Origin of the sequence: Actinomyces weissii, from assembly GCF_016598775.1 — a bacterium.
GTDB lineage: Bacteria > Actinomycetota > Actinomycetes > Actinomycetales > Actinomycetaceae > Actinomyces > Actinomyces weissii.
The window spans coordinates 2,421,192-2,536,534 of the sequence record NZ_CP066802.1 but is presented as its reverse complement, the minus strand read 5'-3'; the positions used below and the strand labels follow the sequence as shown (position 1 = coordinate 2,536,534).

Genomic DNA, 115,343 nt, shown 5'->3' with positions numbered 1-115,343 from the left:
GACAAGGTCGATTCCGCCGAGAGGCTCGACTCGAAGAACCCGCTTCTCGCGGGCGTCGCCTCCGGCTCCTACACCGACAACCTCGGCCTGATCCGCATCTCCTACGACACCGTGGCGAAGAAGGTCGTCTCCGCCGACACACAGCTCATCCCTGCGGCCACCGTCGCTAAATGCGGCGCCGACCCCGCGACCCAGGCGGTCGTTGACCAGGCAGTCACCGACTCCCAGGAGGCCGGCAAGGCCGTCGTCGGCACCGGCTACACCCAGGCCTTCAGGCGCGGCGTCTTCACGACCCCCGCGGGGGCGACCGACCCCGGGTCGAACCGCGGCATCGAATCGAGCCTCGGCGACTTTGTTGCCGACGCCATGAGGGAGACGGTCCTCGTCGAGGGCAAGCCCGTGGACATCGGCATCATCAACGCCGGCGGCCTGCGCGACGACCTCATCCCGAACGATGACGGGACCATCACCTACGCCCAGTCCTACTCCGTCATGCCCTTCTCCAACGAGCTCGGCTACGTGTCGATCACGGGCGCGGACTTCAAGCGGGCCCTTGAGCAGCAGTGGAAGACGAACCTCAACTCGCAGAACTCCCGGCCCCTGCTCAAGCTCGGTATCTCCTCGAACGTGCGCTACACCTACGATCCGGCTAAGCCCTACGGCGAGCGCATCACCTCCGTCATGGTCAATGGCGAGCCCCTCGACCCGGCGAAGACCTACACGGTTGGCTCGGTGACCTTCCTCCTGGCCGGCGGAGACTCCTTCGACGCCCTCACCGCGGGTGGGCCCGCGAAGACGAACGGCAATCTCGACCGCGACAAGTTCAACGAGTTCCTGGCCGCCCACTCGGGTGCGGCGCCGCGGGCCGCCAAGGCCGCTATCGGCCTGAGCCTGCCGAGCCAGCCCGTCGCCGAGGGGGCGAAGGCCACGATCCACCTGCGCGGCCTGTCCTTCTCCGAAGGCCCCTCGATCACGCATAACGTCACGCTCAGCCTCGACGGGACGAAGGTGAGTGCGCCGGTGGACAACTCCCTCCGCGACGAGCACGCCTCCGATGAGGCGGCCGTCATCACGACCGACGGCGCGGGCCGGGCAAGCGTCGAGATCACGGCCACGGCTGGGGACCGCTGCGCGGGCCTGCCCGAGGGCGAGGTCGTGAACGTCCCCGTCTCCATCTCCACGGACTTCGCCGAGGTCGTAACCGCGAGCCAGGGGCTGAGCATCCCCGTGATCTGCCCGGCGGTCGCACCGTCCCCGCAGCCGGAGGCTCCGCAGTCTGAGGCCCCGCAGACGGCAGCCCCGCAGCCTGAGCAGAAGGCGCCGCAGGCGCAGTCCGGCGCGGGGACGAAGCTCGCCAGCACCGGAGCCGAAACCGATCTGCTCGCCGGTGCGGCGGTCCTCCTCACGCTCATGGGCGTGGGAATGATCGTCCGTAAGCGCGCGAATGATCGTCCCTGAGCGAGCCTGAGTAGAGGAGGGCGGTTGCGCGGAGGCGGTAATCCCCGCGCAGCCGCCCTACCTCGTCTTATCGCCCGTGTCGCCAGCCTTTCCTTTCAGGGGCCTAGCAGCGAGGCGGGGACGACCGCCACCCCGTCCTCGTCGCGGTAGGCGTGCTGGCCGGTGGTCACCACGACGGCGTCGGCCAGGCGGTTCCCTAGTCGCTCGCGCAGCCACAGCAGGTTCCTGGTGTCCCCCGGCCGTGGCGCGGCCGTAGCCTTCACCTCGATCGCCACGATGCGGCGCTCGGGCCCCTCCACGATCAGGTCGACCTCCTGCAGGCCTGCCTTGGTGCGCAGGTGACGCACCTGGGCATCACACAGGGAGGCGTACACCTGGACGCTCTGGGCCACCAGTGACTCGAACAGGGGCCCCAGCATGCGTGACCGACGTGGGGCGTCAGCCGGCTTGATGACCGGAGGGTTCCCGATCCCCAGGATGCCGGCGGCCCCGAGGTTCAGCAGGCGGGCGGCCAGGGCCGGGTCGCACAGCTGGTGCTTGTCCGCGGTTGTCAGGCGGGAGAAGTCGTTCTCGCTGGGGCTCCAGCCGCGTACCGGGTCCAGCACCCACAGGTTCTCCAGGGCGTCCCGGTAGGAGCGTGCGGTGGCGCTGGCCAGGCCCACCTCCCGGGACTGCGTGACCAGCTGCGTGATCTTGGTGAAGGTGGCTGTGGTGGACACTGCGGCCGCGTAGGCCCGGACCCAGTCCTGCAGGGAGCGCACCCGGCGGCCCGATACGCCGTCGACGTCGTGCCTGGAGGTCTGCTCCACGTAGGTGTCCAGCTGGGCGTTGCGCGCCTCTGGCGGAAGGTTGCGGATGCCGGGGAACCCGGAGCAGATGATCTCCTGCACGTAGTCGTCCAGGCTGGCTCTGGTGCTCCCCTCGACGGCGGTGCTGCGGGCCCCCTCCAACAGGGCGCGCAGGCTCACGGAGGCAGTGTCTAGCCCGCGCTCCACCAGGCTCATGGGGCGCATCCGCAGGTTGACTATGCGCCCGGCACCTGTGTGCACGGGCGCCTGCGACGGCGTGGCGGAGCCGGTCAGGATGAAGCGCCCTGGGGCGGGGTCCTGGTCCACGGCGCGCCGCACCCGGTCCCACACCTCCGGCATCCGCTGCCACTCGTCCAGCAGGAGCGGGGTCTGGGCCCTGGTGAGGAGCTGCTTGCCCAGGGCGGCAGCCTGCTGGCGCTCGTCGGGGTCGTCCAAGGGTATGAAGGTGGCTGCCTGCTCCCTGGCGGTGCGGGTCTTGCCTACACCTCGGGCACCTTCCACGTTTACTGCGGGCAGTCCTTGCAGGAGCGTCTTCAGCTGGTCGTCCACCAGGCGGGGTGCGTAGGGCTGCATGCGGGAGATGCTACGGGGTCGGAAGGCTCTGCAGGTGGGCTGTGGACTAGCGGGCGGCCAAGGTCTTGATCCTCCTGGTCGCCGTCTTATGATCCTTCCGGCCAGCACGTGATGATCTGTTTCGTCCAGCCTCACTGCTTGCTCTAGCCTGCTGGTTGGTGGGCTGATATCCTGGCGTGTGAGTGCTCCGCCACAGCGGAGGTAGAGGATTGTTTGATATCTAGGCGATCTAGCCGCTCTCCTCGCCCCGAGTGATCGGGGGATAACTTGTTAGATATATGTAGATCGGAGCAACGGTGCTGCCATCCTTCGCCGAGGTCTTCCAGGAGCTCACTGGGCACCGCCCCAGGGAGTACCAGGAGCGGCTGGCGCGCAGGCTCGTGGACGGAGACCTTCCTAGCCTCCTGGACGTGCCTACAGGCATGGGCAAGACCCAGGCGGTGCTGGTCGGCTGGCTGTACGCCCTGGCCCGGGACGCGTCCGCGGCCCGGAGGGAGAGGCGCTCCCGCCAGGTCGCCCTGCGCCTCCACGTGGTGGTGGACCGGCGCGTGGTCGTGGACGACACCTACGAAGCCGCCCGGCGTGTCCAGGACGTGCTCAGCACCGCCGTGGACGGTCCCCTGGCCCAGCTCGCCAGCAGCCTGCGCCAGGCCCTGGACCTAGGTGCGGGTGAGGTGCTGTCAGTGCGCCGTCTGCGCGGTGGCCTGCTGGAGGAGGACGCCGTCACGGAGCACACCCGCAACCCGGTGCAGCCGACCTTCGTGGTCGGCACCCTGGACATGACCTGCTCCCGGCTGCTGTTCCGAGGTTACGGCCTGTCCGCCGCACGCCGCCCGGTAGACGCCGCCCTGACCGGCCTGGACTCCTGGTGGGTGCTTGACGAGGCCCACCTGTCCGCCCAGGCCCGATGCACCTTGGAGCTGCTGGCCTCCCAGGAGCAGCTGCTGGAGAGCCGCTTCGGGCAGGCCGTACCGCCGCTGCGCGTCATGGCGATGACCGCCACCACCGCCACCACCGGGGCGCAGTCCGGAGCGCTACGCCTCAGCTGGCCCCAGGAGGAGGCGGCGGACCCCAGCCTGGCCGCAAGACGCCAGGCCCGGGAGGGGCTGCCACTTCAGGTCCAGGTGGTCCCCAAGGCAAGAGCCAGGGACCGGGTCCGGCAGGTGGCAGCAGGTCTGCTGCAGGAACTCTCCCCGGGAGGGTCCCTGGCCGTCTACTGCAACACGGTCGCGTCCGCCAAGCAGGTCTTCGCCTCCCTGGAGAAGACCGCCAGGGGCACCGAAGTCAGCTGCTTCCTGTTCGTCGGCGGCATGCCCGCCAGGCTGGGGACACAGTCCCTGAAGGCCCTGGATCCCTATCGCACCGGCGTGGCCCAGCGGGCGCAGGCCCAGCCGGTTGCCGTGGTCACCACCTCCACGCTAGAGGTAGGGGCCGACCTGGACTTCACTCACCTGGTCACGGAGTCCTGCGGGGCTGGCGCCATGGTGCAACGCCTGGGGCGCGTCAACCGGGTCGGGGCGCGGACGGACGGCAGCGTCACCGTCGTCGCGAGCGACGCCGACGACCCGGTCCACGGCAGCACGGCGCAGGCTGTCGCCGGGCTGCTGACGGCGGCCCAGACCCTCGGCGAGGCCGTGCGGCTCATCCAGGAGTCTGCCGACCAGGACGCCCTGTGGCCCCCGCAGCAGGTGCCGGTGCAGATCCCGCCCACGGTCCTGCGCGCCTACGTGCGCACCTGCGGCTCACGCAACGACCCGCCGGTAGGCCCCTGGATCAGGGAGCTGGCAGACAGCCGGGCCGAGGGCGTCGTCGTCGTGCGCGAGCAGCTGGCTGAGCTGGCCCGCAACGCCCCCCAGGCGCTGGTCGAGTACCTGGGCGAACGGCCACCGGACCGTGCCGCAGAAGGCTGGTCCCTGCCCATGGCCGCCCTGCGAGAGGTGTTGTCCGTGGCGCTGAAGCACGGGCCCGTGGCGCTGATCGCCCCTGATGGTGGCAGCCCCCAGGTCCTGGAGGACCGCAGCGCCCTGACCGCGCTCGTGCCAGGAGCGGTAGTGGTGATCGACGCCGCCTGCGCCCAGAAGGCCCTGGGGGTTCCCGGGGCTGACCAGGACTGGTCGGGGTGCCGTGTGCTGCTCGGAGCAGACCTGGAGAAGGCTGACAAGGCGCTTGCGGAAGCGGTGGCGGGCCAGCAGGCGGTACCCGCGCCCCGGCGTCGGCAGCGGCACCGGCGTCGCCTGCCAGCGCTGCTGGTGGACCTGGGTGGTGAGCAGACCGGACACCAGGACCCGACGACCTTCCTGGAGGAGGCCGTTGAGGACCTGCAGGTGCCAGCAGGCTGGCTGCTGGAGGCCCAGGTCCTGGCCCCCTTGAGCGCGCACCCGTGCCTGCTGCTGGAGCTGGCACCGCCGGTGGAGGAACGTGCGGGACGCCAGGTGGGGCTGGACCGCCACGGCCAGGCGGTGGGGGACCTGGCCGGACGCTGGGCACGAGCCCTGGGGCTGCCAGGACCGGTGGCCGCGGACCTGCGGCTGGCAGGACTGTGGCATGACGAGGGGAAACGCAGCAGCCATGCCTTCCAGCTGGCTCTCACGGCTGAGGAAGGCCCAGACGGCTCACTGCGGCCCGGTGCCCAGCCGGGTACCGCCCTGGCCAAGTCCAGGCTGCCTTCCCGGCTGTGGCGGCGAGCCGCCTCCTTGTGCGGGGTGCCGCCCGGGTGGCGGCACGAGGCCGCCTCCGCGGAGCTCTTTGACCGGGGCCAGGAGAGCGGGCAGCACCAGGCGCACGACGTCGAGCTGGTGCGGCACTTGATCCTCAGCCACCACGGTGCCTACCGGGGGCCCGGGCCGGTCATGGGGGCGCACCAAGACCGGTCCCCGTACCAGGACCCGCAGGCTCCCCAGTGGGCGCAGGCCATGAGCGCCTTCTGGCAGCTGAACGACCGTTACGGCCCCTACACCCTGGCGCTCGCGGAGACGGTGCTGCGCCTGGCCGACTGGGAGGTCTCTAGAAGGGAGCAGGACCATGAGCCAGAGTGAGGAACGCCAGTGGCTGCTGCCAGCCTTCAGCGGCCGCAACGCCGCGCACCTGCTGGCCTCCTGGGGCCTGGTCTCGCTGCTGCCAGGCGCCCGGCTCCGTTTCAATGACGACGACGTCCCGGTGCTCCACTGGACGCAGGACGAGGAGCGGCTGTGCCAGACGGCGGCACAGGCCCTGGTTGAGCGGACCTGGGGCCTTGACAACGGCGTGCTCAAGGAGGTCAAGACGACGGTTCCTGTCCGGAGCGCCGTCAACATCCTGACCGCGGCCGCCTGGTCGGAGGCGGCTGAGCAGGGGAGGCTGCCGCACAGCTCCGTGCTGGCGACCTTTGACTGCGGGGCCTGTAGCGAGAAGCCGGGCCCCGAGGACATCAAGGTCAGGGCCGCGGCACTGACCCTGCTCAGCGGCAAGAGCTACACCGGCAAGTGTCTGAAAGAGCTCTGGCAGAGCTGCACGGTGGAGGACGCCCTACAGGCGGTGGACTACACGCGCTCAGGGCTGGCGGGGTTGCTGCGTGGGGAGCTGCGGGTGGTCGCCGCCAAACCAGGGCTGCGATTCTCAGCGACCCAGGCCGCGCCGCGGACCACCAGCGGCTACGAGCAGTGCGACGTGAACCCCTTGGTGGACCTGCTGGCCTTCTGCGGCCAGATGCTGCTGTCGCCCCAGCAGCGGCCGGTATCCAGGGAAGGCAGGGGACGGGCCTTTAGCTGGGTACTGAATCCCGTGCCGCTAGACCTCAACGGGCTGCTGGACACCAGTGCGGCAGCCGACCCGGCACTTCCCTGGACGCGTTGGGAAGCGCCCATCAGGTCAGCTGGAGGAGGAGCTAGGTTCAGCGAGCTCGGACACCCAGAGAAACTGATAGCAGAGAACATCGGAGGTGGTTCAGGTGTCTGACCAGCTGGTGACGGTCCCGCTGCAGCAGGCCCTGCCTTACCTGCGCGGGCCCCAGGAGGTGCACCGCCTGGCCATGTCGTTCCTGCCGGACCTCAGAGGGGCCTCGCGCGCCATCCGGGCCGATATGGGGGTGCTCTACCGGGTGTCGCTGCCCACGGAGGTAGATGGCCGCAGCGGCATGGTGGCTATACGTTTCCGCTCCCCGGTGGCTATTGAGGGCTCTCAGGTGCTTGCCGGGCCGGACCGTCTGGAGCCAGGGCAACGGATCACGGTGCGGGTAGTGGCGGAGAAGCGCCGAGAGACCGTTGACGGCAAGAGCGTCTCCCGTTTCGTAGGTGACGAGGAGGCCCAGGAGTGGGCCACTCTGTTGCTGGCCCGAAACGGCCTGCAGGTCACCGACCTGGTGGTCTCCCCCCGGTGGTCCTTCGGGGCGCCGGGGTCCGGTGGTGCCCGCAGGCGAGCGGCCCCGCCGTCTGAAGCACTCGGCCACAAACCCCGGTTCTTCACCCTGCGTGACCTGACCGCGCAGGTGGCTGCGGTGCAGGGAGACGGGTCGGTATTCCTTACCGGAATCGGCAGGGGCAAGGCCTACGGCTACGGGATGCCGCTGGTTCTCTGAGTGCCGCTGCGCAGGCAGGTAGTAGTTCATAGACGACAGGAGTTGGAAAATGGGTGTAGAAGCAGCTTTCCGTGACACTATCCAGGACCTTGCTGACGACGCCGCCGTGGCGGGGCTCAGCCTCACCGGACAGTACGAGTCGCTGATCGGGCGCACAGTGACCCCGCCAGCCGGGACGATCCGTCAAGGCGGTGAGGTCACCGGGATCTTCAACCTGGAGGACGGCCGTAGGGCGGCGACGCTCGACGGCTGGGGGGCCTGCGCCTCACGCTGCGAGAGCCTGCTGGCAGGGAGCTTCCGCGGACAGTCCCTGGCCGACAGGCTGGGGTTCCCGCTGGTGACCTTCCTGGACGAGCACGGGCAGGTGCTGACCACCTCCGTGCACCTGTCCCACCGGCAGGCGGACGCCACCTGGCGGCTCGCCCGCAACGAGCTGATGGAGAGCGGCATCAGCTACGAGGCCATCCACGCAGCCACCCGGACCAAACCGGACGCCCTGCTGACGGGGTTCCCCACCGCTATCCCCTTCGGCTGGTGGCACTCCCACGCCAAGAGGACCTTGAAAGCCGCCTCAGAGAAGGACAAGAAGAAGTCCAAGTCCTCTGGCAGCCTGGCGGATGTCCGCGACGAGTACCTGGCCCCTTACGCCATGGTGCCCAGCGAGTCCCGTTCCGCCCGCCTCTTCACGGCCGAGTTCCTGGCCCTGGGGGTCAGTGAACGACGACGGATGGCAGGCAAGGTAGACAGCCTCTTTGGCGGGGTGCCGAATGATGTGAAGCTGGGGGGAGCTAAGTTCTCCGACCTGGGGCTCGGCTCCGTTCCCCCAGGGGTCTCCGACAAGACGCCCTCTGACCTGACCTATGAGGAGATTGAGAGCCGCGCCTTCTTCTCGCTGACAGGGCTGCGCTCGTTCGGCTTCAGCGACCCCGGGCCCGCCAGGTGCCTGACCGTGGCGCTCACCTTGCTGCTGTACACCCTGATGCACGAGAACCTGTCGCTGCGTGCCGGCACAGAGCTCAAGCTGCTTCCTCCTGGCCTGCAGGCCAGCGTGGTGCGACACGGGGCGCCGGAGCAGCCCATGGAGCTGCCGGAGGTTGAGGCCCTGGCTGACCTGGTGCGCGACCTGGGGGCGCAGGTTGGGTGGCAGGGGCCACGATCGGTGACGATCCTGCCGGGCTCCCCGCTAGGGCGGGTGCTCCTTGAGGTGGACGGCGCGAAGTGATGGGCGGCTTCACCTTTGAAGCACGGTTCCCTCTGGGGGAGTTCAACGCCCACGGTGCGGACGGGCAGGCAGAGTGGCCGCCGTCGCCCGCACGGCTTCTGGCGGCACTCCTGTCCACCGCCTACTCCCTCGGCTACGGGGTGGAGGCGGTGCGTGCCCTGTACGAGCTGCCTGCGCCGTCGCTCAGCTGCCCCCCCAGAGGAGCCAGGGACATCGGCTATGGCCGGTGGGTGCCAGTCAACAACGCCTTGAAACTCGATGCCCACGGGACGCCGTCAGGGATCGTGGACGCTGAGCACCGCTTTGGTGAGAAGGCGGTTAAGCCGCCAGAACGTGGCAGCCTGCTAGGCAGGCAGGATGACGACGTCGTCCGCTGGGTGTTTCCTGGCGGTGAGCAAAGCCAGGGACCGGACCTGAAGGTGCTGCGCGCAGTGGCGCAGCAGGTGGAGTACCTGGGGAGGCCCACCTCACCGGTGCTGCTGGACGTGAGCGCGGGTTGCCGGGAGGCTCCGGCCTCCCATGACCGCTGGGAGCCTGACCCGTTAGGACCGTGGCACTTGCAGGTGGGCACGCCCGGTCTGCTCCAGCGGCTTGACGAGCGGGAGAAAGCCAGACGGCGCAGCCAGTTCACCGGAGCGCACCCGGCGCTCCCGCACCGGCCGACCGCCAGGTACCGGCTTATTGGCGACCAGGCGCAGCCTGTGGCGCCACCTGACTCGCGGCTGCTGCTCGACGGTGCGGTGCTGTACCGGGTGCAGCCGAGTCACGGGGCGCAGGTGGAGGCAGCCGACCTGGGGATCGTGCTGGACCAGTTGGCCTCGGCGCTGGGTGAGGCGGAGTGGGTACTGCCGGTGCTGGGCCGGGAAGGTCGGGGCCGCGGGGAGCGGCAGGTGCTGCGTGCTGTACTGGTGCGTGGTGCCCTGCCTGCCAGGGAGGTCCCCTTGGCTGTGAGGGCGGGCGTCACCCAGGCGCGCGCCTGCGAGCCCCGTGTGATGTCCTCCTTGCCGCGCCTCATCAGGGTCATGACGGCGGTTTCCAGCACCTGGACGAGCCTGGTGCCCGTGCGCCTAGCCCAGGACCAGCTCCGTGCAGAGCTGGAGAGTCTGGCGGCCCGTCACCAAGTGCGTCTAGTAGATGCAGGGCTGCACCGGCACGCCTGTGCTGAGGTCGGGGCTGCCGCAGGTTGTGACAGCGATGCGAAGCACGTGACGCTACGCTTTGACACGGCGGTGGCTGGCCCGGTGGTGCTTAATGGTGTGATGATGTCCCCGCTTGGCGCATCCGGGTTGGCAGTGAACCCGAAACGCCGTTCCGCCCCGCGCGACCGTTGAAATACAGCGGTTGCTGAAGGGTTCGCCCCACGTGCGTGGGGGTAGAGGCTCGTGCCCTGGCCATTCATGAGCAATATCAGAGTTCGCCCCACGTGCGTGGGGGTAGAGGAGGCGTAACCGTATGGTCAAATCCTGACGACATGTTCGCCCCACGTGCGTGGGGGTAGAGGTTTTGCCGGAGCCTTGCGAGACCGTTCCCGCGCGTTCGCCCCACGTGCGTGGGGGTAGAGGTACGCTGAAAGCCTCTATTGTTATTAGCGATAAGTTCGCCCCACGTGCGTGGGGGTAGAGGTAGGTTACGCTAGAGGCGGTGCAACAGTAATCAGTTCGCCCCACGTGCGTGGGGGTAGAGGCCCCCTCTAAGTGCAAGGTAGCGGTCATATTGCGTTCGCCCCACGTGCGTGGGGGTAGAGGGTTCCAGGTCCCAGCTGGAATAGATAGGGATAGGTTCGCCCCACGTGCGTGGGGGTAGAGGTAACTTGCTGATTGTACCCCTCGAATATCTTGTGTTCGCCCCACGTGCGTGGGGGTAGAGGTCAATAATAAATGACGCATCAAAAGCAAGATTGGTTCGCCCCACGTGCGTGGGGGTAGAGGGGCTATTTTTCCGCGCACTTACTCCAAGTTTTCGTTCGCCCCACGTGCGTGGGGGTAGAGGTCATAACGTCCGCGCGGCGACGGCGCGGCGCGGGTTCGCCCCACGTGCGTGGGGGTAGAGGCGGCGCGTCACGTCGGGAAACTCGGCTCGCGCGGTTCGCCCCACGTGCGTGGGGGTAGAGGGGTGAGCCCGTTATTTTTGGTACCGACTCCCTGGTTCGCCCCACGTGCGTGGGGGTAGAGGGGTGAGCCCGTTATTTTTGGTACCGACTCCCTGGTTCGCCCCACGTGCGTGGGGGTAGAGGCAAGTCAGGGGCGGCCTGCGGGTTGGTTGCCACGTTCGCCCCACGTGCGTGGGGGTAGAGGGCAGATCATCTGGAGCAGCAACTACCCGGTATCGGTTCGCCCCACGTACGTGGGGGTAGAGGGGTCTTGCCCTCGACCAGCTTGATCGCCACGGCGTTCGCCCCACGTACGTGGGGGTAGAGGTGACCACAGCCCAGGACATCGGGCCTCCTGGGAGTTCGCCCCACGTGCGTGGGGGTACGGAGCCAGAAGCTCGCCGCGCTCCACAGCCGGAGACCGCTCTAGCCCTCAGCCAACGACAAGCCTTCTGGTAAACGGGCTCAACGCCGTCGGGACAGCACCGCCGCCGCCACCAGCAGACCGCCGATAGCCGCCACCAGCCACCAGGGCACCAGGCCCGCACGCGCCAGCACCAGGTCCTCTATCTGTGCCAGCCGCTGCGACGCCAGCAGCCCCCCAGCGAGTCCCTGCGGACCCACCAACACCATAAGCAGTCCCAGCGCCACACAGACCAGGCCGCCCAGCAGCTCTGTCCAGGTGGTGTGCCGCCCCAGCACCCGCACCGTCCGCGGCCGCAGCCACGCCCGCTGCGACAGCCCGGCCGACTCCCACAAAAGCGCCAGCACTCCCAAGGGCAGAGCCATACCGGTGGCGTACACCGCCATCATCCCGGCGGCCCTCACCGGCTCACCCCCCAGCCCCGCCAGCACCAGGACCGCCCCCAGGATCGGGCCGGAGCAGCCCACCCCGGCCAGCCCGTACAAGGCCCCCAGCAGGTACACGGACAACGGGCTGGAGGCGTCCCGGCCGCGTGCCCCGGACCCAGGCCCGCCCCCGGTACCACCACGACGCCCCAGCCCCGGTACCTTCAAGGGAACCGCAAAAGCCTGCAGCAGCCCCAGCACCACCAGGACCACCCCGCCCACCACCGCCAGCACTCCCGTGTGCTCCCGCAGCACCGCACCAGCCGTGGAGGCCGCGGCCCCCAGAGGCACCAGCGTGCTCACCAGCCCCAGCCAGAACAGGGCCGTGCGGGCCAGCAGCGAGCGCGAGGACGTGAAGGCGTAGGCAAAGAACGCTGGCAGCAGCATCACCGAGCAGGGCGCCAGCAAGGTCAGCACCCCACCCAGGAGGGCCGCCAGGAACGAGAGGTCAGAAGCGACCACTGCGCCGTCGACCCTTCACTTGCCAGCCTGGGCGGCCTGGTCCAGGACCGTGGCGCGCACGTAGTCCCCGTCTCGGTAGCCGCTGATTACGGCGTCGTTGACGATCATGAAGGGCGTGCCCGCAATCCCCAGCTGGTAGGCGTGCTGCTTGGCCTGCTCCACCGCCTGCTTGGTCTGCTCAGAGTTCAAGGTGGTCTTGAAGGCCTCTAGGTCCGGCACCCCCGCCTGGCTGGCGAAAGCCACCAGCGACTCCTCCGAGTAGGTGGGGTGGCCCTGGGGGGCGGCGGCGGCGTACACCGCGTCATGGAACTCCCAGAACCTGCCCTGTGCGGCCGCGGCCAGGCCCGCCTGGGCGGCCAGGGGCGACGTCGGGGTGATCTGGGCCAGGTCACGCCACTCCACCCGCAGGGTCCCGTCATCCACCAGGTCCTTCAGCGCAGGCTGCACCTCCTGGGCGAACAGGGTGCAGTAGGGGCAGGCGAAGTCCGAGTAGACCACCAGCACCACCGGGGCGTCCACCTTGCCCATGGCCTGCCCGTCATTGGGGTCACGCTTGACCTCGGCGCGCATGATCGCCAGGGTGTTCGGCTCGGTGATCGAGGGAGCCAGCGTCTCCCCGGTCTGCGGCTGCGGGGCCGGGGTCTGCTCACCGGCAGCTGCGGGAGCCGTGGCCGCCGCCTGCCCCCCGACGCCGCTGGGGCGTGTGGCGAGCAGGCCCGCGATCACCGCCAGCAGCAAGGCGATCACCACCAGCAGCACCACGACCAGCGGGTTCCGGCTGGGGCGGTCGGGGGACTCCCCGGCGGGTGGGTGCTGGCTGTCCTTGGGATTGTTGGGGGTGGAAGGATCGGTGGCATAAGTCGGCATGACCGCATCCTCTCAGACCTTCGCCCCCACGCAAGCACGGGTTCCAGACGGCGGTGCCCACCGCCATGCGCGGGCTGCGGGGCTGCCGGGATTGCCTGGGGTGGTGGGGTTGCCGGGATTGCCTGGGGTGGTGGGGTTGCCGGGATTGCCTGGTGCTGCGAGGTTGCCGAGGTTGTCTGGGTTGCCGGGGTTGCCGGTATTGCCTGGGGTTGTGGGGTTGCCTGGTGCTGTGGCTTCCCTAGTTTTTTTGTCACTGGTGGAGGACTTCAGCGGCTTGGCGGCCGGTTCGTGGGGGGGCGACGGTGTTGGTATTCCGGGGTTCTAGGCGAGGGAGGGTGAGGCGGGAAGGTTCTAGTCCTCCGCCAGTGACAGATTCCGTCTCGGCAGGCCACCCCAGTCGCACTCGGGCCAGGCGGCTGCGAGGGTGTTGAGCGTCAGCGGCAGGGCGCGTAGCAGCTGTGCCCCCTTCACCTGCTCGTCCCAGTCTGGCGCACAGCGCGTCAGGAGGGGGTGGTCCAGAGGTCGGTCAGGACCTGGGCCACCCCCTCCTGTCTGGCTTGCACGGCAGCCAGGTGGGCCTTACTGCTCGGCGTCTCCCTGCCCGTTAACTGCCAGGCGGCTCAGCATCCCCGACAGGCTCGTCCCGGTCAGGGAACGCATGACGGCGTCCAGCTGCTCCACGTTGCTGGCCACCGCCCGCGGCAGGGCGGAGGCGCCGTCGGTGGAGATGATCGACAGGTCCTTGACCGCCCCCAGCGGCTCGGCCAGGGCGCGGGCGATCTCCGGGGCCTTGTCCAGGATCATCTGCTGGGTGGCGGCCTGGCCGTACTTGGCCAGGGCGTCAGCCTTGTCGCTCATGGCCTTGGCCTCCGCCTCACCGGCGGCCCGCACCGCCTCGGCGTGGGCGCGCCCCTTGGCGGCGATGGCGTCCGCCTCCGCCTGGGCGCGGGCGGCGGTGGCCCGGGCCTCCGCCTCTGCACGGGCCACGGTGGCCTGGGCCTGCGCCTGCGCGTCCAGGCGGGTGCGCTCCGCCTCCGCCTCCGCCTTACGGATCGCCTCAACCTTGGCGGCCTCCGCCTCCTGCTCCCGCTGGTAGCGGGCGGCGTCAGCGGGCTTGCGCACGGAGGAGTCCAGCTCGCGCTCGGTCAGGGCGGCCTTGGCCTCCGCCGCCTCCTGCGCGATGATCGCGATCTCCCGCTCCTTGGCGGCACGGGCCAGGGGCCCGGAGGAGTCCGCCTCCGCCTGGGCCTTGTCCGTCTCCGCCTGCAGCTGGGCCTGACGCAGCGCCAGGTCCCGCTCCCGCTCCGCTATCTGCTGGCGGGAGCTGACCTCGGCGTCCTTGGCCTCCCGCTCCGCGTTGGCGCGAGCCACCCGTGCGTCCTTCTCCACCCGCTGCTGCTCGGGCACGCCCAGGGACTCGATGTACCCGCCGGCGTCAGTGATCTCGGAGATCTGCAGCATGTCGATCTCCAGCCCCATGTTGGACAGGATCGACTTGGCGTCGTCGAAGACGTTCTGCTGCAGGGCGTCACGGTCAGAGATGAGCTCAGTGACGGTCATGTGGCCGATGATTGAGCGCAGCGAGCCGATAAGGGCGTCCTTGGCGGAGTCCGCGATGGCCTGGTCCGTGTTGGGCTTTCCCAGGAAGCGCTTGGCGGCGGCCCGTACCTGCTCGTCGCTGTCCCCCACCTTGACGGCGGCCACGGCAGAGACGTTCACGTTGATCTTGTTCTGGTCCTCAGCCGTGACCTGGAAGCCGATCGTGTTCTGCGTGAAGGGCAGGTACTGGATGGACTGGATGATCGGCAGCACGAAGTCTCGCCCACCCGGCCGGATGATCTTGACCTCCCCGTTGCGGGACGAGCCAGCGATCAGGCCGGTCAGGTTGGAGGGCACCACAACTACGCGCGAGAGCATGTACAGCCCTACCAGCGCTGCGACAAGCACGATGGTGACCAGGGCGGCGATTACACCGGATGGCATGTTTCTCCTAGGGTTTCAGTAAGGGTTCAGGGATAGAGCAGAGGGGGCTGTGCCTAGCCCTCCAGGCGCAGCGCGGTGACCTGCAGGACGCCGTCACTGGCGTCCAGGACGACGACCTCGGCCCCCAGGCGCAGGGGCTCGTCGGAGACGGCGGGAAGCGTCAGCTGGTGGCCTCGGGTCCGGGCGGATACCTCTCCGCGGCCCTGGCGCCACCAGAGCACCTTCACACGGGCACCCACCAGCTCGTCGGCGGTAGGGGCGACGGCGTTGCGCGGCATGGCCCGCTTGAAGCGACGCCACACCGAGCGGGTGACCCAACCAGCCAGCAGCCCCGCCACCAAGGGCGCCCCCAGGGCCAGGGCTGGGGCGACCTGCTGGTCCAGCAGGGAGCTCAGCAGCATGCCGGTGGCCCCGAAGACCCCCAGGGCGGCTGACACCACGGGCAGCGCGCCGTCCAGGAAAGGAAGATCCAGGCCGTCTAGCAGGCCGTCCGCCACGAGTGACAGCAGCAGCAGGCCGCAGCCGATTGCACAGCACCAGAGGAACAGGGCCATAAGGGTTGGGGTCACTTTCTGAAGTGGGGTCAGCCCAGAGTCTCCGCCTGCCGTATGGGAAACGCAATGGGGAGTTATGGCCTTTTGTCACTAGCGGAGGCTTTCAGCGGCCTGCCGGTGGGCGGGCGCGGGAGTGGTTGTTGGTATTCCGCGGTTCTTGGTGAGGGTGTCTTGGGGGTGAGCGGGTTCTAATCCTCCGTCAGTGACAGATTCCGGTGCCGCTGGCCCGCTTCAGCGCCCCAGTACCCCATTGACTCGGGCTGTTGCGCCGAGCGTCAGCGGACTCCCCCAGGATTACCTCGGCCCAGGGCTTGCGGGAGTGGCCTCGTGATGCGCCGTGCTGGGTGGGGCCGCTGGAGCCGGGCCCGGGGACGGAGGGAGTGGCTTTGCTAAGGGGGTGCGAAGGCGGGGAGCCCTGGCATTGGGCTGTGTGGATGGTCTTGTGTTGCGCCGCTGGAGCCGGGCCCGGGGCCGGAGGGAGTGGTCCCGGCGTCAGCAGCAGGCCGTTCCCAGGAGCAGCCCGGCCCAGGCCGCCGTGAGCGTGCCCAGCGTCAGCAGCAGGGCGTGGAGCAGGTGCGGCCCCCAGCTGCGTGCCAGCACCAGGCGCGCCCCTTCCAGGCAGGCGGTGGAGAAGGTCGAGTAGCCGCCCAGCAGGCCCGTCCCCAGCACGCTCCACACCCCGCTCCGGCCGCTCCCCGCCGCCGCCCAGGACGCCAGCACCCCCAGCAGCAGGCAGGCACCAAGGTTCACCACCACCGTGCCCCACGGCAGGCGCAACCAGCAGGGCCGCAGGCCCTCGCAGGCAGCTCGCGCACCCGGCCCAGCCGGTAGCCCACCGCTCAACTGCCCGGCATCCCGCCTGCCTGAACGAGCAAGCGCCCGCTCCTGGGCTGCCCGCACCCGCCGGTCCACCAGGTAGCGGGCACAGGCCCCCAGCCCGCCCGCCACGCTGGTGAGCAGCCACAACGACGCCGTCACGCCACCCCCTGACGTACAGCGGCTACCAGGCTGGCGCCAGCCCACAGCCCCACTGCGGCCAGCAGCAGGCCACCGGTGAAGGAGCCCAGCAGGTAGGTGCCCCCCAGGGCGGGGGCCTGCTCCAGCAGGCGCAGGGCCTCCAGGCTGAAGGTCGAGTGGGTGGTGAATCCCCCCAGGAGGCCGGTGCCCAGCAGCAGCCGCAGCGTTGAGCCGCTGGGGACCGCAACTGGTTGAGGAAGCGGTGCACTGTCCTGCGCTGACCCAGGTTCTCCCTGGGTGGGGCCAGGCGCTGCCGGGCGCTCTCCCAGCCGCCCGTCCAGCCAGCCGTGCAACAGGCCCAGCAGAAAGGCACCAGAAAGGTTCACCAGCAGGGTCGTCGTCGGCAGGCTGTCAGCAGAGGCGGGCCACCAGGCGGACAGCAGCGCCCGCAGCCCCGCACCAGCCGCCCCACCGGCAGCCACCAGGGCCAGGGCGCGCGCCTCAGCCCTCACGCCTGGCCAGCTCAAAGCCCTCGACGCTGAGGACCGTCTTGTACCTGGCCCCCGTCTTGGAGACGCCCTCCCCGAACGACTGCGCGTCCGGGACCGCTGACCAGCCCGCCCCCCGGGTATCCACCAGCACGTAGTCCGTGTCCCCCGGGGTGGTACCCACCCAGTAGACCGTCGCCTTAGGCACCAGGTAGGCCAGCAGCGTCAGGTCACTGGACACCGTGGCCCCCTCAGGCACCGCCTCCAGCACCTGCTGGGCGGCAGAGACCCGTTCCGCAGGCGCCTTGAGCCCGTCCCGCGCGGCCAGCCACAGAGGCAGCTCAGGCGCCGTCGCCACCGCGCCAGCCACCGGCGCCACCACCCCCACAACCACCAGGGCGCGCACCAGCGGCCGCGCCAGCCGCAGGGCCCGCCACGACCAGGTCGGCACCACCGCCTCTGGGGGTGACTGCTCCCGCAGCCGCGTGAGCACGTCCAGCAGCGCCCCGAAAGCCACCGGCACCAGCACCGCGTTGTAGTGCCAGTGCTTCCAGTCCCAGTAGAACTCCACGCTACCCAGGAAGCGCCACGCGATAGTAGGTAGAACCAGCAGCATCCACGGGGAGGCCAGCCCCACCAGCCCGGCCGCCACCACCAGAACCAGCACGGTCGCCAGCTTCAGGTCCACCGGCTGCAGGAAACGCCCCAGGAGGCCCAGGCGCTCAGCCCGGGTCGGGTCGCCGCCGTTGAGACCGTAGGCCCACACCCCCTCAGGGTTCAAGGCAGGCAGCAGCACCAGCACCGTCACCAGGAAGGCCACCGCCCCCGCCGCCGCAGTCACCAGCCCCAGACGGATCGCCCCCTGGTCCTGGTCGCGACCCCGCCCCGGGCAGCGTCCGCGCAGAGCCACCGCCAGGCCCACCATCAGCAGCACCAGGCCCATGTCCTCCTTGACCAGCACCAGCGGGGCCGCCCAGGCCACGCAAGCCCGCCAGCGCTGGTCCACAAAAGCCATGGACGAGAAGGCCAGCAGCGGCACCGCGAAGGCGATCTCATGGAACTGGGACTCCACCGCCCCCTGAAAACCCCAGGACAGTACGTAGGCCAGCCCCAGGGCCGTGCCCACCAGCGGCCCCGTCAGGCGGGCGGCGGTACGGGTCACCGGCCAGGCGGAGACCGCCAGCAGCAGCGCCTGGGTGATCAGCAGGCTCAGTCCCGAGGGATGGATCCAGTACGGGACGGCCAGCAGCACCAGGACCGGGTGGAAGTGGTCGCCCAGCAGGTTGAAGCCCTCCCCCTTAACCGGCACCACCGGCGCCTCCAGGTGCGCGTAGGCCTTGGCCAGCTCGGTGAAGATCGCCAGGTCCCAGCTCGGGGCCGCCAGGGCCCGCCACTGGGCCACCGCGTAGGCGCACAGCAGCCACGCACCCGCCAGGACCACAAAGCCAGCAGGCAGGATGGTGCGCAACGAACGACGCCGGGGCAAAGACGGTAGGCGCAACCTTGTTCGTACTGGCGGCGCAGGTGCTGCATTAGTAGCCATCCCCGTGAGCGTACCGCCCAGTCTCCCAAGGGCAAGACGAAAGACGGCTGCCCCGCTGGCGGCCGCGCTCGGCAGCCCCGCCAGCCGCTCGGGGCCGCCCGCCCCAGCCTGTGCTGGACTCCAAGTGCCGGACTCCAAGTGCTGGGCCTTGGGCTGGGCCTGGTGGCGGGCGGCCTGCTGGCCTGGGAGTCATAGGCCCCTGGTCCCCGGTCGGGGCTGTCTCACGGTAGACCGTGCTAGGAGACGCCCCCGGACAAGGTGGTGGCGGCCTGTTGCACACATTGGAACCAAGATGGTGTTGGGATTTCAACGTTTCTGGCTAGCTGGTGCGGAAGAGGCCGGCGTGAGGTGTGCAGCCAGCGTCGTCGTTGCACCTTTAGTAGGGGTACGTGAAGCCGTCGGGCTGGAGCGCGCTTCAGAGCATTCCTCATGATTGCAGGGAAAAAGCCTGCTCTGGCTCTAAGGAGCTCCCCGTCGTGTGCAACCAGGGCCCTGCCCGCAAGCAGCATGTCCAGCGGCCCCGTCGTCGTCGAGAAGCCACCAGCGGCCACCGAACCCACCGGAGTTGTCCACAACTAAGGCCACCCTTACCGGTCTCGCGAGCCATATGTCCCGGTCTCGCGGAGAGGGGGAGAGGGGGAGGTCGTAGTCTATGGCGCGAACTGAACCGAGGAGAGCCCCATGAACCGGCCTAGCCACGCGAACCCTGAACACCCTGCTGGCGCCCCCACCACGGCCACCGACGCCGTCGACCAGCTCGTGACCGGGCTGGAGGAAGAAGGCCTGCAACGCCGCCTGACCAACCGGCACGTCCAGCTGATCGCCATCGGCGGGGCCATCGGCACCGGCCTGTTCATGGGCTCCGGCAAGACCATCTACCTAGCCGGGCCCGGGGTGCTGCTCGTCTACGCGATCATCGGCCTGTTCCTGTTCTTCGTGATGCGCGCCCTCGGCGAGGTGCTGCTGTCCGACCTGCGCTACAAGTCCTTCGCCGACGTGGCCACTGACCTGATCGGCCCCTGGGCCGGATTCATGACCGGGTGGACCTACTACTTCTGCTGGCTGGTCACCGCGATCGCCGAGGTGGTGGTCATAACCGGGTACGTGTAGTTCTGGCTGCCGGACGTTCCCCTGTGGATCCCACCCGTGGCCTCGGTGCTCCTGCTGCTCGGGCTGAACCTCACCACCGTCAAGGCCTTCGGGGAGATCGAGTTCTGGTTCTCGATCATCAAGATCGTAGCGATCATCGCGCTGGTTGTGGTGGGCGTGACCATGGTGCTCACCGGCTTCACCGCCCCCAACGGCTCCCACGCCGCCGTCTCCAACCTGTGGCGCGACGGCGGGCTCTTCCCCAAGGGCTTCAGCGGCTTCGCCGGGGCCTTCCAGATCGCCGTGTTCGCATTCGTGGGGACCGAGCTGATCGGTACCGCGGCGGCCGAGGCCAAGGACCCGGAGGTCACCCTGCCCAAGGCAATCAACGCGATCCCCGTGCGAATCGTGCTCTTCTACCTGGGGGCACTAGCAGCCATCATGATGGTCACCCCGTGGCAGGAGGTCTCCCCTGAGAACAGCCCCTTCGTGGCCATGTTCTCCCTGGCGGGCCTGGGGGTGGCCGCCGGGGTGGTGAACTTTGTGGTGCTGACGGCGGCGGCCTCCTCCGCCAACTCCGGCATCTACTCCACCTCCCGGATGCTCTACGGGCTGGCCTGGGCCGGTCAGGGCCCCAAGGCCTTCAGGCGGCTCACCGCCCGAGCAGTGCCTGGCTGGGCGCTGCTGGTCACCTGTGCAGCACTGCTGACGGCCATCCCGCTGATGTACGTCTCGGAGTCGATCATCGCGGCCTTCACCGCCGTGACCACGGTAGCCAGCGTGCTGTTCATCCTGGTGTGGTGCGTGATCGTGGCCTCCTACCTGCGTTACCGGCGGCTGCGTCCGGAGCAGCACGCGCGCAGCGCCTTCAAGGTGCCTGGGGGGCGGGTGTCTGCCTGGCTGAGCCTGGTGTTCTTCGGCTTCGTGACCTGGACGCTGACGCTGGCCGAGGACACGCGCCTGGCGGTCCTGGCCTCGCCGCTGTGGCTGCTGGTGCTGGGTGTGGCCTGGTGGGTGCACTCCCGCCCGGACAAGGACTCTTAGCGCCACCTGTCCTGGGGCAGTCCGAGCCTACTGCCCTACACAGGCCTCAGTGACCACAACGTCACGCCCGGCAGCATATAGACCTCACGGGCGCTCCCGGCTGCTTGGAACGGCCCCGAAACCAGCACGCACTGGGCCCCGCGTGCTCCCACTAAAGGGTGGGGTGCCAGCGGGGCCCAGGTGGCTGGCTCTGTTCTGCGCCTAGGCGCGGTAGGAGTCCGTGCAGCGGGCACTGGTTCGTGTCAGTGCCTGTGCTTTTGCACCTAGGCGCGGTAGGAGTCCGTACTCAACTCAGAGCCAGAAGGCCCACCAGGCATGAAAATCACCAAAGAGAGGGAATAGGGAGGAATAGCGGGCCATGTGTTGACCTTTCAATGCGCAATCGTCGCTGACAGGAATCAGTATCAACTTTCCCGACGCTCGGGGCATCAGCAGATTGGGTAGGCCGATCGGCTAGCACGTTTAGACCAGGCCGCTGCGCAGCGCGTGGACGACCGCCCCCACACGGTCCTGTACGCCGAGCTTGGCTATCAGCGTGGACACGTGCGTCTTGACCGTCGCCTCGGACAGGTGGAGGCGGTGGGCGATCTGCTTGTTTGACAGGGCCTCAACCATGAGCGCCAGGACCTCCAGCTCGCGCGGTGAGAGGCTCACGCCTGGAGGCAGGGCGCCTGGCGCGGGGCTGGGCTGGGCTGCTGGGGAGGCGGCGGACGTCGGGAGGTTCGGCCTCCCCCCGATGATCGCGGAGGACGTCGCCGACAGCACCATGTTCCCCGCAGCGACGTGCCGGATGGTGGCGGCCAGCGTCTCGATTGGGTCCTCCTTGGCTATGAAGCCGCGGACCCCGGCGGCTAGGGCCCGCTCGAGCACGGAGTCAGCCACGAAGGTCGTCAGGACCAGGACCGCAAGGTCACGGTGCTGCTCGTGGAGTGTCTCGGCCAGGGCGATCCCGTCCATGCGGGGCATCTGCACGTCCAGCAGGACCACCTGTACCGGTGTCGTCCTCTCGTCCCGGATCCGCTCTAGGGCCTCGACGCCGTCGCGCGCGGTCCAGGCCACACGAATGTCCTCCGTGGTGGCCAGCAGGTCCGACAGCGCGTGGCGGACGAGGGCGTCGTCATCAGCGATGCCGACGTGAATCATCGTGCCTCCTTTGTGGTGGTGGGGGGTGTGGTTTGGTTGTTGGTGGGGATGGTGGCGGTGGTGATCCAGGAGCTGTTCTCGTTGTGGGTGGTTAGGGTGCCGTTGAGGGGGGCGAGGTGTTCGCGCATGCCGGTGGTGCCGGTGCCGCTGGTGGGTAGGTGGGTGGTTTTGTGGTTGGTGGTCTTGTTGGTGGTCACTAGGCGGATGGTGTTGGGGTTGAGGGTGAGGGTGAGGGTGATGGGGGAGTTTGGGTCGGCGTGGCGGATGATGTTGGCGCCCATCTCGCGGGCGACGCGGGACATGGTGGTGGCTTGTAGGCGGGTGGGGGTGGTGGTGCCTAGGCAGCGGTAGTGAGGTGAATCCGGCGGCGGTGATGTCGTCGGCGATGGCTTGGATGGCGGCGGGCAGGTTGGTTACTACGCCGCCTAGTCCGGTGGTGGTGGTGATGTCCTGGGTGGTGGGGGTGGTGTGGCGCAGGGTGCGTAGGAGGAGGCGTAGCTCGTGGAGGGCGTCGGTGGCGTTGGAGGCGATGGCGGCGAACTCGGTGCGGGCTTGGGGGGTGTGGTTGGGGTTGTGGGCGGCGTGCTGGGCGCGTAGGGCGGTGTGGGACATGGAGTAGGCGACCAGGTCGTGCATCTGGCGGGCGATGTCGGTGCGCAGGGCCTCCAGGTGCGCGGCGGCCCGCACCCCCTCCACCCGACGCGCCTGGTCGTTGGAGCGCAGCATCATGCCCAGGGGCATGAGGAGAGCGATCGGTACCGCCGTGATAATGAGGATGAGGAACTCCTGGTGCCAGTCTGTTGCGTAGATGAGGAGGTAGGGGAGCCGCCAGCAGAATAATGTGCCACTCAGCAGGAGTACCTGCCTCGTTGGCAGGAAGCGGGCGGTGAGGAAGACGAACAAGAGGTTCGTGAAGTAGTAGTCGCTGGCGTGCGTGTACGGGTGGAGTATGAGGATGGTCCAGCACAGGACATAGGCCAGTGAAGCTGGCAGTGGGCGCAGCGGAAGGACCATCAGCAAGACCAGCGCCCCAAGCATGAGGCACCAGCTTGCGAGGCTGACGGGTGGCCCGTAGGCAAGGTTGACGGCGCTCACGCCAAGGTTCTGCATACCAACGAGGAAGGCGAGGAGGACATAGGGGCGGACCTCAGAAAAGGTTGCGGTCTGCCCGCTGTCCGCGGTTCCAGCAGCGGTGCTGGCGGCTTGCGAGCTGAGGCGCTGCAGGCGGGCCGGGTGTTCCTCCTTCCCTCCCGTTCCGGGGTGCTCCCCCGCCTCCTTTGTGGTGGTGGGGGGTGTGGTTTGGTTGTTGGTGGGGATGGTGGCGGTGGTGATCCAGGAGCTGTTCTCGTTGTGGGTGGTTAGGGTGCCGTTGAGGGGGGCGAGGTGTTCGCGCATGCCGGTGGTGCCGGTGCCGCTGGTGGGTAGGTGGGTGGTTTTGTGGTTGGTGGTCTTGTTGGTGGTCACTAGGCGGATGGTGTTGGGGTTGAGGGTGAGGGTGAGGGTGATGGGGGAGTTTGGGTCGGCGTGGCGGATGATGTTGGCGCCCATCTCGCGGGCGACGCGGGACATGGTGGTGGCTTGTAGGCGGGTGGGGGTGGTGGTGCCTAGGCAGCGGTAGGTGAGGGTGAATCCGGCGGCGGTGATGTCGTCGGCGATGGCTTGGATGGCGGCGGGCAGGTTGGTTACTACGCCGCCTAGTCCGGTGGTGGTGGTGATGTCCTGGGTGGTGGGGGTGGTGTGGCGCAGGGTGCGTAGGAGGAGGCGTAGCTCGTGGAGGGCGTCGGTGGCGTTGGAGGCGATGGCGGCGAACTCGGTGCGGGCTTGGGGGGTGTGGTTGGGGTTGTGGGCGGCGTGCTGGGCGCGTAGGGCGGTGTGGGACATGGAGTAGGCGACCAGGTCGTGCATCTGGCGGGCGATGTCGGTGCGCAGGGCCTCCAGGTGCGCGGCGGCCCGCACCCCCTCCACCCGACGCGCCTGCACCTGCCTGCGCCAGAGCACGCCCACGGGGATCACGAGGATCCCGTAGAGCAGGTTGGTGAAGAAGACTTTCTCCCCCGCCCGCAGGGTAAGCACCTCTATCAGGTGGGTGGAGTAGAAGACACCAGCGAGGATGGCTGTCGTCCCGACCGGCAGGAGCCGGCTCATAAGCAGGAGGAAGCCCAGGCTTGTGACTAGCAGGTCACTGGCGTGGGCGGGGACGAGAGCGAGCACGATGACCCACTCAAGGAGGTAGGCGGCAGCAGCGGGCAGGGGCCACCGAGGCATCGCGGTGAGCAGGACAAGTCCACTAGCGGTGATTGCCCACGCCAGCCAGCGGGGGCCCTCCGAGGGGGCGAGCGCGACTCCGACCACCATCCCGACCAGGCCCATGGTCAGGCCCAGGGCAGTCAGGGGCTCCGCGCGCCACAGTGCGGTAAGCGGGCGGGACGTCAGGCGGCTGTCGTCCTCCACGGCTCCCCCCTCAGCTTGGTGCTCAGTGCCACGGTAGTGGATAAATCATGTTCTAGAGGACAGGGTGGGGTAGGCCGTGGTACGAGGCCTGCGTTAGACGCTTGCCCATGGTCCCCCTCTCATCCATGATGAGCGGGACCAAAGTGGAGTTCTCGACCCGGCCAGCGTGCCAGCCCGCGTCACGTACGACTGCCGGAAGCGTGTCAGTGAGTTCGGTGAAGCTGGAGGAGACGAGGAGTTCTTTCCAAGAGAACATGGCAGGTTCCAAGGCCTGCGGTCCACTGGGGAGCCCAGCCAGCCACGCCTCGAAGGCGGCGAGATTTCCTTCAGCGCCCCACCAGATAGCGCGGTCGGCGTCGCTGCGCACAGTTGCGGGCCGCGACGGCCTGCCGCCCACCTCCCGCAGCGCCGCGTACAGGTCGAGGATCTGACAGGCTTCCCTAAACGCGGACCTAACTCCCCGGCCAGGGTTGACAGCGCAACCCAGGCCGCAGGCGACAACCTGCTCCTGTGGATCCACGAGAACGCACATGACGGCGGTGAGCTCGGTACAACGCGAGGGCAGGGCAAGGAGCCTGAGCTCGACGCCACGCTCAAGCAGCCTTTGCAGGACCTCCTTCAGTCCACGGGTGGCAGCCCCTGCGCCTGTCAGTGCGGAGTCCACCTGGGCGGACGGCAGTAGGTGCACGCCTTCGCCGAGGTACCAGCCGCGCATGACGGCATCACGCTCGACGAGCTCACACAGGCCCCGGCGCAGGCAGAAGTCAGCACTAGGACCGGCTGCCGCACCAGAGGGCCCGGCGTCTGGGAACAGTAGGACATCGCCTCGCAGACGTTGCGCGGAGACAGCCCAGCGCTCGACCACCTCCCCGGCGGCCCGCATGATCGTCTCATCTCGGTCGGGGCCACAGGCACCCGCCATATCAATTCGCACAGTGGGGCTGACAGGCTCTGCCTGATGCTCCAACTCAAGGGTGAGTGGTATTGCCCCCACGCCCCAAAGGAGGCGGTTAGGTCCTGGGGGGCGCATGAAGGGCTGGCGTACGAGTTCAGTGCGGGGGTCAAGGACCAGGAGAGGGTCAGGCATGTGCGGGCTCCGTCCGCCGCACGGGCTGCGCGATCGTCTGGACGGCAGGCTCAAGGAGGGCGGCGATCTCCTCGTCCCGGAAGCGGCCCATCATGGGGCGCTGACCGCCCCACCTGTTGCGGACTCGCTCGATCGTGCGCCATACCGTGCCGGGAGGCGCAGGGAGCGGGGAAGCCTCCGTCAAGGCCCACCTTCCAGGACTGTCAGCTGGCAAGATCGCCTCGAGGACCTCCGCGTCACCCCAAGCCTCGACGCCGTCGCTGACTAAACGGATCCACTGCGCGAGGAGCGCCGACAGGGCGGTGTCCTTGCGCACTCCTAGGACCATGGACAGTTCGGTGGCAATGAACCAGACGGGTGAGGGGGCCGGGCCGCGGCCGGTTAAGGAGAGCCCGCGGTGGGTCTGGCCTGAGGTGAGGGCCAGGTCCTGGAGCGTGCGGAAGGTAGCTGTTTCCACGCTGTTCACCTCCAGGAGCAGGCTGGTGAGGTGGCGGGCGAGAGCGTGGGCCTCCCAATCGGCTGGTCTCAAGGTGGTGGGTGTGGCGACGGAGCTGACGAGGACGCGGCTGAGGGCCTCCACGGCCCCCTCCCGCACGAGGACCGTGGGCAGGGTGGTGAGTAGTTCGGCATCGATCCACGCCAGGTCAGCGCCCAAAGCGGTGCCGGTGACCAGTGAGCGGGCCCGCTCGCCAGTAGCCAAGGGATGGTCCACACAGGCACCGATCGTCATCTCGGAGCCGGTGCCAGGTGTTGTGGGAGCCAGGATGAGGCGGCGGGAGCGCCTTGTTGAGTGTAGGGGGACTAGTCCGTCTTCCCGGGTAGCATCCTGTAGGTGTTCGACGAGCCGGGGGGTCTCGGCTGCGAGGACTGCCAGTTTTGCCAAGTCCATGGTTGCCCCGCCCCCCACGGCCAAGACTGTGCGCGGGCTGTGCTCTTTGATGTGGATGACCGTGTGTTCCACGTCCTTGATGCTGGGACTGCGCTCTACGGTGAGGACCACGCAGTCACGGGGCAGAGCGGCACCCACCCTCTCCGCCACGGCGGCATCCACCAGCGCGAGGCCGGGGCGGGAGGCAAGCAGCTCGGTCCAGGGGCCCACGCCTGTGCGCGGCCCAGGGTTGATGATGACCACCGGCTGCTGTGGCTGTGGCGTGCCGCGCTGAACGTTGCTCATGCGACGCGAGCAGGTCGGTGGCTGGCAAATTCAAGGACCGCGTTCCCGACCCGGTCAAGCAGGGAGTCGAGCTGGTCCTCGGCGTAGATCAAAGAGGGGACGAGCTGAATGCATGAGGGGCCTGGCTGGACGACCGCGCCCGCGCGCCGACAGCGCGACACGAGCTCGGTAGCGTCCTGGCCGTCCAGATCCGGCAGAACGAGGGAGCGGAAGCATCCCTTCCCCGTGGTCGTCGCCCCGGTCTGCTCGGCGAGGTCAAGCAGGGCGGTGTCCAGACGAGCGGCGACCTGTGCGCCCCGGTCCAGGACCCCCTCCTCGCGGAAGGCCTCTATGGTGGCCAGGATCGCGGCGCACGCCGCTGGCGCCCCGGCTTGAGTCTCGCCATGCATGAATGGTGAGTCGGACTCATCGAGGACCTGGCTGACATGCTGAGACATGAGGACGGCGGAGGCCGCCTGAGTGCCGTTAGTCAGGCCCTTGGAGGTGATAAGCAGGTCAGGCTGCTCACTCCACCCCTGGGAGGAGAACATCCGGCCAGTACGTCCGAAGCCGGTGGCTACCTCATCTGCGACGACGAGGTAGCCGTGCTCCCGGCGCCCCTCCTCAACGGCTGCGAGAAAGCCCTCCCCGACGACGACGGTGCCCGATCCTTGCACTGGCTCGATAACGATGGCGGCTACGCGCTCGCCTTCGCGGGCGAGTAGGTCTCGCAGTTCCTGGGGGTGCTGGTGGTCAACGTGGCGCACGAGACGGGTATCTACGGCGTAGGCGCGTTGTCCCAGGTCTTCCCCGGTTAGGGCCATAGCACCCATTGTGGTGCCGTGGTAGGAGCCCTTCAGGGCGACGATGAGGCGCCGGTGATTGGTCCTCTCACGCAGAAGTTGATATTGGCGGACGAGCTTGACGACCGAGTCCAGGGCGGCGGACCCCGATGTGGAGTGCAGGACCCGGTTGTAGTGGCGGGGTCCGGCGACCTCGAGGAGGGCAGAGCCTGCGCGGTCAGCCCACGCGTGGGTCGCACGAAAGTGTGTGAGGTAGGAGGCGTCTAGCAGGGCGGCGTGGACAGCGTCGGCTACGCCTCGGTGCCCATAGCCCAGGGGAACGTTCCACAGACCGGCAATCCCGTCAAGGCGGGTTGTCCCATCGGAGTACCTGATCGTGGTGCCGTGGGCACTGACGGGGCGTGGAGCGGCGTCATAGGTGCTCGGTGGGACAAAAAACTGTGTGGTGGTGCGCGGCATGGACGTTCCTCGGTAATTGTGGTGGTCAGGGCAGCACGACGCCTAGGATGACGTTGGCGTGGCCGGGCAGCGCCTCCGAGGTGTGAGATCTCTGGAAGACGGTGCGCATGCCCAGTTCACTCAGTTCAGCGCTGAGAACTGAGGGTGGAAGGATCTGCAGGTCAGAGACGTAGCGTTCCTCGCCCCACTCCAGAGTCGTTCGGCGCAGGCCCGCAGCAGGGTCCAACTCTTCAGTCAGGGATATGGAGGGGGCCAGCTGGACGGTCATAGTCTTGGGTTTATCTGTGGGGACAAGATCGGTTGACACGATAAGACTCCCGCCGGGGGCCAAGTGGTCGCGTACGCAGGAGAGGCAGGCGCGCCGGTCAGCAGGGGAGAGCAGCGTGATTGAGACGGTGGGGATGCACACGGCCCGGAACTGCTCTGGGAAGGAGAAGCTAGCCATGTTGGCCTGGCGGGTCTCAATGAGCCTGCTTAGATTCTCGTTGCGTGCCTCCGACTCACGTAGGCGCTGGTCGAGGATGCCAAGCATGTCCGAGGACAGGTCGGTAGCCAGTACCCGGTATCCGGCCTTCGCTAGTGGCAGAGTGACGCGCCCACTGCCGCTAGCGAGCTCGAGAACTCGCAGGTCGGTGAGGCTGGGGCTAACCGGTTCATTTAGGAACTCTAGGATGGTGTCAATCTCCGAGTTGTCCCATGCGCTGATGGCGTGGTAGCGCTGCGCGCCAGTGCCGGTGTACAAAGTTGACAGGCTGGTGCTTCCGGGCGCCTGGTTGGTGTCTTCCGTGGTCATGGTGCCTCCTTCGCTACAGTTGGTCTTGGGCGACACAGACCTCATGAGTCGGAGTACATGATGCCGCCGGGAAGGATCGGGCCGAGCTGCTTGCGTATGATGCGGGCTAAGGGCTGGTGGACTGTCTCCGTGATAACGCGTCCGGTGGAGCCGACAGCGAGGTCAAGGTCGGTGGAGATTGTTAGGCAGGTTGCAGGTGGCATTAGGGCGTCGGACAGGATAGGTGAGACTGCCCGCACGGGCACGGTGCACTCCTTGGTTCCGGTTACGGTGCCAGTTCCGAGGGTTGATCCGTTGATGAGCCCGGAGTGGTGGAAGGTGACAACCGTCCCCTCCCCTACGGGGGCCGATCCTACGGTGTTGTTACCGTTCAGGGCGATCGCTACTCCCGGACGCTCGATGAGGTAGCCGAAGGACGTGGAGGTCGGAATCGGGGTGAGCAGTACGGCGAAGGCCGTGAGCGTGCCAGCGAGTGCGAGACGGGCCTGCTGGGTGGGCCGGAGTTTGCGCATCCCGTGGATCAGCTTGATAAGGAGGCTGGTCAGGCAGAAGCCTATGAGCGCGGATAGCATGAGGCGCCCTGTGGCGCCGCCGTTTATAAGGTTGGGGGCCATGGTGCTCACTACTCCCCAAACGATCACGAAGGGGGTGGCCAGGCAGCCGATCCCAAACAGGGCAACCCACACGGGCTCTGTGGTTGGGATGCCAGCGATGCGGTCGTGGAGGGCGGTCACTGAGCGACGGCGCAGGCCTGACTGGTCGATGGCGCCAACGAGGGCGACGTAGCCATCTAGGCGAAGGAAAGGGATGAGGTTGGACAGTGCGATCAGGTAGGTACTCGCTCCGTACCAGGCGAGGAAGCCGTTCCCGCCTAGCAGTAGGCAGGCCAGTAGGGCAACCGCCCCGATGCTGGTCTGTACGATGATCCCCGCGAAGGCTACTGCGACTCGTTCGCGGCGTGGCAGTAGCCAGGCCTCGGTGACGTCGCAGAAGGCTGCTGGTGAGAAATAGAAGATCATCACGCCTACACGGTGCGGCAGGGCTCCGCAGGCTGTGAGAGTCAGGCCGTGCGCGAGTTCGTGGACGGCCGTGGTCAGGACCATTGACAGCAGGAGCATGCCATAGGTCCTCAGTGACAGTGGCTGGTATAGGGCGCCGTTGGGGTCGATGACCAACTGCATGAGTAGCACGAGGCCGGCAAGGGAGATCATGGGGGCTAGCCAGCGCAACCATGACTTGCGCAAGGGGGCGACGACGCCACGCAGCGCCCGGAAGAGGGCCTCGGGACGGTTGAAGCAGAGCTTGAGGACGAAAGGGCCGTCGTGGTCGACGCTCCAGGTCGGGGCTGTGCTTGTTGTCTCCTCCTCGTCTGCCGTTAGGATGATCCGGTAACGGCGCAGTGAGGCAAGGGCGTTGAGGATCTCCGGGAGGGTCCAGGTCCCGCCGAGGCGGGCCTGGATCTCCTTGGGTGTAAGGGTCCCGTGCTCCTGCATGGTGCGCAGGATGTCTCCGAGTCCCTGCCCGATCCCGAGTAACCGGTTGTCAGGGGTGCGCACTGCCCAGGCGGTCGACTTGGAGCGGGACAGGACGGCGGCGCTGTGGAGCCGCAGGGCAGTGCCCGGAAGCTCCAGGATGGCAGTGTCAGACACGTAGGTCACCCTTTCGAGTCACGATGGTTGCGACGACGCCAGCCAGGGCCACCCACGCGACCAGGAGGGCCGCAGCGAGCGCGATGGGCGTGGAGCCGACGGCGGTGGCGTCGCGGATCAGGGTGAGCTGGAGGCCACCAGGCAGGTACTGGCCAGCGTCGTTGGGCAGGGCGGGCACGAGCGCCGGCTCGATGAACATGGTCCAGACGATCAGGACGAGGCTCGCGGGGAGCGCCCTGCGGATCACCCAACCAAAGCAGGTACCCCACGGGGCGGCCAGGGCGGTGACGGCGACGATGCCTAGGGCGGTGGTCAGTACCTCCCCGTCCAGGGTGGGGGTCAGGCCCTTGCTGCGCAGGATGAACCAGGTGGGCACCCCGGCGCTGAGCACGCCGATGAGGCCGAACACGAGCCCCGTGGGTAGTGAGGCGAGGGCGTGGTTGCGCACCAGGCGGCCGATCCCGCGGTGCTCGTTGACGCGCCCGGCGACGGTGCCGTCACGGAACTCGGAGGTGACCTGGGTGGCGCCCCACAGGGCGGAGACCAGCAGCACGGCAAAGCCGAGGCGCAGGAGGCGCAGGGCGACGGCGTCGACGGCAGCCTGGTTGCTGGTGTCGATCGCCTCCAGGAAGGTGCTTGAGTCAATGACGGCGGTGAAGGCTCCCAGGGCGACGCCGGTTAGGGCGAACCACAGCCAGGTGCGGTCAGTCATGCCGCGCCGGGTCAGGGAGGCGATGACGCTCAGGGTGCGCAGCCCGCTGCTCTGCGGAGCCTCGGAGGCCTCAGCGTGGGTGCGTGCGCGAGCGGAGGCCTGCGGGGCCTGGTCTGCTGCGGTGGTCGTGAAGGTCGAGGTGGTCATGCTGCGGCGCTCTTTCGGTTCGGGCTGACGAGGTTGAGGTAGGCGTCCTCGAGGCTGGGGCCGCCGTGCTGCTGTAGGTCGGCGAGGGTCCCGTCAAACAGGACGTGCCGCTTGATCACGAGGACGCTGTCGACGACGCGCTCGACCTCGGAGAGGATGTGGCTGGAGATGAGCAGCGCACCGCCGTCGTGGATGTGGGCGAGGAGCTTTTGGCGCAGCCAGTGGGCGCCCTCGACGTCCAGCCCGTTGGTGGGCTCGTCGAGGATGAGGAGCTGGGGGTGGGCAGCCATGGCGGTAGCGAGGCTGACGCGCTTGCGCTCGCCGGTTGACAGGTCCTTGATGCGGCGGCGCAGCATGGGACCGAGCTCGAACTCCTCCGTGACCTCCTCGATCTCGCGGCGAGACAGGCCGTTGGCGAGGCGGTGGTTGACCAGGTGGTTATGCACGCTGTGGGAGGTGGGCAGGCCGGTCCCGTCGAAGGCGAAGCCGACGTGGCGGGCTGCGTCAGGCAGGGACAGCGGGCCGCGCCCAAAGAGGGTGACGGTTCCGGCGCTGGGGCGGACGACGCCCTGGACCGTGCGCAGGGTCGTGGTCTTGCCAGCGCCGTTGGGGCCCAGGAGGCCGAGTGACTGGCCGGGGGCGACCGTCAGGTGGATGTCCTCGATCGCGGTGGTTGACTTGTAGGTCTTGGTGACCGCGTCGACCTTGAGCAGGGGCGTCGTCATGGTGTGGTCCTTCTCTGATGGAGTGGCTTTAGATGATGGCGACGAGCGCGCACAGGCCCAAGATGACGCCTAGGGCCGCAGCACCGTCCTTCCAATCTGGGGAGTCGAGTGACTCGTATTCTGTGAGACTCGTGTCGTGGGTGTCGTTCACGTTGTGCTCCTTCTGGGATAGGTCCAGGTTGTGGTTCATCAAGCACATCCTGTTCAGGCGGGATGCGGATCGGCTGGTTGGTGAGATTGGGGTGGTCCGATGGGATAGGCCGATAGGCCGATCAGTTAGGCAGCCAAGGACAGAACGACCTTGCCGGTGCGGCTGCGTGAGGTGAACGCCTCGTGGAGGAAGTCGCTGGCGTGGTGGCGGTCGTGGATCGGTGGATGGTCGAGAGGAAGGCGCCTGTCGCGGGCTAGTTCGAGGGCCGTGAGCAGGTCCTCCTTGGTGCCCAGGCAGTTGCCGGTGACGGACAGATTCCCGGTGATAAGGGTGGCAATGAGTGACTGAGGGTCCCAGGTGGTGCTGGGATGCTCCATGTCGGGGTGCTGATGTAGCAGACCGCAGGTGACATACGAGCCTCCCATTGCCATGAGTGGTAGGACGAGCGGGAGGTTGAGGTCGCAAAAAGGGTCCAGGACATGGGTGAAGCCACTTCTGGGCGATTTCACGTCCGCCGCCTCTGCGGAGGACCAGCGATGCTCGCCGGGAAGTAGGTCGATGCTCTTCTTGGAGGACTGAACCCACGTCTCCACACCGTGGGCACCAAGGATCCGGCGGATAGCGACCGAGGTGGAGGAGGTGGCAGCGGTGACGAGGACCCGTGCCCCTCTGCCCGCTCCTGAGCGGCGGACTATGGCGACGGCGGTCTGGTGGCACAGGCCGAAGGCGGCAGCCTGTTCAGTGCTCATCAACTCCGGCACTTCGAGCAGCTGGGACTCGTGGAGGAGCAAGACTCCCTGAGATGCGACGTTGGTGACGACGCCAGCAGGGCCCGCGCCAGGCTCGGGTGGGTAGGAGGAACAAGACATGACGCGCTCGCCGGGGCGCAGCCTGCAACCGGGTCCAACAGCCAGGACTGTGCCAGCAAACTCTGATCCGAAGGGGGTCAGACCGGACTCAGGAGCTCCGGTGCCAGACAAGATGAGGGACCTGTCACGGTAGTTGCATGAGAGGGCGTCAACTCGCACGACTACGCCTTTGGGTAGGGTCTTAACTCGTTCCTCGGTGCGTGTGCTATCCACGCGGGCGAGCACGGGTTCGATTGAGCGTCCGAGCACCGGGGTGCCAGAGTCCGAGGGGTGCAGGAAGAGCGCCGGACACTTCACGAGCGGTCCGTCCCAGCGTGGCGGCTTGGTAGCAGGGACCAGGCGGAGCCAGCGGTAAGCCCAGCACCGAGCGTGACGGTAAGGAGTTGGACGTGTCCCTCCAAGAATGCAATACCAGCTACTCCCAGTACGATGCCGAGGAGGATCAGGGCGGTGTAGAAGATGGGGCGCATTGGTGTGTCCTTTCGTGGTCGTGTTACTGGTTGTTGAGTTGGAGAAGGGCTAGTGCCCTGGCGGCTCCGGCAGGACCGTCAGGGCCCTGTGGGGCGAGGCTGATCCCCAGGTCGTCGACGACGCCGACCGCTTCTGGCTCGTCGGTCTGCACCAGGAGGCTGTCGACCAGTGCGGAGCGGGCCTCTACCTCGGCGTCGGGGCGGGGGCGGCCAAGCGCTCGGAGGGCGGCTAGCAGAGCGAGGGTGCCGATGGCGCCTCCGTGGAACCCGGAGGTGCCGGAGGAGGTGAGCAGGTCAATAGGGACGGCGCCTTGGTCGCAGGCCGGTGGGGAGGAGGTGAGGGCATCGAGTGACTCCGTGACGAAGTGCCATGCGAGTCGACCGTCGATGCCTCCCATGATTGGTGATGCGCGGCGTGTTAGCGGTTCAGCATCCCAGGCCAAGAGGTCTGCGGCGGGGGCAGCATCCGGCCGTAGGCCAGCTAACTGTGCGACTAGGTGGAGTAGGGCGTCACCGGTGCGTCCCTCGCGCAGGCCAGGGCGCGGTGCCGGACCGGGCATGGTGCGGACGGTATCGACGGCTTCTAGGGCGGCGAGTGCCTCCTGAGCACTAATAGTTCCAGCCACGTGGTCCAGGCAGGCCCGCAGTGCGCTGGTCCGATCTCCCAAGAGAGGCAAGCCATCCGGGAGTCCAGGGCCAGGTGTGGTGGCACGCAGGAGGCAGGTGAGAAGGTCCTGCGCGTTGGGGGGGACCCTACCGGTTGGCAGGCCCAACCTTCCAAGCCGGGTTACCTCCTCGTGGACTGTGTGCTCCAACAGTGTGAGGGGAACCTCTGGCGCAGCCTCAGATATAGCCTTGAGGGTGTTTGGCCGCGTGGTCTCGTGCACGGCACTTGGCATGATGCCTGACGCGGTGCTGGTGTCAAGGAGGGTGAGAAGTTCGACTGCGGCGGATGTGATCAGGTCGGCGCAGTCCGGGTGAGTACGAACCGCCTGGTAAGCGAGGGCGTGTACACGCTGGCACCCAAGGCGCACGCCACGGACTGAGCGCAGAAACATGCCTAGAACCATGACGTTGTAGGCGAAGCGGTCGGCGTCGACGCCGTAGACGCCGACGGGTGCGGCGCAGTCGAGGGCCGCCATGGCCTGGGGTTGGGTGGAGAAGGTGTCAGAAGCTGCCTCCAGGTCGAACAGGACCACACCGTCGCCATCCAGCAGGACGTTGTTCTCGTGCAGGTCATTGACCACGAGCCCGCAGGCGTGGACGGCATCGAGTTCCTTTCGCAGTGCGGCAAGAACGTCTCGGGCCCAGGCTTCGTAGGCGGCGGAGGGCATCGTGCGGCATCGCTCAAGGCGGGCGTCCCGCAGTGTGGTGCCCTCTATCCTCTCTCGCACGAGGTAGCTGTGGCGGGCACCCTCGACTTGTTCGATGAGGCGGGGCACGCGAGCTTTGCCAGCGAGGCGGCTCAATATAGAGGCCTCGTGACGTACACGCCAGGCGGAGTCATGACCAAGGACGTCCAGGCCGGCGTGGGGGCGGCCCTCCTTGACTACTACGGTCGTACCGTCGGCGTGCATGGTCGCCTCATAGACTCCGCCGCCAGCGTGCAGAGATAGGGGACGCGTGAGGGTGCACGGCAGGCGGGAAGGCTGGGACAGGCGCTCACGGCGGGCTGCCTGCGTCCAGACGGGCCAGCTTACCCAATCGGGGACGCGTAGGCCGTGGCGGCGGTCGTCAGGGATGAGCGTACCATCCGGGCGGCGGACTGCCAGTAGTCCAGGACTCTTTGGGTCGGTGGTATACAGCGGGAGGAAAGCTCCCCAACGCACAAAGACAGGCGCGGAGCCACAGCGCAAGTCAGTGAGGATATCAGGACCGTGCATACCATCGAGCCTGGAAAGTAGTTCGGAGACGATCTCGCCGCATTGCTGCTCGTCATCTGGGTAGATGCAGGTGAATTTTCCAGCCGCGCTGCGCGGACTGTTCTTTGATGCTTTTACTGCGAGGGCCTCGTGTGTTGAGACGAACTTGAAGGCGACGTGCCTACGTAGGCACGTCGTGGCCACGATCTCCAGGGCTGCCTGGGCCTCGTCAGGGATAGTGGAGGTGTGGATCTTCCAGCCTTGTTCGGGCAGGTCTTTGTCCTGCGGGAACCAGGTCTCCCACTCTGGAGTGCGCACGACGTCCCAACCCTTGGGGGCCTCTTGGGGCCAGGGTGAGAAGGGGGTGCTTGTGCCAAGGATGTCCTTCAGCGTGGGGGACATGGTGCTCCTTTGGTGGCGTGAGGTGGCTGGTGTGGACTACACCGGGGGCGTGCTCCGCAGAGCACGTCCCCGGTGCGAGGTGTTATAGGGGCAGTGCTGATCAGGTCAGGGCGACGGCAACGGAGACGCCGCCGACGAAGGAGATCGAGGCGAGGGTGACGTCGTCCCAGCCGGGGGCGTCCATCGACTCAAGCTCCTCGGCCTCGAGCTCGACCTCGGCCTTGGGGGTACCTTTGGTGTTCTCAGACATGATGTTTCCTAACTCTTGTGAGTGGTGGGGTTGTGTTACCGGCGCACTACTTTGTGGCCGGAGCCGCTTCCTTTGCGGATGACTCAATCAAAGCCGTTTCCCATGGTTAGGGGATCAGCTGGTGGAAGGGGACGTTCGGCTGGTATCCGGCGGTGGTGGTGGGCGGGTTGTCTCCCCCAATCGGTTCCGTTGCGCTCGTCGTCTCCTACTGGAGTCGGGTGTACCAGTCAGTTGGGGGAGGGCACCTCTGTACACGACTGCGCCCCGGCCGTAGGGCCGGGGCGCGGCGTCGCCTAGGCAGGTGGTGGCTTACAGGCGGCCGGTGGCCATGAGGCTCTCCCAGCGGGAGCCGCCGATCTCCAGACGGCGTTGGCGGGCGATCTTGGCGCAGCAGGCGGCCTTGCCGCTCAGCCAGCCCAGGAGCACCTCGACAGCCGCGATGGTGACTACGCAGATGGTGATCTGTACGGTCTCCAGGATGGGGGCAGTGACCGCCAGCAGGACGATGGCAACCATGGAGCACAGGGTTATCACCAGGGTGGAGCGGCTCAGGGAGGAGAAGAACCGCACGAGCTCGTCATCGGGCAAGTCCTCTCCCAGGCCCGTGCTGCGGTGGTAGCGGCGGGAGACCAGCAGGCTGAGGGCCGCTAGGACCCCTGCGGCGACGAGTCCCAGGCAGATGTGGACGGCGGTAGTGAGGCTCATGGCGACTCCTAGGGTCTGAGAATCAGGACCCGGGCATTCTTCCGGCTGGCGGTACCCAGCGCATCAGCCGACTGGCTCCCCCGATCGGCGGACCCTGCTGGCCGAGTCTCCCCGGGAGCTACAGGTCCCCAACCTTCTGGAGGCGCTGCAGGCTCAGCCAGCCCACCGGGATCGGCACCCAGAAGGTCACCAGGCGGTAGACGATCGCGGTGGATAGTGCCACCCCGCTGGGGATGCCTGCCGTGACCAGGCCCGCCGTCAGCGCCAGCTCCACCGGCCCGATACCACCGGGGGAGGGCACCACGGAGCCCACCGTGTTGGAGGCCAGGTAGGTGATGGCCAGCACCGAGAAGGGCAGGGTGTAGCCAAAGGCCCACAGGCTGGCCCCGAAGGCCAGGACGTAGCTCAGGCTCAGCAGGACCGCCCCGCCGATGCCCAGCGCCAGACGGCGTGGGTTGGACATCACCCACACCAGCCGTGGCCACACCTGCTTGTAGGTCGGCTCGATCTTCTGCCACACCCAGGCCCGTAGGCGGGGGACCAGCAGCACGGCGGAGCCTGCCAGCGCGATCACCCCGGCGCCCGCCAGCAGCCAGCCCGAGGGCAGGGTCAGGCCGGTGGACTGCCCGGTTGTCGCCGCCAGGACCACCAGCAGCACCACGGTCACCAGGAACTGCACCACCTGCACCAGGGCCACGGTGGCCACCCCGACGGCGGTGGGCACCCCCTTGCGGTTCAGGAAGCGCAGGTTGACGGCTGCGCCACCCACGCCGGCGGGGGCCACCAGCGCCACCACGGAGGAGGCCAGGTGGACCTCGGTGGAGCGCAGCAGCGGCAGGCGCACCGGGCTGAAGGCCACCAGGGTCTGCCCGGCTCCCACGTAGGTGGCCAGGGAGAACACCAGGGCCGCCGCCACCCACCAGTAGTTGGCCCCGGCCACGGCGGCGCTGATCTCCGCGAAGTTCAGGCGGGCCAGCAGGGTCCACACCGCCGTCAGGCCCACCACGGCCATCACCACGGTGCGGGCGGAGAAGCGGGTGATCTTGGCGGGCTCGGCGTGGGCGGTGGGGGTCAGTTCCACCAGGGCGTCCCGCAGGTCCTGCAGGGTGGTGCGCTTGCCCAGCGCCTCCCGGGTGGAGCGGGGCAGCACCACCCGCTGCAGCATGGGGGCGATTGAGGCCAGCTGGGCGGTGCTCAGGGTGCGGGAGGCCGAGGCGATGGCCCGCTCCACCCCCACCACGGAGGTCACCAGGGCCAGGGCCTGGGCCAGGTCCAGGCGGCGGGAGAGCTCGGAGGAGAGGACCTCCCCGGAGTCCCAGTCCAGGAGCCACACGTGCCCGGCCACGTCCACCACCACGGAGGCGGACTCGATGGCGCGGTGCGCCAGGCCCGCCTCGTGGGCGCGGCGCAGCTGGGTCCACAGGTCGTCCAGGACCCGGTCGCTGACCGCCCCCAGGTCCGTGAAGGCGCGGGCCGCCACGATGTGTTCGGTGACCAGCAGGACGGACTCGTCCACCTCCGCCATGCCCAGCAGGTTGGGGGTGCGCACCTGGGCGCGACGCGCCTCCAGGGTCATCAGGGCGGCGTGCTCGGCGGCGGTGCGCACGGACAGGTCGCGCTCAGGCGCCAGGCCGCGCACGCGCAGCCGGTCCCAGATGGTTGACAGGAACCCGGCCATCTGCCGGTCGGCGTCCAGGATCGTGACGTCACGGCGGATCCCGGCACGGTCCCACACGGCGTAGATGCGGTGCACGGAGGCCCGCCCCTCAGCCAGGGCCTTGGAGGAGGCGTCCGTGAGGATGGGCTCCAGGTCGATGTCCAGGGGCGTGATGGAGGCGGCTGTCTCGCTGGGGTGGGGGCTGTCCGGGTCGGTGGGGGCGGGCTCGGCGCCGGTACTGCCGTCGGTGGTGGCGCTCGCGGTGCTGGAGCCAGCGGTGGGGGCGGCGACGTCGTGGGGCCGGGGGTGGGCGCCGTCGTCGGTGGCCTCCGGGAACCTGGTGCTGGTGGTGCTGGAGCGGCCAGTTGGGTCCAGCGCGGCGTCGGTCAGGGGGGTGGCCAGGGGGTTCTCGCGCACGCGCTCGGTGTAGCCGGTGGTGGACTCGGTGGTGACCTGCCAGGCGCGGACGTGGGGGGCGTGGTCCATGCGGACCACCCGCTTGGCGTCCACCCCGGCCCGGCGCAGCGCCCGCACCAGGGCCAGGCCGTTGGCGCGCTGGTCCTCCATGCCGAAGGCGTAGCGGATGGCCAGCCCCACCAGGCGGCCCAGCAGCAGGGAGATGAAGGCCCCGGGCAGGTTCAGTGCGCTGCGCACCAGGGCCATGACGGTGGCCACCCAGAAGGCCATCCAGCCGCCCCGCACCACGGTGGAGCTGCGCCGCTCCCCGGAGGCGGTGAGGATCCCCGAGAGGGCCGCCAGGGTGGCGGAGACGGAGAGCTGGGGGCTGCCGGAGGCGGTGACGGTCAGGCCCGCCAGCAGCGGCTCAGGTGCCCAGGTGGCGATCGCGACGGTGGCCAGCACCGTGGCGGCAAAGGCTCCGACGGCGGCCCCGGCCCCGGCGGCGGCCCGGTGCCAGTGGCGGCGCAGCAGCCGGTCCCCGAGCACCACCACCGGCACCAGGAGGGCCACCAGCCCCTCGATGGCCTGCAGGGGGAACACCAGGATTCGGCGCAGCACCACCGCGAAGGCGTTCTGTACGTCCTGGGTGACGCCGGTGGTGGTCTCGTGGGCGTAGACGGCCAGCACCAGCAGGGAGGCGGTGCCCAGAAGCCCCACGAGCAGGCTGACCAGGTCCTCGGCGCGGCGCTGACGGCGGGGGGCGGCGTCCACCAGCAGGGCGGTGGCCATCTCTGGGCGGGGGCTGGGTGCCGGAGGCTGCAGGGGGGCGACGCCGATCGCGGGGATGCCCACGGGAGAGGTGGCTGCAGCGGGCGGGAGCTCCTCGCGGCCAGGGGACGGGGCGTCGGTCATGTACTGAGTCTACGGGGGCGGGACCCCTGCGACCGGGCTGGCTGGGGGTGTTTGGGTGCCTGGCCAACCGGTTTTGTCACTGGCGGAGGACTACAGCGGCTCCCTGGTGCTGGGGCTGGAAGGTTCTTGGCTTGATTGCGCGGTAGTTGAGGGTTCAATGGTCGACGTTAGGGCTTGTAGCCCTCCGTCAGTGACAGGCTCCCAACCAGGCCGGCCTTCAGGGGAAGGTGCCAGCCTGCTGGTCAGGGTCTCTTGACGCCCGAGGCCGGCTAGCCGGCCTAGTAGTCGGCGTAACGGATCCCGTAGGCCCAGAGCCCCGGACCATGCGGGTCCGCCATCCGGCTCTGTTGCGCCTGACCACCGTAAAAGACGCACTCAGCTGCTGGCCTGGGGGGTCGGTGTGGCTGTGGTTCTCGGGGCTGTCGTCTTGTTGGTCGGGAACGGCTCCGTCCGGGCGGGAATGTGCTGGAACACGGTTGGGTAGATGCCGGCCGCGTAGCGCATCAGGGCTATCAGTGTCGGTTTGAGCTCCTGGGGGCTGGGGTGGCCGTAGCTAAGGTCGACAGACTCCACCACCATGGTGTGACCGCTGGGTGAGAACCAGAACACCCTGGCGTCCTTACCGAAGGTGGTGCTTACGAAGTAGGTGCCGCCTTTCAGGTCGATATCCAGCGGTTCGATCACGGGCTGCTCGGGTGCATGTTGCGACGGGTGCGTCCGGTAGAGTATGCCGTCCCTTAAGTCTTCCTCAGATACGGAGTCTGTGTACCAGCCGGGTGAGTCCGGGCCTCGGCTGTAGGAGATCGCGACATGACCTATGCCGTCGACTCTCAGAGAACACAATGCGTATTCATCCAGGCTTGGTATGGGGTATTCCTGGGCGCCTATGAGCAGGTTCACCTGGCGGCCTGAAATGCGCTCTAGGGTGCTCTTGGACAGGCCCCAGCAGAAAGACTCTGGCTCGGGCTACTTCTGGTTGAATAGCGACCACGAGCCTAGGTCGTGATTCGCTACCAGTGAGGTGCTTAAGGAAATGAGTACCACCAGCAGTGCTGCCAGGCGCCCCTCTGACGCGCTCCGGGTCTTCGTGCTCTCCACTTGTCTCCTTTGGCGGCTGGACAGGCACCTGTGCGACCGCCTGTGTGCCAGCTGCTGGTCCTGGTGCCTAATCCTACTGCTGTCTCGAGCGGCACTCGCCTGGCGTCCACCGTGTTGCGCGGGTCTCGACGTCGTAAGTGGTCGTGCAAGCAGCCTGACATCGCCGCAGCCGCATTGTTAGTAGATGATTTGCGTGCAGGCTGCCACGTGTTGGTTGTGGCCTGCATTACGCTCTGGGTGAGGGGGTTGAATCAGCATGGTGGGATTACGGGTCGGGGACTGCTGGTACCAGGTGGGGGCGGGGACGAGTACCGGAACAGTGGGCGACAGAAGGGGAGCCCAGGCAGGCGCGATCTGAAGCGGGAGGCGATCCTGGCCTATGCGCTGGCTCATACGGGGGTTTCGGAAAGCGAGATTGCCGGGGCACTGGGTGTGTCTCGTCCGACGGCGATCAAGTGGTCGACTCGCTAGAGAACGCCTGTATTACCTGCTTTCAAAGTCGCCCACAATTAAAACTATGACCTCAATGGTTAGTGCTAAAATATTGACAGGCCAATAAGTGTCCAGGTTAAGTCGGGAAAAGATTAGGGTACTTCATCCATCAGTTCCGTACTAGTAGCGCCTGGATTTGAGTCGCAGATTGGATTCAGGTGTCTTTGTCGAACAATCTCAACCTGCGACAGTACTAGTTGCTAAGGAAGTCGTTCGAGCCGTAATAAATAATGCGCGCCAGGGTCCGCTGGTCGCTCGAATGATCGAAGCCTTCGAGATCTACCTCGCCTCAGGTGGAGTAGTATCCTCATTTGGGATTATGGAGACTTTTGCGGACCCCTTTTTAAAAATGCCTACCGTTGCCCGAATACTTGCTATAGCCACAACAGAAACGCCGATACCCTTGTGTATGTTGACGGAATTGTAGTTGTTTGCAAATAGTTCCGGGACTATAAGGCTAAAAGCGAGGGCCGTCAAAACTATCGAAAGCAGCACTCCGGCTGTGGCTAAAATCCTTGTGCGCATGTCGATACTGTACATGAAACGTCCCTTTCTATCCGAAGGGGTTGCATGCAGGAGGTCCCACGAAAGCCTGATATATATAAGACCATCCATCTGAGTGCATGCACAGGTTGGCATATGCAACAACAACTCCTGCAATTATGGGCCCAGCTTCGGGAACGAAAGCCGTTAGGGCTGCGCCGCCGTTGATCTTGTTTACGAGCCATTGATCTATCTGATACTCATAGCCCCACCAGTGGGCAATTACATGAAAATGGCTTGTATTGATAATGGGAACCTTGAAGCTGCGAGCCTCAGGACTAACGGTTTCGGATGCTGGGCTCGAAACTAGGTCACCTCCGTAAGTTAGGTCCCCTGCGTAAGTTAGGTCGCCCTTTGCAATGCGTCGCGCAACATCTCCCCAATGCTCCTCCAGAAGGCGAAGACCTTCTGCAGGAAGCGAATCCAGTACCTCCTCAGGTGCATTTAATACATATCCGGAGGGTGTTGCTTCTATATATCTCTCAAGAACTATGAACGACTGTTGTGGTACTTGAGGGGAGGGTTGGGCTTCGCTGGGCGTGTACATAGGGGCGGCGGCAGCCATGGGGCCTGCTGTAAAAGCGAAGACGCAGGCGACGGCACCGACAGCGATGCGATGGAGGATAGATACATTCATAGACTGAATTGTAGTGTTAGTCACACATTATGTCAATGGTTCGACGAGACTCATCATGGGTGTCCGCGAAGGAGGTCCCGTGCCTTATATCGCCGCCGCCGGTGCCGCCATCGACGCGGTCCCCTTCCTCTTGGTGGGCATGGGCTTCGACATGGGCAGCGAGTTCATCAGTCATGGTGTAGTCATATGGGCCAGCGGCCTGGGCATCTGCCTCACCAGGGCCCGGCCCTACCGCGAGAACGACCAGGCGGCCATCGGGTCCAAGAACAACCACCTCGTGCGCCGCTAGGGCTACTGCTACCGGTAGGGCACCGACACTGAGCGCGCCACCTTGAACCGTGTGTGGTCACTGGTCGACGACCGTCTCATCTACCTGGCCCCGACACGAAAGCCCGTCGGGTGGGGCACCGACAGGGCCGCAGGGCGCGAACGCCTCTACGACGCCCCCGCCACCCCGCTGGAGCAGCTCCTGGCAACCGATGCCCTGACCGCACGTGAGGAGGACGAGCTGGTCGTCTACCGTGACAGCCTCAACCCCGCCAAGATCGCCAGGCGCATCCACGATCTTCAGACCTCACTGATCATGCAGGCCAAGACCAAGACCGACGAGCTCTACGCCGCCCAGGTCCCCAACGCCCTGCCCGACGTCACCAACGGCATCCGAGTCAAGAAAGCCTCCTAGACCCCACCCGTTACGCGGGCATTCCCACATGAGGCACCGACAAGATCTCGCGAGCACCTTTACATGAGACACCTCGTAGTTGTGGAGCATGGTCCTGAGTTAGTCTGATCGCTGTAGGTGGTCGCGCAGGCGAGTTTCTAGGGTGGAGCCGTCCTCAAATCGCTCGGCGAGAGCGTCGCTGAGGGCTGTGCGGGTCTGCTCGTCGAGGGGCAGGTCGAGATGGCTGTGGATCATCACTCCCAGCTGGATGAGTTCGCGGGTGCGTGCCTTGACTGACTGCCTGGCCCAGTATGCCTTGATCTGTGCGTTGAGGCGGTCTCGCTTCTCCTGGAGCTTCGCGAGCTTTTCTTTTCTGCCCATTCCTACCGCGGTCGCCTGCGGCGTAGGCGTGTCAGGAGGGCGCTGTAGGGGCTGGGAGAAGTAGATCAGGGACTCGCGGGCCTGGCGGCGTCAAAGGTGGTCTGGGGCATTGAGGGCCTGAGTGTGCCGCCTCCGTGGGGGAGCAGCATCAGCCCAGAGATCACCGGCCTGTCAAGCTGCTTCGTCGCGAGTGGCGGAGAGGACTTTATCCTGCGGCTGCGGCACGCCCTGGAGCAGGCGCTGGCAGCAGGCAGTGACCTGACCGTGGAGTCCATGTAGGCCATAGTTGCTGGGGAGAACTTAACCTCGGGCGGCAAGTCCCAGCCAATCTACGCAATTCTTTTTAAGTGACGAGGTCAGCCAGGCGGCCCGGCGCGGGTCTGCGCCCCCGCCCCTCAGCCACCCGCCCGCCGCAGGCGCAGGGAGTTGAGGACCACGATCACGCTGGAGCAGGCCATCGCCGCCCCGGCGATCATCGGGTTGAGCAGCCCCGCCACCGCCAGCGGGATCGCCGAGACGTTGTAGGCAAAGGCCCAGAACAGGTTCTGGCGGATCACCCGCAGCGTCGCCCGGCTCACCTGCACCGCGCACACCACCGCGTCCAGGTCCGCGCGCATAAGCGTGATGTCCGCCGCCTCGATCGCCACGTCCGCGCCCGTGCCCATAGCCAGGCCCAGCCCCTGCGTGCCCGCCTGCGCCAGGGCGGCGGCGTCGTTCACGCCGTCACCCACCACGCCCACGTTGTGCCCCTGGGCCTGCAAGGCGGCCACCACCTCCTGCTTGCCGCTCGGCAGTACCCCCGCGTGCACGTCCGCGGCCGCGATACCCACAGCCCGGGCCACGTGCGCGGCCGCCCGTGGGTTGTCACCGGTCAGCAGCACCGGCCGCAGCCCCAGGTCCCGCAGCCGCGCCACCGCCTGAGCCGAGCTGGGCCGCACCGTGTCCCGCACCGCCAGCACCGCCGCCGCCACACCGTCAACCGCCAGCACGACGGCGGTCGCCCCCGTCTCCTCCGCCTGCGCCAGGGCCTGCGCGGCAGCCTCGTCCAGGGGCGTGCCCCTCTCAGCCAGCCACTCCGCCCGGCCCACGGCGACGGCGTAGGCCCGCCCCGCCAGCATCACTGTGCCGCTCACCCCACGCCCCGCATGGTTCGTAAAGCCCTCCACGGGCGGCAGGGCACCGACCGCCTCCCGGGCTGCCGCCGTCACCGCCTGCGCCACCGGGTGCTCGCTAGCGGCCTCCACGGCCCCCGCCAGAACCAGAACCAGAGCCGGATCGGGGCGATCGACCTGCGTTGAAGTGTCGGAGACCGCGCGCGGCTCACCTAGCTGGGCTGGGGTGGGGGTGTACCCGAAGTCGTGGTGGGGCTGGCGGGAGCGACCCGAGGAACGCGGGGCGCGGATGGTAGCCGAGGGAGCACCCCCGCCCCAGCCCGCCAGCACCGTCAGGTCCCGCTCCAGGTCCAGGCTCATAAGGCCCTGCGTGACCGTGCCCGTCTTGTCCAGCACGATCGTGTCCAGGGTGCGCGTGGACTCCAGCACCTCCGGGCCCTTGATGACCACGCCCAGCTGGGCCGCCCGGCCCGTACCCACCAGGATCGCCGTGGGCGTGGCCAGCCCCAGCGCGCAGGGGCAGGCGATCACCAGCACCGCCACCGCCGCCGTGAAGGCCTGCTGCGGCGCGTGCCCCGTCACCAGCCAGCCCACCAGCGTCAGCGCCGCCAGGGCGATCACCGCGGGCACGAACACCCCCGAGACCCGGTCCGCCAGGCGCTGCACCGGGGCCTTGCCCGCCTGCGCCGCCGTCACCAGCGCCCCGATCCGGGCCAGCGTGGTGCCCTCACCCACCGCCGTGGCCCGCACCAGCAGGGCCCCCGAGGTGTTCACAGTCGCCCCCGTCACGGCGTCACCCGGCCCCACCTCCACGGGCACCGACTCCCCGGTCAGCAGGGAGGCGTCCACCGCCGAGCGGCCCTCCACGACGACGCCGTCGGTAGCCACCTTCTCACCCGGGCCCACCGCGAACAGGTCCCCCGGCACCAGGGCCTCCACCGCCACCCGCTCCTGCAGGCGCGTGGCCTGCGGCAGCGGCACACCCTCTTCGTCCAGGACCTCCACGGCAGCCGTGGACCCCGAAGGCGCCACCAGCCGCACCCGCGTGACCTCCTTGGCCCCCAGCTCCAGCAGGGCCCGCAGGGCGTCCCCGGAACGGAACTTGGCCCGCGCCTCCGCGTAGCGGCCCGCCAGCAGGAAGGTCGTCACCCAGGCGGCCGACTCAAAGTACAGGTGCGGGTGGTGGGACTGGGCGCGCGGCAGCAGCTCCATGCTCATGTGCAGGCCGATCTGCCCGGCACCGCCCCACACCAGCGCCCACACGCTCCACCCGAAGGCGGCCAGCACCCCCAGGGACACCAGCGTGTCCATGGTGGAGGCCCCGTGCCGCAGCGCCCGGGCCGCCGCCCGGTGGAAGGGCCAGGCCCCCCAGGTGGCCACCGGCAGGGTCAGCAGGAGCACCACCCACTGCCAGCCAGGCAGCTGCAGGGCGGGCACCATGGAAAAGGCCATCACCGGCACTGACAGCACCAGGCAGACAAGCAGACGACGGCGCAGGTCGGCGGCACGCTCCAGGTGCGCGGCGCCTAGTGGTCTGGGGGCTGGCTGGGGCAGGGCGGTGCGGCGGGCCTGCGCCTGGCTACCATCTGCTCCGCTCGTGCCGCGCGCCGCTCCCGCCTGCCCCGCCACGCCTGGGCGCACACCCGCCGCAGCACCCGGCGTCAGGCCGCCGCCGGGGCTGGACTGTGAGCCCGACGCCTGGCTGCCGTCCGTGCCGCCCGTGCCGCGCGCCCCAGGCTCCTCCGGAGTCTCGGGCGGGGCGGCCGTGGAGGAGGTGATCGTGGCGCTGTAGCCAGCGCGGGCCACGGTGAGCAGCAGCTCCTCGTCGCTTACAGTGGCGGGGGCGGTCACCTGGGCGGACTCGGTGGCCAGGTTGACGCTGGCCTGCACGCCGTCGAGCCGGGAGAGCTTCTTCTCCACCCGGGCCACGCAGGAGGCGCAGGTCATGCCGCTAACGGCCAGGTCGACCACCCGCGTGGCCGGGGTGGTGGCCGCCTCTGCGTCCAGGGCGCCTGCTGGGGTGGGCGGGTGGCTCATGATCCTCCTGCGGCTGCTCAGGAACACCCCTCCAGGCAGGCGCAGCCGCACCCGCCTGGAGGCTCCGGGGCCGGTACCGGCCCCGCTGTCTGCCAGCGCCCGGTCAGGGCCGGTCGCGCTCGATAGCGTCCACGGTGTAGCCGCCCGCCTCGTCCACGGCCTGGCGCAGCACGTCGTCGTCCAGCACGCAGTCAGAGACCACCGTGACCACGGACTGGCCCCCCTTGTTCAGCAGGACGGACACGTTCTTGACGCCGGTCAGCGCCTCCAGCTCCTCCGTGACGTGGGCCACGCAGTGGTGGCAGGTCATCCCGGAGACCTTCAGGGTGGTGGTGCGGTCTACGCCGTCGGTGGTGAACTCGCTCATCTGCTGCTCCTTGGTCTCGTGGCTGCTGACGGTGTCCGGCCCAGCCAGGGTTGGCCCGCTACCGGGCGGTAGGGCTGCCAGCTGCCCACGGGTGGGCCAGGTCCTGGTAGCAAGGAGGGTACCCCCGGGGGTAGGAGAGTCAAGATCCCCCCGGGGGTACCAGGAAACGGGCTGGAGCGTGGTCCCGCTACTTCACGGCACCGGAGGTGATGCCGGAGATGATCGAGCGCTGGAAGACCGCGAACAGGATGATCAGCGGGGCGCTCATCAGCAGCACGTAGCTGAAGATCAGGTGCCAGTTGTTCAGGTAGACCCCTGCGCTGGCCACCGCGAACAGGTTCAGCGGCAGCGTGTCCAGGCGGCCTCCCACGATGAACAGGGCGTAGAACACGTCGTTCCACACGTACAGGCTGATCAGGATCGTGGCCGTGGCCAGCACCGGCCGCAGCAGCGGCAGGATGATCATCAGGAACACCCGCACCGGTCCGGCGCCGTCGATCCGGGCGGCCTCCTCCAGCGACTCCGGCACCGTGCGCACGAAGCCAGTGACAAAGAAGATCACCGTGGACATGTACATGCCCGTGTAGGTGCAGATCATGCCTACCGCCGTGCCCGCCAGCCCCAGCTGACGCAGCAGCAGCACCAGGGTGACCACCGCCGGGGGCAGGATGATGCCGGAGATACCCACCGCGTAGACCACCGCGGCCGCCCGGGAGGAACGGCGCGCCAGCACCCAGGATGCCATGGAGCCCAGCACCAGCACCGCCAGCACGGACGGCACCAGCAGCAGCAGGCTGCCCAGGAAGGCCCAGCCGATGTCGCTGGCCGCCACTACCTCCCGCAGGTTCTGCCCCAGCTGCCACTGGGAGGGCAGGGACAGGTCCGGGGACAGGGCCTCCTTCTGGGACTTGCCCGCGGTCACCAGCACCGTCCACAGCGGCACGCCCACAAGCAGCAGCGCCAGGGTGACAGCCACCACCGGCTGCACCACCCGCTGCAGGATCTTCGTAACGCTCATGCCATGTTCCTCTCACGACGACGCAGCATCCCGATCACCGGGAAGGCCAGCAGCACCACCGCCAGGAACAGCACCAGGCTCATGGTGGTGGCCTGGGCGTACAGGCCCTGCCCGAAGGTGCGGAAGATGAACAGGTTCAACAGCTCGGTGGAGCTGCCCGGCCCACCACCGGTGGTGGCCTGCACGATGTCGAAGGAGTTCATGGAACCCAGCAACGCCGTAGCCACGTTGAAGGTGACCGCCGGGGCGATCAGGGGGATACGGATCCGCAGCAGGGTCTGCCACGGGGTGGCGCCGTCGATCCGCGCCGCCTCCAGCACCTGCGAGTCGATCGTCTTGAGCCCCGCCAGGTACACCAGCATGGACATGCCCATCCACTTCCAGGAGTGGATCAGGATCACCACCAGCAGGGTCCAGGTCGTCGAGCCCAGCCAGGCCGTGTGCACGGGAGTGCCTGCCAGCCAGGACAGCAGCTGGTTCAGGCCCCCCTCCGGCTTGAGCAGCGCCTGGAAGACGTAGCCCGCAGCCAGTGCCGAGATGATCACCGGGATGAAGAAGACCACCCGCAGCACCTTGTTGAGCCAGGTGTCCCGCTCCAGCAGCAGCGCCAGCCCCAGACCGAACAGGTTCTGGAAGACCGCCACCCCCGCCGCGTACACGAGGGTCACCAGCAGGGCCTGCTTCAAGGCGCCTGAGGCTGCCAGGTCCTTGAAGTTCTCCAGCCCCACCGGGTTGATCGTGCTCTTGAAGCTGGACCAGTCCGTGAAGGCGTAGACGAAGTTGTAGACCGTGGGGGTCAGGAAGAACACCGCGAGCACGGCGAAGGCCGGCACCACGAAGCTCCAGGGGTGCGCCGCACCGGCCCGGCCGGCCCGCGGCGTTCGTTCCTTGCTAGTCATTGGCTCAGAACCCCTTGGCGCCGATCGCCTTGGCCAGCTGGGCGAACTGTGCCTGCGTCTCCTCGCCCACCTGCGCGGCGGTCTTGGTGCCCGCGATCATGTCCCCCAGGTTCTTGGCCAGGTCCGGGTTGGCCACGGCCAGGGACTGCATGGAGCCCACGGACTGGTCCAGGGACTTGTAGGCCTCCTGGACCGCCGTCGGCACCGAGTCCGGGGTGGCTACGCCGTCGATGATGGACACCAGGCTCTGGTCCTTGACGAAGTCCGCGTAGCCGTCAGACAGCCAGTACACCAGGAACTGGCGGGCCGCAGCCTCACGCTTGGCGTCACCGGTCTTGAAGGCGACGACGGCGTTGGTCTGCTCCGGGATGGAGGTGGCGGTGGCAGAGGTCGCGGAGACCGGGAAGAAGCCGATCTTCTGGTCCAGGGTGGCGGAGTCGGTCTGGGCCGCCATGTTGGCCAGCAGGCTGTTGACCTGGATCGCCATGGCCGCCTTGCCCTCCAGCACGGCCTTGGCCTGCTCGTCGAAGGTGGCGGTCTTGATGTCCTCGTTGTACAGGCCCTCCTCGATCATGGCCTGGTACTGGTCGATGGCGCCCTGGATGTCCTTGCCGGTGAACTGGTCCTGGTTCTGGTTGACCTTGTCCCACAGGCCGGCCTTGGCGGCGTCGGCCAGGTAGGCCTGGACCGTCCACTGGGAGGCCCACCACTCGCCACCCATCTCGTGCAGGGGGGTGACGCCCTTGGACTTGAGGTCGCGGGCCACGGCCAGCAGCTCGGTGAAGCTCGTGGGCACGGTAACGCCGTTGGCCGCAAAGACCTCCTTGTTGTACCAGACCCCCATGACCGAGGGGGCGGACACGAAGGCGGCGTAACGGTGCCCGTCCAGCGTGCCGCCGGCGTCGAGCACCGACTTGACCGTCTTGGCCTCCCAGGGGGCGCCGTCGAGCACCTGCAGGCGCTCCTTGGCGCCGATGGAGGTGAGCTGGGACATGGTGGGCTGCCACATGGCCAGGTCGGGCATGTCTCCGGTGGCGACCTTGGTCTGCACCCCCTGCTCATAGGGGTCAGGGATGGTGACGATCTCGACCTTGGCACCAGTGGCCGCCTCAAATCCCTTGGCCACGTTGGCAGGGATCTTGTTGGAGGACTGGGCGGCCCAGATCGTCAGCTTGACGCCGTCCAGCTTGTCCGTGGCCATAGGCCAGGCCTCGGGGGCCTTCTGCTCCGCGGTGTCCTTGGCGCCCGTGCCCGGGTCGGAGCAGGCGGCCAGGGCGAGGGCTGCGGAGGCACCCAGGGCCAGCGAGATGCTGGCGCGGCGGGTGACGGGGGTACGCAGGCCCTTGGCTGGGTTGAGGGGGTTCATGGTTTCTCTCCTATCGTGCGGCACCGTTGTCGCGGTCCTGGGTGTCCCGGACCAGGTAGGCCCGGGCTGTCGGGGTGTTGCTCTCGGGGACGATCCGGGGGCCTTCAGGCCCGGCCTCCACGTGCAGCCCGGGCGCGGGCACCAGGCGGGGCGGGGGGAAGACCTGGCTGAGGGTGGTGCCGTGCAGGGCCGGCAGCTCCAGGGGCGTGGACCCCTGCGGGCCGGGGCGGTGCCACACCAGCAGCAGACCGTCACGGCTGGTGGGGCTGGCACGCCTGGCGGCTACCACCCACTCCTGCTCCCAGCCGGCGACGTCGTGCGGCCACCAGGGCAGCTGGGATCCCAGCTCCTCACGCAGGCTGCGGGCCAGGTCCGTGGCAGAGCGCACCAGCTCCAGCTGGGCCGGGGCCATGCGGTCCAGGTTGCCAGCCAGGTAGAAGGACCCTGCCAGCGAGGTGGTCAAGGTGAAGACGATCTCCTCGGTGCTCATCTCCGGCTGAGGGTAGGCCCAGTTGCCTGCCTGCTCTGGTAGCACCGTCAGGGGCGTGTTGCTGGCGATAGGCGGGTAGCGCAACGGGTCCTGCAGGTCGGAGGTGGACTGGAGGCGGGCGTGGGCCAGCAGGCTGTAGTCGGTGGTCATGGCCCCGGAGGCGCAGTTCTCCACCACCAGGCCGGGGTGGCGGCGGGGCAGCTCGGCCAGCCACTGGGACCAGGCCCGTGAGTGGTCCAGCAGCCCTGCTCCGGCGGAGGTGGCGCCGGCGTCCGGTCCCAGGCCGATGGAGTAGTTGTCATCCACCTTGAGGTAGCTGATGCCGTAGCCGACCATCCGGTCCACGACGGCGTCCAGGTAGCCCCGGGCGGCAGGGTCACGCAGGTCGAGCCGGAAGCGGTCCTGCTCGCGCAGGCGTACCCCGCGGCGCTGCATGAAGGCGCTGTCCGGCAGGCTCTGGGCCAGGGGGCTGTGCACACCCACCGCCAGCGGCTCGATCCACAGGCCCGCCTCCATGCCCTGGTCACGGATGAGCTGCAGGGTGGCTTCCAGGCCGTCAGGGAAGCGGCGGGTGGAGGGCTCCCAGGCGCCGACGGCACCCCACCACTCCTCGGCGTCGGAGTGCCAGCCGTCGTCGATGCAGTAGACCTCCGCCCCGGCCTGGGCGGCGGCCGGCACCAGGGTGGCCAGGCGCTCCTGGGTGGGGTTGGCCATGAGCGTGTTCATGTAGTCGTTGAAGACTATGGGGGCGGGCTGGGTGCTGGGCGCCAGGTGGGCGCGCAGGGCCCGGCGGTAGGTGGTGAGCTCGGCGGCAGCCCCCTGCCAGCCCTCCTGCGAGAGCACGACCACGGCGGCGGGGCTGCTCAGCTCCTGGCCGGGGGCCAGCTCCTGCAGCCAGCCGTGCTGCAGGTCCGTGGGCCCGAAGACGGCCAGGCCCAGCTGGTCGCCGCGCCGGGAGAGCTCCACGGTCCAGCCGCCGTTGTGCTCCACCTGCCAGCCGACCGCCTGGCCGGTGGCGGGGTCGGTGACGAAACCGGTGGGCTCCCACTCGCCGGAGGACCATCCGCTCTGCGAGCTCAGGCGCAGGCAGTCCCGGGCGGGCTGGCCGTGGACGGCGGTGCCGACGTCCACCAGCTCCTCGCCCAGGCGCTGGTGGCGCCAACGCTGCTCGGCCATCCAGGAGGAGCGGGCGGTGAGCAGGTCCAGGCCGCCTACCTCAACGCCGGGCAGGACCGCCACGGACAGGGCGCTGAGCGCGCTCAGGTGGACGGGGGTGGTGCTGTCGTTGCGCACGGTGGTGGTCAGGCGCCAGGAGGCATTGGTGGGCCGACTGATCCGGGTGGTGGCCGTCAGCCCGGTGGCGGGGTCCTGCTGGGTGACCTCCCAGGTCGGCCAGGGGCCCTCCACCTGCTGGGTGCCGGTGGGGCGCAGGGCCTCCCCGGCGGCCCCCCGGGTCAGGCGGTGGTCGACGAAGGCCCGCCCGGTCTGCAAGGTCAGGCACTCCACCAGGGGGACGCTGGTCCGTGCGGTAGTACCGCCCAGGCTGAAGGTGGCGGGCTGGTCCGGGTGGAGACCAAGACGTGCGGCACCTAGCTCAGGTGCTGGTCGGGTCGCGTCCATGGGAACCTCCAGGGGGTGGCGGCGCTGCCGGTTGTGACTGGAAGCACGGTAGGGAATGTCCGGGTGCTGCGTCCACCGGCTGTGAAACGCTGGTTTCAGCGATTATTCCAGAGGTCTGTTCCTTTGCTTGGTGAGGGCTTAACGTGTGCTTGAAACTGTTCGTCATGCAAAGGAGCGTGAAACATGGCAGTCACCCGTAGGCACCTGCTGATGGCCGCAGCGGCCCTCACCGGCACACCGCTTATCAGCGAGGCCCTGACCCCCCAGGCCCTGGCGGCAGCGGGCACACGTCTGGACCTGGAGGGCTGGACCCGCGTGGACTCCCTCAGCGACGACTTCACCACCGGCCTGGACGAGAGCCGCTGGCGCAAGGGCCTGTGGTACCCGGGCTCAAGCAACCACACCTTCCAGCCCGGCAACGTGGAGGTCAGCGACGGCGTGCTCCGCCTGTGGGCCCGCTCGGAGCGCGTGGCAGGCAAGCCCTTCACCTTCGGGGCGGTCGAGTCCCGCTTCGACACCCCCGGCGTGTGCAGCTACGTGGAGGTCAGGGCCCGCTGCCTGGACTCGGCGGCCAACGTCCTCTCCGCGGTGTGGCTCCAGTCCTCCACCCTCACCGGGGAGGACCGCCTGAGGAGCGAGCCCAACCCGGAGATCGACGTCCAGGAGAACATCTCCGACCGCGCCGTCAACTGGGCCCACCACCTGTGGCCCTGGAACGGACACCGCCACGAGCACGACAAGGTCCAGCAGTGGGAGGGCGGCAACGGCGGCCGGCACGACGTGGACCACGACCTGACCAAGGACTACCACCTCTACGGCGTCGAGCGCCGGGAGGGCCACGTGCGCCTCTACTACGACCGGGTCCTGTACGCGGACATCGACACCGCACGCCTGCCGGGACGCTTCAGCTCCCTGGCCCGCATGTCCCGCCACGTGGTGCTCAGCCTGGAGGACCACAGCCGCCAGCCCCACCGGGCCAGCCACCTGCCCGCCTCCTTCGACATCGAGTACGTGCACACCTACACCTACGCCCCTGCCAGCGTCGAGCTCAGCGGCGAGGTGCAGGTGACCGCCCCCGACGGACGCCGTCTGGCCGCCCGGGGAGGGACCCTTGCGTTCGTGCCCGGCGACCAGGCGGAGGGCACCACCTGGCGGCTGACGCGCCAGGACGACCTCACCTACGTCCTGGCCGCCGCCGACGGCAGCGTCCTGAGCCAGAAGGACTACCTGGGCTTCCACGACCGGGACCTGGAGGTTGTCCTGCGCGCCGGAGCCTCCACCGGCCCCGACGACGCCGGCAGCCTGTCCCGCTGGCACCTGCTCAAGGACGGCGACGCGGTCAGGATCGTCTCCCGCCTCTCCGGCCTGCCCCTGGTGGCCAGTGAGGACGGCGTCCTGGTCCACGGCCAGCGCTCCACCGCCTGGACCCTGGTGCCCGTGGCCGTGCCCTCCCCCGACCCGCAGCCTGAGCCTGAGCCCGGCCCCGGCGGCCCCGGCGGTGAGGAGCAGCTGCCCGCCTACGTGGCCGCCAGCCGGGGCAGGCCGGGGGTCACCGTCCTCAAGGGCGTCTGGCGCGAAGGCGGCCAGGTCACCTACGCGGTGCGGACCGGTAGCCGGGTGGTCTTCTACGACCGGAACACGGTGGACGCCCCCGTCTACGCCTCCATCAGCATCGGCCGCAGCACTGACCAGGTGCTGGTAGGGGACTGGTTCGGTACCGGCCGGGACACCCTGGCCCTCAAGCGTGGCAAGCGGGTCCTCCTGCAGCAGACCCTGACCTCCACCAGGACGGTCGTGGGCACCCTCGCGGACCTGGAGAAGGCCCGCGCCCAGTAGGTCACGGGCCCCAGGCCGCCAGGGGGCTAGGGTGGCGGCATGAAGGACTCAGATGGCTGAGGTGAGACGGCCTTGGTACCCCCCGACCCTCGACGCCGTCGCCGCCCGGGCCGGGGTCTCCAAGGCCACCGCCTCCCGCGTCCTGTCCCCTACCGGGACGGCCAGCCTGCCAGCGGCGGCGGCCCAGGTGGTCGCCGCCGCTGAGCAGCTCGGCTACCACCGGCCCGGCCTGGGCCGCCCCCGCCTGGTGGTGCTGGTCACCGACATCGCCCGCACCGGCTACTGGCTGACCCTCTCCGGGGTGGTGACCGCCTGCCAGGACCTGGACGTGGACCTGTGCGTGCAGGTGCTCACCGGGGCGGCCCACCGTTGGCGCGACTCGGTCCTGGGGCCGCACCAGGGCCGCGTGGACGGCGTCGTCGTGCTGGAGTTCGACTCACCCAGCGCCCAGCTGCTGCCCCAGGTACCCCGAGACCTGCCGGTGGCGGTGGCCGGAGGCTACCCCAGCATGGACGGTGGCCGGATGCCTCGGGCCTGGGTGGACGACCGGGCCGGGGCGGTGCTGGCGGTGGAGCACCTGCTGTCCCTAGGGCACGAGCGGATCGCCTACCTGGGGGTGCCCTCGGCCGGGCACCCGGACCCGCGCCTGGCGGGCTGGCGGCAGGTCATGCTCGGTGCGGGCCTGGACACGCCCCCGCCCCTGGCCACCGGCTGGGGACCGGAGACGGGGATGCGTGCCGCCCTGCCAGCCGTGCGCTCCGGAGCCACTGCGGTCCTGTGCGGCAACGACGACCTGGCGATCGGCCTCATGACCGGGCTGCGGACCGCCGGGGTACGGGTGCCGGAGGACGTCTCCGTGGTGGGCATGGACGACCACCCGCACGCGGTAGCGACCACCCCCGCCCTGACCACGGTGCGGCTGGACTTCGCGCGGGTGGGTGAGCTGGCGGCCCTCCTGGCCCTAGGGGCACCGACCCCCGCCAGCACCGAGGTACCTGCCGAGCTGGTGCTGCGCAGCTCCACGGCGGCCCGCCGCCGCTAGGGCGGGGGAGAGGTACCGGTACTGCCGCCTTCGACGTCGTGCCATGCTGGTGCTATGGCAGCTGACCAGCCCTCCGCCCCCGTCTCCCCGGCGCTCGACGTCCTGGACACCTCCTGGGCGCCTGCAGGCTGGACGGCTTCCGAGGACTACTACGACGACGCCCCCTTCGGGTCGGTGCTCGGGGACCCGCTGACGGGCTCGATGATCTACGACGTCTCCGTGCTAGACGCGGTTCCTGGCTGGCAGGAGGAGGACGCGGGCACCGCCGTCGACCCGTCCGCCAGCGTGCAGGAGCGCGCGGACCTGGAGCGGGCCCAGCGCATCAAGGAGGGGGCGCGACGCCGCGACGAGGCGCACCGGCAGTCCCGCCGCACCACGAGCAAGACCACCAGCCCCACCACGGCGCCACGCACCGCTTCCCGCACGGCCACCCGTACCGCCTCCCGCACCACCGTGCCTCGTTCGGTGCTGGTCCCCGGCCCGCTGCCCGGGCAGGTGCCGCCCCAGGCTGTGCCGGTGCAGGTGCCGCCCCAGATTCCGCCGCAGGCCTATGCCCCGCCAGCCCAGGGGGCTTACGGGGCGGGGCAGCCTTATCCCGGCGACGGACCCTGGTCACCTGGTCCTTGGGCCGCTGGGCCCGCCCAGGGTGGCTACGCCCAGGGCGGCTACGCCCAGCCGCCGCAGGTTCCCGGCCTGCCGGTCCGTCTGCCCTACCGGGGGCCGGGCGGGGGCCCAGGCAGCAACGACCTGGAGCAGGTGCTCTCACAGGTGAGCCGACAGGTACAGCTGGTGTCCAAGGACGCGCAGTCCCTGGGCTGGGAGGGAATCAAGCCCTACCTGAGCTGGATCGTGCTCCTGCTGATCATCTTGGGCTTCAGCGTCTTCGCCTAGGTGCGGGCTGGCCTGCTACCGGGTGCTGCTGTGACAGGTGCAGGGCCGCTGGCGGGGGCCTCGGGCCGTGGGCGTGGTAGCCGGTGGTCCAGGTGCCCCACCAGCTGGGCGGCCAGGCCCGTATAGGTGGCGGGGCTCAGGGCCAGCAGGCGGGCCTCCACCTCGGGGGGCATACCCAGGCCGCGGATGAGCTCCCGCATGGTCTGCGCCGTCACCTTCTTGCCGCGCGTGAGCTCCTTGAGCCGCTCGTAGGGGTCGGCCATGCCCGGGGCCCCCGCCACGGAGGCTGCCCGCATGGCCTGCTGCACCGGCTCAGCCAGCACCTCCCAGGCGCCGTCCAGGTCCTCCAGGAGCCGGGCCCGGTTCACCTCCAGGCCCGCCAGCCCCTGGCGGATACTGTCCAGGGCCACCAGCGAGTGCCCCAGGGCCACCCCGATGTTGCGCTGGGTGGAGGAGTCTGTCAGGTCCCGCTGCATCCGGGAGGTCACCAGGGTGGCGGCCAGCGTGTCCAGCAGGGCGCAGGAGACCTCCAGGTTGGCCTCCCCGTTCTCAAAACGTATCGGGTTGACCTTGTGCGGCATGGTGGAGGAGCCGGTGGAGCCCTGGGCGCTGAGCCGCTGGTGGAAGTACCCCAGGGAGATGTAGGTCCACACGTCGGTGGCCAGGTTGTGGGCCACCCGGTTGAAGCGGGCCACGTCCGCGTACAGCTCGGCCTGCCAGTCGTGGGACTCGATCTGGGTGGTCAGCGGGTTCCACACCAGTCCCAGCCCCTCCACGAAGGCCCGGGAGACGGCCTGCCAGTCCGCCGTGGGCACGGAGACCACGTGCGCGCCGTAGGTGCCGGTGGCCCCGTTGACCTTGCCCAGGTACTCGGCGGACTCCACCCGCCGCAGCTGACGGCGCAGCCGCCAGGCCAGCACCGCCAGCTCCTTGCCGAGCGTGACGGGGGTGGCGGCCTGCCCGTGGGTGCGCGCCAGCATGGGCACCTCGGCGTGCTCCCGGGCCAGGGCGGTCAGGTCCGCCACCAGGCCGGAGGCGGCAGGCAGCCAAACCTGCTGCACGGCGTCGCGCACGGTCAGGGCGTAGGCCAGGTTGTTGACGTCCTCGCTGGTGCAGAAGATGTGGACGATCTCGTGGACGGCGGGCAGCACGGTGGGGGCGCCCTCCAGGCCGGTGACGCCCGCGCCGGGGGCGGCGTCCAGGCGGCGCTTGAGCAGGTACTCCACCGCCTTGACGTCGTGGCGGGTCTCCGCCTCGATCTGCGCCAGCTCGGCGATCTCCGCAGGGCCGAAGCCCTCCACCAGGCCCCGCAGGTAGTGCTGCTCCGCCGGGGACAGGCGGGGCGCTCCAGGCAGCACGCCGCCGTCAGTGAGGTGGATCAGCCACTCGACCTCCACCAGCAGGCGGGCCCGGTTCAGGGCCGCCTCCGACAGGTGGTTGGCCAGCGGGGCGGTGACGGCGCGGTAGCGGCCGTCCAGCGGGCCGAGGGCGACGGCGGGGCTGAGGGCGGAGAGGTCGACCATGCCCCCGATTCTGCCAGGGGCCGGTACCGGGAGGATCCAGGAGGCCGAGTCCCGGCCAGGGAGCCGGGTGCGGGCTCCGGGAGCGGGGCTGTAAGCCTCTCCGGGCCTGGCGCTGGGCGGGGCCAGGGCCGGGCGCTGCCGTCCTCAGGCCATGGGGTCCCAGCTGGGCAGCATGACCGGCTCAGCCTCCAGGGCGGCACGCAGCTCCTGGGGCAGGCGGCTGGCCCGCACCACCACCTGGAACACGTACTCGTCGAACCAGGAGTCGTTCATGGTGTGGAATCCCTTCTCCCCGACCTTCTCACCCCAGGAGTTCTCCACCCGCCAGCGCCGCGGCACGCCGTCCACCAGGTCCACGCCGGTCAGGCACATGGCGTGCGTCAGGCAGGACTCACGCACCATCATCCGCTCCGCCTTGGTCAGGGACAGGTCCACGCCGTACAGGCCCTCGTAGTCGTGCAGGGCGGCGTCCCAGACACCCGCCTCCTTATCCCGCTGCTTGGCTACGTCACAGGCGAACCACACCGGCTCGCCGTCCTGGATCGCGGCCACGGCCACCGCCTTGAGCACCTCCAGCTCCGCCGTCACGTGCTCCTGGGTGGGCGCCCCCACCATCAGCTCGGTGCGGTCGATGCCGTAGCGGGTGCCCACCCGGATGTGGGGGCGCGGGTCGTGCGCCACCACCACGAACTCCTCCACGTCCCGCACGTAGCGCTGCGCGAAGTCCCGGGGCGTGAGCTCCCCGACCCGGTGGAAGGCCTTGTCCTTGTCCCGGTACTGGAACACGAATGACGACGGCGGCGCCCCCAGGTGGATCGTCAGCACCCGGTGCACGTCGGCCAGGGCGGCCTCCCGCAGCCGCTCCAGGTGCTGGGGCCCCTCACCTCCGGCCACCGCCTGCCGCAGGCGCAGCGCGGCGCGGCGCAGCACCGTGGCCAGGTGCGTGTTCATGGCCTCAGAGCTGGTGGCCGAGTCGGTGTCCGGCATGGCGTAGTGCGGCACCACCCCGTACTTGGCCACCAGGCGCGCCAGCTCGGGCCACCAGCCGCCGTCACCGATCGGCTGGCTCAGGTCCGCCACCACCAGGCGGTCGTCCAGGTCCCGGCCTGCCTGCGCGTCAGCCACCACCCGGGCCAGGAAGGCGTTGGCCTTCTCCAGCTTGTCGTGGAAGTAGACGAAGTTCTGGCTCAGCTCGAAGGACTCGACCTGGAGCTCCTTGATGAGCGCCGCCCGCAGCACGTTCAGGCCCGCGAAGGCCCAGCAGCGCCCAGAGCGCTTCTGGTCGGTGATGACGGCGTCCGGGATCAGCTCGGAGACCGAGGAGTCGATAGAGGTGAACACCTGCCGGTCCAGGCTGACCTTCTCCACGTCGGTGGTGGCCACGGCGTTGGCTGCCAGGCGGGCGGCGGCGTCAGCCAGCACAGCCTGCGTGCGGGTGGTGACCCAGTCGGGGCTCAGGGCGGGGGAGGCAGGGGAGGGAGCGTGCTTGTCAGACATGCGGTTAGGTTAACGCGGGGCGCTGACACTGTTCTCCGGCCCACCAGGCATGATGCGCCTATGTGCCGTAACCGCCCCACTGACTGGGAGTCCCGCTACGCCGCCGTCGACCGCCTGTGGTCAGGCCAGCCCAACGCCTGGCTGGTCTCTGCCGCCACCGGCTGGCAGCCGGGCACCAGCCTGGACGTCGGCTGCGGGGAGGGTGAGGACGTGCTGTGGCTCGCCGCCCAGGGCTGGCAGGCCACCGGCGTGGACCTGTCCCGCACCGCCGTGGACCGCCTGCTCAACCAGGCCAGCAGCCGGGGCCTGGCCGGACGCGTGCAGGGGCAGGCTCGCGACGTCGTCGCCCAGGGCCTGCCGGAAGGAAGCTGGGACCTGGTCACCAGCTTCTTCGTGCACGGCAGCAAGCACGGGGGTGGGCTGGACCTGGTGCGGCTGCTCACCCAGATGGCGGTCCGGGTGGCCCCGGGAGGCAGGCTCATGACCACGGTGCACGCCGTAAACCCGCCCTGGCGGCCCGCCCACCTGCGCACCTACCGGGCCCAGGAGCTGCTGGACGCCCTGGCTGAGGCCTGGACCGCTGACGGCGGGGCGGGCGGGAACGAGGGCCTGGTCCACGAGGTCGCCCGCCGGGGGGACGTCGTCTCCCCCGCCCTGGAGGGCTGGCAGGTGGAGCAGTGCACCGAGCACTGGCAGCAGGCCACCGGCCCCGACGGCACCAGCGCCCGCCAGGCCGACGCCGTGCTGGTGCTGCGGCGCGCCCAGGGCTGAGGGGGCTAAGCAGCACCTGCCTGCGCCGTAGTCCGCTTGTGCCGTGACCTGCGCCGGGCTGTGCTGCTTGGCGTGCACGCAGGGCTGAGGCGGGAAGGGTACGGTCGTGGCGACCGGGCCGCGGTGCTGTGGGGGGCTGGGGCGGCTGGCACTGGCCCCTGCACAGGCCGGGCACAATGACCCCATGAGCCTCCCTGAACCGCTGCACCCCGAAGCGCGCAAGCACACGCCTGAAACGACCGACTCTAGAGCGGCCGCCGCCCAGCCGGCCTCGGCCAGACAGAAGACCGCTCAGCCTGGCCCGGGCGACCTGGGGTCCGGCCGTGGGTCGAGTGAGCCGCCTGTGCCCGCCCACGCCGTCGCCAGCCCTGCCTCTGCCAGCCAGGACGCCGCCAAGGACCGCGACCAGGCAGCCGGGGAGGGCGACGCCGTCGGGAAGCCACGCGACCCGGAGGTGCCCGGCTGGGTCTACGAGCTGGTGGACGTGGCCGCCCACGCCCGCGCCATCCTGCTCGGGCAGCGCTGGGTGCTGGCGGCTGGGGCGACGGGAGCCTTCGTGCTGGGCTGGCTGGGGCCGCGCCTGCTGAGCGACAAGCTCCTCCAGGCGGCGGGAGGCCTGCTGCTCCTGGCGGTGGCCGCGGTGGTCCTGGACGCGGCCAGCAGGACCGTTCCCGCCGAGCCGCTGCCCCAGGGCGCGCGCGGCGGCGTCCACCTGATACTGCTGGACATCGTGCTCACCGGCCTGGGGCTGCTGCTGCTGGCTGGGATGGCGCTCGCGGGCGTCTGGCAGGCGGTGCTGCTGGCGGCCCTGGCGGTCCTGGGAGCCGCCACTGGCAGCCTGTGCCTGCTGCTGACCGAGGCTCCACGACGGCGACTCGGCGCCGCCTGGGCGCTGGGGCTCGTGCTGGTCTACGTGCTGGCCCTGTGGCTGCTGGGGCTGACCTCCTGGTGGACCGCAGCGGTGCTGGCTGTGGCCGTGGACCTCGGCGCGGTGGCCGCCTACCGGCTGGGACGCAGCGCCGAGCAGCGGTAGAGATGGGGCTCGGTGTCGAGCTGGCGTCGGGGCCAGTACCTGCTGGGGACGGCGCGGCTGCTGGGGCTTGCGGTGGGCTGGCAGGGGGCGGGGGCGCTCCTGTGAGCACCGGGTGGCGGCGGCCTTACCGGGGCTTCTCCCGGGGTGGGCCGGGGCGTTGAGGGGCTGGGTGCGCTCTGCGTCCGGGCACTTGGGGGCCGCGCTCCACAGGGCGGTAATCGGAGCCGCACCGCCCTGATATCCACGCAGCCTGGTGGGACGGGGCGCCAGCGCCCTTAACGTCGAGGCATGACACAACTCGAAGCACAGCTAATGGTTAGTGACGTAGGTGCCGCGCTGCTCGTCATTCCTCAGGATGTTCCTACGTCCTGGGTCGGGGCGGCCGCCACCTCCTGCGCCGATGCGCTCAGCCAGGTGCGCAACCGCTTGAGCACTCTTAGTACAGAGGCCACCGAAGCCGAGGCCTCCTGCAAGGCCCTGGACGCGATCCTCTAGGAAGCCGGTGAATGCCATGAGTAGCCAGCAACCTGACCCCACCGGCGTCTGCAGGCCGTCGCCTGCGCCGTCCTCATCCTCCGTAGGATCGTCCTCCCAGACGCCCTCCCCCTGGATGGGGCCGGGTGTCCCCAGCGGCAGTGTCCCCACCACCGGTGGCGGGAGCGGCGGCTCAGCTGCTGGCGGTTCCACACAGACCAGCCAGGGCCCCTGGGCGATGGGGACCGGTCCAGGGGCTGGTGGCAACCAGCAGTGGCCGGACCCCATTATGGGGCACCCCTGGAGCTGGTCCTGGAAAGGCAATGGACAGGCGATTGTGGTGTCTGGCGGGAGCAGCTCCGTCAACACTGACGACCTGCGCAGCCTGGCCGCCGCCATCGAGTCCGCAGCGGGTTTCGTCAGTCAAGCAGCCGCGCACGCCAGCAACGCCCGGGCTCAGGTTGACGACGTCGTCATTCCAGCACGCCCCACCGTGATGCGAGCCAATACTGGAGCAGTACAGTACCCGCAGGTATACATCGAGCCAGCCGCAGCCTCCAACAACGGGCCGGACCCGGATGAGGTCAAGCGCCTGAAGGACGCTGCCCAGGAAGACCTCGATGACGTTACTGTCGAAACCTGTGCCAGCCCCAGCCTGGGGGCGGTGGCCGGTCGCTTGAGTGGGCTGGCCAAGGACGTCCTGGCCTGCGCCGATATGTACGACGCCGCAAATGGCAAGGCCACCCCAGCCCCTGGTAGCTCCGTAACCGGCCCTGCCAGTCCCCTGGCGATTCCGGGGCCAACAAATGGTGTAATCACCTTAGGTGCGCGGATGTTTACGTTAGCTGTTCTGGACTCTATCTCCAGGGTTACCGTTGCGGACCAGCTCCTGGATGTACTGGGACTCGACCTGCCGGCAGACATTGTCCAAGGAATAGAGACGCTGATGTCCGACCCGGGCACCAGCTTGTGGGTGTTGAAGGACGTTTTCCGCCTGATGGTGCTTGGGTTTGCAGCCTCCCGGGCCAGCACCGGGCAGGAGGCTGCCACCGTCCAGCAAGAGATACGTGCTGCCGCCCAGCGTCTGGACCCCTGGGTAAAAGAGCGCCTGCCTGACAAGGTGCAGATCGGCACCCAGCTGGTGGACCCCAGCACCCTCACCCCGGTTCAGCGCTGCACCTACTACATCTCCCTGCTGGCCGCACAGTCCGCGCGGCAACGGTACGGGGCCAGCACAGGTGTCGAAGTCAGTGAGCGCTCAACGGTCCAGGGCGACAAGACGCCCGTGCGGACCATGAAGGTGCCGCCCTCCACCAAGGACCCCTTCGGCCTGAAGAGTGCTGTCCCTCCGACCAGCCTCCAGGGCGGCAACCAAGGCGGGTACCAGGCGGTGCCTCTGCCGTCGGCTACGGTCTCGGGCACCATCGAGTTCTCTAGAACGCTTCAGAGCGACAGACACCTGGATGATAAGAAGATCGCTGCCATCTCCATCCAGCGCATAGACCACGTGGACGGCAGGAAGAGCTACCTGGTGACGATCCCCGGAACCGTGGACTGGGGCTCCGGTAGCGCCGCAGGCCAGGACCTGCTCACCAACATGCAGGGGGCGGCTGGCGCGCCCACAGACATGGAGTCCGGTGTGGTCACTGCCATGCGGGCCGCGGGTATCCAGCCGGGCGACGAGGTGGCGCTCTACGGGCACTCCCAGGGCGGGATCACGGCGGTGAACATCGCTGCCGACCCGGAGGTGGCCAAGCAGTTCAACGTCACCACCGTGCTCACCGCAGGCGCTCCTACCGCCCATGTACAGCTGCCAGACAAGGTGCACGCCCTGCACCTGGAGAACACCGCCGACGCCGTGCCCGCCCTGAGCGGAGGGCCCACGCCCACCGGAGCCAACCGCGTCGTCGTGCAGGTAGACACCCATGAGAAGGGCATTAAGACCTACCCGCACGACTCCGGGGTCTACGCCCAGGTCACGCAGGGGCTGGAGGGGGCCGGTGAGCCAGCGGTGGAGGAGTGGAGCGAGCACTACCGCCAGTTCCTGGGGGAGGGGGAGCAGAGGACCCTGGCAGACGGGACGGTGGTCACCGCGACCGCCTCCGAGGTCGTGTACGACATCAAGCGGACCTTCGATTAAGGTGCCCGCCCAGCAGCCGAGGGCGGCCTCGGACGGTCGCCGCCGACGTCGTAAGGCGTGAGGACGGTTCCCGCAGCCAGGGCCGCCGCAGGGGGCGTCGTCGGGTCCCGCGAGCAGCGGAGGCTGAGTGCCCGCCGGGGGCCGCCTGGGCCCGGTGGCCGCCTGGGCCGGGTGGCCGCCGATAGTGTCCGCGCCCTGTGCGATCATCAGGGCATGGAGCTGATCGTCCGAACCCTGGGTAACGCGGCCGGCCTGTGGCTGGCCACCATCGTGGTCAAGGGGCTGGAGGTGCCTGGCGCCCCCACTACCGGAGCCCAGGTGGCCAACCTGCTCGTGGTCGGCCTGGTGCTGGCGCTGGTCAACTCCCTGGTCAAGCCCCTCATCAAGACCCTGGCCTTCCCCCTCTACCTCCTTACCTTTGGGCTGTTCGCCCTGGTGGTGAACGGCCTGATGCTCAAGCTGACCGGCTGGCTCACCGACCAGCTGGTCGGCGTCGGCGCGGAGGCGGGTGTGCCCCTGGGCCTGCACGTAGAGACCATGTGGGCGGCCGTCCTGGGGTCTCTTATCGTCGCGATCGTCTCCGCGCTGGTGGTCGGGGCCATAGGTCGCGGTCGCGACCAGGACTGAGCCTGCCAGGCGCCGGACCCCAGCCCCCCCCGCGCCTGCGCGCACGGGTCCCGCCAGGAGCCGCCCGGTGCCAGGATGAGGCCATGAACGCCCCCTCCGACGCCTCGTGCAACCAGCCCGGGCCAAGCCCCGCCGTCGTCCCCCTGCGGCAGGCCGTCAGCAACCTGCCCGCCTACGTGCCCGGTGGCAGACCGGCAGGCGACGGCGTCGCCAAGCTCTCCTCTAACGAGATGCCCTTCCCCGTGCAGGAACAGGTCCTGGCCGCCCTGACCCAGGCGGCCGCGGGCGCCAGCCGCTACCCCGAGATGACCGCCAGCACCCTGGCTGAGGCGATCGCGCAACGGCACGGCCTCACCCCCGGGCAGGTGGTGGTCGGCAACGGCTCCGTGGCTCTTATCCAGCACCTGCTGCACACCCTCTGCCAGGAGGGAGACCAGGTGGTGCTGCCCTGGCGCTCCTTCGAGGCCTACCCCATCTGTGTGGCGGTCGCCGGGGCGCAGGCCGTGAAGGTGCCCCTGACCGCCAGGCACCGTCACGACGTACCGGCCATGCTGGCAGCCGTAACCCCAAGCACTCGTGTGGTCATGGCCTGCTCCCCCAACAACCCCACCGGTCCGGCCGTTAGTGGCGGCGAGCTGCGCGCGCTTCTGGAGGGCGTGCCCAGGGAGGTGGTCGTCATGCTGGACGAGGCCTACCTGGACTTCGTGACCGACCCGGCGGTGGAGGACGGCCTGGACCACCTGGAGGCGCACCCCAACCTGGTGGTCTGCCGCACCTTCTCCAAGGCCCACGCCCTGGCCGGGATGCGCGTGGGCTACCTGCTGTGCGAGCCGGGGCTGGCGGCGGCGGTCCGGTCGGTGTCCACCCCCTTCGGGGTGTCACTGCCCGCCCAGGCGGCGGCGCTGGCGGCACTGGCCCCCGAGAGCCTGGCGGAGACGGCGCGGCGGGTGCGCGCGGTGGTCGCGGAGCGGGCGCGTGTGGTGGCTGGTGCCCGGGAGGCGGGCTGGCCGGTGCCGGACGCGCAAGGCAACTTCTTCTGGCTGCCGGTGGGGGAGCGGGCCGTTGAGCTGGCGGCCGGCTTCCAGGAGGCGGGGCTGCTGGTGCGCCCCTTCGCGGGCGAGGGGGTTCGTGTAAGTATCGGCACGCCTGCGGAGAACGAGCGCGTGCTCACTCTCCTGCGTCGCCTCCCCCACCCCACCTCTCGCCCCGTCTCTCGCGAGACCGGGACATATGGCTCACGAGACCGGTACGCCTGTGGATAACTTGGCGGCTGGGGTGGGGTTCCGGGGGTGGTGGAGGCTGCTGCCGCAGGTCGCTCGGGCGAGCGGTGCGGTACTTGCGCACATGGATCGGCTGCTGCCTGCCGGCTGCCCGGAGTTTTCCCTGGGGTTCTGCGGTTTACCGGGCTGACTCTCTCTGGGGGCGGCTCCGGCACCCCGTTAGACGTGCAGGCGCGAAGCGGTGGCACACCTCATTCTGTTCCCGGTTCGCGCCTCGCAGATGGATAGTTGCTATTCCAACGGTTTGCTGCGGCAGCACAGTTCTCATGTGTGCAAACGGGTGATGTGGCAGCAGCACAGGCGATGATGGGGCGGTGCCAGAGCCTCCGCCGCGGTCACTGCCCTTGCAAGCAGCCGTTTACCGGGGCGACGACGACGGGCGGCGGCGCTGCTTCAACGCTCGTTCCACCGGATACAGGTCGTCGGGGCTGCTGGGAGGAGACCGGCGGGCGCACACCAGGTCTGTCTACCAAAGACACTCAAGCAGCGCATCTAAGTGCCAAATTAAGTGACATAGCCTATAAGGTGCTAAATGATGTAAAGCCTACCGGTCTCGCGAGCCATATGTCCCGGTCTCGCGAGAGAGGGTGCGGGGGAGGGAGTGAGTGGGGTGGTACCTGTGGGCGGTAGCCCTGGCACCGCCCGGCTCAGCCGACAGTCAGCAGGAACAGCAGGCAGACCACGATCTCACTGATCCCGAGGGCCCGGACGCTGACGGGCCGCTGCTTGGCGCGCAGGCGCCGCCACTGGATGGTCGGCACCAGCCAGGCGCGCACCGCCAGCCCTACCCAGAGCGCAGCATGCCCCCAAGGCAGCAGTCCCCGGCTGCTCAGCAGCACGGCCCCCACCGCCACCAGGGCGTGCGCCACCACGCTTCCCAGCAGCATCCTGTGGTTGAAGCGCTCGCGGATCATGGTCTTCACGTAGGGCACGGTCCCGCCCAGGTACAGCGCGGTCGATGCCGTAAGCAGCCACACCCAGGGCCAGCCGGTCAGCTCACCGTTGGGGCTGGCACCTGGCAGGCCGGTGCTGTCGCCCAGCCCCAAGAAGCCGCCCGCCCCGCGAACCGCCGCCGAGTAGCAGACCGCCGTCATCAGGGAGGCGGCGGTGGTCGTGGCCAGGCCGGAGAGCAGGGACCGCTCCCGTCCCCGCCACAGCTCCCACAGGGCCACCGCGAAGAAGGGGGCGAAGGCCACCAGCCACTGGATCAGGTAAGGGGCCAGCAGCAGCACGAACAGCCCGAGGGCGGCGGTCGCCGTCGAGTAGACGCCCAGCGGCAGCACCAGCAGCTGCCGACGCCGGGGCGAGCGTGTACGCAGCCACTGCGACCAGGCCCAGTACACGAAATAGGCCGACCACCACGCCGGCAGCAGCAGGAAGGTCAGCAGCGGCACCCCGCCGACCCGCAGGCCCACCAGGGCGGGTAGCACCAGCATCGCCCAGGCGCCGTGCTGGTTCGGCACCCAGGGGCGGCGGCCCGGCTGACGGCGGATCTGCTCCTGGGTGGGCGGGGGTGTCTGGGGCTTGCGGCCGGTGGACAGCAGGATGTCGTCCTGTGGGCCGGGCAGGGACTGGTGGGAGGGCGCGCTCGCAGGGCGGCTGGCGGGGGCGGCGTCGCTGACGTGCTCCGGGGGCAGGTCCGAGGGCTGGGAGGGGCGCTGCTGTGTCACGCCCTCACCCTATCGAGGCTGGCTGCGCCGTGTAGATGCCGACGACGCCGGGGCTGCGGGGTGCCCGGTGTGTGGCCAGGGGCGACGGTGCGCGTGGGCTGGTGACGACGGCGGGTGTGGTCGGTGGCGATGGCGGGCGTGGGCTGGGGCAAGGCGGGTGTGGTCGGGGGCGACGGCGCGCGTGGGCTGGGGCCGTGCAGTGAGGCTGCACAGGTGAGGGGGCCGCCTCCTTGCCAGAGGCAGCCCCCTCACTGTTCGTGTCACATGCGGCCAGACAGCCTGCAGCGCCGTGGCCCGGCGCACCAGTCGGCCCTGCGCGTCCGCTCAGCCTCGGACCAGCCCGGACCAGCCCGGGCCAGCCCGGCCAGCCTGGACCAGCCCGGCCAGCCCGGGCCGGCCCGGCCAGGCCCGGGGCATACCCCCACGCCCGGCCAGCCCAGCGGTTCAGCCGCCCAGGGCGGCGGAGACCACCTGCTTGGCCTCCTCCTGCACCTGGGCCAGGTGCTCCTCGCCCCTGAAGGACTCGGCGTAGATCTTGTACACGTCCTCCGTACCGGAGGGGCGCGCCGCGAACCAGGCGTTCTCGGTGGTGACCTTCAGGCCGCCGATGGGCTCGTCGTTGCCGGGGGCGCGCACCAGGCGGGCGGTGATCGGCTCCCCGGCCAGCTCGGTGGCGGTCACGTCCTCGGGCGCGAGCGCCCCCAGGCGCGCCTTCTCCTCCTTGGTGGCGGCGGCGTCGATGCGGGCGTAGGCGGAGGCCCCGAAGCGCTCCACCTGCTCGCGGTGCAGCTGGGAGGGGCTCTTGCCGGTGACGGCGGTGATCTCGCTGGCCAGCAGGGACAGGATGATGCCGTCCTTGTCCGTGGACCACACGGTGCCGTCCTTGCGCAGGAAGGACGCCCCGGCGCTCTCCTCGCCCCCAAAGCCGATGGAGCCGTCCAGCAGCCCGGGCACGAAGTGCTTGAAGCCCACAGGCACCTCCACCAGGCGCCGCCCCAGGGAGGCCACCACCCGGTCGATCAGGGAGGAGGACACCAGGGTCTTGCCCACGCCGCAGTCCGGTGCCCAGCCGGGACGGTGGGTGAACAGGTACTCGATCGCCACGGCCAGGTAGTGGTTGGGGTTCATCAGCCCGTCGGGGGTGACGATGCCGTGTCGGTCGGAGTCGGCGTCGTTGCCGGTGGCGACGTCGTAGGGGGTGCGGCCCTCGGCGTCGGGGGTCATGGTGGCGCGCAGGGAGGCCATGGCGTTGGGGGAGGAGCAGTCCATGCGGATCTTGCCGTCCCAGTCCAGGGTCATGAAGCGCCAGGTGGGGTCCACCTCCGGGTTGACCACGGTCAGGTCCAGGCCGTAGCGCTCCCCGATGGCCCCCCAGTAGTCCACGCTCGCGCCGCCCAGCGGGTCCGCGCCGATGCGCACCCCGGCCTCACGGATCGCGTCCATGTCTATCACGCTGCCCAGGTCGGCCACGTAGGCCTCCAGGTAGTCGTGCTTGAGCACGTAGGGGCCGTCCAGGGCGTCGGCGATCGGGACCCGGGGGACCTCCCGCCAGCCGGAGGCGAGCAGCTCGTTGGCCCGGGCCGCGATCCAGCTGGTGGCCTCGGATCCGGCAGGGCCGCCGGTGGGCGGGTTGTACTTGAAGCCGCCGTCGCGGGGCGGGTTGTGGGAGGGGGTGACGACGATGCCGTCGGCCCTTCCCGGCCCGGTGGTACGCACGCCCTCGGCGCTGCCGGCGCCGTTGGCGCTGAGGATGGCGTGGGAGACGGCAGGGGTGGGGGTGTAGGCACCGCGCGCGTCGACGGCGGTCATGACGCCCGCCCCGGAGAGCACCTCAATGGCGGTGCGCCAGGCGGGCTCGGACAGGGCGTGGGTGTCGCGGCCGATGTACAGCACGCCGTCGGTGCCCTGGGAGCGCCGGTACTCGATGATGGCGGCGGTGGTGGCCACGATATGGGCCTCGTTGAAGGCGGTGTCCAGGGAGGAGCCGCGGTGCCCGGAGGTGCCGAACACGACCTTCTGGGCGGGGACGGCGGGGTCGGGGACCAGGTCGTAGTAGGCGTTGATGACCTCGTCGACGTCGATCAGGTCCTGGGGCAGTGCGGGTTTTCCAGCGCGTTCGTGCATGGCGGCAGTGTGTCACCGGCCACTGACACGAACCTGGGAATCTCGCTAGTTGGACGCTGTTGTCTCGGGCCTGGCTATGCGTCTCCGGCGGACGACTGCGTCCACGATCCCGACAGCAAGAATAATTAACGAGCTCGACGAGGCCAGTGTTCGAGCGCCAGGCGGCTCAGATAGCGGGTGCCAAGATGTGGGCAGGAAGGCTCCGAGAGCTAGGGTGCAGGCCATGATTGTGTTGACCAAAGTCAGTTTCACGGCATAGCCAGAAATGATGGCTGCAGCGCAAACAATCTCAACCAGTCCGGTGGTCAGTAGCAGCATCAATGTCGGAGTGGGGGCAGAGAAGGGTGTGAGCTCGCGGACATAGGCAAAAGCCCATAACCCAGATTCGGATAACAGTAGGTATCCTATGAACAATAGCGCACCGACAGTCCTGTTACCTCCGCCGGAAACCTTGTCAACCTGGTGTGGGGGTGACGTCAGTTCGGTGAAGCCGTTAAGTATGCGATTGGCGTCATGTCTCACAAGAAATGAATTGCATGCGTACTGCAGGACGCGGACAGGTATCGAGGTCAGCGTAAATGCTGATGCGATGAAAAACAATAAGCTGAGTGATGGGGTCAAGGTAAATAGGAGCACCAAGGGGGCAAGTGGGGACCAAATCAAGAGGGTGGCCAGGCGCCATCTCCTTCTAGTGCGTTGCTGGAGATAGGTGGCGATACTGAGGGAATCTGCGGCTCGATCCTTAAATGGCTTAGTCGACACGTCGGAGAGCAGTTTGGAGGCAATGATTCTTGGAGTCATTGACGTTGGTTTGAAGTAAGTTATGTGATCAAGTAGCGGATTTCCCTGCGCGGCCACCTCAATCTGCTGGCAGGTAGAGGGCAGCTTTGGCAAAGGAATTCGCCCGACGAGATCGTTTGGGCTGGTGATTTCCAGCCATTCCTGCACCTGATTCAAGGGCATGATGTTCGGCAAGCGGTTTCTCTTGAGTATGAGGGCGAAGCCGAGTGCCGTTGCGATCGATAGCGCTAGCAGGACCCATGTAATGGGCGGAGGGAGGTAGGATGTGATGGATAGGTCCGGTATCTCTGAGGCTGTCGGCTGCAGTGGTCCCAAGAGAAGCTCGGGGGTGGAGGGTGGCCATAGGGATGCTTGGAGAGTGTGCCGAATAACCCTGATCATAAAGGTCAACATTTGGAGCCAGGCGGGAGAGTGGTTGGCAAAAATGAAAGTTGACATAAGTAAGAAAGGGAATATCAAGTAGAGCCAGGCTGCAATTAGGTGCCTGCGGTCGTCGAGCGCAGAAATGATGCTAATAGGCCTTAGTCCTGAACCTACACCAATGAATCTAGCAACTTTGAGTCTCCGGTTGTTGTTCACGGCCTGATGGGCCAGAAATCCACCCTGTGAGTGAGCGATAATGGTAGTTGTTTTAGCGGTAGATAGAATTCGTTGCAACTCAGTTTCGAGCTTCTGGTCCATTGCCTTGCGTCTTGCGGAACTGATCTGGGAGGCGATCTTAATGTGTCCAGCAAGGTTCCAGCGTGAATGGGTGAGTATGGCCAGAAATACTGCTAGAAGCGTGACTGTCGGGGCGACCCTAGAGGCAAGCGGAATGTCTGTAAGGGCGGCATTCGTTAACAAAAGTGTGACACAGGGTATGCCAATCACCAGCATTAGGCGCGTGAATAGGGGGACGGCGATTTTCAGCATCTCCCTCCAAGACGGCTTGAAATTTGAGTCCTGCATTCTAAGCAGTGCCTTCAGGTCGTTCCCGTTGGGGGTGAGCAACAGCAGCGCTAGCGGTAGGCGGCTGATGGACCAAGCCATCATTTCTCTTAGACCTGGTCGCTCAAAGCTTTGGGACCAGATAATCTCATGTAATGCGATTGTTTGACTCTTGTTCCCGTGAGTCACGCGGAGGCGAATCTGATCTGGCAGTGACTCCTGCTCTACGCCCCACCCCTCGGTGAGGGCCTGCCTTGTTATCTCGTCGGCTATCGGCGGGCCCCAGCCTTTCAGGAGCGAGCCAGTTTTCTGGTTGCCGATGCCGTGAATCATTACGGCACAGACGTCGTCGACGGAGTGTTCAGGGCTGCTGGCTTGGTTGCAGGAAAAACGGCTGGGGCTGGTTGCGGCTCGTCTGCGCAGCGTGGCTTGCTTTCTCCGCTTTCGGTGACTAGCCGCCATGGTCCCTTCCGGTGTGGTGTCTTAGGAGTATCTCGGGTAGATGCTCTTTGCCCGGCCTGAGTGTATAGCCTGGAGGTAATTTGTGTCGGCTGTTGGATTTTTCGGCGGGATCGTGTCTAGTTGCAGCGCGTGCGTTGCACGCTAGTGTTCATCTGGAGTCATCTCACCGAGGAGCCCCTATGCCTACCGTCGTCGCTACCACTGACGCCCCCGCCGCCGTCGGCCCCTACTCGCAGGCGGTCTCCACCGGCGACGGCGCAGGCGCCGCCGTCTACCTGTCCGGCCAGATCCCCCTGGACCCGCGCACCGGCCAGCTGGTGGAGGGCGGCATCCAGGAGCAGGCGGAGCAGGTCCTGCGCAACCTGCAGGCCGTCCTGGCAGCGGCGGGCCTGGGCCTGGGCGACGTCGTCAAGACCACCGTGCTGCTGGCCGACATCAACGACTTCCAGGCCGTCAACGAGGTCTACGCCCGCTACTTCACCGGTCCCGTGCTCCCCGCCCGCGCGGCCTACGCCGTCGCCGCCCTGCCCCTGGGAGCCCGAGTGGAGGTCGAGGCGGTGGCGCAGCGGCCCTGAACCGGCTGCCCGGCGGCCGCTCGGGGGCTGCCTGCGGAGCGGCGTCGAGGAGTGCCGGGGGAGCGGCGCCGAGGAGCCGCCTCGGCTGCCGCCCGCACCCGGACCCCGCAATAGCCGCCTGACAAGCCGCGACTTAGCCACATTAAGGCGGATTGCTCCGTAGTCTGGAAGCATGGCTGAGTCGATCCTCTTGAAGGCAGGCGGGGCGCGGACAGTCCTGTCCCTGGCAGCCAAGATGCTGGTGGCCCTGGCGCTGATGACGGTGGTGCCGCTGCTGCTCTTCTGGCCCTTTGGACGCTCCCACGTGCCCGTGGTGGAGGTCCATGACGAGGCCGGGGTGCTGCAGCCGGTGGCAACGGCGCAGGCCCTGGAGGAGCTGCGCTTCCGCAAGGACGTGCGCCTGGTGGTGCTCACCCTGGACGTGGGCTACAACGACAGCTTCAACAGCGCCGTGCTGGCCTACGCCCGCACCCACGAGCCCGGCTGGGTAGACGGCAACTACTGGGCTGACGGCTTGGTCATCCTGGGGGTCTCCCCGAGCGGCCGCTGGGTGGGCTGCTACTTCGGGGAGGACGTGAAGGTCGGCACCGCCACGCAGCAGGCCATCCAGGACGCCGGCAAGGACTCCTTCCGCCAGGGACTGTGGGCCCCCGGCGTGGAGCAGATGGCCCACCGGTCCGCCGCCGTGATCGGCAGGCCCGTGGCCGGGGAGGGGACAGTCTGGCTGCTCTCCGCGCTGGGCGTGTCCGGTGGCCTGGGCTGGCTGGGCTGGATGCTGTGGTCCGCCAGCGCGGCCCGGTCGGCTTTCCGGCGGGCCAAGCGCCACTACACGCAGGTGACCAGCGACTACGAGGGCACCCAGATCAAGGCGGGCCTGATCCCCACCGACGAGGCCCACGGCGCCCAGGTGCTCGCCCGCTTCGGCTGGTTCGAGGACCAGTACGCCCGGCTCACCAGGCAGTTCCAGGACTACGGGGAGCCCCACGGCGCCGTCTGGTTCGGCGGCCAGCGCCATGCTGAGGCCAAGCGCCTGCTGAAGGGCGCCACGGCCCTGGACTCCCTGGACGACGCAATCTCCAACGCCGCCGCCCTGCTGACGCTCTCCGAGGGCTGGGAGGGGGCCTGGGCCAACGAGCAGGGCCCCGTGCGTGAGGACCTGGCCTCGCTGCTGGAGCTGTGCGCGCAGGTGGAGAGCGAGGGCCAGGTGCAGGCCACCAGCGAGCGGCAGTGGGTCCACGAGTCGCAGAACCGCCTGGCCCAGCTGGCGGACCTGCTGTCCACCAGGCAGGTCACGCCGTCGGCCGCCCTGACCGAGCTGGACACGATCGCCACCTCGGTGCGCTCGCGGGCGGACTCGCTGGCCAGCCGGGCCCTGCAGGCCAGCACCAGGTACCGGAAGGAGCGGCTGAAGCAGTACCGTAAGTCGCGGGGCTCGGGCCGCATGACCTCCTCGGCCAGGTACCGGGGCTCCTGGTCCTACGGCGGGCACAGCTCCTCCTACAACCCCTCCTCCACGATCCGCATCAACCCGGGCTCGCCGGGGGCCTCCGCCTCCGGGGTGCGGTGGACCGGGGCCGGGGCCGCCTCCCAGTTCTCGGCGCCGGTGGCGGCCTTGGTCACGGGCTACGACTCGGCGGCCTCCTGGGCGCCGTCCTCCAGCTCCAGTTCCAGCGGCTCTAGCTTCTCTGGTGGCGGCTTCTCCGGTGCGGGCTCCAGCTCGCACTTCTGAGCCGTGGGGCACCCCTTGGTCAACAGGTGAGAGGATCTCGTATGCAGTACGCGCAGGAGCTGATGAGCCTGGGGCCGCAGTGGACCCAGGCGTGGGCCAATGAGGTGGGGCCGGTCCTGGAGGACCTGGGTACCTTGGACCGCTGGTGCGTGACCGCGGAACGGGACCGGACCGGCGTGCCGACCGCACCTACCCGTCAGTGGCTGCTGCAGTGCGTCCAGGGGCTGCAGGCACTGGGCCAGCAGCTGGGGGCGCGCCAGGTCAGTCCTGTTGGGGCCCTACAGGCCCTGGACCAGACGGCCCACCAGCTGCGCGTGCAGGCGGACTGGCTCGGGCAGGCGGTGACCCAGCTCTACCGGGCGGACACAAGTGCACGTACGGCCCAGATGCTTGAGTCCTACCGCAGCGCCTACTGGGCGGGACGCAGCACCACCACCCGGTACACGGGTAGGTGGTCCTTGCGGGGCTCCTCTGGCAGGTACCGCCCGGAGCGGACGGTGCGGGTCAACCCTAACCACCCACCCGCCGAGGTAGCAGCCTTCCAGGGCGTGTGCGCGCCCCTGACCGCGCTCGGGCAGGCCTTCTACGTGCAAGAGGCCCAGGAGGACTACTACCAGAGGGGTGACAGCCCGCTTGAGGCCCTGCTGGGGGTGGGGCTGGACCTGCTGGGGGCCTCCGGCTCCAGCAGGTGACCTGGCCGGGGCGGGCCTTCCCGGTCTGCCCTGGCCTGCCGGGCGCCGCGGCGGGGACGCTTGCGGGCGGCAGGGGAGGGGGCTGCTGAGGACGGCGCCCCGGCGTCGTCGTCAACCAGTGGGCGCCCGGTAGGCTGGCCACCATGTCCAAGAAGAAGCGCCAGCAGCGTCGCGACGTCGCCCCCGCCCCCAAGAAGCAGAAGATCGCCTTCATGGCCCGCCCCTTTGAGGGGCTGCCGGGTGAGGAGGACCTGGTGGCGATGATGCAGATCATCCCCGCCGCCACCGCCAAGGTCCGCCTGAGCCAGGAGCACGGCGGCCAGGAGGTGCAGATCGTCAGCCTCCTGCCGGACCTGGCCCAGGCCCTGCGCCGTGCCGACGGCGAGGTGCTGGTGGCCCTGCAGACCACCGTCCACTCCGGGGACGCCTCCCGTGACGTGGCCGCCGCCCTGCTGGCGGCGCTGGAGCTGGAGCCGGGGACGGGCCTGGCCCCCAACGGGCTGCCTGATCCCGGCCCGCGCCTGCAGGACGTGCTCGACCTGGGCCAGGCCCCCGAGGTGCGTGTGCACGAGACCTTCGACTTCTGGGTGGACCCGTCCCGGCTGGGCGACCAGGAGACCCAGCGGGCCCTGGAGGAGACCAAGGAGGAGCTGGCCCCCACCGTGCCCGTGCCGGGTGTGGAGCACGCCTACTGGTGCCGCATGAACGGCAAGGAGTTCGTGCGCTGGGTGCGTGGGGAGGACGAGGACGCCTTCTTCAACGCCTTCGCGCGGGTGCACGCGGCGCGCGAGTCCGACCTGGAGGAGGGGGCCCGCTTTATCGGGGCCTTCCGGGCCTGCGGGTTGGCGATCCCCGTGTGGGAGCTCAACCCGGGCACCGAGGCGGAGGAGCTGACGGCGCCCATGCAGGCCATGGCTAAGCGCCTGGAGGCGGCCCTGGCGCAGACCGGGCCCCTGGACGCCGACGCCCGCCGCGCCAAGGCCGGGATCATCTCCCGCCAGGTGAACCTGTAAGGGGCTGGCGGGGTCGGTGCGGACGGCGGGGCCGGGGGAGGCTGGTGAGGCCGGTGCGGTCGGGCGTGGGCCGCGCTGCGCTGCCAGAGTGTGAGTCTGAGTCGGTCAGAGTGTGAGTCTGGCTGTCCGAGTGTGCACCTCGGGCTGGTAGGTCTAGGGGTGCGGCTTGGGGGCGGGGCCTGGGTCTCTGGGCGCCGGTCACTGCCAGACTATGAGTCACACTGTGAAAGTGGGGCTCAGACTATGACTGTTTCAGAGTGAGCGCGGCTCTGGTTCCGCCTGTGACTGTGGGGTGGGGTGCGGGAGGCTCGTGCTGCCTCAGGGCGCTCACTGTAGGTGCTGGCGCCGTCACTGGTGAGAGTGAGGGGCTCACTGGTGTAAGTGACGGGCTCACTGGTGAGAGTGAGGGGCTCACTGGTCTACACTGATGAGGTGACTGAGGAAGAACTTGCGAGTTATATCGACCGGGTCCGTAGGCAAGGTGAGGATGATGCGCGCATCGAGGTGAAGGCTGCAGCGGGAGGACTACCCAAAAGCGTCTGGGAGTCAGTCTCCGCCTTCGCCAACACGGAAGGCGGCTTGATCGTCCTGGGGCTTGAGGAGGGCGCGGGGGTTCGTGCCAGTTCCTAAGTTCGATGCCAAGCGGGTGCAAGACGCTTTGCGTGCTGGCCTGGACGACGCGCCGGGGGCGAGCCCTAAGGTAACCCCTGTACCCACCTACAAGATCGAACGCACTGAGGTTGACGGCGCCCCGGTTGTCCTTTTGGATATCGACCCGCTGTCAGACGATGAGCAGAAGCCTGTGCCGTGCTTCGTTACGGCACAGGGGCTTGAGCGTGGCAGCTACAAGCGTGTGGGAGACGCCGACAAGCATCTCACCACGTATGAGGTCTTTCTACTGCGCAGTAGGAACGTCCGTCGGCAAGTGGACCGCGCTCCAGTACCGGGACGGACGCTCAAGGACCTTGACCCCGATCTGGTCTCTCGCACGATATCCCGGGTGCGTGCTAGCAGCCGGGCGTTTGCGGGTCTTGACGCAGAAGGCAGGGATTACACCAGCGCCGCGCTGCAACGCATCAATGTTCTGTCCCCGGAGGGGGACGTGAGCCTGGCGGGGTACCTGACCCTGGGGTTGTACCCGCAGCAGGAGTTCCCACAGCTCACTATTGACGTCGCGGTCCACCCGCATACCAGCAAGTCCAAGGATCCCACCGTGCGCTTCCTTGACCGGAAGAACTGTGACGGCCCGCTTCCCCAGGCGATCGCGGAGGCAGTACAGGTGGTCATGCGCAACCTTAAGGTCCGTCATGTCGTAGAAGGGAGCAGGGGGGCTGATGTCCCGGAGATCCCCGAGGAGGTCCTCCGTGAGGCGATCGCCAACGCGGTAATGCACCGCGACTACTCTGAGTTCGTCCTCGGGGAGCAGGTCGCTGTGGACGTCTATCCCGATCGCGTTGAGGTGACTAACCCTGGAGGGTTCTGGGGCGGCAAGACGAAGGACAACGTGGGGGACGGAAGGTCAGCGTCCCGCAACGAGGCCCTGGTCAGGATCCTCAGGGACGTGCCCATGCCGGACGGGCACTCTACCGTCTGCGAGGACAATGGAACCGGGGTGCCGCTAATGGTCCACGCTATGCGGACCCACGGGCTTCCGGCTCCTGACTACTCCGCCTCCACGATTGACCACGTCGTCGTGCGTCTTGACCGCTTCGGTCTCCTGGACCCTGAGACCAAGGCCTGGCTCTCCTCCCTGCCGCAGCATGATTCTGCGGGCCGTGAGCAGGAGGCTGCTCTCGCGCTCGCTAGACGCTCCGGGGCGGTGTGCGTCAATGACCTGAGGACGAATCTTGGCCTGGATTCTGACGTGTGCCGTGCAGTGCTGGCAGACCTGGTCGCTGATGGGCTCCTAGTTGGGATGAACGACGGGCCTTACGTGCTGGTGGACCAGCGTAGGACGGCGGCAGCGACGGCGGCTGAGTGGGAGGTCCTGGCTGCGCTGACCACTAGTGAGCCGCGCACCATCCGTGAGATCAGCGATTCCACTGGCAAGAGCCTGAACGCCTTGAGGCTGATCCTGCGTGAGCTGGTGGACCGTGGTCTGGTGGTGGCCACTGCACCGCCGCAGAGCCGCAACCGTAAGTACCTCCTGGCCGGATGATCGCTCCCAGGGCGCGAGCCATGCTGTAGGGCTGCGGCCTAGAGGGGGACTCGGCGAGTGCCAGTGCGCTTCCGGCTGCGCGTATGGGGCTGATCTGCTTCTGGCTGGCGGGTTCCTATGGGTGCAGGCAGGTGGTCAGCTGCGCAGACGGTCGATGATCGCCTGTGCGGCGTGGGTGGTGTCCTCGTGCTCCCAGACGTGGATGACCGTCCAGCCCAGGGCGGCCAGCTTCTCGTCGGTGTCGTGGTCGCGGGCCTGGTTGCGGGCGATCTTCCAGCGCCACCACTCGGAGTTCCGGCCTGGTACGGTCCCGTGCTCCGGGCAGCCGTGCCAGAAGCAGCCGTCCACCTGGACCGCCACCTTCAGCCGGGTGAAGGCGATATCCACCTTGCGGCGCGGCAGGCCGGGCACCTTGTACTGCACCCGGTAGCGCAGCCCCGCCTGCCACAGGGCCCGGCGCAGCTCCATCTCCGGTGAGGTGTCACGGCGAGGCAGCCGCGCGTAGCGGGCGGAGACCTCCGGTGAGCCCGCCGCCTGCCGCGCAGGCTCCGCCGCGTGAAGAGGGTCGGTCGTGCAGTCACCAGGCATGACGTATCACTGGAAGAGGTTACGTACCTTTTCGTCAGGGCTGAGGGTCGCTTGCTTAACCGCCTTGAGGATCCTGCGTCCGGAGTCAGTGGACTTCAGGACTGACTCGTCCCGCTCGCAGTGCATCTTCAAGACGTTCCAGACCGCCGCCACGTTCACGCCGTTGCCGAGCTGCTTGTAGGTCTTGGCGTCAGGCTGCCCAGTGAAGGAGAATTCGTCGGGCAGCCCCTGAAGGCGGGCCGTCTCCCGAGGGGACAGGCGACGTCGACGCGGTCCCACGATGCTCGTCTGCGTGATGGCCACCAGTGCAGGCACGTACGTGGGTGGTTTGGCGCGCAGGCCAGAGGGACGGAAGTGCATAAGGCAGTCCCACAGGGAACCGAGCTCCTGCGCCTGCCACTCAAGCTTGCGACGCGAGGGGGGAAAGTCCTGGACGTTCCACTTGGTCAGCCACTTGGGGATCCAGGAGATGTTCGCCGTGTAGAGCTCAGCGTTCTTCCGCAGGAAGTTCAGCTTCCAGCTGGGAGTGTCCTCGTACTCGCCAGCCTCCTCCTGGGCCTCGAAGGCGTCGATGTTCTTCCAGGCGTCCGCCCAGATCGGGAAGCCGGGGAGTTTTGTGCCAGGCTCGTTGTGGCGCCGAAACTCCTGCACCCAGTCGTCCCAGGCGTTGATCCAGTTGGTTTCAGCAGCGGTAAGGTCGTAGCCAGCGACGTCGTCGAGCATGATGCTCTCGATGTCCCAGCAGTTCTGGCTGTCACCGTAGTGCTGGCGGGCGCGTGTGACCGGCTCCGGGGCGGGGCCGCCCAGGCCCTCAGGGTCGTAGGTAGCCGTGATGAACACTCGCTCACGCACCTGCGGCCGCCCGCCGCGCTCCGGGCCGAGCTGGTGGGGGGAGAGGATGGCGGGTGTGTCGGACACCCGGTAGCCCTCCTCGCGGAGGGTGCGGATGATGACCTCCCACTCGTGCCGGTGGCGGGGGCCCGCCAGGTTGCGGACGTTCTCCAGCAGCAGCACGGTGGGGTGGTGCTTGCGGATGATCTGCAGGATGTTGAAGTAGAGCGTGCCGCGGACCTCGTCCATGCCCTTTTGTGCCCCGGACTTTGAGAAGGGCTGGCAGGGGAACCCAGCCGCCAGGATGTCGTGCTGCTGGACCTTCTGGCTCACTCCCGCTTCTCCAGCGTCCTCAGTGATGTCCCCAAGCGGGTCGATGCCCCAGTTCTGGTGGTAGACCTTGGCAGCGTCCTTGTCGATCTCGACGGCGTACACGCACTTGCCACCCATACCACTGAGTGCGGCGTGGAAGCCGCCGATGCCGGCGAAGAGGTCGGCGTAGGTGAACTGGTCGCTCATGCCCCATAGCTAAACATATGTTCGAGCTGTGTACAGGCTTGTTCGCCAGGAGCTTCGTGAGCTCTTGGTCACCCAGCCTCCGCCATGGGTGCTGAGGCCTTGACGTAACCGCGGGTCCTGCCACGCTCGAGGTTGAGAGTGAACTTCTGCTTGCGGGCGGCGCCACTCTGCTGCTGGCCCTGAGCGAAGACGGCAAGCACCTTCTCCTCCAGCGCCCGCTCTACGCCGTCGGTGCCCTCAAAGACGTAGGCGTCCACGGTTACGGGCGTGAAGGCGGCCTTCAGGACGCGGGACCTGCTGGTACGGGGCGTGGTACTGCCGCGCATCTGCCGGTGCCAGGTGTCGAAGGACCCGTCGAAGTCAGGGACGGAAGCACCAGACAGGACAAGGAAGCCGAGGGACCCTGTCTCCTCGACGCACTTGAGTATGGAGTCGCGGTCGTTGAGCGGTGCCTGGCCGCAGACGCTGGCGGCAGCCCTGAGCTCGATCTGCGCGTGAGCCTTCAGGTCCCAGACGAAGGATCGTGCGTAGTCGAACTCGGTGGCGCCGATGCGCTGCGGCCCGCCTCCGTAGGCGTTGACGAGCGCGGGCAGGCCGACGAACTCGAAGTACCAGCCGATCCACTCGGTCTGGCGCGCCTTGGAGTGCTCGGCGTCAAGCATCTGGGTGACGCACTCACGACCCTCCCAGTGGGGCGGGCAGGCCTGCGCGAGCGCCGTCACCAGCAGGTTTGCCTCCTGCTGGAGCCTGGCACGGAAGTTGGAGTATCCGCGTATGAGCTTGTTCTCGGCGCCAGCCAGTACCGCGTTCAGGCCGTTCAAGGTGATGGTCTCGCCGGTGGACCAGCACGAGTCGTTCCAGGTGGACTGCAGCCTGTGGGCGATCGCCTTAGCGAGCCTGGTCTTGGGTAGCCGGGTGTCAATGCCCAGGTCCAGGTTCTCAACCAGGTCTGTCAGTACAGACTTGCGTTCCTTGCTGCCTGGGCCTAATTCCTGGGGCCGTCCTCCGGTGAGGGAGGAGATGCGTCGTACTGCCTCAAGCTTGTCCCGCGCGGGGCGGAACCAGTCTGGGAAGAGCGGCGCGGTGCGGCGGAGCTCTGCCAGGGCTTCGTCCTGCCGCCTAGTCTCCGCCAGGGCAAGGATCGCATTGAGCCCGGCGAGGGTAATGGTCTGCCCCGTTGACGAGTACGAGGCGTCCCAGGTGCCACCGAAAGCCGTGATGATCTGCTCCGCCAGCATGTCCTTGGCGGCCTCACTGTCGACGTCTAGCTTGAACCTGCTAGCCGTGGAGGTCAGGACTGACTTCTTCTCCTTGCTTCCGGGTCCTAGGGGGGATGCCGGGGCTGGAGTGTCCGAAGCGGCGTACAGGCGCGCCACGGCCTCAAGCTTTGACTTAGCGGGGATGAAGGGAGATTGAGGCACAGGCTGACACTACTCATGTCTGGACAGGGCGCGAACTGCCCCTGGAAGAGAAGGTCGGCTGGTTGCGGCTCTGTGCCTCCTGGGTGAGTTACGGGCTCGGGCTCCAGGCGTTCCGAGGCGTGCTGGGTGAGGCCGCAGTGCGGCAGCAAGTAGCAACTACAAGAAATGACTTGGCTGGTGGGCCGGGTCAGGAGTCCCGGCCCACCAGCCAGTGTCGATGAGGGGCTCGCGCCCTGGGCGTTCCCAGACCCAGGGGGAGCACAACCTCCTTCGCCAGAACGTCCAGTCCAGGCTCCCTAGTACCTGTGCTGTCCTCGGTAGCGGAACGGTCAGCGGGCTCCCCAACCCTCACGGTCCGTACCGTCTGGCGGCACTAGATATGTAACTCCAACCTCCTGGGAGAACACCCCCAGCCAACCTGTGAGGGTGCTTGGAAGGTTGCCCGGAGGGTGCCGGGCGTCGGACGCACGACCGCAGCGGTCGGGGCCTGGGGGTAGGGCGGCTTGGCTGCCCCTGCCGCTGCCCCCGCCGCTGTCTGTCCTGACGCGTGTGGACCCCGTTGGGCCGGCCTCCGGGGACGGGGACGGCCCAACGGGGCCTGGTCCTGGCCCTACCTGTCGCAGCACGCTTGCGCGAGATGGAGGGAGGGGTGTGCCAGGGGGCCGCGCCCTCGGGCTGGGGTGTTGAGGCTGCCCGGTGCCAGAGGTCGTGGGGGTGCCCGACGTCTTTGGCGGGCACGCGGTCAAGACTGGCACGCGGTGGGGTGATGCGCAGTGGCTGGCGGTTCGAAAATTCCGGCAAGAACTTGACGGATCGTGCAATGGCTAGCCTGCCCTAAACGTGTTTGCGTAGATGTGCCATGAGTTTGGGGCTGCAAAGCTGTTGCGGTTTCCTGAAAGAACAGCATCGTCGCCGCTCTAGTGAGTCCAGTCACATTTCTTGCTGGGTGGGGCCTTGGTCTCAGTTGCTGCGCTCCGGCAGGTGCCGTGTCCCAGGCGGTCCGGGGCGTCTCGACGAGGTCCGACCCGTATCCGCACTAGGCACCGCAGGGTCTGCTGCCAGGCTGTGCGGCGCCTGGCTTCCCACAGGCCGGTACCCTGTCGCCACCTCCCCGGCCAGCTGCCTGAGCCCCTCAAGGGCTGCCAACGGCTCCTCGCCCGGACGGGTACGGCACGCCGACCGGTTCACACAATCTCGGCGGCTCGATCCCTGCGAGCACCGCCAAATCTGCTTGCAGTCCAGTCAAGCCCCTCCGAGACCTCCCCAGAATTGGCTAGTCTTTTACTTGTGAGCGCGGACAAGAGCAGCCAGGCCGTCGCTGTAGTGATCCCTGCCAAGGACGAGGCGGACAGGATCGCGGCCACGGTGCGGGCCTGCCGCGCCATCCCGCGGGTTGACCTGGTGGTGGTTGTCGATGACGGCTCCACCGACGCCACCGGGGAGCACGCCCGTGCTGCGGGAGCCGTGGTGGTGCGCCACTCGGTCACTCGAGGCAAGGCCTCAGCCTTGGAGACCGGGGCCGGGGTGGTGGCCATGCGTGACCCGGAGGACTCCCCCAAGCGCCTGCTCCTGTTCCTTGACGCCGACCTGGGCGACTCCGCCGCCGCGGGAGCGGACCTGGTGCCCCCGGTGAGCGACGGCGTCGCCGACATGTCCGTGGCCGTGCTGCCCAAGCAGGCCGGTGCGGGCGGGCGGGGCCGGGTGGTGCGGGCTGCGCGGGCCGCCATCGCCGCCGCCACCGGCTGGACGCCGCTGGCGCCCCTGTCCGGCCAGCGCTGCCTGACCCGAGAGGCATACAACGCCGCCCAGCCTTTTGCGGAGGGCTGGGGGGTGGAGGTCGGTATGACCATCGACGTGCTGGTCTCCAGGCACACGGTCATTGAGGTGCCTTGCGACATCCACCACCGGGCCACGGGCAATGACACGGCTGGCCGTCTCCACCGGGCCAACCAGTACAAGGACGTGATGCTGGCGGTCATGGCCCGTAAGGTAGCCCGCAGCCGGGTGCCACGAAGCGTCGTGCTGAAGTCGGCCCGCTCCCAGCAGCACTTCACGCCTTACAACGCCTGGGACCCTAAGGTGGCCGACGCCGCCGCCGAGTCCCTGCGCGGCCCCGCCGCCGGGGCGCACGCGCCGGGGGTGGCTAAGGACTAGGGGCCCTGCTGGCGGTCCTCCCGGCCACCCGCCTGGACGGTTGGGCGGGTATCAGCGCCGACGCCGCCGCCGGTCGCCCGCTCTGGTAGGTGGGGCCTGGGGCCCAGTCCTGCTCGTGCTGTGGCGCAAGCGCGCCCGCCCTGCTCGGTGTGGGGCCGGAGCATTAGCGGCGCCGCTCACCCGCCCGGGCAGGCGGGTGCTGACAGGCGCAAGGCAGCGCCCGGCTAGGCGCGGCGGTGCGGTAGGTACAGCAGCTGTGCGCTGGCCAGCGCCAGCAGGCCGGGGAGCAGGGACACGATGGAGAACCAGGCCATAACTAGGCCGGAGTCGTTCAGCAGCACCTCCACGACCAGCAGCACCAGTGCGGTGCGCAGGGCCACGGGCAGCCAGCCCCAGGGCCTGGCCGCCGGTGCCTGCACGCCTGCCGGGGGCTCGTTGTAGACGCTGCTGACCCACGCGTACGCGCCCTGGCCCTGCCGGGCCTGCCGCAGCGCCCGCAGCACCTGCCGCACAGTGGCTACCACGAGCCACAGGCCCACTATCAGCGCCAGCAGGGGCAGCCATCCGGTGAAGAAGGGGGCCACGATCGCCCAGGCCTTACGGGCCAGCACCCCACCAGCCTCCCCACGTAGCGCCATCTCCAGGAAACGGCCCAGGTGCGTGTAGGGGGGCCCGTGATGCAGGTACACGGCGGCAATCAGCAGCAGCGGCAGACCCATCAGCCCGGCCAGCCTCAGCCAGTGCCGCCGGCGTATCCGCCGCCCCGCCAGCCCCATCCCCAGCACGAACAGCACCGGCACCAGCGTGAGCGAGCCTCCGCCGTCGGTACCCAGGAGCTCGGCGAACAAGGTGGCCAGCCCCAGGGGCAGGACCAGCAGCAGTGAGGCCAGCACCCACGGCCTGCCGGAAGGCGTGCTGGCCGGGGGTTGGTCTGCGGGGCCTGCCGCGGCTGGGTGCAGGCCCGCCTTCTCGGTGGGAGGCGCGGTTGCGGGCTCCTGGTCTGCCGGGACTCCGCTCGCAGCGGCCGAGCCAGCCAGGTCAACGTGCGTCGGGTCTGCGTCTGCCAGGCTCCCCAAGGTCGGGGGGAGCCCACGGCGGTGACGGCGGGCGCGTCCTGCCCACGCCGTCACCGCGGGCCGCAGGAGCGCCCAGAGCGCCATCACCGCCACCAGCAGCGCCCCGGCCCCGAGGGCGAAGGAGGTGTTGTTGACCCCGTAGTAGCGTCCCGCCACCACCGTGTTCATGCCCAGGGGGCTGTTCAGGGCCAGGCGGTCAACCAGCGCCCCTTCAAAGATCGTCCAGGCGAGCACCAGCAGGGCGGCGACGGCGGTGGCCGCAGTCAGCGCCCAGCCCCAGGATGCGGCGCCGTCGCGGTGGGCGTGGCTGGCAGGTGGGACTCCCTGGTGCTGCTGGCGACGGCGGAGCAGGGGCTGCGCCGCGAGCTTCAGCACCACGGTCAGGACCAGCAGCGGCAGGGCCGCCGCCAGGGTGAGTGCCAGCGTGCCAGCCAGGGCTGCTCCCACGGCGGTCCATGAGGGGATCTCCCCGGTGGCCCCGACCCGCCACCAGGGCAGCAGGTTGGTGCTCAGCGCACCCACCGGGGTCAGCAGGGCGACCAGGCCCAGGACTGCCGCCAGCCGCAGCCGGCCGTCAGAGGGCCGGGAGCTGTCAGCCGCGGCCCCTTCCAACCTGGGATGGGCCGGTGCGGGTTGGGGCGTGACGTCCTGGGAGGACGGCTGCGAGCCGCTGGGGGATTCAGGCTCGGTAGACGTATCCCGGGCCCCGTCGTCCTCTGGGCGGGCCGGTGCGGGTTGGGACGTGACGTCCTGGGGGGCTGGCCCGGCGTCACGGGGGTGGCCAGCAGGGACGAGCGCGGCCTGGGGCGTCGGAGCCTGCGCCCGCGTGCGCAGCAGCAGCGCCATCCCGATCACAGACACGCCCGCCAGGACCATGAGCAGCAGCGAGGTGGGCACGGTGGCGAGCCGGGAGGCCCGGCCGTGCAAGGCCGCGTCAGCCAGCGCCGCCGCCTTGACCCGGCCGCGGGCGTCGTCGGCAGGGGTCGTGGTGGTCTCCGGGGCCTCCGGGCCACCTAGTTCCACGGGGGCGGTCTTGAAGGGGTAGTCCGGTCTGAAGGTGATGGTGTTGTCCACTCCTCTGGCCAGGATGGGAGCCAGGTCCGTCAGCTCGAGCAGCCCAGGCTGGTGGGTGGAGGAGGGGACGAGCAGCTGGAGGTCGGCGGCTGCGCGCTCTGTGGTTCCTAGCGACTGGCTGTTCAGGTCATAGGAGTCTGCGGGGAACAGTGCCAGCTGGGGGCCCGGAGAGCTGGCGTCCGCCACCGAGGCGAGCACCAGTGCGCCGTCCAGGCCGTGCTGGTGCAGGAGCGTGACCGCGGAGGCCAGGGCCACCAGGCGCTGGGCGTCAGTGGACGTGGGCGCTGCCGCCTGCCTGCCTGACCGGGAGTCGTGGGAGTCGTCAGGCTCAATGCCAGCGCGCATATCAGGGGGCAGCAGCTTGACCATGACGGTGGGGTCGGCGGCGTCAACCATTACGAAGTCCGGTAGCTGGCTGACGTCACCCAGGTCGGTGAGCCTCAGCATGGTGGGGGGCTCGCCCTCCTGGCTGGTCAGGGCCAGCCTGGCCCCACGCCCCACCGCCCCCGCGGAGCTGACCTGGGCCCGTCGCAGCACCCCGAGGCCGCTGCTGCGGGTGGGGCGGGGACCGTCCGGGAGGTGCTGTGGCCACAGGCACCCGCCCTCGGTGCTGCGTGGCCCGGCGCTGACGCGGGTGGCCGCCCCCAGGCTGAGCCAGCCGTCGGCCGGGCAGGTGGTGTCGGAGACCGTGCGCGTCACCAGGTTCACGGGCTGACCCTGGGAGGCCATGGCGAGCAGCAGGCGGGCGGCGTCCTGGACTGTCTGGGGCTGGTGCGGGTCGTCGACGGTGGCCAGCACGTCCGCCCAGGTCAGGTCGTGGGTGCCCAGGAACAGCAGTGGGCGGGTTCTAAGGCGGCGCTGGGAGGGAGGCTGGGCCGCCGTCTGGTCGGGCGCTGCCGCTAGCGCGGCAGGCCTGGCTGCGGACTCGGCTGCCGGGGTGGCGACGGCGGGGCTGGGCGCGGGTGAGGCCGTCCGTCGGGGAGCGGCGAGTGCCGGGGCGATGAGGCTGCCCATCATGGTCAGCGCCACCAGCAGCACCAAGACGATTACGGTCCAGCGCGTGAAACGTTCCCTGCGGTTGCCTGTGCTCACGGGGACAAGCCTAAGGACTTCCCTCCGGGTCCCAGCATAGGCAGGAGGCCCCGAGAAGGTCCGGGGCAGCTGCGACCCGGGCGTAACCCCGCCCAGCCCCTGCCTCAGACGTAGCGGCGGGCTATGTCCGCGGCCTGCAGGGCGTAGCCGCCCCCAAAGAGGTGCACGTGGATCATCACCAGGTGCAGCTGGTGCAGGGCCGCCCGCTCCGGCCAGCCCTCCGCCAGCGGTGAGACCTCGTGGTAGGCGGCCATGATCCGCCCCAGGTGCGGATGCCCGAACACCCCCAGGGCGGCCAGGTCCGTCTCCGCGTGGGCCCCGTGCGCCAGCGGGTCGATCAGCACCCCCACCACGCCGTGGCGCCCGCCCGTAACCGGCTCCGGCGGGCTGGGGGCCGCCTGCCCGGGCCCCGGCCCCTGGCCAGCGCGGGCGGGAGCCCAGGCCGACACCGCCGTCGCCGGCACCCACAGGACGTTGCCGCACCACAGGTCCCCGTGCGTGCGGGCCACCGCCGTCCCCACCGCCTGCTGCTCCACCAGGGCAGGCTGGGGGGAGCTGAAGTCCCCGGCAGCCAGCCGCTCACAGACACGCTCCAGCAGGCGGGCCTGCGCGGGGGACAGCACGCCCCGGTCCCGCGCGGGCCCGATATAGCAGCCCACCCGGTCCGCCGCGTAGAACTCGCCCCAGCTGCGCCCCTCAGCCTGACCAGCCTGCCCCGGCTCTCCAGCCTGGCCCGTCTGCCCAACTTGCTCAGGCTCCTCAACCTGCCCAGGCTGCCCGGCCTGGTGGGGGCGCAGGCGGATGTTGCAGCGGCCCATCTGGGTGCGCCCGTCCCAACCGGGTGGGGCCGCCCCGAAGGCCGGGGCCCCGGCGGCGTGCGTGACCGCCAGCGCCCGCCCGAAGTCCTCCGCCGCCTGCGCGGTCACCGCCGTCTGGGGCAGCCGGGGCTCCTCCAGCCAGCCGTCCCCGGTGCGGGTGGGCACCACCAGAGCCCCGCCGTCGCTCATGGGCTCTGCCAGCCAGGCCAGTCCCTGCGCCTCCAGGCGCGCCGCCCCCGGCAGCTCCTCGCGCTTACGAAAGATTGGGCCGTCCCAGGCACTCATGCCATCATCCTCCCACCACCCCGGCGACGGCGCAGGTACCCGGGGCTACAGGGCTCAGCCGTCCGGCTCGCGCAGGGGAGGTCCCGGGCGCTGCCTCCGGGACTGCCCTACTCGCTGTAACCAGCCGCCCGGCTCGCGCAGGGGAATCCCCCCGGTCCTGGCGCCCGTGCCCGCTACGCTCACCGCATGAGCGAGACCCCTGTCTGGTCCTTCCTGGGACCCACCGGCACCTTCTGCGAGATGGCCCTGCGGCAGGTGGCGCCCGCACAGGCCGACGGCGCCCTGGCCGTGGAGCTGGACCCCTGCCAGGACGTGCCCACGGCCCTGGACCGGGTGCGGGAGCGCCGCGCCCAGGCTGCCGTGGTCCCGATCGAGAACTCCGTGGAGGGCGGGGTGAACGCCACCCTGGACAACCTGGTGGCCGGGGCGCCCCTGGTGATCGCCGCCGAGGTGGCCGTGCCCGTGACCTTCGTGCTCGCAGGCCGCCCCGGCACCAGCCTGGCGGACATCCAGGCCGTCTCCACCCACCCCCACGCCTGGGCGCAGTGCCGCGGCTGGATGCACGCCAACCTGCCTGAGGCCGTGTACGTGCCCGGCACCTCCACCTCCGCCCCCGCCCGGGCGCTGGCCGCCAGCAGCGAGCCGCTGTCCTTCCAGGCGGTGCTGTGCAACCCCCTGGCCGCCAAGAGCTACGGCCTGGAGGTGGTGGCTGCCGGGGTGGCGGACAACCCCGACGCCGTCACCCGCTTCGTGCAGGTCACCCGGCCCGGGCGGGTGAGCCAGCCAACCGGCGCGGACAAGACCACCCTGCTGGTGCAGGCCCCCCACGACCGGGCGGGCGCCCTGCTGGACATGCTCTCCCAGTTCGCGGCGCGGGGAGTGAACCTGACCCGGATCGAGTCCCGCCCGGCCGGGGACTCCCTGGGCCGCTACCGCTTCTCCATAGACGTGGAGGGGCATGTCCGCGACGAGCGGGTGGCGGCCGCCCTGATCGGCCTGCACCGCACCTGCCCGCTGGTGCGCTTCCTGGGCTCCTACCCGCGTCTGGACGGCCGCCCGGTGGTGGTGCCCGCAGGCACCAGCGACAAGGACTTCGTGGTGGCCCGCTCCTGGCTGGGTGAGGTGCTGGAGGGGCGCACCCTGTGAGGCTGACGGCGACGCCGCCGCGCCGGTAGCTGCCTGCCGGGCGGGGCGGTGGGGTGCAGGTCTGCGAGTCAGGGCGGGCGGCGTAGCCAGTCGCTACCTGCGGGGTACCTGAGCGGCTTACCGTGATTGCAGCCCGCACAGGTGTGCTGGTCAGGACCCGTGAGGGAGCGGCAGGGGGCTGTACCTTCAGGGGCGCTCAGGCGCGGTGCGGTGTGCGGGTGCGGGGCAGCCGCGTGGTGGCCAGCACGCCCAGGCTCAGGAACCCGGCCCCCACCAGCATCGGCACCCGGGCCCCGGCGGCAAAGTCCTCCGCCAGGGCCTGGGCGGCAGCCTCCCGTGCCGGGGCGGGCAGCGTCGCAGCCACCCCCTCGCCCTGTCGCAGGGCCGGGATCACCGTGCCCGCAGAGGGCGCCAGCGCCTGCTCCAGCTGGGTGGCCACCTGCGCGGGCACCCCCTGACCCGCCAACGGTTCAGCCAGGGTCCCGGTGGCGGCCGCGCTCACGGAGGCCGACATGACGGTAGCGATCACGGCCACCCCCAGGGCGGAGCCGAGCTGGCGCACCGTGGACTGGGCCGCCGAGCCCTGCCCGGACTTGGCGGGGGGCACGTCCACCAGGATCGTGCTGGTCAGCTGCGCGGAGGCCAGGCCCAGCCCCAGCCCGTAGACCACCAGCGGCACCAGCACCTGCCAGATCGGGGTGTCCGCCCGCAGGAGCAGCGCCAGGGACGCCACCCCCGTGGTCTCCAGGACCAGCCCGGTGGTGGAGACCGTGGCCGCCGTCGTGGCCTGGGCCAGGGGCGCGGCCACCCCGCCGGACAGGAAGGCCCCGGCCGCCATGGCCGCCAGCACCCAGCCCGCGCCCACGGGGCTCAGGGAGCGCACGTTCTGCAGGTAGAGAGGCAGCACGAACAGCAGGCCGAACTCCCCCATGGCCACCACCATGGCCGCCAGGTTGCCCCAGGCAAAGGAGCGCAGCCGCAGCAGGCCCAGGTCCAGCAGCACCTCCTGGCCCCGGGCGGCCCGGCGCCGCTCCACCACCACGAAGCCCGCCAGCAGCAGGGTGCCCAGCCCCAGGCCCAGCGCGGCGGGGGACACCGGCCAGCTGGAGGACCAGCGCCCGGCCAGGGGCTTGAACCAGCCCAGGCTCAGGCCCTCGATCAGCCCGAAGACCACCCCGCCCATGCCCAGGCAGGACAGCAGCAGCCCCGGGAAGTCAAAGCCCCGCCAGCTGGCGTTTGCCGCGGCCTGCGGGTCACGGGTCTGGGGCACCCACAGCCAAGCGCCGACAGCGATCAGCGCAATCAGGGGCAGGTTCACCCCAAAGATCCACCGCCAGGAGAAGGAGGTGGTCAGCCAGCCGCCCAGCAGCGGCCCCACGGCGGCGGCCCCGGCGATGGTGGCACCCCAGATGGCGAAGGCGGTGGCGCGCTCGCGGCCCCGGAAGGTGGCGTTGACGGTGGACAGGGTGGAGGGCAGCACCAGGGCACCGCCGACGCCCTGCACGGTGCGGGCCAGGATCAGGGTGCCCGCGCCGGGGGCGAGCCCAGCCAGCAGGGAGCCGACCGCGAAGAGCGCCAGCCCCAGGTTCAAGGTGGTGCGGCGCCCTAGCAGGTCGCCCAGGCGGCCGCTGGTGATCAGCAGGGCCGCGAAGACCAGGGAGTAGATGGTGGTGACCCACTGGGCCTGGGAGAGGCTGAGCGGCACGGTGGCCAGCATGGTGGGCAGGGCGACGTTGACGATGGTGCCGTCAATGACGATCAGGGACACGCAGGTAGCCAGCACGCCCAGGCTGCGCCAACGGTTGGGGTCCAGCGGGGGCAGCGGGGTGCTGGGGCCGGTGGCTGCCCGGGGGGCCGGGGTGGGGGCGTCCGGCTGCCCGGGCTCCTGGGTCTGTGTGCGGCTGGCGCTCATGACTTACTCCTCTGCTGCCCGACAGCTGTTGCTGGGGCAGCACCAAGGATATGACGGTTTGTCAGAAAAATCTGTAGGCAGATCTGTTCCTTTGCTCGCAGGGGAGTGTTGTGCTCAGGCCGGGCGCATGACCTGCAGGGCGCCGGGTTCCAGGCGCACCAGCAGGGAGGTGGTGGAGGGCAGCAGGTCGCCGTCGACCTGGACCGGCACGGGCTGCTCGCAGCGCAGCGCGGCCTCCCGGCCCTGCCGGAGCCGTACGGTGGCCAGCCCGGAGCGCCGGTAGCGGCCCGCGTGCGGGGGCAGTACCTGGCAGGCCAGGTCCGCCCAGCCCAGCAGGGAGCCGCGCACGTCGATGGCCGCCACGTCCAGGGTGCCGTCGTCCAGCCGGGCGTGCGGCAGCAGGCGGATCCCGGCGGGCAGGTGGCCGCCGTTGGCCAGGAGCACGGTGCGGGCACGCAGCTGCTCAGTCTGGCCGGGGGTGCTGCCTGCCCCGACGGCGGGGCTCACCGTCAGCTGAAAGTCCCGGCGGGGCCCGCCCAGGTTTCCCAGGGCGGCGACGGCGTAGGCCAGCCAGCCGATCCGCCCCTTGAGGGCCGCCTGCGTGGAGGCCACCAGGTCGGCGTCGAAACCGGTTCCGGCGACGGTCAGGCAGGGGTGCCAGGGGCCGCCGGGGCCGCAGGTGCTGACCTGGAGCAGGTCCACGGGCTGGGGGGTGCCGCTGGCTGCCACCTGGGCGGCCCGCTGGCGGGCGCGCCGACCGCCCACCGGCAGTCCCAGGGCCCGGGCGGTGAGGTTGGCGGTGCCCAGTGGCAGCACCCCCAGGGGGGTGCTGGTTCCGGCGAGCTCCCCGGCCACGCAGCGCAGCGTGCCGTCCCCGCCCGCGACCACCACCAGCGCCGCCCCGGCGTCGAGCGCCTGGCGGGCCTGCTGTGTTCCCGGTGACTGGGGGGTGGTGCGCAGGTGGCGCACCCGGTACCCGGCGGCCTGGAGCTCAGCCTCCAGGTGGCGCCGCAGCGTGCCGGTGGCGGCAGGCTTGGAGGGGTTGGCGACCACATAGGCCAGGGGGGTGCTCATGCAACCAGCCTAGGGGGCCCGGTTGCCGGAGGTGATCTGGCTGGTAGCCCGGGCGCGGCCTACAGGTCGGTTAGCGGTTGGCCGGTGGTGTTGTCGTACCAGGTGCGTTTGCGGTTCTCGTCGACTACGAGCTGCAGGTCGCTGCCGACGGGCAGGGGGTAGATGCCGATCAGGGCGGGCTCTATGGCGCAGGCGGTGTTGTAGTCCACCACCACCATGCTGCTTGGGTCGGCCAGGAACTCGTTGGTGTCGGTGTGCCCGAGGATCCGCCAGCCGTTGTCCACTCGGTTGGCGCTCTCCTCGCGCGTGGCCCACTTGACTAGGCCTTTGCGCTCCAGGATGTTGCGGGAGATCAGGCAGGCTCCGGATGCCTTGATGAACTCTGGGACGTCGGGGTGTTCACTTGCTGGGGTGCTCATCTAGGTACTTCTCCATTCGTGCTGTCAGGGCGGTACGGTTCTTGCTTAGTCGGGCCAGGTCCAGGGGGGTGTAGCCGCGGATGTTGGGGGTGGTCAGGTCCAGGTCGGGCTGGGAGAAGAACAGGTCGTAGAGGTCTTTGAGTTCTTCGTCGGTCCCGGGTCCGTTGAGCAGCTCGCAGATCGCGTGGACGTGGCGATTGTCCAGGGCATTGACGTTTGTACCGTGGTCGATCAGCCAGCGGGCGATCTGCAGGTCCTTGTCGAGGTCGCGGTGGTGGTGTCCGAATAGCACGTGCAGGCCGGTGTGGCCTGCGGACCCGGGTGGTCCTACCAGGCAGTCTCGGCCGATGAGGAACTCGGCAATTGTGTAGCGGGTATGGGTGTCGGTGTTGCCCAGCGCGTACAAAAGCAAGGATATGCCGTCGGACAGCTTTTGCTCGTCCCCGGGCTGGAACTTAGCGAAGAACTCCTCCGGGTTGTGCTTCATTTGGGCGGTCAAGAAAACGTCCATGTAGGTTCCTAATTATCCTTGTGGGTGGGTCAGGGAATAGATTCAGCCTTGTGGCTGCGGTTTGAAGACGGGAGCTCTGGCCTATAGTGTTCTGGAGTATTATACCAGTCGCGGAACTCTTGGGGGGTCATCTCTCCGTTTATGTACTTCCTCCAAATGTCGCGGTACTGTTGTCTAGGTATGTGACCCATGTCCCAGACCCCTTTCCTGGGCTCGCCAGGGTTCCAGTCTATCCTCTTCTTCGTGAGAGGGTCTCTTACGTAGTCGTAGCCTTCCTCGCGCGCTGCCTCTAGTGCATTCTCCCAGACCTTTTCTACGACGCCCTTCTGGAAGCTAGGACGGTGGTTGGGATTGAGGTATGGGCGGGGATCGTCTGGGCTGATGTGGGCGACCCCATTCTCGTCCACGTAGGTGCCCCAGTTGTTCTCTGGGCCGTTCTTTGTGACGGGCGAGTTGTTGAATGCGTCAGGGGTACTGTCCGCGTTCCCCTCGGTGTCCGGGGTGTCGTGGTCGGGGGTGTGGTCCGGGTGCTTGGTGTTGTTGTGTCTGGGAGTGTCCTGATCGGGGTGGTCGTGCTGGCTGGTGTGTTTGTTGTCAGGTTTGGTGTGGGTGTGTTCCTGGTTGGGCTGGTCTGCAGTCTTGTCGGTCTTGGGGGCTGTGCTGTCTAGGGTGTTGGTCTCGTGCTTGGTGCTGCTGGTGTGGGGGTCGTGGGGTTGGTGACCACCTGTTTGAGTGGTGGTGTCGCGAGCCGGGGTGCTGGCCTCGGGGGAGGTCTTGCCGCCCGTCTCGGTGGTGGAGGTCTTGGCGTCGGGCTGTGGGGCCTGCGCCTGGCTGTGGGGGCTGCTGGGTTGAGGGTTGGGGTCCTCTAGGTGGTGGGTGTTGCCGGGCCCTGCTGTGTCAGCGGCCTGGTTGCCAGGAGTGTTGGAGCGGGGCAGGTCAGAGGGGCTGGTGTGCGCGTGGCCCTCGGGCAGGTGGAGTGCTTCAACCTTGGTGGTGTCCGCCAACTTGCCAGCCTGCTCGGCCAGGTCGATCTTAGGGGTAATCCGGGCCTTGGAGCCGTGCAGGTGAGGGCCGGTTAGCTTGCTCGGGGCCTTTGTCGCTGACTTTCCGGCGGCCTTGGCGGCGCCGGAGACCTTCGTGGCTGCTCGCAGTCCCTTACCTGCCTTCGAGGCCGCTCGCAGCCCCTTACCTACCTTGACGGCCCCTACTGCCCAGCCTGCGCCAGGGATAAGTAGAGTGCCTAGGTCAACAGCCGTACCGATTCCTGCGCGTAGCGGGTCGGTGCCCCACTGGTCGGCGTGGGCCAAGCCTTTACCGATGTTGGCGTAGGCCTCGACCTTGTACTCGTCCTTCCGCGGCAAGAGGTTGCCGTACTCGTCCCACTTCACGCCCACCAGCCCAAGGATCGGCTGCCAGGACTGGAATGCCACGTCCCAGCCACGGTCTATGTCAGCAGCCACAGGGAACTGGGCGAGCCTGTTCGGGTCCTGCGGGTGGGTGAAGCGCACATTACCTATCTGCAAGCCAACCAATCCTGTGACGCCGTTGACGGTACCCATGATCGCGTCATCCCAAGCAGCTCGCCACACGGACACGAAAGGCTTCTTGTAGCAACGGTCCTGGCGCTCTACCGGGTTTCCCCAAGCCATGTCCGTGGACCGGTCTGGTATGGTCGAGGCCCCGTAAGCCAGATTGTCCTTAGCGCTCTGCTTGTCTGCGTGGTAGGGAGCAAGTAGGTCGAGGGCACGTATCTTGTTGGCGCAGGTGCGCTCAGCCTCCCACATACTCACCTGCAAGGCGTTGGCCTCTTTGAGGAACCCGTCGTGCTTATCGATCTTGCTTTGGTCGTACTGCCAGTCAGGGTCAGATGCCACAGACGCCAAGAACGCGTCCGCACGTGTCTTGAGGTCCTGCGAGCTGGTCTTGATGCCATCCGCGGTGTCAGCGAAGGTGGAAAGCGCGCCCGCGATGGTCTCCAGCTTGTCCGCCAGGCTGTCGCTGTCAGTCTCCACCTTGTTCATGGCCCCGTACAAGGTCTCCTGCTCGGGCGCCTTGTAGCAGGAGGTCATACCGCCCCAGGTGGTCTTCACCGAGGCCCCGGAAGTGCGTATGCTCCCGGCCTTGGTCTTCAGGTCCGAGGCATTGGTCCGGATCGTCTCCACGTCAAGGTTAAGGGCAGGAAGCTTGCTGGTGTTAATACTCACAGGGAACTCCAGGGAACAAACAGTTCAGCACGCTAAGAGGCTCGCAGGGCTACTTGACCTTGCGCTGGTACTCCAAGGCGGCTGACTCATCGTGCTTAAGGTAGGCGTCTACCGCGTTCTGGGTGTTGGACACAGCGTTGCTGATCCTGTCTCCGATCCCGATGAAGTCGCTCTCGTGGGTGTCGTACCACTCGGAGACCGCAGAAGCCACGAGCGGGGCGTGGTCCTCCGCGCTGGTAGCGTTAACGACATTGCTCATAGCCGTGACAGCAGCGTTCATGGCAGGGCTCAGGTTGTCGTCAACCTCCGTCTTGACGCCGGTCAGCGCGCTACTGACAGAGGCGGGCGTAATGTCCCAGGCGCTCACCGGACCAGCCTGCCATCCTGAACGCAGGCCTGACGGACTGCCACGCCCCCTATAAAGGAAAGCCTGCTCCACGCGCCTGACGCAGCGAACCAGCACCGGCTCACCCCGCCCCCCTGTCGGGAAAGCTCCATCAGGTCAGAACCGGCCTCACACTTCGTGACCATCTCCCAACCCCTAACTGCAAACCATATATCTAGCGGCTGCCACGCAAAGGCGTCATTAGGCAATATGTGTCCTGTGCGTCCTGCATGCAGGATCATAACCACAAGACCAGCAACCTCAACACCATCTACACAGGAGTAACAGCAGTTCTTGACACTCCCACGAGACAGGCGCAGTCCTCTTCGCTCCTACTCGGGCACGCTTGCCTGTCTGTCTAGATGTTGAGGGGCATAGGAGGTGCTTGGGGGGCAGGGTGGCGTGGAGGACGTAGTGGGTGAAGACCTCTGCGGCTTGCTGGCCGGAGAAGACTTCTTGGGGGTGCAGGCGCAGCTCGTGGGTCTGGGTGGCTCCGCTGAAAGAGATGTCATTGACATAGGTGATGGTGGTCCATTCCTGGGGGTCCTTGACGGGCTCGCGGGCCACGGCGTAGTGCTCGTAGTTGCCGTCAGAGTGCTCGATACGGAGCTCTACGGTCATGGCCTGCCAGGAGCCTGCGCACTGCATGTAGTTGCCGTGGGCGGGGTCAGACTTACGTACCTTGCTGATCACGCTCACCCCTTCGGGCAGTGCCCACACGCCCAGGGAGAAGCACTGCTGGCCGGTCATGGCCTCGGGGTCGGAGAGCAGCTGGGACAAGCACTGGGCGGTGTGCTGGGCGGGCAGCGCCTGGGCCAGCACGTTGCTCATGCCGTGCTCAGCGTCCACGCTCCAGACCATGAAACGCCGTCTCGGCGCCTGCCGCAGCGCGGCCCGGGACAGCGGCGGCTCAGGCTCCCAGGACAAGGCCGGGCGGGGATGGAAAGGACGCTGGTTGATGACCAGGACTTTTTGGGGCACGTCCTGGGGAATGTACTTAAGGTCCAGGGGGGTGTAGCCCCGGATGTTGGGGGTGGTCAGGTCCAGGTCGGGCTGGGCGTCCCGTCGACGGCATTGTAGGTCGGCCGTGAGCTGGCGGAAGTGCTGGGCGCGGGGCGGGCGTGGTGGGACCTAGCAGAGGTGCTGGGGACGGCGCGGATGCGTTGGGAACTATTGGTGGTGCGAGCGGAGTTCACGATCGACCGTGTGCTCACCGCCGAGTGCCCGATGGTGGGCTTTGCCAGCTTCAAGAAGAGCCTGACGCGCCACCCCACCCCCCGACTTGTGCATTTCGGCGCGACTTGTGCCGGAAAACCGCACCACTCGCGCCGAAATGCACAAGTGGAGGCGAGGGAAGTGTGCTCATCTCGGATTGAGGACCCGAACCTACGGGTGACGGGCGCGAGCCCGGCGCAGGAGGACAGGTGGTGGCGTGCGGTCCTTGTAACCCACGTGCATGTGTGCGAGCCCGGCGTAAGGGGCTGCCTGGGTGCCAGCCCGGCCCCACCACCCTTAAATAAGGCCACCTTTGACGGGCTCTCGGGCGATCGCGTAGTGCTCGTGGTCGCCGTCGGGGTGCTCGACACGGGCCTCGATGATCATGGCCTGGTGGGTGCCCACGCACCGCATGTAGGTGTTACGGGCCGGATCACGCCTACCTGCGTCATCAGGGAAGGACACCCCTCCGGCAGCACCCACAGCCCCATAGCAAAAAGGACCCCCTCAGTCATGGCGGACGGCGAGGTCTGGCCCCGAGAGAACTCCTCGAGCGTCTTCTCAGGAGAATGAGACGGAGAGAACCAACCAACAGCCCCATCCACCGCGTCAACAGTCCAGGTCGCAAACCTACGACCCTGCCCACGGCCCCACTGCTCACGCACCTTGCGGCTCCCCTCTAACGGCTCGCTGGTGCCTCCTAGGGTAGGCCGTAGAGCCCTCAGGACTGGACGGGCAGCACCGGCAGCCCGGCGTCCTGCGCCAGGTGCGTAATGACCTCCGCCAGCTGGGCGAAGTCCGCCGTCCGGGAGGAGGAGGAGCGGTACACCAGGCCCAGGCGGCGCACCGGTGCCGGCTCCTTGAAACGGATCACCGCGTAACCCGACTCTGTGCCCATAAGCGACAGGGCCCCCTCCGGTACCACCGTCATGCCGACGCCGTGGGCGACCATCCGCACCACCGTTGCCAAGGTCGTCGCCACAGCGGCCGGGGGACGCTCAGAGTAGCGGTGGCACAGCTGCAGGGCCTGGTCGCGCAGGCAGTTGCCCTCGTCCAGCAGCAGCAGCTTCTGCCCGTCCAGCTCGTCCGGTGCCACGTCCTCACGCTCAGCCCACGGGTGCGTGTCCGGGACGACCAGCACCAGGGGCTCGTCAAACATCGGGATCGCGGTGGTGCGCGGCTGCTCACCGTCCACGGAGACGATCGCGGCGTCCAGCTGCCCCTGGGTGAGCATGTCGATCACGTCCCCGGTGACCAGCTCGCGCAGCTCGGGCTTGAGGCTGGGCAGGGTCGCGGGCAGGCCGTCCAGCAGCACCGGGGCCAGGTAGGGGGCGATAGTGGGGATGATGCCCAGGCGCATGGCGCCGGACAGGGCCGCCCCCTGGTTCTCGACCGCCTCGCTGAAGGCGTCCGCCGCCAGGACGGCCTCACGCGCGAAAGGCAAAAGGGTCTCTCCCAAAGGAGTTACTAGCACTCGCCGGGTGGTGCGCTCCACCAGCTCGCCGTTGACTCGCCGCTCCAGTGCCGTTATGGCCTGGGAGAGGCTGGGCTGGCTGACGCCCAGGGCGGTAGCCGCCTCGCCGAAGTGCTGGTGGTCGCACAGGGCCACAAAGGCGCGGAGCTGCGAGAAAGAGGGAAGGGTGGAGGTCGGCATGGCGCGGTCCTGGTGGTGGGGGCAGGGGACTGGTGCACCAGTCCGGGTCGGGGTGACTCGGGCTGAGGGCTCCTGTTGCGTCCAGTCGTTACCGGCCCGTGACGCAATGGGATATGCGTAATGATAAGCCGTTATCAATAAACTGTCTCCCTGGAAACCGGGGTGGTAGCGGGGGCGGTGGGGCGGTATCGCAACGCTATGCCACATTGAACCTAACTGTGACCAAGATCATGCGCGGCGCTGCTGGGGAACCAGTTCAAGGTCACCTCTCGGCTCCCGCGCCCCGCCCACTAGAATCCCAGCCATGATCGACCTGCGAGCACTGCGCGAGAACCCCGAGCCCTTCCGTGAGAGCCAGCGTGCCCGGGGTGCCGACGTCGGCCTGGTGGACCGGATCATCGCCGCCGACGAGTCCCGCCGCACCGTCCTGCAGGACTTTGAGTCCCTGCGCGCCCAGCAGAAGACCGTCTCCCGGTCCATCGGCCAGGCCGCCCCCCAGGACCGCCCCGCCGTGCTCGCCCAGGCCAAGGAGCTGGCCGAGCAGGTCAAGGCCGCAGAGGCCGCCGCTAACCAGGCCGCCACCGAGCTGGACGAGCTGGCCCGCCAGTTCCAGAACCTGATCGAGGGTGCCCCCTTCGGCGGTGAGGAGGACTTCGTGGTCCTGCGCCACGAGGGCCCCCAGCCCCGAGACTTCGCCGCCGAGGGCTTCGAGCCCGCCGACCACCTGGCCCTGGGTGAAGGCCTGGACATCATCGACACCAAACGCGGCGCCAAGGTCTCCGGCGCCCGCTTCTACTACCTCAAGGGCTGGGGCATGCGCCTGGAGCTCGCCCTGATGAACGCCGCCCTGGACAAGGCCGCCCAGCACGGCTTCATCCCCATGACCACCCCCACCCTGGTCACCCCCCAGGTCATGGGCGGCACCGGCTTCCTGGGACTGCACGCCGACGAGATCTACTATCTGCCCGCCGACGACCTCTACCTCACCGGCACCTCCGAGGTGGCCCTGGCCGGATACCACACCGACGAGATCCTGGACCTGTCCGCAGGGCCCCGCCGCTACCTGGGCTGGTCCACCTGCTACCGGCGTGAGGCCGGGGCCGCGGGCAAGGACACACGCGGCATCATCCGGGTCCACCAGTTCAACAAGGTCGAGATGTTCTCCTACTGCCGCCCCGAGGAGGCCGAGGCCGAGCACCAGCGGCTCCTGGCCCTGGAGGAGGAGATGCTCGCCCTGGTGGGCCTGCCCTACCGCGTGATCGACACCGCCGCCGGGGACCTGGGCTCCTCCGCCGCCCGCAAGTTCGACTGCGAGGCCTGGCTGCCCACCCAGCAGCGCTGGATGGAGGTCACCTCCACCTCCAACTGCACCACCTACCAGGCCCGCCGCCTGTCCATCCGCGAGAAGCGCGACGGCAGGACCGCCCCCGTGGCCACCCTCAACGGCACCCTGGCCACCACCCGCTGGATCGTCGCGATACTGGAGAACCAGCAGCGGGCCGACGGCGCCGTCGTCGTCCCTGAGGGGCTGCGTCCCTACCTGGGCGGGCTTGAACTGATCGAGCCCACCGTCTGAGCGCCCCTGGGACCACGCATGACCAAGGCTCCGAACCCTGATCGTGAGACGCTGGCTGGCCCCGCCGCCGTCGCCGAGCTCGCCACCGTGATGGGGGCCTCCGACCCCTCCGCCCCCCTGGGTGGCCAGCACCGCCCCCTGAGCCACGACGAGTACCACGCCCAGGTGCGGGACCGCATGGCGGACCTGGACCGCCTGGACCCGCTCACCGACGACGCCGGGCAGGTGGTCGGCAGCATCGTGGCCAACGACCGCCTGCTGGTGGCCCTGGACGTGGACGGCACCATCCTGGACTACGGCCAGGTATCCGAACGCATGATGGCCTCCATAGCCCGCATGCGCCACCACGGGGCGCAGGTGGTCATCTCCACCGGCCGGGGGATCGCTGCGGCCCTGCCCGTGGCCAGGCACCTGGGCCTGACCGACGGCTGGATGGTCTGCGCCAACGGGGCCGTGACCCTGCGCATGGAGTCGGAGGCCGCGGGGGGCTATGAGGTGGTGGACGCCGTCAGCTTTGACCCCGCCCACGCCATCGACATCCTCCACGACGCCCTGCCTGAGGGCATTATCGCGGTCGAGGGCCTGGGGCGGGGTCTGCGCGTGTCCCGGCCCTTCCCGGACGGGGAGCTGATCGAGCCGCAGACGGTTATGAGCCTGGAGGAGCTGCGCACCCAGCACGCCATCCGGGTGGTGCTGCGTGCGCCGGGCATGCCGGTGGAGGAGTTCAGGCAGCTGGTGGCAGGCTCCGGCCTGCACTCCGTGGAGTACTCCATCGGCTGGACCGCCTGGCTGGACGTCGCCCCGGAGGGGGTCACCAAGGCCTCCGCCCTGGACAAGCTGGCCCGCCGCCTGGGTACCGACTCCGCCCACTGCCTGGCGGCAGGGGACGGTGCCAACGACCTGGAGATGATCCGTTGGGCGGGTGTCGGGGCCGTCATGGGCTCGGCCCCCCAGTGGCTGAAGGAGGAAGGCGACCTCGTGGCCGAGGCCGTCTGGCGCGACGGCTGCGCGGCCCTGCTCGACGCCGTCGTGGAGCGCACCCGTGAAAGGACCCTGCATTGACCACCCTGAACCCCCGGAGGTACCACCGATCCTCCAGGGCCCTGCTCGCCACCCTGCTCGTGGGTTCCCTGAGCGGCTGCTCCCTGAGCAACTACGGCTCAGCGGCTGAGCCCCTGCCCCTGGGGCCCCAGGCCTGCGCCGTCGTCCGTGCGGCCACCCACCTGACCGATGCCTTCCCGGCCGGCACCAGCGTCAAGGTGGCCACCGCCTTCTCCAGGGAGGAGGCCGAGCGCTTTGAGCAGTCCCTGGAGGTCTTTGAGTCCTGCAGCGGTATCGACGTCGTGCAGGAGGCCACCGACATGCTGGAGGGCCGCCTGCGGGCTATCGCGCCGGGGCAGGCTGAGCCGGGCTGGCGCACCGACCTGGCGGTGGTCCCCCAGCCGGGGCTGGCCCGGGACCTGGCCAAGCTGGGCGTGACCGTGCCGTTGCCCCGTACCGTGCGCGGCAACGTGGAGCTGGGCTGGGACCACACCTGGGCGGAGGTGGCTGAGCTCGAGGGTGAGCCGTACGCGGCCCCGCTGCTGGCCTCGGTCAAGTCCTTCGTCTGGTACTCGCCGCAGGCCTTCGCGAAGGCGGGCTACCAGGTGCCGACCTCCTGGGAGGAGCTGCAGACCCTGACCGAGCAGATCAAGTTGGACCACCCCGACGGCGCGGTCACCCCCTGGTGCCTGGGGGTGGAGGACGGCGGTGCCAGCGGCTGGCCGTTGAGCGACTGGCTGGAGGAGGTGCTGCTGACCACCCAGGGCTCTGCCGCCTACGACCGCTGGGCCCGCCACGAGGTGCCCCTGGACGACCCCAGCGCGGTCCGGGCGCTCACGGAGGTCGAGTCCCTGGTGCTGGCTGAGGGCCACGTGCCCGGGGGGCGTGCAGGGGCCCGCCAGACCACGGTGGAGGCCGCGGGGGAGAGCCTGGTCCAGGGGCGCTGCCTGATGCTGCACGCCTCCAGCGCCTATGAGACGCTCCTGCCGGAGGGCAGCTCGGTGCTGTCCGCGGCTGACTCCAGCGCGGGGCGGTCCCCGGAGCGGAGCACCTTGGACGCCTTCCCCTTCCCGGTCACGGCCCCGGACGACCCGGTGCTGGTGGGGGGCGACTACCTGGTGCGGGTGGCCAGCCCCTTCGACACGGAGGACGTCTCCGGGGCGCTGTCGGCGCCCTCCGGCACCAGCCACCCGGAGGCCGTAACGGCGGTGATGAGCTACCTGACCAGTGCGGACTGGGTGCGCCGTCGGGTGGCCCTGGGTGGGGTGACCACCGGCAACCGGGCGGTCTCCGCGGACTCCGTGGGCTCCGCGGTGGGGCAGCGGGCGATCAGGAAGCTCCAGTCGCGGCAGGTGGCGATCCGCTTTGACGCCTCCGACGCCATGCCCTCCAGCGTGGGCACGGCGGCGCTGTGGTCCGCCCTGGTCAGCTGGGGCGAGGGCAGCCAGGGCGCGGAGGAGGCGCTGCAGGAGGCGGAGCGCAGCTGGCCCCGGGGCTGAACGGGCCAGACGGCGGGGCTGCTCCCTGCTGACGGCGGGGCCGCGCCCGTAAGGCTGCGCGCACGGTCTAGCCGGACGGTGGACCTGAGCCCTGCTGGGATCCCTGCTGACGGGGTGCCCCAGCCAGGCGGCGGGACCGTGCGTGCAGGTGGCGGCTGCATCCCGCCGGGGCGCTCAGGCCCGTACCGGCAGGCGGGACAGGGTGGAGGAGGCTCGGGCCACCAGCTCCGGGGTGGGGGCCTGCACACTGCGGGCGGGCCGTCCGTCCAGGCGTTCCACCAGCAGCTGGGCGGCCAGGCTGCCCAGGACCGCAGGCTCCCGGTGGACGGCGCTGACCGCCGGGGTCAGCAGGCGGCACAGGGGGGAGTCCTCCATAGAGACGACCGCCAGGTCCTCTCCCAGCCGTGCGCCCAGCTCGCGGGCCACGGTCACCCCGCCCAGGGCCAGGACCTCGTTGTCGTAGATGATCGAGTCCGGCTGGCGGTTGCCCGACAGCAGCTCGGCGGTGGCCTGGGCCCCGGAGCGCTCGGTGTAGTCCACGGCGCTGGAGAGCATGACCTCCAGGTCGTGCTCGCGCCCCATACGGGTCAGCGCCTGGCTGCGCCGCTCTGTGTGCAGCAGCGAGGTACGGGCGGAGACGTAGGCCAGGCGGCGGGCGCCGCGGGACGCCAGGTGGTTGACGACCAGCGCCATCATGCCCTCCTCGTCGCCGGTGACCGAGGGCATGCCGTTGGGGTCCTCCTCGCCCACGAGCACGTAGGGCATGCCGATCTGGGCCAGCACGGGCAGGCGGGGGTCGTGCTGTCGGGGGTCGACGACGACCGCGCCGTCTACGCGGTGCTGGCGCCACAGGCTGCGGTAGGCGGCGACCTCCTGGTCGACGTCGTCGACGATCTGGAAGAGCAGGGCGAGGTCGGCGGTGGCCAGGGTGGCCTGCATGCCGATGATGAGCTCGAAGAAGAAGCGCTCCGCGGCCACGGACTGGCTGGGGCGGGCCAGCACCAGCCCGACCGTGCCGGCCCGGGACACGGACAGGGCGCGGGCCGCGGCATTGGGGGTCCAGCCCATCTCGTTGGCGACGGCGAGGATGCGTTGGCGGGTGCTGTCGGAGACTCCGGGGCGGTCGTTGAGCGCGAAGGAGACGGCCGAGGGGGAGACACCGGCAACGTTGGCGATGTCCCGGATGGTGGGGCGTTCCATGGGCACAGTATGTCATCACTGAAGCGATTACGCCGATCCCTCAGATCGGCTTGACCACCATTCTAATGCGGTTTAGTCTCCGGGTACGGCGCAAGGTCGCGCCACCGCGGTGCCAACCCCTGGCCCACACCCCTTCAGAAGCCGGTCTGCTGACCCAGGAGCCACGCCATGCACGACAACCGCCCCATGCTTCTCAAGCACATCGACCGGATCCTGGTGGAGCGCCTGCGCCCCGCCGCCACCAGCGCGGTCATCCCGGTGGAGACCGCGCTCTGGGAGGTCACCGACGCCGTCGGGCCGGTGGCCGGGGTGCCGGGGGCGGGCGAGCCGGTGCCCTTCACGCAGGCCCGGCAGGCCGAGTACGCCCCCTGTTCCCTGCCCCTGCGCTGGGGGCCGCCCTGGGGCACCACCTGGTTCCGCCTGAGCGTGACCGTGCCCGAGGCGCTGCGCGGCCGCCACCTGGAGCTGGACCTGGACCTGGGCTGGGCCGACCACTCGCCCGGCTTCCAGTGCGAGGGCCTGGTGCTCACCCCCGCCGGGCAGGCGCTCAAGGCCGTCAACCCCCGCAACCGCTGGGTCCCGGTCACCAACGAGCTGCTGGACGCCGACGGCACCCTGGAGCTCTACCTGGAGGCCGCCTCCAACCCCCTGCTATTGGACGTCCACCCCTTCCTGCCCACCGCCGACGGCGCCCGCGCCACCCAGGGCCACGAGCCGGTCTACACCTTCACCACCGCTGAGCTGGTGGAGGTCCACGACCAGGTGCGGGCCCTGGCCGCCGACGTCGACGTCCTGCTGGGCCTGGCCCGCACCCTGCCCGAGGACTCCCCGCGCGGCTGGAAGGTGCTGCTGGGCACCAGCCAGGCCCTGGACCAGCTGGACCTGGCGGACGTGCCCGGCTCGGCGGAGCGGGTGCGCTCCCTGCTGGCCCCGCTGCTGGCCGTGCCCGCCGCCCCGGACTCGATCCGGCTGGGGGCCGTGGGCCACGCCCACATCGACTCCGCCTGGCTGTGGCCGGTGCGCGAGACCCGCCGCAAGGTGGTGCGCACCATGGCCAACGTGCTGCGGCTGCTGGAGGACGGCGCCCCCATGGTCTTCGCCCTGCCTGCAGCCCAGCACCTGGCCTGGCTCCAGGAGGACGCCCCGGAGGTCTTTGCCCGCGTCAAGGAGCAGGTGGCTGCCGGGAGGATCGTGCCGGTGGGCGGCTCCTGGGTGGAGCCCGACGCCGTGCTGCCCTCCGGGGAGTCGCTGGCCCGCCAGCTCACTGAGGGCACCGCCTTCTTCCGCGAGGAGCTGGGGGTGGAGTGCCACGAGATCTGGCTGCCGGACTCCTTCGGCTACACCGGCTCCCTGCCGCAGATCGCCCACCTGGCAGGCTACGACAACTTCCTGACCCAGAAGATCTCCTGGAACCAGGTGGACGTGTTCCCCCACCACACCCTGTGGTGGGAGGGCATTGACGGCACCCGGATCTTCACCCACTTCCCGCCCGCCGACACCTACGGCGCGGAGGTCAGCGCCGAGCAGCTGCGGCACGCTGAGCTCAACTTCAAGGACAAGGGCCGGGCCTCCACCGAGCTGTTCCTGTACGGCTACGGCGACGGCGGCGGCGGCCCCACCCGCGAGATGGTGGAGCGGGTGGAGCGGGTGGCGGACCTGGCCGGGATGCCACGCACCCGGCACACCACGCCGCAGGAGTTCTTCACCCAGGCCCGCCAGGAGTACCCCGACGCCCCGGTGTGGGTGGGGGAGCTGTACCTGGAGAAGCACCGGGGCACCCTCACCACCCAGGCGGCCACCAAGCGGGCCAACCGGCGTGCTGAGGCGGCCCTGCGGGAGGCGGAGACCTGGTGCACCACCGCCTGGGTGCGGGGCCTGCTGGCCGACGACGCCTACCCGGCGGCCCACCTGCACGAGCTGTGGCGCACCACCTTGCTGTGCCAGTTCCACGACATCCTGCCCGGCTCGTCGATCGCCTGGGCCTACGAGGACGCGGAGGCGGAGCTGGGGCGGGTCATCGAGTCCTGCCAGGCCCTGACCGCCGCCGCCCAGCAGGCCCTGGCCTCCGGCGTGCCCGCCAGCTGCCCGCGTGAGCGCGCGGGCCTGGGTACGACGCCGGGCGGGGCGGTCTCTCTCTCCGCCGCCCCGCCCGCCGCCGCACCCGCCCCGCAGCCCACCGGGGAGGCGCCCCGCCTGGTCTTCAACACCGCGCCCGTCAGCCGTCGCGTGGCCGGGGTGGAGGTGCCGCCCCTGGGTGGCGCCCTGCTGCCCGCGGGCGGCCAGGGCGGGCCGCAGCCCTGCCACGGCAGCCGTGAGGGCGCGGGCGCGCAGCTGGGCAACGGCCTGGTCTCGGCCCGCCTGGACGCCACCGGCGCCGTCACCTCCCTGGTGGTCGCAGGCCGGGAGGTGGTGCCGCCGGGGGCCCGGTTCGGGGTGCTGCAGCTGGCCAACGACTTCCCCAACGAGTGGGACGCCTGGGACCTGGACCCCTTCTACCGCTCCTCCCTGCGGGACCTGGAGGGCCGGATCACGGAGGTGCAGGTGGACGCCGCGGGGGCACGCGCCGAGGTGGAGGTGGCCTTCGGCCGCTCCCGGGCCCGGCTGACCTGGGGCCTGGCGCCCGGGGCCGAGCAGCTGGACCTGCGGGTGCAGGTCTCCTGGCAGGAGAGCGAGAAGGTGCTCAAGCTGGCCCTGCCGGTGGACGTGCACGCCAACGACGCCGCCTACGGCTCCCAGTACGGCCACCTGCGCCGCCCCACCCACGAGAACACCTCCTGGGACGCCTACCGCTTTGAGGTCTGCGCCCACAGGTGGCTGCACGTGGGGGAGCCGGGCCACGGCGTCGGCGTGGCCAACAGCGGCACCTACGGCTGGGACCTGACCCGCCACCCCCGCCCGGGTGGCGGCACCTGGACCCTGGTGCGGGCCACCCTGCTGCGGGCGCCGCGCTTCCCGGACCCTCAGGCTGACCGGGGTGAGCACGAGCTGCGCTTCGCCGTCACCGGCGGTGAGACGGTGGCCACCGTGCGGGAGGCCGCCTACCGCATGGACCTGCCCACCCAGGAGTTGGCCCTGCCTGCGGGCGCCCAGGCCGGGCCGCGCCTGGCGGCCGCGCTGGCCCCGCTGGTGCAGGTAGAGGGCGCGGTGCTGGAGTCCCTGCACCTGGCGGACCCAGAGCCGGGGCAGGAGGCCGCCGTCCTGGTGCGGGTCTACGAGCCCGACGGCGCGCGCCGCCGCGTGACCCTGCGCGCCCCGGAGCTGGCGGAGGCGGTGGGGGCGGACCTGCACGGGCGCCCCAGCGCCTCCCTGGGGGTGCAGGTGGAGCCCACCGGCACGGAGGGCACCTGGTCCTTTGAGCTGCACCCCTTTGGGGTGGCCACGATCCGTCTGCGCCGCCGCGCCGGTCAGGAGGCCTGAGATGCGTTTTGGGGTCAACTACACGCCGCGGGTGGGCTGGTTCCACTCCTGGCTGGACCTGGACCTGGGCCTGGTGGCCCAGGACATGGCCGACATAGCCTCCCTGGGGGCGGACCACGTGCGGATCTTCCCGCTGTGGCCGCTGCTGCAGCCCAACCGCACGCTCATCCGCCCCCGGGCGGTCGACGACGTGCTCGCTGTGGTGGATACGGCGGCCGCGGCCGGGCTGAGGGTCACGGTGGACGCCCTGCAGGGGCACCTGTCCTCCTTCGACTTCCTGCCTTCCTGGGTGGTCACCTGGCACCAGCGGAACCTGTTCACGGACCCGCAGGTCGTGGACGGGCAGCAGGCCCTGGTGCGGACCCTGGCCCGCGAGCTGGCGGACCGCCCCGGGGCCGAGGGCCTGAGCGTGGGCAACGAGTTCATCCAGTTCGCGGCCGCCCGCCACCCCGGCTGCCAGCCGCTGAGCCCCGCCCAGGCGGGGGCCTGGCTGGAGGGGCTGCTGGCGGAGGCCCGGGCGGCGTGGCCCCAGGGCGTCCTGACCCACTCCTTCGACGACGACCTGTGGTTCGACGACACCCACCCGTTCGAGCCCGGGCACGCCGTGGGCCTGGGGGACCTGACCACGGTCCACTCCTGGGTGTTCATGCAGGTGGGGCCGCGCTACGGCAGGCGGCACCCGGCGCTGCACCTGTTCGCCCGCTACCTGGTGGAGCTGGCCCGTGCCTGGGGCGGCCCGGGCCGGCGGATCTGGCTGCAGGAGGTGGGGGCGCCCAGCAGCTGGGTGGACCCGGCGGAGGCCCCGGACTTCGTGCACCGGACCGTTGCCTCCCTGGTGCAGGCCGCCACCGGGCACCTGCCTGAGCTGGAGGCCGTGACCTGGTGGTGCTCCCACGACGTCAGCCGGGACCTGGCTGACTTCCCCGAGCTGGAGCACACCCTGGGGCTGTTCGCCTCAGACGGCGCGCTCAAGCCGGTGGGCCGGGCCTTCCAGGAGGCCGTGGCCGCCGCCGGACAGGCCCAGGTGCAGGCCCAGGTGCAGGCTCAGGCCCCTGGTGCGCAGGCGCTGACCGGCGCGGCGGGGGAGCGGGAGCAGCTGCTGGTGCCCAGCGCCCAGGCCGGGCAGCGCTCCCTGACGGCCCCTACGGGGGACCTGTTCGACCAGTGGCTGCGCCGTGCCGTAGAGGGGGAGCCGCCCGCCCTGGTGCTGCCACCCATGAAATCGGTTTAGCGCCCTGAGGTGCGACCGGTGCCTTCGCCGCCCCGCCGTCTACCGATACATAGAGAGGGCCGCACAGCTTCTCGTCGCCGTCCAGAAACTATCTACCACTAAGTCACTAAACCGATGTAGTATCTCGGTAGTGGCTATCGACCACCCCGTTTCCTCCAATGACGAAGGGATCCCTCATGAACCTCTCCCGCCGCTGCCTGCTCCTGGGGCTCTCCGCAGCCACCGCCGCCACGCTGGCCGCCTGCACCGGCTCCAGCAGCACCGATGCCACCAAGCCCGCCTCCGGGGGGTCCGCCGCTGCCGGTGACGGAAAGCTCTCCGGTGAGATCACCTTCCAGACCTGGTCGCTCAAGAACGAGAAGTTCACCCCCTACTTCGAGGCCCTTATCAAGGCGTTCCAGGACCAGCACCCCGGCACCACCATCAAGTGGATCGACCAGCCCGGAGACGGCTACGAGGAGAAGATCCTCCAGCAGGCCAACTCCGGTGAGCTGCCCGACGTCGTGAACCTGCCCAGCGACTTCGCCTACCAGCTGGCCCAGGTGGAGCAGATCGTGGACCTCAAGGCCGCCACCCCCGAGGCCATGTCCAGCTACGTTCCTGGCGGCCTGGCCGCCTACACCTTCGACGGCGTGGAGGGCACCTACGGCTACCCCTGGTACCTGGGCACGGACGTGAGCTGGTGGAACACCGACCTGCTCACCCAGGCGGGCCTGGACGTGGCCAACGCCCCCAAGACCCTGGAGGAGTACTACGCCTGGGCGGAAACCGCTGCGGCCAAGGGGGTCAAGCTGGTCTCCTACATGCCCGGGGTCACGGACTTCAAGAACAGTGGCGTGACGATCTTCAAGGACGGCAAGTTCGTCTTCAACACGGACGAGGCCGCCGCGATCGTGGACAAGTTCGCGGGCTTCTACAAGAACGGCGCCATGCCTGCCGAGGCCCTCAACGACGACACCGCCGACAACGCCAACATGTTCACCCAGGAGAAGGCGGGCTACACCACGGCCACCACCTCCTTCGTCTCCCAGCTGGAGAACGACGCCCCCAACGTCCTCAAGCACGTGGACTGCACGCCGCGCTTCGAGACCGCGCCCCTGTTCACCCAGGGCATCTCCGTGGCCAAGGGCTCCAAGAACATGGACCTGGCCCTGGCCTTCGCCCAGTTCGTCACCAACAACGACAACCAGGTGGCCTTCGTCAAGATCGCCCGCGGCTTCATGCCCGGCACCGTCGAGGGCAACAACAGCCCTGAGTCCTTCTCCGGCGAGCTGGACAACGAGCTCATGAAGAAGGCCGTGGGCCTGGCCGCCGCCGCCATGCCCAAGGCGGAGATGCCCGCCCCTATCCAGTACTCCAACGACATGAAGGCCTACGTCCAGCAGCAGATCGCCCTGGCGATCAAGGGCGACACCACCGCCAAGGCCGCCCTGGACGCCGCGGTGGAGTACTGCAACAAGGCGCTCACCGCCTGAGCGGCCTAGCCGTCGCGCCGGAGGGGTGGTGCCAGCCCGCCTGGTGCCACCCCTCCGCACCTCCTGCCCGCCCCCATCCTGGAGACTCCCATGCGTCGACCAAAGCGGCTCACCCCCTACCTGCTCGTCCTGCCCGCGACGATCTGGGTGCTGGTGTTCTCCCTGTGGCCCTTCCTGAACACCATCGTCCTGTCCTTCACCAACGCCCGCCCCCTGCGCACCCCCACCTTCGTGGGGCTGGACAACTACCAGGAGATCCTGAGCGACCCCCAGGTCGGCTACGCCCTGGTCACCTGCGCCGTCTACGTGCTGGCCTGCGTGCCCCTGCTGACCTTCATACCCCTGCTGATCGCCCTGCTGGTGTCCAAGTACGTGCCGGGGATCGAGTTGTTCCGTACCGTCTACTACTTCCCGGTGATCGCCTCCGTGGTGGTGGTGGGCATCATCTGGTCCTGGATGTTCGACTCCAAGGGCGTGGTCAACCAGGCCATCGAGCTGATGGGCGGCACCGGCATTAGCTTCCTGACCGAACGCTGGTGGATCCTGGTGTGCGCGATCCTGCTGACCACCTGGAAGGGCCTGGGCTACTACATGGTGGTCTACCTGGCGGCCCTGGGGAACGTGGGCCGGGACCTGCACGAGGCCGCCGCGATCGACGGCGCCGGGGCGGTGCGCCGCTTCTGGTCCATCACCGTGCCCGGCGTGCGGGGCGCCATGCTGCTGGTCTCCGCCCTCATCACCACCTCCGCCATGCGTATCTTCTCCGAGATCTACGTGCTTACCAACGGCTCCGGCGGCCCCGGCGGGCAGGCCATGAGCCTGGTCATGCTCATCAAGCAGAAGGGCTCCGGGCTCAACGGCCAGCTCGGCTACGCCTCCGCCCTGAGCGTCATGCTGTTCTTCCTGACGGTCGGGCCGCTGCTGCTCACGGCCATGCTCAACTCCGGCACCGACCTCTCCGCCGTCCGCAACAGCCTGCGCAGGCGCCGCGCCCACCGTGCGGCCCTGCGCCGCGCCGCCGCCAAGAAGGAGCAGCACTGATGAGTGCCCCCACCAGCCAGCCGACGGCGTCGGCTCCCGCGGCCAAGCCCTACCGGGACCGCTTCTGGCGGCGCAAGGGCGAGTCTGACTTCCTCAAGCCCACCCCAGCGGGGGCGGTGGTGCGCTACCTGCTCCTGGTGCTGCTGGCCGTGGTGGCGGTCTTCCCCTTCCTGTGGGAGCTGTCCACCTCCTTCAAGGGCGCCGCCGAGGACATCTACGCCTTCCCGCCCCGGCTGGTGCCAGCCGAGCCGACCACCGCCCACTACCAGACCGTGGCCCACACCATCCCGATCCTCAAGTACGCCTGGCACTCCCTGCTGCTGGGCCTGGGCACGGTGGCTAGCCAGGTGTTCTTCTCCATCTGCGGCGGCTACGCCCTGGGGGTGCTGCGCTTCAAGGGCAAGAAGGTCATCATGGCGGTGCTGCTGTCCACCATGCTGCTGCCCGGTGAGGTCACCCTGACCAGCCAGTACCTGACCATCAAGTCCCTGGGTTTTGCCAACACCCTGTTCGGCGTGTTCCTGCCCGGGGCGATCGGGGCGATCAACGTGCTGCTGGTGGCCACCGCCTGCTCCATGATCCCCCGCGACATCATCGAGGCCGCGGAGATCGACGGCGCCAGCACCTGGCAGCGCATCCGCCACATCGTGTGGCCCAATATCCGGGGCATGGTGAGTGTGGTGGCCCTGTTCTCCTTCATCGGCGCCTGGGATGACTTCCTGTGGCCCCTGGTGGTGCTCTCCGACCCGGAGAAGTACACGCTGACCGTGGGCATGCAGTACCTGCAGTCGAACTTCGGCAGCAACCCGCGGGTGGTGGCGGCGGGTACCGTGATCGCCCTGGTGCCCATCATCATCCTGTTCGCCCTGGCCCAGAAGCAGTTCTTCAAGGGCGTCCAGGAGGGCGGCGTCAAGGGCTGAGGCGGGGCCTCGGGGTCGCCTGTGGCCCCGGGTGCCCGCCTGGCGCGACACCGCGCCCTAGCCCCGTCCCGGCAAGCAGAAAGGCCAGCGCAGGCCATGAGTGAGAACCAGCAGAACGCCACCTCCCTGCAGGGTGAGGGGATCTACGGGGTGCTGCCCCCGGTCCGGCAGGTCACCGAGGCCGCCGGTGCCCCCTTCCGCCTGCTGGCCCGCAGCCGCGTCGTCGTCGCGGAGGCGGCCCAGGCGGAGGCCCTGCGCGCCGACGCCGAGCTGCTGGCCACCGAGCTGGCTACCGCGCTGGACCCGGTGCCGACGACGGCGTGGGCCGGTGCCGTGGGCAGCGCCCAGGTCGGCGGACTGGCCGCCGAGGCCACGACGACGCCCCTGCCCGTGGTGGTGGGCGTGGCGGCGCAGCCCGGGGACGTGGTCCTCCGGCTGGCCCCGCAGGTGGCGGGCCTGGCCTCCCCGGAGGGATACCGCCTGGAGGCCACCAGCCAGGCCGTGACCATTACCGCCCCCACCGCCACCGGCGTCTTCTACGGCACCCGCAGCCTGCTCCAGTGCCTGGCGCTATCCGGCGGCGTGCAGCCCTGCACGGTCCTGGACGAGCCCGCCAAGCCGGTGCGGGGGCTGCACGTGGACGCGGGCCGCAAGTACTTCAGCCCCCAGTGGCTCCAGGACCGGCTGCAGGAGATGGCCTGGTTCAAGCTAAACGAGCTCCAGCTGCACTTCTCGGACAACGAGGGCTTCCGCCTGGAGTCCCGCAGCCACCCGGAGGTGGTCAGCGAGCAGCACCTCACCCAGGCCGAGCTGGGGGAGTTGCTGGCGACCGCCGCCCGCTACCACGTGCAGGTGGTCCCGGCGCTGGACGTGCCCGGGCACATGCGCCAGGTGCTCAGCGCCCACCCCGGGCTGCGGGCCGCCGAGTCGGAGGCGGGCCGGCTGCTGCTGGACTACTCCCGCCCCCAGGCCCGCGCCCTGGTGGCCGAGCTCCTGGAGGAGCTGGTGCCCCTGTTCGGCGCCCGGACCTGGCACCTGGGGGGAGACGAGGTCTTCCCGGTGGGCGGCCCGGCCTGGGACCCGGGGCTGCACGAGACCCTGGCTCGGGACTACCCCCGGCTGGCGGCCTACGCCCAGGAGCAGGTGGGGCCGCAGGCCACCGTGCTGGACGGCTACGTCCACTACCTGGGCACCGTGGCCGCCCACCTGCGCCGTCTGGGGGTGCGCCAGGTGCGGGCCTGGAACGACGCCCTGGGGATCCCGGGCACCAGCCAGCGCCTGGACGCCGAGGTCGTCATCACCTACTGGACGGCCTGGCACGAGGGCTTCGCCCCGGTGCAGGACTTCGTGGACGCCGGGCACCAGGTGGTCAACTTCAACGACGCCCGGTTCTACTACGTGCTCACCACCCCTGGGCGCGCCTACTGGGACAGGCCCACGGTGGAGGCGGCCTACGCCTGGCGGCCCGGCGTGTTCCCCGCGCTCGCGGACGGCCTCCCCCAGACCTGGGGGCCGGGGGAGGAGTGGGACCGGGGGGCGGTGCTCTCCGTGTGGTGCGACGTGCCGGAGGCCGAGACCGAGGCGGAGGTGGCCGCCGGCATCCGGCCGCTGCTGGTGGCGCTGGCCAGCCGGGTGTGGAACCCCGGGGACCAGAGCTCCTACGCCACCTGGCACGCCCGCCTGCGGCAGCTGCTGCCGTTTGACCTCTAGCCATAGACAAGCAAGCAATAGCCTGGAAGTATATAACCGTGCACTAAACCCCTTCAGTTGCACGATCCCCGTCCCCAAGCAGCAACGGAGCTGAGATGAAGGGCCACCCTCTAAAGAAGTGCGCTGGCGCTGCCGCAGTGCTGGCGCTCAGCATCGCAGGCATAGCCTCAACCGCGTCAGCAGCAGACTCCTTCCCGCCTACCGGAGATCAGGCCCTGGGCTCGGCCCAGCCGCGCTTCGCGGGCTACCGGGTGCAGGACATCCGCGACTGGTCGCCCCAGTCCGACCCCTTCGCCGCCGACCTGCGCGCCGAGGTGCCCCTGCAGCCCCGCGTCCAGGCCCCGGCCCAGACCCAGGCCAACCCCGGCCTGGACGGCAAGGCCCAGGTCATGCTCATGCAGGGCGACTACGGCAACGCCTTCTTCAACACCGCCACCGCAAACAACGACTTCACCGAGAACACCCTGGGGTTCTGGCAGTACACGGACTACTACTCCCCCTGGCACGGGGCCGCCACCGCCGCCACCCCCGACTCCCTCTACGACCCCCGGAACTCAGACTGGCGCAACCGCGGCTTCGAGTTCGGCATCGTCAACATCCCCAACCCCGCCTACACCAACGCCGCCCACCGCAACGGCGTGAAGTCCATCGGCACCATCTACTTCGACCCAGCCTTCCGGCCCGGCCTGACCTTCAAGGAGATGTTCGACAAGGACCCCACCTCCCAGGGCTACGTGATCGCCGACAAGCTGGTGGAGATGGCCCGCTACTACGGCTTTGACGGCTTCTTCCTGAACCAGGAGGAGCGGGCGGACGACTCCGAGTTCAAGCCCTTCATGGCCTACCTGAGCAGCCAGGGCCTGTGGACCCAGTGGTACGACACCAACTCCAGCTTCAACGCCTCCAAGGCCGCCTGGCTCAAGGACGAGCAGCACGGGCGCATCCACGACTCGGTGTTCGTCAACTATGACTGGGCCTGGTCCGTGGACCGCTCCCTGGGATACGCCCAGGAGCACGGCGTAGACCCCTACCAGGAGGTGTTCTTCGGGGTGGAGGCCAACCAGGCCAAGTTCTCCGGCCAGCACGGCTCCGCCCGCGGCATCCCCCGGCTCTACGCCCCCGACACCAAGAGCCCCCGCGCCTCCCTGGCCCTGTTCACGCCCTCGGACTACTACCAGCGGGCCCTGGACGACGACGTCAAGGTCCCCGGCTACGACCGTCCCCTCATGCAGACCCCCGGCTTCCAGTGGATGATCCACGAGCGCGAGCGCATGTACTTCTCCGGCGTCACCGAGGACGTGCTGGACACCGGGGTCAAGCCGCAGCACCGCCGCCCCGACGTCGGCGTGGACAACGCCAGCGGCTGGGTGGGCGTGGCGGACTTCACCCCCGCCCGCTCCGTGATCGGCGGCAGCGGCTTCCACTCCAGCTTCAACACCGGCCACGGCATGGCCCGCTGGACCCAGGGGACCCTCAGCTCCAGCGAGCAGTGGGGCAACATCAACGAGCAGTCCATCCTGCCCTCCTGGCAGTGGTGGATCACCCAGGCCGACGGCACCACCGCCCAGCCCGCCCTGACCGCCGACTACGACTACGGCCCCCAGGAGGAGCGCCGCTCCACCACCGGTGAGAGCCAGGCCGCCCCCTTCCAGGCGGTGGGGGCCTACGACGGCGGCTCCTCCCTGGCCGTCCACGGCCAGCTCCACGGGCAGGCCACCATGCGCCTGTTCCGCACCGACCTTTCCGTCACCGCCGGCACCCGCGTGGAGCTGGTGGCCCGCCACGTCACCGGCAGCCCCCGGCTACGCCTCGGCGTCGTGGACAAGGCCAGCCCCAGCCAGGTCCAGGCCGTGGACCTGACCGCCACCGGCACCGACCCCAACGGCTGGACCACCTACACCGCGGACCTCTCCGGCCGGGCGGGCGGCAGCATCTCCACGCTGGCGGTCCTGCTGGAGGGTGAGGGCGACGTCCAGGTGAACCTGGGTCGCCTGGCGGTCACTGACGGCGGCGCCGCCCCCGCAGCCCCCACCGGCTTCAGCGTGGAGCACGCCTACGCCGACGGGCAGGCGAGCGTCACCTGGCAGGCGGCACCCTTCGAGCAGGTCAGCTACTACGAGCTCTCCGCCGCCCAGGCGGACGGCACCGTGACCGCCCTGGGGGCCACCTACGCCTCCCGCAGCTACATCAAGAAGCTGGACCTGGGCCAGGGGCCCGTCACCCTGCGGCTGGTGGCCGTCGGCAAGGACGGGCAGCGCTCCCAGCCTGCCGAGGCGGTCATCAACCCGGTCACCGGTACCGGGAACATCCAGGTGGCCCCCGCCCAGGACGCCCCCGCGCCCGGCAGCCAGGAGCTGGACCTGTCCTTCACCCCCGTGGCGGGTGCTGACGGCTACCGCGCCACCCTCAACCTGGTGCACACCGGATGCGCCCCCCAGGCCCTGTCCTGGACGCGGGTGCTCACCGGCTCCGAGCTGAGCACCGACCAGGCGGGCCGGGTGCACGCCAGACTCACCGTGCCCTTCCGGGAG

The 115,343-nt window shown here is 69.1% G+C and carries 88 protein-coding genes, 3 pseudogenes and 1 CRISPR repeat array (2 of these 92 cut by a window edge); of the genes and pseudogenes, 37 read left to right on the top strand and 54 right to left on the bottom strand.

Going from position 1 to position 115,343, the window contains the following annotated elements:
- Positions 1-1,458: the 3' portion of a bifunctional metallophosphatase/5'-nucleotidase gene (locus JG540_RS10110; RefSeq protein WP_407648325.1), read on the top strand. The gene continues 807 nt to the left of window position 1, outside the view; 1,458 of the gene's 2,265 nt are visible here — the last part of the coding sequence; the start codon falls outside the window, past its left edge; it ends in the stop codon at positions 1,456-1,458.
- 95 nt (positions 1,459-1,553) lie between these two features.
- Here JG540_RS10110 and JG540_RS10105 read toward each other — a convergent pair whose 3' ends face one another.
- Positions 1,554-2,840 carry an ATP-binding protein gene (locus tag JG540_RS10105; RefSeq protein WP_200275820.1) on the bottom strand — a complete coding sequence of 429 codons (1,287 nt, stop codon included), beginning with the start codon at positions 2,838-2,840 and terminating at the stop codon, positions 1,554-1,556.
- Positions 2,841-3,136: 296 nt separating this feature from the next.
- Between JG540_RS10105 and cas3g the strand changes: the two genes are divergently transcribed.
- From cas3g to csb2, 5 genes are read left to right on the top strand one after another with little or no spacing between them, the layout of a single operon-like run.
- Positions 3,137-5,875 carry a type I-G CRISPR-associated helicase/endonuclease Cas3g gene (gene cas3g / locus JG540_RS10100; protein ID WP_200275818.1) on the top strand — a complete coding sequence of 913 codons (2,739 nt, stop codon included), beginning with the start codon at positions 3,137-3,139 and terminating at the stop codon, positions 5,873-5,875.
- Positions 5,862-6,773, top strand: coding sequence for a hypothetical protein (locus JG540_RS10095; protein WP_200275816.1), 912 nt, complete (start codon positions 5,862-5,864; stop codon positions 6,771-6,773). Before cas3g ends, JG540_RS10095 begins: the two co-directional genes overlap by 14 nt.
- On the top strand, positions 6,766-7,392 hold the full coding sequence (locus JG540_RS10090; protein ID WP_200275814.1) for a type I-E CRISPR-associated protein Cas6/Cse3/CasE: 627 nt from the start codon (positions 6,766-6,768) through the stop codon (positions 7,390-7,392). Before JG540_RS10095 ends, JG540_RS10090 begins: the two co-directional genes overlap by 8 nt.
- A gap of 49 nt (positions 7,393-7,441) precedes the next feature.
- Positions 7,442-8,614 (top strand): type I-G CRISPR-associated RAMP protein Csb1/Cas7g, encoded by a 1,173-nt coding sequence (gene cas7g / locus JG540_RS10085; RefSeq protein WP_200275812.1) that lies wholly within the window; start codon positions 7,442-7,444, stop codon positions 8,612-8,614.
- The gene (gene csb2 / locus JG540_RS10635; RefSeq protein WP_200275810.1) at positions 8,614-9,945 is read left to right on the top strand and encodes a type I-G CRISPR-associated protein Csb2; all 1,332 of its coding nucleotides are present in this window, start codon (positions 8,614-8,616) and stop codon (positions 9,943-9,945) included. The genes cas7g and csb2 overlap by 1 nt, the downstream gene beginning before the upstream one ends.
- A 20-nt stretch (positions 9,946-9,965) precedes the next feature.
- Positions 9,966-11,092: direct repeats of the CRISPR family, unit length 28 nt; unit sequence GTTCGCCCCACGTGCGTGGGGGTAGAGG.
- A 76-nt stretch (positions 11,093-11,168) separates the two neighbouring features.
- On the opposite strand, the gene JG540_RS10075 is transcribed toward csb2, so the two are convergent.
- The 7 genes from JG540_RS10075 to JG540_RS10045 all read right to left on the bottom strand — a co-directional run bounded on the left by JG540_RS10075 (position 11,169) and on the right by JG540_RS10045 (position 18,331).
- Positions 11,169-12,014 carry a cytochrome c biogenesis CcdA family protein gene (locus tag JG540_RS10075; protein WP_234042810.1) on the bottom strand — a complete coding sequence of 282 codons (846 nt, stop codon included), beginning with the start codon at positions 12,012-12,014 and terminating at the stop codon, positions 11,169-11,171.
- Between the two features lie 15 nt (positions 12,015-12,029).
- Positions 12,030-12,881: a DsbA family protein gene (locus tag JG540_RS10070; protein WP_200275808.1), complete on the bottom strand. Its 852-nt coding sequence runs from the start codon at positions 12,879-12,881 to the stop codon at positions 12,030-12,032.
- A 579-nt stretch (positions 12,882-13,460) separates the two neighbouring features.
- Complete coding sequence (locus JG540_RS10065; protein ID WP_200275806.1) at positions 13,461-14,864, bottom strand: flotillin family protein; 1,404 nt, start codon at positions 14,862-14,864, stop codon at positions 13,461-13,463.
- 53 nt (positions 14,865-14,917) lie between these two features.
- Positions 14,918-15,433 (bottom strand): nodulation protein NfeD, encoded by a 516-nt coding sequence (locus JG540_RS10060; protein ID WP_325133006.1) that lies wholly within the window; start codon positions 15,431-15,433, stop codon positions 14,918-14,920.
- Between the two features lie 477 nt (positions 15,434-15,910).
- The gene (locus tag JG540_RS10055) at positions 15,911-16,396 is read right to left on the bottom strand and encodes a fluoride efflux transporter FluC (RefSeq protein ID WP_200275804.1); all 486 of its coding nucleotides are present in this window, start codon (positions 16,394-16,396) and stop codon (positions 15,911-15,913) included.
- Positions 16,393-16,887: a CrcB family protein gene (locus JG540_RS10050; RefSeq protein ID WP_200275802.1), complete on the bottom strand. Its 495-nt coding sequence runs from the start codon at positions 16,885-16,887 to the stop codon at positions 16,393-16,395. Before JG540_RS10050 ends, JG540_RS10055 begins: the two co-directional genes overlap by 4 nt.
- A complete protein-coding gene (locus tag JG540_RS10045) occupies positions 16,877-18,331 on the bottom strand; it encodes a DUF2079 domain-containing protein (RefSeq protein ID WP_234042809.1) in 1,455 nt (484 codons plus the stop codon). The genes JG540_RS10050 and JG540_RS10045 overlap by 11 nt, the downstream gene beginning before the upstream one ends.
- 834 nt (positions 18,332-19,165) lie before the next feature.
- On the opposite strand from JG540_RS10045, the pseudogene JG540_RS10040 reads away from it, so the two are divergent.
- Positions 19,166-20,539 (top strand): annotated as a pseudogene (locus JG540_RS10040) (amino acid permease).
- Positions 20,540-21,001: 462 nt separating this feature from the next.
- Here JG540_RS10040 and JG540_RS10500 read toward each other — a convergent pair.
- The 19 genes and pseudogenes from JG540_RS10500 to JG540_RS09955 form a co-directional block, all read right to left on the bottom strand.
- On the bottom strand, positions 21,002-21,682 hold the full coding sequence (locus JG540_RS10500) for a response regulator transcription factor (RefSeq protein WP_234043016.1): 681 nt from the start codon (positions 21,680-21,682) through the stop codon (positions 21,002-21,004).
- Between the two features lie 477 nt (positions 21,683-22,159).
- Positions 22,160-23,827, bottom strand: a pseudogene (locus tag JG540_RS10495) (histidine kinase); the annotation flags it as partial.
- Between the two features lie 358 nt (positions 23,828-24,185).
- Positions 24,186-25,016, bottom strand: a complete 831-nt coding sequence (locus JG540_RS10030) for a YcaO-like family protein (RefSeq protein WP_200275796.1) — start codon at positions 25,014-25,016, stop codon at positions 24,186-24,188.
- Positions 25,017-25,212: 196 nt separating this feature from the next.
- Entirely contained in the window at positions 25,213-26,394 is a 1,182-nt protein-coding gene (locus JG540_RS10025; RefSeq protein ID WP_200275794.1) for an iron-containing alcohol dehydrogenase, read from the bottom strand.
- Positions 26,391-27,635 carry a daptide-type RiPP biosynthesis aminotransferase gene (gene mpaD, locus JG540_RS10020; protein ID WP_200275792.1) on the bottom strand — a complete coding sequence of 415 codons (1,245 nt, stop codon included), beginning with the start codon at positions 27,633-27,635 and terminating at the stop codon, positions 26,391-26,393. The genes JG540_RS10025 and mpaD overlap by 4 nt, the downstream gene beginning before the upstream one ends.
- 25 nt (positions 27,636-27,660) lie before the next feature.
- Entirely contained in the window at positions 27,661-28,428 is a 768-nt protein-coding gene (gene mpaM / locus JG540_RS10015; protein ID WP_200275790.1) for a daptide-type RiPP biosynthesis methyltransferase, read from the bottom strand.
- A gap of 41 nt (positions 28,429-28,469) precedes the next feature.
- Positions 28,470-30,077, bottom strand: coding sequence for a hypothetical protein (locus JG540_RS10010; RefSeq protein ID WP_200275788.1), 1,608 nt, complete (start codon positions 30,075-30,077; stop codon positions 28,470-28,472).
- A complete protein-coding gene (locus JG540_RS10005; protein WP_200275786.1) occupies positions 30,070-30,936 on the bottom strand; it encodes a hypothetical protein in 867 nt (288 codons plus the stop codon). Before JG540_RS10005 ends, JG540_RS10010 begins: the two co-directional genes overlap by 8 nt.
- Entirely contained in the window at positions 30,933-31,661 is a 729-nt protein-coding gene (locus JG540_RS10000; protein ID WP_200275784.1) for an ABC transporter ATP-binding protein, read from the bottom strand. Before JG540_RS10000 ends, JG540_RS10005 begins: the two co-directional genes overlap by 4 nt.
- 28 nt (positions 31,662-31,689) lie before the next feature.
- Positions 31,690-31,851 (bottom strand): hypothetical protein, encoded by a 162-nt coding sequence (locus JG540_RS09995; protein WP_200275782.1) that lies wholly within the window; start codon positions 31,849-31,851, stop codon positions 31,690-31,692.
- Positions 31,852-31,937: 86 nt separating this feature from the next.
- Positions 31,938-32,603, bottom strand: coding sequence for a zinc-binding alcohol dehydrogenase family protein (locus JG540_RS09990; RefSeq protein WP_200275780.1), 666 nt, complete (start codon positions 32,601-32,603; stop codon positions 31,938-31,940).
- Between the two features lie 81 nt (positions 32,604-32,684).
- A pseudogene (locus tag JG540_RS10730) lies at positions 32,685-32,894 on the bottom strand (alcohol dehydrogenase catalytic domain-containing protein); the annotation flags it as partial.
- A 280-nt stretch (positions 32,895-33,174) separates the two neighbouring features.
- The gene (locus JG540_RS09985; protein WP_200275772.1) at positions 33,175-35,415 is read right to left on the bottom strand and encodes a class III lanthionine synthetase LanKC N-terminal domain-containing protein; all 2,241 of its coding nucleotides are present in this window, start codon (positions 35,413-35,415) and stop codon (positions 33,175-33,177) included.
- 100 nt (positions 35,416-35,515) lie between these two features.
- Entirely contained in the window at positions 35,516-35,665 is a 150-nt protein-coding gene (locus JG540_RS09980; protein ID WP_200275770.1) for a hypothetical protein, read from the bottom strand.
- A gap of 309 nt (positions 35,666-35,974) precedes the next feature.
- The gene (locus JG540_RS09975; protein ID WP_200275768.1) at positions 35,975-36,370 is read right to left on the bottom strand and encodes a hypothetical protein; all 396 of its coding nucleotides are present in this window, start codon (positions 36,368-36,370) and stop codon (positions 35,975-35,977) included.
- Positions 36,371-36,488: 118 nt separating this feature from the next.
- Positions 36,489-39,338: a lysylphosphatidylglycerol synthase transmembrane domain-containing protein gene (locus tag JG540_RS09970; protein WP_200275766.1), complete on the bottom strand. Its 2,850-nt coding sequence runs from the start codon at positions 39,336-39,338 to the stop codon at positions 36,489-36,491.
- A 375-nt stretch (positions 39,339-39,713) separates the two neighbouring features.
- Entirely contained in the window at positions 39,714-40,238 is a 525-nt protein-coding gene (locus JG540_RS09965; RefSeq protein WP_200275764.1) for a hypothetical protein, read from the bottom strand.
- A 969-nt stretch (positions 40,239-41,207) separates the two neighbouring features.
- Entirely contained in the window at positions 41,208-41,468 is a 261-nt protein-coding gene (locus tag JG540_RS09960; RefSeq protein WP_200275762.1) for a hypothetical protein, read from the bottom strand.
- 13 nt (positions 41,469-41,481) lie between these two features.
- Positions 41,482-42,108, bottom strand: coding sequence for a hypothetical protein (locus JG540_RS09955; protein WP_200275760.1), 627 nt, complete (start codon positions 42,106-42,108; stop codon positions 41,482-41,484).
- A 79-nt stretch (positions 42,109-42,187) separates the two neighbouring features.
- Here JG540_RS09955 and JG540_RS09950 point away from each other — a divergent pair, with 79 nt between their 5' ends.
- Together JG540_RS09950 and JG540_RS09945 are read left to right on the top strand one after the other, a co-directional pair.
- Entirely contained in the window at positions 42,188-42,397 is a 210-nt protein-coding gene (locus JG540_RS09950) for a hypothetical protein (RefSeq protein ID WP_200275758.1), read from the top strand.
- A 51-nt stretch (positions 42,398-42,448) separates the two neighbouring features.
- Complete coding sequence (locus tag JG540_RS09945; protein WP_200275756.1) at positions 42,449-42,790, top strand: hypothetical protein; 342 nt, start codon at positions 42,449-42,451, stop codon at positions 42,788-42,790.
- A gap of 99 nt (positions 42,791-42,889) precedes the next feature.
- Here the strand turns inward: JG540_RS09945 and JG540_RS09940 are convergent, their stop codons facing one another.
- A complete protein-coding gene (locus tag JG540_RS09940) occupies positions 42,890-43,150 on the bottom strand; it encodes a hypothetical protein (RefSeq protein WP_200275754.1) in 261 nt (86 codons plus the stop codon).
- Between the two features lie 51 nt (positions 43,151-43,201).
- Between JG540_RS09940 and JG540_RS09935 the strand changes: the two genes are divergently transcribed.
- Positions 43,202-43,429, top strand: coding sequence for an Imm70 family immunity protein (locus JG540_RS09935; RefSeq protein WP_200278382.1), 228 nt, complete (start codon positions 43,202-43,204; stop codon positions 43,427-43,429).
- A 116-nt stretch (positions 43,430-43,545) separates the two neighbouring features.
- Here the strand turns inward: JG540_RS09935 and JG540_RS09930 are convergent, their stop codons facing one another.
- The 6 genes from JG540_RS09930 to JG540_RS09905 all read right to left on the bottom strand — a co-directional run bounded on the left by JG540_RS09930 (position 43,546) and on the right by JG540_RS09905 (position 52,059).
- Entirely contained in the window at positions 43,546-46,299 is a 2,754-nt protein-coding gene (locus JG540_RS09930; RefSeq protein WP_200275752.1) for a heavy metal translocating P-type ATPase, read from the bottom strand.
- A gap of 103 nt (positions 46,300-46,402) precedes the next feature.
- Positions 46,403-46,666, bottom strand: a complete 264-nt coding sequence (locus tag JG540_RS09925) for a heavy-metal-associated domain-containing protein (protein ID WP_200275750.1) — start codon at positions 46,664-46,666, stop codon at positions 46,403-46,405.
- A gap of 187 nt (positions 46,667-46,853) precedes the next feature.
- Positions 46,854-47,684 carry a carbohydrate ABC transporter permease gene (locus tag JG540_RS09920; RefSeq protein WP_200275748.1) on the bottom strand — a complete coding sequence of 277 codons (831 nt, stop codon included), beginning with the start codon at positions 47,682-47,684 and terminating at the stop codon, positions 46,854-46,856.
- Positions 47,681-48,583 (bottom strand): carbohydrate ABC transporter permease, encoded by a 903-nt coding sequence (locus JG540_RS09915; protein ID WP_200275746.1) that lies wholly within the window; start codon positions 48,581-48,583, stop codon positions 47,681-47,683. Before JG540_RS09915 ends, JG540_RS09920 begins: the two co-directional genes overlap by 4 nt.
- A 4-nt stretch (positions 48,584-48,587) precedes the next feature.
- Positions 48,588-49,949 (bottom strand): ABC transporter substrate-binding protein, encoded by a 1,362-nt coding sequence (locus tag JG540_RS09910; protein ID WP_200275744.1) that lies wholly within the window; start codon positions 49,947-49,949, stop codon positions 48,588-48,590.
- A 10-nt stretch (positions 49,950-49,959) separates the two neighbouring features.
- Positions 49,960-52,059, bottom strand: a complete 2,100-nt coding sequence (locus JG540_RS09905; RefSeq protein ID WP_200275742.1) for a glycoside hydrolase family 36 protein — start codon at positions 52,057-52,059, stop codon at positions 49,960-49,962.
- A gap of 183 nt (positions 52,060-52,242) precedes the next feature.
- On the opposite strand from JG540_RS09905, the gene JG540_RS09900 reads away from it, so the two are divergent.
- The 3 genes from JG540_RS09900 to JG540_RS09890 are packed head-to-tail and all read left to right on the top strand — an operon-like array spanning position 52,243 to position 55,828.
- Entirely contained in the window at positions 52,243-53,895 is a 1,653-nt protein-coding gene (locus tag JG540_RS09900; RefSeq protein ID WP_200275740.1) for a LamG domain-containing protein, read from the top strand.
- 52 nt (positions 53,896-53,947) lie between these two features.
- Positions 53,948-54,937 (top strand): substrate-binding domain-containing protein, encoded by a 990-nt coding sequence (locus JG540_RS09895; RefSeq protein ID WP_200275737.1) that lies wholly within the window; start codon positions 53,948-53,950, stop codon positions 54,935-54,937.
- A gap of 54 nt (positions 54,938-54,991) precedes the next feature.
- Positions 54,992-55,828 carry a hypothetical protein gene (locus JG540_RS09890; protein ID WP_200275735.1) on the top strand — a complete coding sequence of 279 codons (837 nt, stop codon included), beginning with the start codon at positions 54,992-54,994 and terminating at the stop codon, positions 55,826-55,828.
- Here the strand turns inward: JG540_RS09890 and purB are convergent.
- Complete coding sequence (gene purB / locus JG540_RS09885; protein WP_200275734.1) at positions 55,825-57,351, bottom strand: adenylosuccinate lyase; 1,527 nt, start codon at positions 57,349-57,351, stop codon at positions 55,825-55,827. The genes JG540_RS09890 and purB overlap by 4 nt on opposite strands.
- Before the next feature lie 144 nt (positions 57,352-57,495).
- Entirely contained in the window at positions 57,496-58,848 is a 1,353-nt protein-coding gene (locus JG540_RS09880) for a C1 family peptidase (RefSeq protein ID WP_200275732.1), read from the bottom strand.
- 60 nt (positions 58,849-58,908) lie between these two features.
- Between JG540_RS09880 and JG540_RS09875 the strand changes: the two genes are divergently transcribed.
- The 6 genes from JG540_RS09875 to hisC all read left to right on the top strand — a co-directional run bounded on the left by JG540_RS09875 (position 58,909) and on the right by hisC (position 65,155).
- Positions 58,909-59,619, top strand: coding sequence for a class I SAM-dependent methyltransferase (locus tag JG540_RS09875; RefSeq protein WP_200275730.1), 711 nt, complete (start codon positions 58,909-58,911; stop codon positions 59,617-59,619).
- 343 nt (positions 59,620-59,962) lie between these two features.
- Positions 59,963-60,652: a hypothetical protein gene (locus tag JG540_RS09870; protein WP_200275728.1), complete on the top strand. Its 690-nt coding sequence runs from the start codon at positions 59,963-59,965 to the stop codon at positions 60,650-60,652.
- Positions 60,653-60,940: 288 nt separating this feature from the next.
- Positions 60,941-61,147: a hypothetical protein gene (locus JG540_RS09865; RefSeq protein ID WP_200275726.1), complete on the top strand. Its 207-nt coding sequence runs from the start codon at positions 60,941-60,943 to the stop codon at positions 61,145-61,147.
- A 319-nt stretch (positions 61,148-61,466) separates the two neighbouring features.
- On the top strand, positions 61,467-63,266 hold the full coding sequence (locus JG540_RS09860) for a hypothetical protein (RefSeq protein ID WP_200275723.1): 1,800 nt from the start codon (positions 61,467-61,469) through the stop codon (positions 63,264-63,266).
- Between the two features lie 213 nt (positions 63,267-63,479).
- On the top strand, positions 63,480-63,893 hold the full coding sequence (locus tag JG540_RS09855) for a phage holin family protein (protein WP_200275721.1): 414 nt from the start codon (positions 63,480-63,482) through the stop codon (positions 63,891-63,893).
- 83 nt (positions 63,894-63,976) lie between these two features.
- Positions 63,977-65,155, top strand: a complete 1,179-nt coding sequence (hisC, locus tag JG540_RS09850; protein WP_200275719.1) for a histidinol-phosphate transaminase — start codon at positions 63,977-63,979, stop codon at positions 65,153-65,155.
- 665 nt (positions 65,156-65,820) lie between these two features.
- Here hisC and JG540_RS09845 read toward each other — a convergent pair.
- The 3 genes from JG540_RS09845 to JG540_RS09835 form a co-directional block, all read right to left on the bottom strand.
- The gene (locus tag JG540_RS09845) at positions 65,821-66,843 is read right to left on the bottom strand and encodes a YwiC-like family protein (protein WP_234042807.1); all 1,023 of its coding nucleotides are present in this window, start codon (positions 66,841-66,843) and stop codon (positions 65,821-65,823) included.
- A gap of 444 nt (positions 66,844-67,287) precedes the next feature.
- Positions 67,288-68,967 (bottom strand): phosphoglucomutase (alpha-D-glucose-1,6-bisphosphate-dependent), encoded by a 1,680-nt coding sequence (gene pgm / locus JG540_RS09840; RefSeq protein ID WP_200275717.1) that lies wholly within the window; start codon positions 68,965-68,967, stop codon positions 67,288-67,290.
- A 45-nt stretch (positions 68,968-69,012) separates the two neighbouring features.
- Positions 69,013-71,028, bottom strand: a complete 2,016-nt coding sequence (locus JG540_RS09835; RefSeq protein ID WP_200275715.1) for a lipase family protein — start codon at positions 71,026-71,028, stop codon at positions 69,013-69,015.
- Between the two features lie 308 nt (positions 71,029-71,336).
- Between JG540_RS09835 and JG540_RS09830 the strand changes: the two genes are divergently transcribed.
- The 6 genes from JG540_RS09830 to JG540_RS10485 all read left to right on the top strand — a co-directional run bounded on the left by JG540_RS09830 (position 71,337) and on the right by JG540_RS10485 (position 77,324).
- Positions 71,337-71,732, top strand: coding sequence for a Rid family detoxifying hydrolase (locus JG540_RS09830; RefSeq protein WP_200275712.1), 396 nt, complete (start codon positions 71,337-71,339; stop codon positions 71,730-71,732).
- 172 nt (positions 71,733-71,904) lie between these two features.
- Positions 71,905-73,461 (top strand): DUF5129 domain-containing protein, encoded by a 1,557-nt coding sequence (locus tag JG540_RS09825; RefSeq protein WP_200275710.1) that lies wholly within the window; start codon positions 71,905-71,907, stop codon positions 73,459-73,461.
- A gap of 41 nt (positions 73,462-73,502) precedes the next feature.
- On the top strand, positions 73,503-74,153 hold the full coding sequence (locus JG540_RS09820; RefSeq protein ID WP_200275708.1) for a hypothetical protein: 651 nt from the start codon (positions 73,503-73,505) through the stop codon (positions 74,151-74,153).
- Positions 74,154-74,296: 143 nt separating this feature from the next.
- Positions 74,297-75,166: a DUF5926 family protein gene (locus JG540_RS09815; protein ID WP_200275706.1), complete on the top strand. Its 870-nt coding sequence runs from the start codon at positions 74,297-74,299 to the stop codon at positions 75,164-75,166.
- A 432-nt stretch (positions 75,167-75,598) separates the two neighbouring features.
- Positions 75,599-75,796, top strand: a complete 198-nt coding sequence (locus JG540_RS10490; RefSeq protein ID WP_234042806.1) for an AlbA family DNA-binding domain-containing protein — start codon at positions 75,599-75,601, stop codon at positions 75,794-75,796.
- 472 nt (positions 75,797-76,268) lie between these two features.
- The gene (locus JG540_RS10485) at positions 76,269-77,324 is read left to right on the top strand and encodes an ATP-binding protein (RefSeq protein WP_234042805.1); all 1,056 of its coding nucleotides are present in this window, start codon (positions 76,269-76,271) and stop codon (positions 77,322-77,324) included.
- Positions 77,325-77,459: 135 nt separating this feature from the next.
- Here the strand turns inward: JG540_RS10485 and JG540_RS09805 are convergent, their stop codons facing one another.
- The 3 genes from JG540_RS09805 to JG540_RS09795 all read right to left on the bottom strand — a co-directional run bounded on the left by JG540_RS09805 (position 77,460) and on the right by JG540_RS09795 (position 80,683).
- Positions 77,460-77,912, bottom strand: a complete 453-nt coding sequence (locus tag JG540_RS09805; RefSeq protein ID WP_200275704.1) for a very short patch repair endonuclease — start codon at positions 77,910-77,912, stop codon at positions 77,460-77,462.
- A gap of 6 nt (positions 77,913-77,918) precedes the next feature.
- A complete protein-coding gene (locus JG540_RS09800; RefSeq protein WP_200275702.1) occupies positions 77,919-79,262 on the bottom strand; it encodes a DNA cytosine methyltransferase in 1,344 nt (447 codons plus the stop codon).
- 68 nt (positions 79,263-79,330) lie between these two features.
- On the bottom strand, positions 79,331-80,683 hold the full coding sequence (locus tag JG540_RS09795; RefSeq protein WP_200275700.1) for a hypothetical protein: 1,353 nt from the start codon (positions 80,681-80,683) through the stop codon (positions 79,331-79,333).
- A gap of 1,287 nt (positions 80,684-81,970) precedes the next feature.
- Between JG540_RS09795 and JG540_RS09790 the strand changes: the two genes are divergently transcribed.
- A complete protein-coding gene (locus JG540_RS09790; protein WP_200275698.1) occupies positions 81,971-82,837 on the top strand; it encodes a glycosyltransferase in 867 nt (288 codons plus the stop codon).
- 224 nt (positions 82,838-83,061) lie between these two features.
- Here JG540_RS09790 and JG540_RS09785 read toward each other — a convergent pair whose 3' ends face one another.
- Both JG540_RS09785 and JG540_RS09780 read right to left on the bottom strand, forming a co-directional pair.
- Positions 83,062-86,079: a hypothetical protein gene (locus JG540_RS09785; RefSeq protein WP_200275696.1), complete on the bottom strand. Its 3,018-nt coding sequence runs from the start codon at positions 86,077-86,079 to the stop codon at positions 83,062-83,064.
- A 104-nt stretch (positions 86,080-86,183) separates the two neighbouring features.
- On the bottom strand, positions 86,184-87,182 hold the full coding sequence (locus JG540_RS09780) for a fructosamine kinase family protein (protein WP_200275694.1): 999 nt from the start codon (positions 87,180-87,182) through the stop codon (positions 86,184-86,186).
- A 186-nt stretch (positions 87,183-87,368) separates the two neighbouring features.
- Between JG540_RS09780 and pheA the strand changes: the two genes are divergently transcribed.
- Complete coding sequence (pheA, locus tag JG540_RS09775; protein ID WP_200275692.1) at positions 87,369-88,328, top strand: prephenate dehydratase; 960 nt, start codon at positions 87,369-87,371, stop codon at positions 88,326-88,328.
- Between the two features lie 196 nt (positions 88,329-88,524).
- On the opposite strand, the gene JG540_RS09770 is transcribed toward pheA, so the two are convergent.
- The 9 genes from JG540_RS09770 to JG540_RS09730 form a co-directional block, all read right to left on the bottom strand.
- A complete protein-coding gene (locus JG540_RS09770; RefSeq protein ID WP_200275690.1) occupies positions 88,525-90,240 on the bottom strand; it encodes an MFS transporter in 1,716 nt (571 codons plus the stop codon).
- Between the two features lie 114 nt (positions 90,241-90,354).
- On the bottom strand, positions 90,355-91,314 hold the full coding sequence (locus tag JG540_RS09765) for a diacylglycerol/lipid kinase family protein (RefSeq protein ID WP_200275689.1): 960 nt from the start codon (positions 91,312-91,314) through the stop codon (positions 90,355-90,357).
- A gap of 59 nt (positions 91,315-91,373) precedes the next feature.
- Positions 91,374-91,733 (bottom strand): immunity protein Imm33 domain-containing protein, encoded by a 360-nt coding sequence (locus JG540_RS09760; protein WP_200275686.1) that lies wholly within the window; start codon positions 91,731-91,733, stop codon positions 91,374-91,376.
- Positions 91,714-92,244, bottom strand: coding sequence for an ankyrin repeat domain-containing protein (locus JG540_RS09755; RefSeq protein WP_200275684.1), 531 nt, complete (start codon positions 92,242-92,244; stop codon positions 91,714-91,716). The genes JG540_RS09760 and JG540_RS09755 overlap by 20 nt, the downstream gene beginning before the upstream one ends.
- Positions 92,245-92,273: 29 nt before the next feature.
- The gene (locus tag JG540_RS09750; protein WP_200275682.1) at positions 92,274-94,448 is read right to left on the bottom strand and encodes a GH-E family nuclease; all 2,175 of its coding nucleotides are present in this window, start codon (positions 94,446-94,448) and stop codon (positions 92,274-92,276) included.
- A gap of 49 nt (positions 94,449-94,497) precedes the next feature.
- Positions 94,498-94,815, bottom strand: a complete 318-nt coding sequence (locus tag JG540_RS09745; RefSeq protein WP_234042803.1) for a DUF6507 family protein — start codon at positions 94,813-94,815, stop codon at positions 94,498-94,500.
- A 279-nt stretch (positions 94,816-95,094) separates the two neighbouring features.
- Positions 95,095-95,814: a hypothetical protein gene (locus JG540_RS09740; protein WP_200275678.1), complete on the bottom strand. Its 720-nt coding sequence runs from the start codon at positions 95,812-95,814 to the stop codon at positions 95,095-95,097.
- A 531-nt stretch (positions 95,815-96,345) separates the two neighbouring features.
- Positions 96,346-96,531 carry a hypothetical protein gene (locus JG540_RS09735; protein ID WP_200275677.1) on the bottom strand — a complete coding sequence of 62 codons (186 nt, stop codon included), beginning with the start codon at positions 96,529-96,531 and terminating at the stop codon, positions 96,346-96,348.
- Positions 96,532-96,769: 238 nt separating this feature from the next.
- Positions 96,770-97,702, bottom strand: coding sequence for a LysR substrate-binding domain-containing protein (locus JG540_RS09730; RefSeq protein ID WP_200275675.1), 933 nt, complete (start codon positions 97,700-97,702; stop codon positions 96,770-96,772).
- Positions 97,703-98,006: 304 nt separating this feature from the next.
- On the opposite strand from JG540_RS09730, the gene serS reads away from it, so the two are divergent.
- From serS to JG540_RS09715, 3 genes are read left to right on the top strand one after another with little or no spacing between them, the layout of a single operon-like run.
- Positions 98,007-99,278 carry a serine--tRNA ligase gene (serS, locus tag JG540_RS09725; protein ID WP_200275673.1) on the top strand — a complete coding sequence of 424 codons (1,272 nt, stop codon included), beginning with the start codon at positions 98,007-98,009 and terminating at the stop codon, positions 99,276-99,278.
- An 18-nt stretch (positions 99,279-99,296) separates the two neighbouring features.
- Positions 99,297-100,340 (top strand): HAD hydrolase family protein, encoded by a 1,044-nt coding sequence (locus JG540_RS09720; RefSeq protein ID WP_200275671.1) that lies wholly within the window; start codon positions 99,297-99,299, stop codon positions 100,338-100,340.
- Entirely contained in the window at positions 100,337-101,818 is a 1,482-nt protein-coding gene (locus tag JG540_RS09715; protein WP_200275669.1) for an ABC transporter substrate-binding protein, read from the top strand. Before JG540_RS09720 ends, JG540_RS09715 begins: the two co-directional genes overlap by 4 nt.
- A gap of 174 nt (positions 101,819-101,992) precedes the next feature.
- Here the strand turns inward: JG540_RS09715 and JG540_RS09710 are convergent, their stop codons facing one another.
- A complete protein-coding gene (locus tag JG540_RS09710; RefSeq protein ID WP_200275667.1) occupies positions 101,993-103,018 on the bottom strand; it encodes a LacI family DNA-binding transcriptional regulator in 1,026 nt (341 codons plus the stop codon).
- A gap of 168 nt (positions 103,019-103,186) precedes the next feature.
- Between JG540_RS09710 and JG540_RS09705 the strand changes: the two genes are divergently transcribed.
- The 7 genes from JG540_RS09705 to JG540_RS09675 form a co-directional block, all read left to right on the top strand.
- Positions 103,187-106,435 (top strand): alpha-mannosidase, encoded by a 3,249-nt coding sequence (locus JG540_RS09705; protein WP_200275665.1) that lies wholly within the window; start codon positions 103,187-103,189, stop codon positions 106,433-106,435.
- Position 106,436: 1 nt separating this feature from the next.
- Positions 106,437-107,666 (top strand): glycoside hydrolase 5 family protein, encoded by a 1,230-nt coding sequence (locus JG540_RS09700; RefSeq protein ID WP_200275663.1) that lies wholly within the window; start codon positions 106,437-106,439, stop codon positions 107,664-107,666.
- 158 nt (positions 107,667-107,824) lie between these two features.
- Positions 107,825-109,141, top strand: coding sequence for an ABC transporter substrate-binding protein (locus tag JG540_RS09695; RefSeq protein ID WP_234042802.1), 1,317 nt, complete (start codon positions 107,825-107,827; stop codon positions 109,139-109,141).
- A 90-nt stretch (positions 109,142-109,231) separates the two neighbouring features.
- Entirely contained in the window at positions 109,232-110,182 is a 951-nt protein-coding gene (locus JG540_RS09690; RefSeq protein ID WP_200275661.1) for a carbohydrate ABC transporter permease, read from the top strand.
- Positions 110,182-111,102, top strand: a complete 921-nt coding sequence (locus JG540_RS09685; RefSeq protein ID WP_200275659.1) for a carbohydrate ABC transporter permease — start codon at positions 110,182-110,184, stop codon at positions 111,100-111,102. Before JG540_RS09690 ends, JG540_RS09685 begins: the two co-directional genes overlap by 1 nt.
- A gap of 96 nt (positions 111,103-111,198) precedes the next feature.
- Positions 111,199-112,812, top strand: coding sequence for a family 20 glycosylhydrolase (locus JG540_RS09680; protein WP_200275657.1), 1,614 nt, complete (start codon positions 111,199-111,201; stop codon positions 112,810-112,812).
- A gap of 95 nt (positions 112,813-112,907) precedes the next feature.
- Positions 112,908-115,343, top strand: partial view of an endo-beta-N-acetylglucosaminidase gene (locus JG540_RS09675; RefSeq protein WP_200275655.1) — the 5' portion only. The gene runs 921 nt beyond the window's last position; only the first 2,436 of its 3,357 coding nucleotides appear in the window; its start codon is at positions 112,908-112,910; its stop codon lies off the right edge, out of view.

Bases quoted from the DNA above. Each gene is read 5' to 3' on its own strand.
- JG540_RS10105 (WP_200275820.1), bottom strand. From the start codon at position 2,840: ATGCAGCCCTACGCACCCCGCCTGGTGGACGACCAGCTGAAGACGCTC.
- JG540_RS10095 (WP_200275816.1), top strand. From the start codon at position 5,862: ATGAGCCAGAGTGAGGAACGCCAGTGGCTGCTGCCAGCCTTCAGCGGC.
- cas7g (WP_200275812.1), top strand. From the start codon at position 7,442: ATGGGTGTAGAAGCAGCTTTCCGTGACACTATCCAGGACCTTGCTGAC.
- csb2 (WP_200275810.1), top strand. From the start codon at position 8,614: ATGGGCGGCTTCACCTTTGAAGCACGGTTCCCTCTGGGGGAGTTCAAC.
- JG540_RS10070 (WP_200275808.1), bottom strand. From the start codon at position 12,881: ATGCCGACTTATGCCACCGATCCTTCCACCCCCAACAATCCCAAGGAC.
- JG540_RS10065 (WP_200275806.1), bottom strand. From the start codon at position 14,864: ATGCCATCCGGTGTAATCGCCGCCCTGGTCACCATCGTGCTTGTCGCA.
- JG540_RS10500 (WP_234043016.1), bottom strand. From the start codon at position 21,682: ATGATTCACGTCGGCATCGCTGATGACGACGCCCTCGTCCGCCACGCG.
- JG540_RS10030 (WP_200275796.1), bottom strand. From the start codon at position 25,016: ATGCGGGCCGCCGGGGAGGTGGTCGAGCGCTGGGCTGTCTCCGCGCAA.
- JG540_RS10025 (WP_200275794.1), bottom strand. From the start codon at position 26,394: ATGAGCAACGTTCAGCGCGGCACGCCACAGCCACAGCAGCCGGTGGTC.
- mpaD (WP_200275792.1), bottom strand. From the start codon at position 27,635: ATGCCGCGCACCACCACACAGTTTTTTGTCCCACCGAGCACCTATGAC.
- mpaM (WP_200275790.1), bottom strand. From the start codon at position 28,428: ATGACCACGGAAGACACCAACCAGGCGCCCGGAAGCACCAGCCTGTCA.
- JG540_RS10005 (WP_200275786.1), bottom strand. From the start codon at position 30,936: ATGACCACCTCGACCTTCACGACCACCGCAGCAGACCAGGCCCCGCAG.
- JG540_RS10000 (WP_200275784.1), bottom strand. From the start codon at position 31,661: ATGACGACGCCCCTGCTCAAGGTCGACGCGGTCACCAAGACCTACAAG.
- JG540_RS09995 (WP_200275782.1), bottom strand. From the start codon at position 31,851: ATGAACCACAACCTGGACCTATCCCAGAAGGAGCACAACGTGAACGAC.
- JG540_RS09985 (WP_200275772.1), bottom strand. From the start codon at position 35,415: ATGTCCCCCACGCTGAAGGACATCCTTGGCACAAGCACCCCCTTCTCA.
- JG540_RS09980 (WP_200275770.1), bottom strand. From the start codon at position 35,665: ATGTCTGAGAACACCAAAGGTACCCCCAAGGCCGAGGTCGAGCTCGAG.
- JG540_RS09975 (WP_200275768.1), bottom strand. From the start codon at position 36,370: ATGAGCCTCACTACCGCCGTCCACATCTGCCTGGGACTCGTCGCCGCA.
- JG540_RS09970 (WP_200275766.1), bottom strand. From the start codon at position 39,338: ATGACCGACGCCCCGTCCCCTGGCCGCGAGGAGCTCCCGCCCGCTGCA.
- JG540_RS09960 (WP_200275762.1), bottom strand. From the start codon at position 41,468: ATGTACAGTATCGACATGCGCACAAGGATTTTAGCCACAGCCGGAGTG.
- JG540_RS09955 (WP_200275760.1), bottom strand. From the start codon at position 42,108: ATGAATGTATCTATCCTCCATCGCATCGCTGTCGGTGCCGTCGCCTGC.
- JG540_RS09940 (WP_200275754.1), bottom strand. From the start codon at position 43,150: ATGGGCAGAAAAGAAAAGCTCGCGAAGCTCCAGGAGAAGCGAGACCGC.
- JG540_RS09930 (WP_200275752.1), bottom strand. From the start codon at position 46,299: ATGAGCCACCCGCCCACCCCAGCAGGCGCCCTGGACGCAGAGGCGGCC.
- JG540_RS09925 (WP_200275750.1), bottom strand. From the start codon at position 46,666: ATGAGCGAGTTCACCACCGACGGCGTAGACCGCACCACCACCCTGAAG.
- JG540_RS09920 (WP_200275748.1), bottom strand. From the start codon at position 47,684: ATGAGCGTTACGAAGATCCTGCAGCGGGTGGTGCAGCCGGTGGTGGCT.
- JG540_RS09915 (WP_200275746.1), bottom strand. From the start codon at position 48,583: ATGACTAGCAAGGAACGAACGCCGCGGGCCGGCCGGGCCGGTGCGGCG.
- JG540_RS09910 (WP_200275744.1), bottom strand. From the start codon at position 49,949: ATGAACCCCCTCAACCCAGCCAAGGGCCTGCGTACCCCCGTCACCCGC.
- JG540_RS09905 (WP_200275742.1), bottom strand. From the start codon at position 52,059: ATGGACGCGACCCGACCAGCACCTGAGCTAGGTGCCGCACGTCTTGGT.
- JG540_RS09900 (WP_200275740.1), top strand. From the start codon at position 52,243: ATGGCAGTCACCCGTAGGCACCTGCTGATGGCCGCAGCGGCCCTCACC.
- JG540_RS09895 (WP_200275737.1), top strand. From the start codon at position 53,948: ATGGCTGAGGTGAGACGGCCTTGGTACCCCCCGACCCTCGACGCCGTC.
- JG540_RS09890 (WP_200275735.1), top strand. From the start codon at position 54,992: ATGGCAGCTGACCAGCCCTCCGCCCCCGTCTCCCCGGCGCTCGACGTC.
- purB (WP_200275734.1), bottom strand. From the start codon at position 57,351: ATGGTCGACCTCTCCGCCCTCAGCCCCGCCGTCGCCCTCGGCCCGCTG.
- JG540_RS09880 (WP_200275732.1), bottom strand. From the start codon at position 58,848: ATGTCTGACAAGCACGCTCCCTCCCCTGCCTCCCCCGCCCTGAGCCCC.
- JG540_RS09875 (WP_200275730.1), top strand. From the start codon at position 58,909: ATGTGCCGTAACCGCCCCACTGACTGGGAGTCCCGCTACGCCGCCGTC.
- JG540_RS09865 (WP_200275726.1), top strand. From the start codon at position 60,941: ATGACACAACTCGAAGCACAGCTAATGGTTAGTGACGTAGGTGCCGCG.
- JG540_RS09855 (WP_200275721.1), top strand. From the start codon at position 63,480: ATGGAGCTGATCGTCCGAACCCTGGGTAACGCGGCCGGCCTGTGGCTG.
- hisC (WP_200275719.1), top strand. From the start codon at position 63,977: ATGAACGCCCCCTCCGACGCCTCGTGCAACCAGCCCGGGCCAAGCCCC.
- pgm (WP_200275717.1), bottom strand. From the start codon at position 68,967: ATGCACGAACGCGCTGGAAAACCCGCACTGCCCCAGGACCTGATCGAC.
- JG540_RS09835 (WP_200275715.1), bottom strand. From the start codon at position 71,028: ATGATTCACGGCATCGGCAACCAGAAAACTGGCTCGCTCCTGAAAGGC.
- JG540_RS09830 (WP_200275712.1), top strand. From the start codon at position 71,337: ATGCCTACCGTCGTCGCTACCACTGACGCCCCCGCCGCCGTCGGCCCC.
- JG540_RS09825 (WP_200275710.1), top strand. From the start codon at position 71,905: ATGGCTGAGTCGATCCTCTTGAAGGCAGGCGGGGCGCGGACAGTCCTG.
- JG540_RS09820 (WP_200275708.1), top strand. From the start codon at position 73,503: ATGCAGTACGCGCAGGAGCTGATGAGCCTGGGGCCGCAGTGGACCCAG.
- JG540_RS09815 (WP_200275706.1), top strand. From the start codon at position 74,297: ATGTCCAAGAAGAAGCGCCAGCAGCGTCGCGACGTCGCCCCCGCCCCC.
- JG540_RS09805 (WP_200275704.1), bottom strand. From the start codon at position 77,912: ATGCCTGGTGACTGCACGACCGACCCTCTTCACGCGGCGGAGCCTGCG.
- JG540_RS09800 (WP_200275702.1), bottom strand. From the start codon at position 79,262: ATGAGCGACCAGTTCACCTACGCCGACCTCTTCGCCGGCATCGGCGGC.
- JG540_RS09780 (WP_200275694.1), bottom strand. From the start codon at position 87,182: ATGAGTGCCTGGGACGGCCCAATCTTTCGTAAGCGCGAGGAGCTGCCG.
- pheA (WP_200275692.1), top strand. From the start codon at position 87,369: ATGAGCGAGACCCCTGTCTGGTCCTTCCTGGGACCCACCGGCACCTTC.
- JG540_RS09770 (WP_200275690.1), bottom strand. From the start codon at position 90,240: ATGAGCGCCAGCCGCACACAGACCCAGGAGCCCGGGCAGCCGGACGCC.
- JG540_RS09765 (WP_200275689.1), bottom strand. From the start codon at position 91,314: ATGAGCACCCCCCTGGCCTATGTGGTCGCCAACCCCTCCAAGCCTGCC.
- JG540_RS09760 (WP_200275686.1), bottom strand. From the start codon at position 91,733: ATGAGCACCCCAGCAAGTGAACACCCCGACGTCCCAGAGTTCATCAAG.
- JG540_RS09755 (WP_200275684.1), bottom strand. From the start codon at position 92,244: ATGGACGTTTTCTTGACCGCCCAAATGAAGCACAACCCGGAGGAGTTC.
- JG540_RS09730 (WP_200275675.1), bottom strand. From the start codon at position 97,702: ATGCCGACCTCCACCCTTCCCTCTTTCTCGCAGCTCCGCGCCTTTGTG.
- serS (WP_200275673.1), top strand. From the start codon at position 98,007: ATGATCGACCTGCGAGCACTGCGCGAGAACCCCGAGCCCTTCCGTGAG.
- JG540_RS09720 (WP_200275671.1), top strand. From the start codon at position 99,297: ATGACCAAGGCTCCGAACCCTGATCGTGAGACGCTGGCTGGCCCCGCC.
- JG540_RS09710 (WP_200275667.1), bottom strand. From the start codon at position 103,018: ATGGAACGCCCCACCATCCGGGACATCGCCAACGTTGCCGGTGTCTCC.
- JG540_RS09705 (WP_200275665.1), top strand. From the start codon at position 103,187: ATGCACGACAACCGCCCCATGCTTCTCAAGCACATCGACCGGATCCTG.
- JG540_RS09700 (WP_200275663.1), top strand. From the start codon at position 106,437: ATGCGTTTTGGGGTCAACTACACGCCGCGGGTGGGCTGGTTCCACTCC.
- JG540_RS09695 (WP_234042802.1), top strand. From the start codon at position 107,825: ATGACGAAGGGATCCCTCATGAACCTCTCCCGCCGCTGCCTGCTCCTG.
- JG540_RS09690 (WP_200275661.1), top strand. From the start codon at position 109,232: ATGCGTCGACCAAAGCGGCTCACCCCCTACCTGCTCGTCCTGCCCGCG.
- JG540_RS09685 (WP_200275659.1), top strand. From the start codon at position 110,182: ATGAGTGCCCCCACCAGCCAGCCGACGGCGTCGGCTCCCGCGGCCAAG.
- JG540_RS09680 (WP_200275657.1), top strand. From the start codon at position 111,199: ATGAGTGAGAACCAGCAGAACGCCACCTCCCTGCAGGGTGAGGGGATC.